The sequence below is a fragment of the Sulfolobus islandicus Y.N.15.51 genome (assembly GCF_000022485.1).
GTDB lineage: Archaea > Thermoproteota > Thermoprotei_A > Sulfolobales > Sulfolobaceae > Saccharolobus > Saccharolobus islandicus.
The window spans coordinates 1,319,097-1,434,439 of record NC_012623.1; the positions used below are offsets into that span (position 1 = coordinate 1,319,097).

General features: G+C 34.9%; 118 protein-coding genes, 3 tRNA genes and 3 pseudogenes (2 of these 124 cut by a window edge). 77 read left to right on the plus strand and 47 right to left on the minus strand.

Annotated elements, in window-relative coordinates:
- The 5 genes in view from YN1551_RS07410 to thrC are tightly spaced (each overlapping or abutting the next) and all read right to left on the minus strand, a layout consistent with a single transcriptional unit that may run on beyond the window.
- Window positions 1-575, minus strand: partial view of an Nre family DNA repair protein gene (locus tag YN1551_RS07410; RefSeq protein ID WP_012717479.1) — the start only. The gene continues 652 nt to the left of window position 1, outside the view; 575 of the gene's 1,227 nt are visible here — the first part of the coding sequence; it begins with the start codon at window positions 573-575; its stop codon lies off the left edge, out of view.
- Window positions 538-1,197 (minus strand): PHP-associated domain-containing protein, encoded by a 660-nt coding sequence (locus tag YN1551_RS07415; RefSeq protein WP_012713687.1) that lies wholly within the window; start codon window positions 1,195-1,197, stop codon window positions 538-540. Before YN1551_RS07415 ends, YN1551_RS07410 begins: the two co-directional genes overlap by 38 nt.
- Window positions 1,197-2,249: an aspartate-semialdehyde dehydrogenase gene (gene asd / locus YN1551_RS07420; RefSeq protein ID WP_012716158.1), complete on the minus strand. Its 1,053-nt coding sequence runs from the start codon at window positions 2,247-2,249 to the stop codon at window positions 1,197-1,199. The genes YN1551_RS07415 and asd overlap by 1 nt, the downstream gene beginning before the upstream one ends.
- Window positions 2,242-3,582, minus strand: coding sequence for an aspartate kinase (locus YN1551_RS07425; RefSeq protein WP_012717480.1), 1,341 nt, complete (start codon window positions 3,580-3,582; stop codon window positions 2,242-2,244). The genes asd and YN1551_RS07425 overlap by 8 nt, the downstream gene beginning before the upstream one ends.
- Entirely contained in the window at window positions 3,566-4,756 is a 1,191-nt protein-coding gene (thrC, locus tag YN1551_RS07430) for a threonine synthase (protein ID WP_012717481.1), read from the minus strand. Before thrC ends, YN1551_RS07425 begins: the two co-directional genes overlap by 17 nt.
- Before the next feature lie 93 nt (window positions 4,757-4,849).
- Between thrC and YN1551_RS07435 the strand changes: the two genes are divergently transcribed.
- On the plus strand, window positions 4,850-6,295 hold the full coding sequence (locus YN1551_RS07435) for a UbiD family decarboxylase (protein ID WP_012717482.1): 1,446 nt from the start codon (window positions 4,850-4,852) through the stop codon (window positions 6,293-6,295).
- Here YN1551_RS07435 and YN1551_RS07440 read toward each other — a convergent pair.
- Complete coding sequence (locus YN1551_RS07440; protein ID WP_012711343.1) at window positions 6,270-6,551, minus strand: hypothetical protein; 282 nt, start codon at window positions 6,549-6,551, stop codon at window positions 6,270-6,272. The two genes, YN1551_RS07435 and YN1551_RS07440, sit on opposite strands and share 26 nt — an antisense overlap.
- Window positions 6,552-6,632: 81 nt before the next feature.
- Between YN1551_RS07440 and cdvB1/B2 the strand changes: the two genes are divergently transcribed.
- Both cdvB1/B2 and ppsA read left to right on the plus strand, forming a co-directional pair.
- Complete coding sequence (gene cdvB1/B2, locus YN1551_RS07445; RefSeq protein WP_009992298.1) at window positions 6,633-7,298, plus strand: cell division protein CdvB1/B2; 666 nt, start codon at window positions 6,633-6,635, stop codon at window positions 7,296-7,298.
- Between the two features lie 76 nt (window positions 7,299-7,374).
- On the plus strand, window positions 7,375-9,777 hold the full coding sequence (gene ppsA, locus YN1551_RS07450) for a pyruvate, water dikinase (protein WP_048052309.1): 2,403 nt from the start codon (window positions 7,375-7,377) through the stop codon (window positions 9,775-9,777).
- A 252-nt stretch (window positions 9,778-10,029) separates the two neighbouring features.
- On the opposite strand, the gene YN1551_RS07455 is transcribed toward ppsA, so the two are convergent.
- A complete protein-coding gene (locus YN1551_RS07455) occupies window positions 10,030-11,109 on the minus strand; it encodes an inositol-3-phosphate synthase (RefSeq protein ID WP_012711339.1) in 1,080 nt (359 codons plus the stop codon).
- 93 nt (window positions 11,110-11,202) lie between these two features.
- Between YN1551_RS07455 and YN1551_RS07460 the strand changes: the two genes are divergently transcribed.
- The 9 genes from YN1551_RS07460 to YN1551_RS07500 are packed head-to-tail and all read left to right on the plus strand — an operon-like array spanning window position 11,203 to window position 18,964.
- Window positions 11,203-11,475 (plus strand): acylphosphatase, encoded by a 273-nt coding sequence (locus YN1551_RS07460; RefSeq protein WP_012711338.1) that lies wholly within the window; start codon window positions 11,203-11,205, stop codon window positions 11,473-11,475.
- Window positions 11,476-11,526: 51 nt separating this feature from the next.
- On the plus strand, window positions 11,527-12,804 hold the full coding sequence (locus tag YN1551_RS07465; protein WP_012717484.1) for a TrpB-like pyridoxal phosphate-dependent enzyme: 1,278 nt from the start codon (window positions 11,527-11,529) through the stop codon (window positions 12,802-12,804).
- Window positions 12,797-13,528 carry a tryptophan synthase subunit alpha gene (trpA, locus tag YN1551_RS07470; protein WP_012713681.1) on the plus strand — a complete coding sequence of 244 codons (732 nt, stop codon included), beginning with the start codon at window positions 12,797-12,799 and terminating at the stop codon, window positions 13,526-13,528. The genes YN1551_RS07465 and trpA overlap by 8 nt, the downstream gene beginning before the upstream one ends.
- Entirely contained in the window at window positions 13,515-14,552 is a 1,038-nt protein-coding gene (gene trpD / locus YN1551_RS07475) for an anthranilate phosphoribosyltransferase (protein ID WP_012717485.1), read from the plus strand. Before trpA ends, trpD begins: the two co-directional genes overlap by 14 nt.
- The gene (trpF, locus tag YN1551_RS07480; RefSeq protein ID WP_012713679.1) at window positions 14,545-15,159 is read left to right on the plus strand and encodes a phosphoribosylanthranilate isomerase; all 615 of its coding nucleotides are present in this window, start codon (window positions 14,545-14,547) and stop codon (window positions 15,157-15,159) included. Before trpD ends, trpF begins: the two co-directional genes overlap by 8 nt.
- Window positions 15,137-16,402, plus strand: coding sequence for an anthranilate synthase component I (locus tag YN1551_RS07485; RefSeq protein WP_012711333.1), 1,266 nt, complete (start codon window positions 15,137-15,139; stop codon window positions 16,400-16,402). Before trpF ends, YN1551_RS07485 begins: the two co-directional genes overlap by 23 nt.
- Window positions 16,403-16,990, plus strand: coding sequence for an anthranilate synthase component II (locus tag YN1551_RS07490; protein WP_012717486.1), 588 nt, complete (start codon window positions 16,403-16,405; stop codon window positions 16,988-16,990). It begins immediately after the preceding gene.
- A gap of 3 nt (window positions 16,991-16,993) precedes the next feature.
- The gene (trpC, locus tag YN1551_RS07495) at window positions 16,994-17,740 is read left to right on the plus strand and encodes an indole-3-glycerol phosphate synthase TrpC (RefSeq protein ID WP_012717487.1); all 747 of its coding nucleotides are present in this window, start codon (window positions 16,994-16,996) and stop codon (window positions 17,738-17,740) included.
- Window positions 17,741-17,758: 18 nt separating this feature from the next.
- On the plus strand, window positions 17,759-18,964 hold the full coding sequence (locus tag YN1551_RS07500; RefSeq protein WP_012713677.1) for a pyridoxal phosphate-dependent aminotransferase: 1,206 nt from the start codon (window positions 17,759-17,761) through the stop codon (window positions 18,962-18,964).
- Between the two features lie 13 nt (window positions 18,965-18,977).
- Here the strand turns inward: YN1551_RS07500 and YN1551_RS07505 are convergent, their stop codons facing one another.
- Window positions 18,978-21,506 carry a valine--tRNA ligase gene (locus YN1551_RS07505; RefSeq protein ID WP_012717488.1) on the minus strand — a complete coding sequence of 843 codons (2,529 nt, stop codon included), beginning with the start codon at window positions 21,504-21,506 and terminating at the stop codon, window positions 18,978-18,980.
- Here YN1551_RS07505 and YN1551_RS07510 point away from each other — a divergent pair.
- The 3 genes from YN1551_RS07510 to YN1551_RS07520 are packed head-to-tail and all read left to right on the plus strand — an operon-like array spanning window position 21,494 to window position 23,157.
- Window positions 21,494-22,474: a geranylgeranyl reductase family protein gene (locus tag YN1551_RS07510; RefSeq protein WP_012717489.1), complete on the plus strand. Its 981-nt coding sequence runs from the start codon at window positions 21,494-21,496 to the stop codon at window positions 22,472-22,474. The two genes, YN1551_RS07505 and YN1551_RS07510, sit on opposite strands and share 13 nt — an antisense overlap.
- A complete protein-coding gene (locus tag YN1551_RS07515) occupies window positions 22,449-22,838 on the plus strand; it encodes a hypothetical protein (protein ID WP_012711327.1) in 390 nt (129 codons plus the stop codon). The genes YN1551_RS07510 and YN1551_RS07515 overlap by 26 nt, the downstream gene beginning before the upstream one ends.
- Window positions 22,839-22,842: 4 nt before the next feature.
- Window positions 22,843-23,157 carry a hypothetical protein gene (locus tag YN1551_RS07520; RefSeq protein ID WP_012711326.1) on the plus strand — a complete coding sequence of 105 codons (315 nt, stop codon included), beginning with the start codon at window positions 22,843-22,845 and terminating at the stop codon, window positions 23,155-23,157.
- On the opposite strand, the gene YN1551_RS07525 is transcribed toward YN1551_RS07520, so the two are convergent.
- Both YN1551_RS07525 and YN1551_RS07530 read right to left on the minus strand, forming a co-directional pair.
- The gene (locus tag YN1551_RS07525) at window positions 23,118-23,432 is read right to left on the minus strand and encodes a hypothetical protein (protein ID WP_012716150.1); all 315 of its coding nucleotides are present in this window, start codon (window positions 23,430-23,432) and stop codon (window positions 23,118-23,120) included. The genes YN1551_RS07520 and YN1551_RS07525 overlap by 40 nt on opposite strands.
- Window positions 23,429-23,647, minus strand: coding sequence for a hypothetical protein (locus YN1551_RS07530; protein WP_012711324.1), 219 nt, complete (start codon window positions 23,645-23,647; stop codon window positions 23,429-23,431). Before YN1551_RS07530 ends, YN1551_RS07525 begins: the two co-directional genes overlap by 4 nt.
- Before the next feature lie 109 nt (window positions 23,648-23,756).
- Between YN1551_RS07530 and YN1551_RS07535 the strand changes: the two genes are divergently transcribed.
- From YN1551_RS07535 to YN1551_RS07560, 6 genes are all read left to right on the plus strand, one after another.
- Complete coding sequence (locus tag YN1551_RS07535; RefSeq protein WP_012717490.1) at window positions 23,757-24,278, plus strand: hypothetical protein; 522 nt, start codon at window positions 23,757-23,759, stop codon at window positions 24,276-24,278.
- Entirely contained in the window at window positions 24,220-24,843 is a 624-nt protein-coding gene (locus YN1551_RS07540) for an N-glycosylase/DNA lyase (protein WP_012717491.1), read from the plus strand. Before YN1551_RS07535 ends, YN1551_RS07540 begins: the two co-directional genes overlap by 59 nt.
- A 201-nt stretch (window positions 24,844-25,044) precedes the next feature.
- Entirely contained in the window at window positions 25,045-26,016 is a 972-nt protein-coding gene (locus YN1551_RS07545) for an NAD(P)-dependent oxidoreductase (protein ID WP_012717492.1), read from the plus strand.
- Window positions 26,013-27,134: an aminotransferase class V-fold PLP-dependent enzyme gene (locus YN1551_RS07550; protein ID WP_012717493.1), complete on the plus strand. Its 1,122-nt coding sequence runs from the start codon at window positions 26,013-26,015 to the stop codon at window positions 27,132-27,134. Before YN1551_RS07545 ends, YN1551_RS07550 begins: the two co-directional genes overlap by 4 nt.
- A 15-nt stretch (window positions 27,135-27,149) precedes the next feature.
- A complete protein-coding gene (locus YN1551_RS07555) occupies window positions 27,150-27,413 on the plus strand; it encodes a DNA-directed RNA polymerase subunit K (RefSeq protein WP_012713673.1) in 264 nt (87 codons plus the stop codon).
- A gap of 5 nt (window positions 27,414-27,418) precedes the next feature.
- Window positions 27,419-29,452: a DNA topoisomerase I gene (locus tag YN1551_RS07560; RefSeq protein ID WP_012717494.1), complete on the plus strand. Its 2,034-nt coding sequence runs from the start codon at window positions 27,419-27,421 to the stop codon at window positions 29,450-29,452.
- A gap of 25 nt (window positions 29,453-29,477) precedes the next feature.
- Here the strand turns inward: YN1551_RS07560 and cdvC are convergent, their stop codons facing one another.
- The 3 genes from cdvC to cdvA are packed head-to-tail and all read right to left on the minus strand — an operon-like array spanning window position 29,478 to window position 32,207.
- Window positions 29,478-30,596 (minus strand): cell division protein CdvC, encoded by a 1,119-nt coding sequence (gene cdvC / locus YN1551_RS07565; protein ID WP_012717495.1) that lies wholly within the window; start codon window positions 30,594-30,596, stop codon window positions 29,478-29,480.
- Between the two features lie 15 nt (window positions 30,597-30,611).
- Window positions 30,612-31,391, minus strand: a complete 780-nt coding sequence (cdvB, locus tag YN1551_RS07570) for a cell division protein CdvB (RefSeq protein ID WP_012711316.1) — start codon at window positions 31,389-31,391, stop codon at window positions 30,612-30,614.
- An 18-nt stretch (window positions 31,392-31,409) separates the two neighbouring features.
- Window positions 31,410-32,207, minus strand: coding sequence for a cell division protein CdvA (cdvA, locus tag YN1551_RS07575; RefSeq protein WP_012717496.1), 798 nt, complete (start codon window positions 32,205-32,207; stop codon window positions 31,410-31,412).
- A gap of 96 nt (window positions 32,208-32,303) precedes the next feature.
- On the opposite strand from cdvA, the gene YN1551_RS07580 reads away from it, so the two are divergent.
- The gene (locus YN1551_RS07580) at window positions 32,304-32,555 is read left to right on the plus strand and encodes a hypothetical protein (protein ID WP_012711314.1); all 252 of its coding nucleotides are present in this window, start codon (window positions 32,304-32,306) and stop codon (window positions 32,553-32,555) included.
- Here the strand turns inward: YN1551_RS07580 and eno are convergent.
- Window positions 32,552-33,811, minus strand: a complete 1,260-nt coding sequence (gene eno / locus YN1551_RS07585; protein ID WP_012717497.1) for a phosphopyruvate hydratase — start codon at window positions 33,809-33,811, stop codon at window positions 32,552-32,554. The two genes, YN1551_RS07580 and eno, sit on opposite strands and share 4 nt — an antisense overlap.
- Window positions 33,812-33,840: 29 nt before the next feature.
- Here eno and YN1551_RS17450 point away from each other — a divergent pair, with 29 nt between their 5' ends.
- The 3 genes from YN1551_RS17450 to YN1551_RS07600 are packed head-to-tail and all read left to right on the plus strand — an operon-like array spanning window position 33,841 to window position 34,890.
- A complete protein-coding gene (locus tag YN1551_RS17450; RefSeq protein ID WP_012713670.1) occupies window positions 33,841-34,149 on the plus strand; it encodes a hypothetical protein in 309 nt (102 codons plus the stop codon).
- Window positions 34,150-34,154: 5 nt separating this feature from the next.
- Window positions 34,155-34,484: an eL43 family ribosomal protein gene (locus YN1551_RS07595; RefSeq protein WP_012711312.1), complete on the plus strand. Its 330-nt coding sequence runs from the start codon at window positions 34,155-34,157 to the stop codon at window positions 34,482-34,484.
- The gene (locus YN1551_RS07600; RefSeq protein ID WP_012711311.1) at window positions 34,465-34,890 is read left to right on the plus strand and encodes a signal peptidase I; all 426 of its coding nucleotides are present in this window, start codon (window positions 34,465-34,467) and stop codon (window positions 34,888-34,890) included. The genes YN1551_RS07595 and YN1551_RS07600 overlap by 20 nt, the downstream gene beginning before the upstream one ends.
- Here the strand turns inward: YN1551_RS07600 and gcvPB are convergent.
- Entirely contained in the window at window positions 34,883-36,412 is a 1,530-nt protein-coding gene (gene gcvPB, locus YN1551_RS07605; protein ID WP_012711310.1) for an aminomethyl-transferring glycine dehydrogenase subunit GcvPB, read from the minus strand. The two genes, YN1551_RS07600 and gcvPB, sit on opposite strands and share 8 nt — an antisense overlap.
- The gene (gene gcvPA / locus YN1551_RS07610) at window positions 36,393-37,760 is read right to left on the minus strand and encodes an aminomethyl-transferring glycine dehydrogenase subunit GcvPA (protein WP_012711309.1); all 1,368 of its coding nucleotides are present in this window, start codon (window positions 37,758-37,760) and stop codon (window positions 36,393-36,395) included. Before gcvPA ends, gcvPB begins: the two co-directional genes overlap by 20 nt.
- Window positions 37,761-37,794: 34 nt before the next feature.
- Here gcvPA and gcvT point away from each other — a divergent pair, with 34 nt between their 5' ends.
- The 9 genes and pseudogenes from gcvT to YN1551_RS17870 all read left to right on the plus strand — a co-directional run.
- Window positions 37,795-38,835 carry a glycine cleavage system aminomethyltransferase GcvT gene (gene gcvT / locus YN1551_RS07615; protein WP_012717498.1) on the plus strand — a complete coding sequence of 347 codons (1,041 nt, stop codon included), beginning with the start codon at window positions 37,795-37,797 and terminating at the stop codon, window positions 38,833-38,835.
- Window positions 38,836-38,846: 11 nt separating this feature from the next.
- Window positions 38,847-39,251, plus strand: a complete 405-nt coding sequence (gcvH, locus tag YN1551_RS07620; RefSeq protein ID WP_012717499.1) for a glycine cleavage system protein GcvH — start codon at window positions 38,847-38,849, stop codon at window positions 39,249-39,251.
- Window positions 39,244-39,999, plus strand: coding sequence for a proteasome assembly chaperone family protein (locus YN1551_RS07625; RefSeq protein ID WP_012711306.1), 756 nt, complete (start codon window positions 39,244-39,246; stop codon window positions 39,997-39,999). Before gcvH ends, YN1551_RS07625 begins: the two co-directional genes overlap by 8 nt.
- A gap of 6 nt (window positions 40,000-40,005) precedes the next feature.
- Entirely contained in the window at window positions 40,006-40,377 is a 372-nt protein-coding gene (locus YN1551_RS07630) for an alpha-crystallin domain-containing protein (RefSeq protein ID WP_012711305.1), read from the plus strand.
- 72 nt (window positions 40,378-40,449) lie between these two features.
- Complete coding sequence (locus YN1551_RS07635) at window positions 40,450-41,451, plus strand: AbrB/MazE/SpoVT family DNA-binding domain-containing protein (protein WP_012717500.1); 1,002 nt, start codon at window positions 40,450-40,452, stop codon at window positions 41,449-41,451.
- A gap of 16 nt (window positions 41,452-41,467) precedes the next feature.
- Window positions 41,468-42,214 (plus strand): Fe-S cluster assembly ATPase SufC, encoded by a 747-nt coding sequence (gene sufC, locus YN1551_RS07640; RefSeq protein ID WP_012717501.1) that lies wholly within the window; start codon window positions 41,468-41,470, stop codon window positions 42,212-42,214.
- A 65-nt stretch (window positions 42,215-42,279) separates the two neighbouring features.
- Window positions 42,280-43,719 (plus strand): Fe-S cluster assembly protein SufB, encoded by a 1,440-nt coding sequence (gene sufB, locus YN1551_RS07645; RefSeq protein ID WP_012717502.1) that lies wholly within the window; start codon window positions 42,280-42,282, stop codon window positions 43,717-43,719.
- Entirely contained in the window at window positions 43,706-44,875 is a 1,170-nt protein-coding gene (locus tag YN1551_RS07650) for a SufD family Fe-S cluster assembly protein (RefSeq protein ID WP_012716144.1), read from the plus strand. The genes sufB and YN1551_RS07650 overlap by 14 nt, the downstream gene beginning before the upstream one ends.
- 82 nt (window positions 44,876-44,957) lie before the next feature.
- A pseudogene (locus tag YN1551_RS17870) lies at window positions 44,958-45,071 on the plus strand (ribbon-helix-helix protein, CopG family); the annotation flags it as partial.
- A gap of 11 nt (window positions 45,072-45,082) precedes the next feature.
- On the opposite strand, the gene YN1551_RS07655 reads toward YN1551_RS17870, so the two are convergent.
- Window positions 45,083-45,172, minus strand: a tRNA-Thr gene (locus YN1551_RS07655).
- Between the two features lie 163 nt (window positions 45,173-45,335).
- On the opposite strand from YN1551_RS07655, the gene YN1551_RS07660 reads away from it, so the two are divergent.
- The 3 genes from YN1551_RS07660 to YN1551_RS07670 all read left to right on the plus strand — a co-directional run bounded on the left by YN1551_RS07660 (window position 45,336) and on the right by YN1551_RS07670 (window position 48,523).
- A tRNA-Gln gene (locus YN1551_RS07660) sits at window positions 45,336-45,408 on the plus strand.
- 176 nt (window positions 45,409-45,584) lie between these two features.
- Window positions 45,585-48,101, plus strand: coding sequence for an adenosylcobalamin-dependent ribonucleoside-diphosphate reductase (locus YN1551_RS07665; protein WP_012717503.1), 2,517 nt, complete (start codon window positions 45,585-45,587; stop codon window positions 48,099-48,101).
- Between the two features lie 53 nt (window positions 48,102-48,154).
- A complete protein-coding gene (locus tag YN1551_RS07670) occupies window positions 48,155-48,523 on the plus strand; it encodes a transcriptional regulator (RefSeq protein ID WP_012711298.1) in 369 nt (122 codons plus the stop codon).
- On the opposite strand, the gene YN1551_RS07675 is transcribed toward YN1551_RS07670, so the two are convergent.
- The 4 genes from YN1551_RS07675 to YN1551_RS07690 all read right to left on the minus strand — a co-directional run bounded on the left by YN1551_RS07675 (window position 48,516) and on the right by YN1551_RS07690 (window position 53,052).
- Window positions 48,516-49,556, minus strand: a complete 1,041-nt coding sequence (locus tag YN1551_RS07675; protein WP_012713668.1) for a hypothetical protein — start codon at window positions 49,554-49,556, stop codon at window positions 48,516-48,518. The two genes, YN1551_RS07670 and YN1551_RS07675, sit on opposite strands and share 8 nt — an antisense overlap.
- 72 nt (window positions 49,557-49,628) lie before the next feature.
- Window positions 49,629-51,530 (minus strand): Glu-tRNA(Gln) amidotransferase subunit GatE, encoded by a 1,902-nt coding sequence (gene gatE / locus YN1551_RS07680; RefSeq protein ID WP_012711296.1) that lies wholly within the window; start codon window positions 51,528-51,530, stop codon window positions 49,629-49,631.
- Window positions 51,523-52,860, minus strand: a complete 1,338-nt coding sequence (gene gatD / locus YN1551_RS07685) for a Glu-tRNA(Gln) amidotransferase subunit GatD (RefSeq protein ID WP_012711295.1) — start codon at window positions 52,858-52,860, stop codon at window positions 51,523-51,525. Before gatD ends, gatE begins: the two co-directional genes overlap by 8 nt.
- A gap of 33 nt (window positions 52,861-52,893) precedes the next feature.
- Window positions 52,894-53,052, minus strand: a complete 159-nt coding sequence (locus YN1551_RS07690; protein WP_012716133.1) for a 30S ribosomal protein S30e — start codon at window positions 53,050-53,052, stop codon at window positions 52,894-52,896.
- Between the two features lie 65 nt (window positions 53,053-53,117).
- On the opposite strand from YN1551_RS07690, the gene YN1551_RS07695 reads away from it, so the two are divergent.
- The 5 genes from YN1551_RS07695 to YN1551_RS07715 are packed head-to-tail and all read left to right on the plus strand — an operon-like array spanning window position 53,118 to window position 57,522.
- On the plus strand, window positions 53,118-54,359 hold the full coding sequence (locus YN1551_RS07695; RefSeq protein ID WP_012713666.1) for a hypothetical protein: 1,242 nt from the start codon (window positions 53,118-53,120) through the stop codon (window positions 54,357-54,359).
- A gap of 5 nt (window positions 54,360-54,364) precedes the next feature.
- Window positions 54,365-55,063, plus strand: coding sequence for a fibrillarin-like rRNA/tRNA 2'-O-methyltransferase (locus tag YN1551_RS07700; protein ID WP_012711293.1), 699 nt, complete (start codon window positions 54,365-54,367; stop codon window positions 55,061-55,063).
- A gap of 4 nt (window positions 55,064-55,067) precedes the next feature.
- Window positions 55,068-55,484 carry a DUF61 family protein gene (locus tag YN1551_RS07705; protein ID WP_012711292.1) on the plus strand — a complete coding sequence of 139 codons (417 nt, stop codon included), beginning with the start codon at window positions 55,068-55,070 and terminating at the stop codon, window positions 55,482-55,484.
- Window positions 55,485-55,487: 3 nt separating this feature from the next.
- Complete coding sequence (locus tag YN1551_RS07710; RefSeq protein ID WP_012716132.1) at window positions 55,488-56,420, plus strand: transcriptional regulator; 933 nt, start codon at window positions 55,488-55,490, stop codon at window positions 56,418-56,420.
- A complete protein-coding gene (locus tag YN1551_RS07715) occupies window positions 56,386-57,522 on the plus strand; it encodes a tRNA (guanine(26)-N(2))-dimethyltransferase (RefSeq protein WP_012716131.1) in 1,137 nt (378 codons plus the stop codon). Before YN1551_RS07710 ends, YN1551_RS07715 begins: the two co-directional genes overlap by 35 nt.
- On the opposite strand, the gene YN1551_RS07720 is transcribed toward YN1551_RS07715, so the two are convergent.
- From YN1551_RS07720 to YN1551_RS07730, 3 genes are all read right to left on the minus strand, one after another.
- The gene (locus YN1551_RS07720; RefSeq protein ID WP_012713663.1) at window positions 57,514-57,891 is read right to left on the minus strand and encodes a winged helix-turn-helix transcriptional regulator; all 378 of its coding nucleotides are present in this window, start codon (window positions 57,889-57,891) and stop codon (window positions 57,514-57,516) included. The two genes, YN1551_RS07715 and YN1551_RS07720, sit on opposite strands and share 9 nt — an antisense overlap.
- Window positions 57,892-58,072: 181 nt before the next feature.
- Window positions 58,073-58,954, minus strand: coding sequence for a transcription initiation factor IIB (locus tag YN1551_RS07725; RefSeq protein WP_012711288.1), 882 nt, complete (start codon window positions 58,952-58,954; stop codon window positions 58,073-58,075).
- Window positions 58,951-59,223 carry a Gar1/Naf1 family protein gene (locus YN1551_RS07730; protein ID WP_012717504.1) on the minus strand — a complete coding sequence of 91 codons (273 nt, stop codon included), beginning with the start codon at window positions 59,221-59,223 and terminating at the stop codon, window positions 58,951-58,953. Before YN1551_RS07730 ends, YN1551_RS07725 begins: the two co-directional genes overlap by 4 nt.
- Window positions 59,224-59,377: 154 nt before the next feature.
- On the opposite strand from YN1551_RS07730, the gene YN1551_RS07735 reads away from it, so the two are divergent.
- On the plus strand, window positions 59,378-60,274 hold the full coding sequence (locus YN1551_RS07735; RefSeq protein ID WP_012711286.1) for a coiled-coil protein: 897 nt from the start codon (window positions 59,378-59,380) through the stop codon (window positions 60,272-60,274).
- On the plus strand, window positions 60,246-61,313 hold the full coding sequence (locus YN1551_RS07740) for a DUF373 family protein (protein WP_012717505.1): 1,068 nt from the start codon (window positions 60,246-60,248) through the stop codon (window positions 61,311-61,313). The genes YN1551_RS07735 and YN1551_RS07740 overlap by 29 nt, the downstream gene beginning before the upstream one ends.
- Here the strand turns inward: YN1551_RS07740 and YN1551_RS07745 are convergent.
- On the minus strand, window positions 61,297-61,506 hold the full coding sequence (locus YN1551_RS07745) for a DUF5622 domain-containing protein (RefSeq protein ID WP_012711284.1): 210 nt from the start codon (window positions 61,504-61,506) through the stop codon (window positions 61,297-61,299). The genes YN1551_RS07740 and YN1551_RS07745 overlap by 17 nt on opposite strands.
- A 45-nt stretch (window positions 61,507-61,551) precedes the next feature.
- Between YN1551_RS07745 and YN1551_RS07750 the strand changes: the two genes are divergently transcribed.
- Window positions 61,552-62,397 carry an N-acetylglucosamine kinase gene (locus YN1551_RS07750; RefSeq protein ID WP_012713661.1) on the plus strand — a complete coding sequence of 282 codons (846 nt, stop codon included), beginning with the start codon at window positions 61,552-61,554 and terminating at the stop codon, window positions 62,395-62,397.
- Here the strand turns inward: YN1551_RS07750 and YN1551_RS07755 are convergent.
- Window positions 62,386-62,943 carry a TATA-box-binding protein gene (locus YN1551_RS07755; protein ID WP_256365649.1) on the minus strand — a complete coding sequence of 186 codons (558 nt, stop codon included), beginning with the start codon at window positions 62,941-62,943 and terminating at the stop codon, window positions 62,386-62,388. The two genes, YN1551_RS07750 and YN1551_RS07755, sit on opposite strands and share 12 nt — an antisense overlap.
- A gap of 88 nt (window positions 62,944-63,031) precedes the next feature.
- Entirely contained in the window at window positions 63,032-63,787 is a 756-nt protein-coding gene (locus YN1551_RS07760) for a metallophosphoesterase (protein WP_012711281.1), read from the minus strand.
- A gap of 42 nt (window positions 63,788-63,829) precedes the next feature.
- Between YN1551_RS07760 and dph5 the strand changes: the two genes are divergently transcribed.
- Both dph5 and YN1551_RS07770 read left to right on the plus strand, forming a co-directional pair.
- The gene (dph5, locus tag YN1551_RS07765) at window positions 63,830-64,603 is read left to right on the plus strand and encodes a diphthine synthase (RefSeq protein WP_012711280.1); all 774 of its coding nucleotides are present in this window, start codon (window positions 63,830-63,832) and stop codon (window positions 64,601-64,603) included.
- The gene (locus YN1551_RS07770) at window positions 64,585-65,265 is read left to right on the plus strand and encodes a DUF357 domain-containing protein (protein ID WP_012713660.1); all 681 of its coding nucleotides are present in this window, start codon (window positions 64,585-64,587) and stop codon (window positions 65,263-65,265) included. Before dph5 ends, YN1551_RS07770 begins: the two co-directional genes overlap by 19 nt.
- Here the strand turns inward: YN1551_RS07770 and YN1551_RS07775 are convergent.
- From YN1551_RS07775 to gatC, 4 genes are read right to left on the minus strand one after another with little or no spacing between them, the layout of a single operon-like run.
- On the minus strand, window positions 65,262-65,885 hold the full coding sequence (locus tag YN1551_RS07775) for a CTP-dependent riboflavin kinase (protein ID WP_274379011.1): 624 nt from the start codon (window positions 65,883-65,885) through the stop codon (window positions 65,262-65,264). The genes YN1551_RS07770 and YN1551_RS07775 overlap by 4 nt on opposite strands.
- Before the next feature lie 36 nt (window positions 65,886-65,921).
- Window positions 65,922-67,007, minus strand: coding sequence for a 4-demethylwyosine synthase TYW1 (gene twy1 / locus YN1551_RS07780; protein ID WP_012717507.1), 1,086 nt, complete (start codon window positions 67,005-67,007; stop codon window positions 65,922-65,924).
- 27 nt (window positions 67,008-67,034) lie between these two features.
- On the minus strand, window positions 67,035-68,459 hold the full coding sequence (gatA, locus tag YN1551_RS07785) for an Asp-tRNA(Asn)/Glu-tRNA(Gln) amidotransferase subunit GatA (protein WP_012717508.1): 1,425 nt from the start codon (window positions 68,457-68,459) through the stop codon (window positions 67,035-67,037).
- 4 nt (window positions 68,460-68,463) lie between these two features.
- Window positions 68,464-68,757, minus strand: coding sequence for an Asp-tRNA(Asn) amidotransferase subunit GatC (gatC, locus tag YN1551_RS07790; RefSeq protein ID WP_012711275.1), 294 nt, complete (start codon window positions 68,755-68,757; stop codon window positions 68,464-68,466).
- A gap of 110 nt (window positions 68,758-68,867) precedes the next feature.
- Here gatC and YN1551_RS07795 point away from each other — a divergent pair, with 110 nt between their 5' ends.
- Together YN1551_RS07795 and YN1551_RS07800 are read left to right on the plus strand one after the other, a co-directional pair.
- Complete coding sequence (locus YN1551_RS07795) at window positions 68,868-69,239, plus strand: hypothetical protein (protein WP_012711274.1); 372 nt, start codon at window positions 68,868-68,870, stop codon at window positions 69,237-69,239.
- Window positions 69,199-70,881: a DEAD/DEAH box helicase gene (locus tag YN1551_RS07800; protein WP_012717509.1), complete on the plus strand. Its 1,683-nt coding sequence runs from the start codon at window positions 69,199-69,201 to the stop codon at window positions 70,879-70,881. The genes YN1551_RS07795 and YN1551_RS07800 overlap by 41 nt, the downstream gene beginning before the upstream one ends.
- Here the strand turns inward: YN1551_RS07800 and YN1551_RS07805 are convergent.
- Complete coding sequence (locus YN1551_RS07805; protein ID WP_012717510.1) at window positions 70,870-71,376, minus strand: hypothetical protein; 507 nt, start codon at window positions 71,374-71,376, stop codon at window positions 70,870-70,872. The genes YN1551_RS07800 and YN1551_RS07805 overlap by 12 nt on opposite strands.
- 91 nt (window positions 71,377-71,467) lie before the next feature.
- Here YN1551_RS07805 and YN1551_RS07810 point away from each other — a divergent pair, with 91 nt between their 5' ends.
- Window positions 71,468-71,752: a hypothetical protein gene (locus YN1551_RS07810; protein ID WP_012717511.1), complete on the plus strand. Its 285-nt coding sequence runs from the start codon at window positions 71,468-71,470 to the stop codon at window positions 71,750-71,752.
- Here the strand turns inward: YN1551_RS07810 and YN1551_RS07815 are convergent.
- Window positions 71,727-72,047, minus strand: coding sequence for a hypothetical protein (locus YN1551_RS07815; RefSeq protein WP_012711270.1), 321 nt, complete (start codon window positions 72,045-72,047; stop codon window positions 71,727-71,729). The two genes, YN1551_RS07810 and YN1551_RS07815, sit on opposite strands and share 26 nt — an antisense overlap.
- Window positions 72,048-72,128: 81 nt before the next feature.
- Window positions 72,129-72,422 (minus strand): chromatin protein Alba1, encoded by a 294-nt coding sequence (gene alba1, locus YN1551_RS07820; RefSeq protein ID WP_009992406.1) that lies wholly within the window; start codon window positions 72,420-72,422, stop codon window positions 72,129-72,131.
- A 119-nt stretch (window positions 72,423-72,541) separates the two neighbouring features.
- Here alba1 and rgy point away from each other — a divergent pair, with 119 nt between their 5' ends.
- Window positions 72,542-76,042, plus strand: coding sequence for a reverse gyrase (gene rgy, locus YN1551_RS07825; RefSeq protein ID WP_012717512.1), 3,501 nt, complete (start codon window positions 72,542-72,544; stop codon window positions 76,040-76,042).
- On the opposite strand, the gene alba2 is transcribed toward rgy, so the two are convergent.
- Complete coding sequence (gene alba2 / locus YN1551_RS07830) at window positions 76,007-76,276, minus strand: chromatin protein Alba2 (RefSeq protein WP_012711268.1); 270 nt, start codon at window positions 76,274-76,276, stop codon at window positions 76,007-76,009. The genes rgy and alba2 overlap by 36 nt on opposite strands.
- Before the next feature lie 111 nt (window positions 76,277-76,387).
- The gene (locus YN1551_RS07835; RefSeq protein WP_012717513.1) at window positions 76,388-79,183 is read right to left on the minus strand and encodes a DEAD/DEAH box helicase; all 2,796 of its coding nucleotides are present in this window, start codon (window positions 79,181-79,183) and stop codon (window positions 76,388-76,390) included.
- Window positions 79,184-79,257: 74 nt separating this feature from the next.
- Between YN1551_RS07835 and YN1551_RS07840 the strand changes: the two genes are divergently transcribed.
- The 15 genes from YN1551_RS07840 to YN1551_RS07910 all read left to right on the plus strand — a co-directional run bounded on the left by YN1551_RS07840 (window position 79,258) and on the right by YN1551_RS07910 (window position 92,511).
- A complete protein-coding gene (locus YN1551_RS07840) occupies window positions 79,258-79,497 on the plus strand; it encodes a hypothetical protein (protein ID WP_012711266.1) in 240 nt (79 codons plus the stop codon).
- 74 nt (window positions 79,498-79,571) lie between these two features.
- Complete coding sequence (locus YN1551_RS07845; RefSeq protein ID WP_012717514.1) at window positions 79,572-81,020, plus strand: RtcB family protein; 1,449 nt, start codon at window positions 79,572-79,574, stop codon at window positions 81,018-81,020.
- Window positions 81,017-81,955 carry a deoxyhypusine synthase gene (locus tag YN1551_RS07850; RefSeq protein ID WP_012711264.1) on the plus strand — a complete coding sequence of 313 codons (939 nt, stop codon included), beginning with the start codon at window positions 81,017-81,019 and terminating at the stop codon, window positions 81,953-81,955. Before YN1551_RS07845 ends, YN1551_RS07850 begins: the two co-directional genes overlap by 4 nt.
- 28 nt (window positions 81,956-81,983) lie before the next feature.
- The gene (locus tag YN1551_RS07855) at window positions 81,984-83,576 is read left to right on the plus strand and encodes a DNA topoisomerase VI subunit B (RefSeq protein ID WP_012717515.1); all 1,593 of its coding nucleotides are present in this window, start codon (window positions 81,984-81,986) and stop codon (window positions 83,574-83,576) included.
- Window positions 83,573-84,742: a DNA topoisomerase IV subunit A gene (locus tag YN1551_RS07860; protein ID WP_012717516.1), complete on the plus strand. Its 1,170-nt coding sequence runs from the start codon at window positions 83,573-83,575 to the stop codon at window positions 84,740-84,742. The genes YN1551_RS07855 and YN1551_RS07860 overlap by 4 nt, the downstream gene beginning before the upstream one ends.
- Before the next feature lie 344 nt (window positions 84,743-85,086).
- On the plus strand, window positions 85,087-85,482 hold the full coding sequence (locus YN1551_RS07865) for a translation initiation factor IF-5A (protein ID WP_012711261.1): 396 nt from the start codon (window positions 85,087-85,089) through the stop codon (window positions 85,480-85,482).
- 2 nt (window positions 85,483-85,484) lie between these two features.
- On the plus strand, window positions 85,485-86,828 hold the full coding sequence (locus tag YN1551_RS07870) for a signal recognition particle protein Srp54 (RefSeq protein ID WP_012717517.1): 1,344 nt from the start codon (window positions 85,485-85,487) through the stop codon (window positions 86,826-86,828).
- Window positions 86,797-87,909, plus strand: coding sequence for a pseudouridylate synthase (locus YN1551_RS07875; protein WP_012713653.1), 1,113 nt, complete (start codon window positions 86,797-86,799; stop codon window positions 87,907-87,909). Before YN1551_RS07870 ends, YN1551_RS07875 begins: the two co-directional genes overlap by 32 nt.
- Before the next feature lie 23 nt (window positions 87,910-87,932).
- Window positions 87,933-88,802 (plus strand): NAD(P)-dependent oxidoreductase, encoded by an 870-nt coding sequence (locus YN1551_RS07880; RefSeq protein ID WP_012717518.1) that lies wholly within the window; start codon window positions 87,933-87,935, stop codon window positions 88,800-88,802.
- Window positions 88,803-88,829: 27 nt separating this feature from the next.
- A complete protein-coding gene (locus YN1551_RS07885; RefSeq protein ID WP_012717519.1) occupies window positions 88,830-89,627 on the plus strand; it encodes an SDR family oxidoreductase in 798 nt (265 codons plus the stop codon).
- Window positions 89,628-89,738: 111 nt separating this feature from the next.
- Window positions 89,739-89,921: a chromatin protein Cren7 gene (gene cren7, locus YN1551_RS07890; protein WP_012711256.1), complete on the plus strand. Its 183-nt coding sequence runs from the start codon at window positions 89,739-89,741 to the stop codon at window positions 89,919-89,921.
- 32 nt (window positions 89,922-89,953) lie between these two features.
- Window positions 89,954-90,634, plus strand: coding sequence for a UMP kinase (gene pyrH, locus YN1551_RS07895; RefSeq protein ID WP_012711255.1), 681 nt, complete (start codon window positions 89,954-89,956; stop codon window positions 90,632-90,634).
- A 5-nt stretch (window positions 90,635-90,639) separates the two neighbouring features.
- Complete coding sequence (locus tag YN1551_RS07900; RefSeq protein ID WP_012711254.1) at window positions 90,640-90,915, plus strand: hypothetical protein; 276 nt, start codon at window positions 90,640-90,642, stop codon at window positions 90,913-90,915.
- A gap of 63 nt (window positions 90,916-90,978) precedes the next feature.
- The gene (lysS, locus tag YN1551_RS07905) at window positions 90,979-92,364 is read left to right on the plus strand and encodes a homocitrate synthase (RefSeq protein WP_012711253.1); all 1,386 of its coding nucleotides are present in this window, start codon (window positions 90,979-90,981) and stop codon (window positions 92,362-92,364) included.
- Window positions 92,365-92,412: 48 nt separating this feature from the next.
- A tRNA-Leu gene (locus YN1551_RS07910) sits at window positions 92,413-92,511 on the plus strand.
- On the opposite strand, the gene rpiA is transcribed toward YN1551_RS07910, so the two are convergent.
- A complete protein-coding gene (gene rpiA / locus YN1551_RS15855) occupies window positions 92,493-93,176 on the minus strand; it encodes a ribose 5-phosphate isomerase A (protein ID WP_012717520.1) in 684 nt (227 codons plus the stop codon). The two genes, YN1551_RS07910 and rpiA, sit on opposite strands and share 19 nt — an antisense overlap.
- A 135-nt stretch (window positions 93,177-93,311) precedes the next feature.
- Here rpiA and YN1551_RS07915 point away from each other — a divergent pair, with 135 nt between their 5' ends.
- Entirely contained in the window at window positions 93,312-93,647 is a 336-nt protein-coding gene (locus YN1551_RS07915; protein WP_012711251.1) for a YidH family protein, read from the plus strand.
- Here YN1551_RS07915 and pyk read toward each other — a convergent pair.
- From pyk to YN1551_RS07955, 7 genes and pseudogenes are all read right to left on the minus strand, one after another.
- A complete protein-coding gene (gene pyk / locus YN1551_RS07920) occupies window positions 93,636-94,985 on the minus strand; it encodes a pyruvate kinase (RefSeq protein ID WP_012713648.1) in 1,350 nt (449 codons plus the stop codon). The two genes, YN1551_RS07915 and pyk, sit on opposite strands and share 12 nt — an antisense overlap.
- Window positions 94,985-95,497, minus strand: coding sequence for a DUF1955 domain-containing protein (locus YN1551_RS07925; protein ID WP_012713647.1), 513 nt, complete (start codon window positions 95,495-95,497; stop codon window positions 94,985-94,987). Before YN1551_RS07925 ends, pyk begins: the two co-directional genes overlap by 1 nt.
- A 206-nt stretch (window positions 95,498-95,703) precedes the next feature.
- Window positions 95,704-96,510, minus strand: a pseudogene (locus YN1551_RS15860) (IS5/IS1182 family transposase).
- Between the two features lie 82 nt (window positions 96,511-96,592).
- The gene (locus YN1551_RS07940; RefSeq protein WP_012716124.1) at window positions 96,593-97,690 is read right to left on the minus strand and encodes an FAD-dependent oxidoreductase; all 1,098 of its coding nucleotides are present in this window, start codon (window positions 97,688-97,690) and stop codon (window positions 96,593-96,595) included.
- Window positions 97,687-98,373: a hypothetical protein gene (locus YN1551_RS07945; RefSeq protein WP_012716123.1), complete on the minus strand. Its 687-nt coding sequence runs from the start codon at window positions 98,371-98,373 to the stop codon at window positions 97,687-97,689. Before YN1551_RS07945 ends, YN1551_RS07940 begins: the two co-directional genes overlap by 4 nt.
- A gap of 10 nt (window positions 98,374-98,383) precedes the next feature.
- Window positions 98,384-100,084, minus strand: coding sequence for a glycosyltransferase (locus tag YN1551_RS07950; protein WP_012716122.1), 1,701 nt, complete (start codon window positions 100,082-100,084; stop codon window positions 98,384-98,386).
- Complete coding sequence (locus tag YN1551_RS07955) at window positions 100,071-101,414, minus strand: glycoside hydrolase family 57 protein (RefSeq protein ID WP_012716121.1); 1,344 nt, start codon at window positions 101,412-101,414, stop codon at window positions 100,071-100,073. The genes YN1551_RS07950 and YN1551_RS07955 overlap by 14 nt, the downstream gene beginning before the upstream one ends.
- Before the next feature lie 37 nt (window positions 101,415-101,451).
- Here YN1551_RS07955 and YN1551_RS07960 point away from each other — a divergent pair.
- The 5 genes and pseudogenes from YN1551_RS07960 to YN1551_RS07980 all read left to right on the plus strand — a co-directional run bounded on the left by YN1551_RS07960 (window position 101,452) and on the right by YN1551_RS07980 (window position 108,062).
- A pseudogene (locus tag YN1551_RS07960) lies at window positions 101,452-102,718 on the plus strand (DUF4954 family protein).
- Window positions 102,719-102,732: 14 nt separating this feature from the next.
- Window positions 102,733-104,601 (plus strand): glycoside hydrolase family 15 protein, encoded by a 1,869-nt coding sequence (locus YN1551_RS07965; RefSeq protein WP_012713640.1) that lies wholly within the window; start codon window positions 102,733-102,735, stop codon window positions 104,599-104,601.
- Window positions 104,602-104,608: 7 nt separating this feature from the next.
- Complete coding sequence (locus tag YN1551_RS07970) at window positions 104,609-106,453, plus strand: amylo-alpha-1,6-glucosidase (protein ID WP_012713639.1); 1,845 nt, start codon at window positions 104,609-104,611, stop codon at window positions 106,451-106,453.
- A 38-nt stretch (window positions 106,454-106,491) separates the two neighbouring features.
- The gene (locus tag YN1551_RS07975) at window positions 106,492-107,682 is read left to right on the plus strand and encodes an MFS transporter (RefSeq protein ID WP_012717521.1); all 1,191 of its coding nucleotides are present in this window, start codon (window positions 106,492-106,494) and stop codon (window positions 107,680-107,682) included.
- 32 nt (window positions 107,683-107,714) lie between these two features.
- On the plus strand, window positions 107,715-108,062 hold the full coding sequence (locus tag YN1551_RS07980; RefSeq protein ID WP_012717522.1) for a PadR family transcriptional regulator: 348 nt from the start codon (window positions 107,715-107,717) through the stop codon (window positions 108,060-108,062).
- Here the strand turns inward: YN1551_RS07980 and YN1551_RS07985 are convergent.
- From YN1551_RS07985 to YN1551_RS07995, 3 genes are read right to left on the minus strand one after another with little or no spacing between them, the layout of a single operon-like run.
- Entirely contained in the window at window positions 108,045-108,416 is a 372-nt protein-coding gene (locus YN1551_RS07985) for a DUF302 domain-containing protein (RefSeq protein ID WP_012713636.1), read from the minus strand. The two genes, YN1551_RS07980 and YN1551_RS07985, sit on opposite strands and share 18 nt — an antisense overlap.
- Window positions 108,417-108,457: 41 nt before the next feature.
- Window positions 108,458-109,285 carry a carboxylating nicotinate-nucleotide diphosphorylase gene (gene nadC, locus YN1551_RS07990; RefSeq protein ID WP_012711235.1) on the minus strand — a complete coding sequence of 276 codons (828 nt, stop codon included), beginning with the start codon at window positions 109,283-109,285 and terminating at the stop codon, window positions 108,458-108,460.
- Complete coding sequence (locus tag YN1551_RS07995) at window positions 109,282-110,694, minus strand: L-aspartate oxidase (RefSeq protein ID WP_012716118.1); 1,413 nt, start codon at window positions 110,692-110,694, stop codon at window positions 109,282-109,284. The genes nadC and YN1551_RS07995 overlap by 4 nt, the downstream gene beginning before the upstream one ends.
- An 87-nt stretch (window positions 110,695-110,781) precedes the next feature.
- Here YN1551_RS07995 and nadA point away from each other — a divergent pair, with 87 nt between their 5' ends.
- From nadA to YN1551_RS08020, 5 genes are all read left to right on the plus strand, one after another.
- Window positions 110,782-111,720: a quinolinate synthase NadA gene (gene nadA, locus YN1551_RS08000; protein ID WP_012713634.1), complete on the plus strand. Its 939-nt coding sequence runs from the start codon at window positions 110,782-110,784 to the stop codon at window positions 111,718-111,720.
- A 243-nt stretch (window positions 111,721-111,963) separates the two neighbouring features.
- The gene (locus tag YN1551_RS08005) at window positions 111,964-113,397 is read left to right on the plus strand and encodes an ABC transporter substrate-binding protein (RefSeq protein ID WP_012716117.1); all 1,434 of its coding nucleotides are present in this window, start codon (window positions 111,964-111,966) and stop codon (window positions 113,395-113,397) included.
- Window positions 113,398-113,402: 5 nt separating this feature from the next.
- Entirely contained in the window at window positions 113,403-114,221 is an 819-nt protein-coding gene (locus tag YN1551_RS08010; protein WP_012713633.1) for a carbohydrate ABC transporter permease, read from the plus strand.
- Window position 114,222: 1 nt separating this feature from the next.
- Window positions 114,223-115,026, plus strand: coding sequence for a carbohydrate ABC transporter permease (locus YN1551_RS08015; protein WP_012713632.1), 804 nt, complete (start codon window positions 114,223-114,225; stop codon window positions 115,024-115,026).
- Window positions 115,023-115,343 carry the start of an ABC transporter ATP-binding protein gene (locus tag YN1551_RS08020; RefSeq protein WP_012713631.1) on the plus strand. 654 nt of this gene lie beyond the right edge of the window, so 321 of the gene's 975 nt are visible here — the first part of the coding sequence; the start codon lies at window positions 115,023-115,025; its stop codon lies off the right edge, out of view. The genes YN1551_RS08015 and YN1551_RS08020 overlap by 4 nt, the downstream gene beginning before the upstream one ends.

Genomic DNA, 115,343 nt, shown 5'->3' on the forward strand with positions numbered 1-115,343 from the left:
TCTGCAGATTTTACATCATCAAAGATTAGCTTATCCAATTTAGTTGGGATTTTAGGATTATCAATAACCTTTATTTCCTCTGCAATTCCTCCTGGTCCTCTCGGTAAAATTATTCCGTCAAACTTTAATTTCGCCTCTAATGTTTTTAATTTTGCCTCAGATACTACTGGATTATCTGAAATTATTGCTAATGGTATTTCTGTATTGTAATATTCAGTAGCTTTCTCAACCTTAACTGTAGTTATACTCGAGATTAATGAGGATCTCAACTTTATTATATCCCCTAGATTTACCTTTCCCCACCATTCCTTAACGTTCTCATATTTTCTAGCATCTTCCCCATATACTGAGGGTGGAATATTTATGATTAGTGAAACTTTAGGATATCCTTTCTCTCCAACTATTCCACTAGGAGGAGTAGAACCTTCAACCAGTTTAAATGAGGTATCTATTTTAATTTTCTGAAGACTACTAACCATACCTCTAAATCTCTCCATTATTGGACAATACGGTAACCCACAGAGATTCTTATGTCCCTTACACTTGATGCATAGCTCTGCTGGAATTTTGTGCATTTCTTATTTTCCTCTCAATATACCATTGTAAAATGGAAAATTTAGCTCTAAATGATAATCCATTGATTATATTTCTTATTTTCCCTCTCCTTAAGTTATCTAGGATATCGTCTAAGTTAAACTCCATTACCTCATATAAATCATTATATGCGGAACCTATTGCTTGAATTACGTGAGCGTCACTATTTGAAACTCCAGCTAAATTCAGCTTTATGGATACTTCTTTAGCCTTATTATTAGCCATTTTAGGAGCCTTGGAGTTATAAATTTCAATTAAATCAAATTTATATTCAAATACCTTATTACCTATTCCTTTTCTAAAAATATCGAAAGGATGTGAGGGAAATATTAAGCAAGAGTTCTCCTTAGCGTAGTCTACTAATTCAGCTATTCTGTTAGGTGGAGATGGTGGGAAATTACACAATATTACAACGTGCCCATATTCAGTAGTAACTTCTTGTCCAAGGATCACTTTTTCTTCCTTTACGCTGTTTAAACCTAAAGAAGTATCGTGATCTGTAATCGCCACGTATATATTTCTAGCTCTAGCATAGGCAATTATATCTTTAGGGAAATATTTTCCATCGCTATATCTCGAATGTACATGGAGATCAAAAAACATTAGAAGTAACCTAATTCTTTCATAACTTCTAATGTTAAAATCGTTATTCCAGCAGCGCCTCTCACTAGATTATCTCCAAGAACAACTAATCGTAACACATTTCCTTCGAACTTTACTCTACCTACTGTCACTGCCATTCCGTCGTAATATTGTAAGTCTCTAGCTGGTTGAGGTCTATCCTCATCTTTAAATAAAATAATTGGTTTCTTAGGTGCGGTAGGCAAGTTCTTATGTTGAGGTAATGACGCGAAACCATCTAACGCTTTTTGAACTTCTTTTTCATCCACATTATCGTTAGTTACAATATTAATTACACCCATATGTCCAACTTTTACAGGGACCCTGGTAGTGGTTGGATGAATTTCTAAGCTAGAAGATTTTAGTTTTCCAGCTTCGAACTTTCCTAACATTTTATTTATTTCCTTGGGAATTTTCTCCTCTTCCCCTTTAATCCAAGGTACAACATTGCCATCTATTGCCATAAATGGTAAACCGCTATAGCCAGCTCCGCTTACTGCTTGTAAAGTTACTATATACACAGCGTTAATTTTGATTAATCTTTCTAAGGGTTTAATTGGCATAGAAAGTATTGCCGCAGTACAGTTAGGATTTTTGACTAATAGTCCATTCCAGTTTTTATTACTTTTTTGATATTTTAGTAGCTCTAAATGCTCCCAATTTACTTCTGGATTGATCAATGGCACATCTGGATCCATTCTAAACGGTGATGCATTAGATACTACTATTTTTCCTTGTTTTACTAACTTTAATTCAACATCCTCTGCTAGTTCATTAGGTAATGCTGAAAGAACAACATCAACATCTTTATGATCTTCGTACTCAGTGGAGACTATTGGTAATTCAGCTATGTTTTCCGGAATATCTCCGGGTTCAATCCATTTTACAGATTCTTTGTATTTTTTACCAATCTTTTGGGGTGATGCACTAACTTTCACTAATTCTATATAGGGATGTTTTGAAAGCATCCTTACCATTTTTTGCCCTACCATTCCGGTAGAGCCTAGTAACGAAACTTTTATCTTATCAGCCACTTACGATCACCTTATGCAACTCTTTTGCTAATTTTTCTCCTTCTTCCTTATTAACTATAAAGGTCATGCTTACGTTAGATATTCCCCTAGAGATAGCTAACGGATCATAACTTGAGGCTATTGAAAGAACCTTAGTAGAGATCTCCTTCTTCTTTATTCCACATCCTACTATACCTACGATATTAACATCATTTACCTCGATATCCTTTACCAAAGTTCCCTTTAATTCTTCTAATTTCGATAACAGTCTATTTGCAGAGAGTGAATCAACAACGAGTTGTATTGTGGTCTCACTAGCTGGTTGAGAAATTGATATTATGTTAACTCCAGCCTCCTTCGCTTCATTTGTTATTCTTGCCGCAGATCCTATTTTTCCAACGATTTTAGTACTCTCAACTGTTATCAATTTTGCGTTATCCAAGAGTGATATTCCTTTAAGTCCATCATTATTTTCACATTCTCCATTAATCATGGTAAATCCATCTTCATATAATGACTCAACTATTACCTTCATATCACTTCCAAAGACTGGATCAAAAGTTCTAGGATGTAACCTTTTTGCTCCTAACTGTGAGAGTTCTATAGCTTCTTCCAACGAGAGTCTAGTTATCGTTTTAGCATTTTCGAATTTTTTAGGATCTCCTGTCATTATCCCGGGAACCTCGGTAACTAGTCTAACTTCTCTTAATCCAATTAGTTTACCTAGTAAGGTTGCAGTATAATCGCTACCACCCCTTCCCAAAGTGGTGTATCTCCCCTCTTTTGTTCTCCCTATAAAACCTGGAAGGACTATCACGTTAGCTTTCACATTTTCTAATATACTCATGATTTCCTTTTTAGATAGATCCCCAATTACGTTAGCTTCACCGTAATTTTCATCAGTTATAAATGGAGGAGTAATCACACCTTCAGCTTCAATTCCGTTACTTCTCAATATTGCTGAAAGGAGTAAGGTAGCCATTCTCTCTCCAAATGAAAGTATGTAGTCTCTAACTCTAGGGGTTACTTCGTCTAATACTCTTATAGACCAAGCTACTCTGAACAGTTCATCACTCAGCCTAGATATATCCTTAAATGAGTTCTCGAATTCCTTGCCATCTGCCAATTTTGATAACAGTTTTATATGCCTTTCATAGATTTCAGTTACAATATTTGGAGAGTTATCAGTATTCAAAGTTGCACTTATTAACTCGTTAGTAACGTTTTTAATAGCTGATGTTACTACTATGATCTTATCAGATTTCTTTGAAAAATCTTGTATCTTCTTTACGATAAGTTCATAATCTTTTTCATCTTTTTGTATTGATCCACCTATTTTAACTATTAGAGCCATTTATCTCACCTAGGATAATTTTTCCCATATGTAGAGGATTAACTAATATTCTCTTAGCTTCAGCTTTGGTCATACTATCGGGATCTTTTAATGAATGTCCTGTTAGGATTAAAACTGTTTTTTCATCTTTATCTACTACCTTTTCATTTATTGCCTTAATGTAACCAGCTAAGGCAGCTGCTGAAGCAGGCTCAGCTCCTATGCCCTCTTTTCTAGCTAGGGTCTTCTGTGCGTCTAATATTTCAGAATCAGATACTGCTATTGCGGTTCCATTGGATTCTCTTATTGCTTTCATCGCTTTTTGCCAATTTACTGGTTTTCCTATTCTTATTGCAGTAGCTACAGTATCTGGATTTTCTACGAAATCTGGAGAATCTTTGCCTTTGACTATTGCAGTAGCTATTGGTGATGCTCCCTCAGCTTGGATTCCAATCATTCTGGGAATAGTATTTATCACTCCAGTTTTAACTAGCTCATTAAATCCCTTCCATATTGCGTAAATATTGCCTGCATTGCCTACTGGGACTATCACATTATCTGGAACTCCTAGTTCTTCCGCTATCTCAAATGCTATTGTCTTCTGTCCTTCTAATCTCCATGGGTTAAAAGAATTTAATGGATATACTACTTTTAAATCCTTATATAACCTCATTACCGCATCCATAGCAACGTCAAAACTTCCATCAACCTCTAAAATAACTGAGCCATAAAGTATTGACTGAGCTAATTTACCTAATGCTACCTTACCTTTAGGTAAGACGATAAAGCTCTTTATACCTGCTCTTGCAGCATAAGCAGCTGCGGAAGCTGCAGTGTTTCCAGTAGATGCTGCTATTACGGTTTTGTAGTTTAAGCTTACTGCAGAACTAACTGCTACTGTCATTCCTCTATCCTTAAAACTTCCAGTAGGATTAAGTCCTTCGAATTTAAAATAAAGATTATCATTTATATTTGAGGATCTTATTAGCGGGGTATTTCCTTCATTTATACTTACAATATTTTTATATTTGCCTGCTATCAGTTCTTTGTATCTCCAAACTCCTCTTCCTCTCAATTTGCTGAAAGAGAAGTCCTTTGGTGGTTCCACTATAATTTCCAATAGTCCTCCACATCTTGGACATAATATCTGATCTTGATCTATTTCCGTTTCATATCCACAACTTAAGCACTTCATTATTCCGCTTAGTGTGTTTCCAACAACAATTCACCAGCTGTTTAAAGTGGTTTGTTCTGCAAAATATAAGCTTTGTTGAAGTATAATAATCACATGGCGTTCAAAGATCTTAGAGACTATATAGAATTTATGAAAAAGAGAAATAAGCTAATTGAAGTTGATGAGGAAGTAAGCGTCGATTTAGAAATAACTGAAATCACAAGAAAAGCAACTTATGCTCATTTACCCCCTCTTTTATTCAAAAGGATTAAAAATTATGAGAATTGGAAAATAATCTCCAATATTTTCTATTCAATTGAAAGCTTTTACGAGATTCTTGGAACGAATAAACTAGAATCAATATCGGAAGGATTTCTATCAAATTTGTCCAACATGCCTATCACATTTTTTGATAAAATAAAATCACTTAGGGAAATTTTAGGACTAGGAAAAGTAATGCCTAAAGCTAAGACACCTAGTTTTAAAGAGGAAAAGAATTTAGATCTGGCTAAGATTCCTGCAATAAAAACCTGGCCTAAAGATGCCGGAAGATACCTTACCTTTTCCATAACAATAACAAAGGACCCAGAGACAGATGTTCATAATCTTAGCGTTTATAGAATTCAAATTCTAAACGAAAAGGAGGCTATAATTCATTGGCAAGCCTTTAAAAGAGGCGCGCTTACTGCTAAAAGATATTTAGAAAAAGGCACTACCAAGATACCTATTGCCATAGTAACCGGAGTGGATCCTGCTATAGCATTTACAGCAGCTTCTCCAGTCCCTCATGGAATAGATAAGTATATGTTTGCGGGAATCTTGAGAGGTGAGGGAGTTGATGTAACTGAACTAGATGATAAGTTGCTAGTACCGAGTCATTCAGAAGTAGTTTTAACTGGTTATGTTGACTTGAATGACATGCGTCTAGAGGGTCCCTTTGGAGATCATATGGGTTATTACACACCAGCAGATTACTATCCAGTTTTCAAATTGGAAAAAGTATACATTAGAGAAGACCCCATATTTCACGTAACATCAGTAGGCAAACCACCACTTGAGGATGCTTGGATAGGTAAGGCTGTAGAAAGGATATTCTTACCTTTTGCCAAGATGCTAGTTCCAGAACTTGTCGACATGAATCTACCAGAATATGGCCTATTTACTGGGATTGGTATATTCTCTATAAAGAAATATTACCCTGGCCAGGCCAAGAGAGTTATGATGGCTCTATGGGGTACTGGTCAGCTAAGCCTTTTAAAGACTATAATAATTGTTGATCAAGATATAGACGTTCATGATATTAATCAAGTTATTTACGCTATTGCAGCTAATGTAGACCCTAAACGTGATGTTTGGGTAATAGAAAATGCACTTACGGACTCATTGGACCCTAGTGTTCAATTTCCACCATTAGGTAGTAAACTAGGTATAGACGCTACTAGGAAGTTTAAAGAAGAAATGGGAAAAGAATGGCCAGAAGAGGTTAGGTCAGACGAGGGAGTGGCTAAAAAAGCAGATGAAATAATAAATAAAATTATAAAGAGATATCAAACCTCCTAACCATCATCGTATCTCTATATATTATTGAAACCTCACTTATATCTTCTAACTTAGTCTCTATTTCCAATGATTCGTTTTTTCTTAATTCTTTATTCACCTTTACACTATCTGTAATTGCCTTAAGCCCAACTTTATCGTCTATCATATTTACAGTGATATTATATTTTAGAATTATTTCTAAAATTTGTACCGGATACTCTAAATTACTAGTTATTTTAAGGATTCTCCCTGTTAATTTCACTACGAAAGGATTCATATATGAATATAGTTTTTTCGAGTATTATGCCTTATCGTACTTAAAAAGCGTAGACTATCAAAGATGTAGATTAGAGCCGAAATGGCCTCAAGTAAAGTGGAAGATTTCGTAAAGAATTGGGGAGGTAAACAAGAGCCAAGTATTGGTGAAAGAATAAAGAATGCGTTCAAGCCACAGCAACCACTAAGGTATAGATTAGTAATGGCAAACTACAGATTAAGGACAATGGTAAGTCGTCTTGACGTTTACATTTCAAGATTACAAGAGAGAGATAGGACTCTATTCGAAAAGGTCGTAGAATCTCAGATGTCAAAGGATACGGCAAGAGCAGCTATGTATGCTAATGAAATAGCTGAGATTAGGAAGATTTCCAGGCAGCTAATTACTACACAAATTGCCCTAGAGCAAGTACAACTCAGGTTAGAGACGATAACTGAGCTTGGAGATGTATTTAACAGCCTAATACCAGTACTTGGTGTTATAAAAGAGCTAAGAAATGCGATGAAAGGAGTTATGCCAGAGATAAGTTTGGAGCTAGCAGAATTAGAGGAGGGATTACAAGAGGTAGTAATAGAAGCAGGGGACTTTACTGGTGCGCCAGCCAACTATGGTGCTTCAAGCCCAGAGGCAAGGAAGATATTAGAAGAAGCTTCTGTTGTTGCTGAACAGAGAATGAAAGAGAAGTTCCCAGAATTGCCAAGCTTCGTTACCTCTACTCAGAAAGTATCTAATCAAGAGCAGAAATAATATCTGATTCATAGATTTTTTCCTAAGATTTATACGGTAAAATAGTTTTTTAAGGTTTGGATTGGTAATATATATATTGGGGAGTTTCCTTTTGGTTGAGGCAATTAGTAGTGAAGAAGACCTCATTCTCGACGTAAGTCAAGTCACTAAGGATATGGTACAATTAGCTGGAGGCAAAGGCGCAAACCTTGGGGAGTTAACGAGCATTGGAGTTAGAGTACCTCCAGCCTTTGTACTTACTTCTAAAGCTTTTAAATATTTTCTTGAATACAACAACCTTTTTGACAAAATTAGAGAGACTTTAAATAGTTGTGAAACCTCCGAGGAGGCTAGTGAAAAAATAAAACAATTGATAAAGAATGCTAAGATTCCAGAGAAATTGAGTAGCATGATATATCAGGCCTATGATGAATTAAGTAAAAAAGTTGGAAAAGAAATCTTAGTAGCTGTAAGGTCTTCAGCTACTGCAGAGGACATTGAGACGGTCAGTTTTGCTGGACAGCAAGATACTTACCTTAATGTTACTAAGGACGAACTTATTGATAGAATTAAGGATGTATGGGCTAGTCTCTATAACGCAAGGGCTATAGAATATAGAAAGAGTAAAGGTATAGATGACTTATCAGTACTTATAGCTGTAGTTGTTCAAAAAATGGTTAATTCAAGATCTGCTGGAGTAATGTTTACTCTACATCCAGTTACTGGAGATGAAAAGTATATCATGATAGAATCTAATTGGGGTTTAGGAGAAAGTGTAGTTGGCGGTAAGGTCACCCCAGATGAGGTTTTAATAGAAAAGTCTACCTTAAGAATTGCAGAAAAAAAGGTTTCTAATAAGAATATTAAAATCGTATATGATAAACAACTTAAGAAGAACGTTACCATTACCTTAGATGAAAAGGAATCTAGAGCAATGAGTATAACAGACGAAGAGGCAATAGAACTAGCAAAACTAGCACTTAAGATTGAAGAGCATTACAAGAGGCCAATGGATATTGAGTGGGCTATCGATAATGATCTAAGTTTCCCTGAGAATATCTTCATAGTTCAAGCTAGGCCGGAAACTTTCTGGTCTTCTAAAAGGAAAGAAACTAAGAGTGCTGTGGAAAAGAGTTCTGCTTCTGTAAGTGGCAAAGTATTAGTTAGGGGGCTTGCAGCTTCTCCGGGTATAGCTTTTGGTAAGGCAAAAATTATACTCGACATTAAAGATCCTAAAATTCATGAGTTTAAGAAGGGTGACATCTTAGTTACGAAAATGACAGATCCGGATTGGGTACCGTTAATGAAGATAGCTGGGGCAATAATAACAGATGAGGGAGGAATGACGAGTCATGCTGCTATTGTATCCAGAGAGCTGGGAATTCCAGCTATAGTTGGTAGTAGAGAAGCAACTAAGGTAATACAAGATAATCAAGAGATCACTGTAGATGCAATTAGGGGTATTGTGTATGAGGGTAAGGTAATTCAAGCAACTGAGACTGTATCTCAACAAGCTCAACCATCAACTGGAATTCAAGGAATAAGTAGGGAAGTCCTATTGAGTCTTTATCCAGTTACTGCAACTAAAATCTACATGAACTTGGGTGAACCTGACGTTATAGACAAGTATTTGGATCTTCCCTTTGATGGAATAGGCCTTATGAGAATTGAGTTTATTGTAAGTGAGTGGGTTAGGTATCATCCACTTTATCTAATAAAAATAGGTAATGCAGAATTACTTGTGGATAAGTTAGCTGAGGGTATAGCCAAAGTAGCAAGTGCAATATATCCTAGGCCAGTTGTTGTCAGATTTTCAGATTTCAAAACTAATGAATATAAGAAATTGATTGGTGGAGAGGAGTTTGAACCAGATGAGAGGAATCCAATGATAGGTTGGAGAGGAGTATCCAGATATGTAAGCAAAGAGTACGAACCAGCATTTAGGCTAGAGGTTAAGGCTATACGCAAAGTTAGGGAGGAGATGGGACTTAAGAACGTATGGGTAATGTTTCCCTTTGTCAGAACTACATGGGAACTAGAAAATGCAATAAAAATAATGGAGGAGGAAGGTTTAAGAAGAGATTCAGATTTCAAGGTATGGATAATGGCAGAAGTCCCCTCAGTTGTTGTTCTTGCAGAGGAGTTTGCGAAGATAGTTGATGGATTCAGCATAGGTAGTAACGATTTAGCACAATTAACTTTAGGTGTTGACAGGGATTCCGAGTTACTAGCGAGGATGGGATATTATGATGAGAGAGATCCAGCTGTTTTGGAGTCCATAAGAAAGCTAATCAGAGCTGCTCATAAGTATGGCAAAACTGTCTCAATATGCGGACAAGCACCTAGTGTTTATCCAGCAGTTGTTGAATATTTGGTCAAAGCTGGAATAGATAGTATTAGTGTAAATCCAGATGCAGTTATTAATGTTAGGAGGCAAGTAGCTTCTATCGAGCAACAAATTATACTTAGAAACCTTATGGAAAAAAGGAAGAACAAGTAGATAATTTTTAATTATTTTTTATTATAACAATTTTTACATATTCTTCTAGCACCATCGAAATACGCTGTACATTCTTCACAAACCGTATTTCCGCAGATTTCACATGAGCCTATTGACAAGTGTTTTTGACAAAGTTTGCATAGACTCATTTCACAAACTTTACAAATTCCTTTATCTGTTACGTAATCATTACTACACACTTGCCTTCCACATAAATTACACGTAAAAAATGAGATGTTCTCTTCACAGATTTCACATTTCAATGAACTCTTTAAACCATCTATAGGCTTCTTCGTCGTCTTTAGCCTGAATTGGTGGGTGTTTAAAGTAAAATGCAGATACTTTTTCAAGTGGACCACCTATCTTTCTATCCAAGGCAACCTTAACTGCCCTTATAACATCTACTAATACTGCGGCACAGTTAGCTTTATCATCAACCTCTAAGGAAGCTTCTACTTTAATTGGCATACCTGCAAACGCACTTCCTTTTACGTAAATGTAGGCTACTTTCGTATTTCCTAAAAATGGCACATAATCGCTAGGCCCTATCCTTATTTTTCCCTCGCTTTTTATCACCTCTCCGTTATCTAGTGTGCTAGTTACTGCTTCTGTTTTGCTTATTCTTTTAGATATTAGCCTTTCTTCTGTCTTCATGTTCAGAAAGTCTGTATTCCCGCCCACGTTTAATTGATAAGTTTCCTCAACTTTTACCCCTCTCAGTCTGAAGAGTGAAGTAATTGACCTATGGAATATGGTAGCCCCTAATTGACTCTTAATATCATCACCTGCTAATGGCAAGTTTTTCTCTTTGAATTTATTAGGAAAGTAACCTGAAGGATCACTAGCAATAAACACGGGTATTGCGTTTATAAACGCAGTCCTTGCCATTAGTGCTATATTTGCATATGTCCTCGTCGCATTTTCACTTCCAACAGGCAATAAATTAAGTAGAATTTCTGTTTTGCTAGCTTTTAATTCGTCTAATGCTTTTTCCAATGTGCCATCATAAGTAGGATTAAAAACGTTAGTCATATGTTGGGCTACACCATCAAGAACGGGTCCCGCACTTACTTTTACGCCTTTCTTCTCCATATTCACTATCTTTGGTGTAATATTTGGAGGCTGAAATATGGCCTCTGCAAGATCCTTTCCTATTTTATTTTTTGAAACGTCGAATGCTGCTACAATCTCTATATCGGTAATTTTATAACCCCCAATTATCGGAGTAATTAATCCCTCATAATAATTATCGCCTTTTGACTTATAATATTCTATTCCTTGAATTAACATTGATGCGCAATTACCTAAGCCAGCTATTGCTACTCGAATCATCAACTTTAAGTTAAATAACTAGATAAAATATGTTGTGATGAAAGGGAAAAAACAGATCTGTGAAGAAGTGGAGCGACACTGAGGTGTTTAAAAATGCTAAAGCGCATGTACGCTCGCGTGTATGGGCTAGTGCAAGGTGTTGGTTTTAGAAAATTTGTCCAAATTCACGCTATAAGGTTAGGTATAAAGGGATATGCTAAGAATTTACCCGATGGTTCGGTAGAAGTGGTTGCAGAAGGTTATGAGGAAGCGTTAAGTAAATTATTGGAACGTATTAAGCAAGGTCCACCAGCAGCTGAAGTAGAGAAGGTAGATTTCTCGTTTAGTGAATATAAGGGAGAATTTGAGGATTTCGAAACATACTAAAAGTTTATAAGGTAAAAACGTTTATAATCTATCGGTGCTTCTGATGTACCAATGGTAAAAGAAGACGAGATTTTGCCTAAGTACTGGTACAATATAATTCCCGATCTGCCTAAACCCTTGCCTCCTCCAAGGGATCCACAAGGGGTAGATTTCTCGAGAATTGATTTATTAAGAAGTATACTACCTAAGGAGGTATTAAGGCAACAATTCACAATAGAAAGATACATAAAGATCCCTGAGGAAGTAAGAGATAGATATTTATCGATAGGAAGACCAACACCATTATTTAGAGCTAAAAGATTAGAGGAGTACTTAAAGACACCAGCAAGAATCTACTTTAAATATGAAGGCGCTACACCTACTGGATCTCATAAGATAAATACAGCAATTCCTCAAGCATATTTCGCAAAAGAAGAGGGAATTGATCACGTAGTTACTGAAACTGGAGCAGGTCAATGGGGAACTGCAGTAGCACTTGCAGCTAGTATGTATAATATGAAAAGTACTATCTTCATGGTAAAGGTAAGTTATGAACAAAAACCGATGAGAAGGAGCATAATGCAATTATATGGGGCTAATGTTTATGCAAGCCCCACAAACTTAACTGAATACGGTAAGAAGATGTTAGAGACAAATCCACAGCATCCTGGATCACTAGGTATAGCAATGAGTGAGGCAATAGAGTATGCTCTTAAGAACGAATTTAGATATTTAGTAGGTAGCGTTTTAGATGTAGTACTTTTGCATCAAAGCGTTATTGGTCAAGAGACTATTACCCAATTGGATTTGTTAGGAGAAGACGCTGATATTCTAATTGGATGCGTAGGAGGTGGGAGCAATTTTGGTGGTTTTACATATCCCTTTATCGGAAACAAGAAAGGCAAACGCTACATTGCAGTAAGTTCTGCAGAAATTCCAAAGTTTAGTAAAGGTGAATATAAGTACGATTTTCCAGACTCTGCTGGATTATTACCTTTAGTGAAAATGATAACTTTAGGTAAAGATTACGTTCCTCCGCCAATATATGCAGGCGGGTTAAGATATCATGGTGTAGCACCAACATTAAGTTTGTTAGCAAAGGAGGGTATTGTGGAATGGAGAGAATATAATGAAAGGGAGATTTTCGACGCCGCTAAGATATTTATGGAGAATCAAGGTATTGTACCAGCTCCAGAATCAGCCCATGCAATAAAGGCAGTGGTCGATGAAGCTATAGAAGCTAGGAAGAATAATGAGCGAAAAGTCATCGTCTTTAATCTAAGTGGACATGGATTGTTGGATCTATCAAATTACGAATCCATGATGAAAAGGTTGAATGGAAATGGGTAAACTGCTTGTCGTTTATATGACGTTAGGTTATCCTAATGTTCAAAGTTTCAAGGATTTTATTATTGGGGCAGTTGAAAATGGAGCTGACATATTAGAGCTTGGAATTCCCCCTAAATATGCCAAGTACGATGGTCCAGTTATAAGGAAGAGTTATGATAAAGTTAAAGGGCTAGATATTTGGCCTTTAATAACAGATATTAGGAAAGATGTCAGTGTTCCTATAATTGCACTTACTTACTTAGAGGATTGGATTGATCAACTAGATAATTTTCTAAATATGATGAGAGATGTCAAACTGGATGGAGTTCTATTTCCAGATTTACTTATTGATTATATAGATGATTTGGATAAATTTGACGGAATAATAAAAAATAAAGGATTAAAAAATGTTATTTTTACATCTCCTTCAGTACCAGATCTTCTAATCCACAAAGTCTCTAAGATTAGCGATTTATTCTTATATTATGGTGTTAGACCAACTACTGGCGTACCTATACCAGTATCAGTTAAGCAGTTGATTAATAGAGTTAGAAATCTAGTTGAGAATAAGCTAATAGTGGGATTTGGCCTATCAAGTGAGTCAGATTTAAGAGATACCTTAAGTTCTGGTGCCGACGGAATAGCAATTGGAACTGCTTTCATAGAAGAAATTGAAAAGAATGGCGTAAAATCAGCAATAAATTTAGTTAAAAAATTTAGGGTGATATTAGATGAATATAAATGATATTCTTAAAAAACTCATAAATAAATCAGATTTGGAAATTGATGAGGCTGAAGAATTAGCTAAGGCTATAATTAGAGGTGAAGTTCCAGAGATTTTAGTATCAGCAATTTTAGTAGCACTAAGAATGAAAGGTGAAAGTAAAAATGAAATAGTAGGTTTTGCCAGGGCAATGAGAGAATTAGCAATCAAAATAGACGTACCCAACGCAATAGACACAGCTGGTACAGGTGGCGACGGATTAGGAACAGTAAACGTTAGTACCGCATCTGCAATCCTATTGAGTTTAATTAATCCAGTTGCCAAACACGGTAATAGGGCAGTAAGTGGTAAAAGTGGTAGTGCTGATGTTCTTGAAGCTTTAGGCTATAATATTATAGTTCCACCAGAAAGAGCAAAAGAATTAATCCACAAAACGAATTTCGTTTTCCTCTTCGCACAATACTATCATCCTGCAATGAAGAACGTTGCCAATGTGAGAAAAACTTTAGGGATTAGAACTATTTTCAATATTCTAGGTCCATTGACTAATCCAGCCAATGCGAAGTATCAGTTAATGGGAGTGTTTTCTAAAGATCATTTGGATTTATTGTCAAAAAGCGCGTATGAATTAGATTTCAATAAAGTAATTTTAGTACATGGAGAGCCAGGCATAGATGAGGTAAGTCCGATAGGAAAAACTTTTATGAAGATAGTAAGTAAGCGCGGTATAGAAGAAGTCAAGTTTGACGTAACTGATTTCGGTATATCATCAATTCCAATAGATAAGTTAATAGTAAATTCTGCTGAGGATTCAGCAATAAAAATAGTTAGGGCATTTCTAGGGAAAGATGAACATGTAGCTGAATTCATTAAGATAAACACCGCAGTTGCGCTTTTTGCATTAGATAAAGTGAGCAATTTTAAGGAAGGCTATGAGTACGCTAAGTATTTAATAGAAAATTCCGTAAATAAATTAAATGAGATAATCTCACTTAATGGAGATCTAACTAAACTGAAAACGATAATGGTGAAGAGTAGTGGTTAAACTAAAGATATGCGGTAACGCAACGTTATCAGATATCATAGAGCTCTCAAAACTTAGTGTAGATTATATAGGAATAATAACTGACGCCATAAGTCAAAGATTCGTAAAGAGCGAGTTCTTAACATTTGTTAGGAGATATACTGAAAAACCGATAGTTAATGTGAAAGTCAATATTTTAATGAGTGAAATGGAAAAAGAATTATCAATATCAGATTATTTACAGATACATAGAGTATTAGACGATTTGGAATTAGAATTGCTTAAATCGTACGATTTTAGAAAAAGAATTATATTATATGTACCAGCGTCCTTCGAGTATAAGAAATACCTAGAGAAGGCTATGGATACTGTGGATATGGTATTAATAGATTCCGTAAAGAAAGGCGTAGGCGTCGATTATAACGTTGCATCGAGTTTCCTTAAGGATTACCCTCACCTAGGTGTAGGTGGAAAAATAAGTATAGATAATATTTCTAACTTTATCGATCTAAATCCTGCTTGGCTTGATATTTCCAGTAGTATAGAGATTTATCCTGGCAAAAAAGATATTAATATAGTGAAAAAAATAGTTGAGATGGTAAAATATGGAAGTTCATCCGATAAATGAATTTGCCTCTCCATTTGAGGTATTTAAGTGCATAGAGAGGGACTTTAAAGTAGCTGGATTACTAGAGAGCATAGGTGGCCCTCAATATAAGGCGAGATATAGTGTGATAGCTTGGTCAACTAATGGGTATCTGAAAATTCATGATGATCCGGTAAATATTCTTAATAGTTATTTGAAAGATTTGAAATTAGTAGATATACCGGGTTTGTTTAAAGGAGGTATGATAGGTTACATAAGCTATGATGCAGTAAGATTTTGGGAGAAAATAAGAGACTTAAAGCCAGCAGCTGAAGATTGGCCTTATGCGGAATTCTTTATTCCAGACAATATCATAATCTACGATCATAATGAGGGCAAAGTATACGTTAATGCCGATTTAAGCTCTGTAGGCGGATGTGGGGATATGGGGGAGTTTAGAATAAGCTTTTATGACGAGTCTCTTAATAAGAACAACTATGAGAAGATTGTTTCTGAATCGCTAGAGTATATAAGATCGGGTTACATATTTCAGGTCGTATTATCTAGATTTTATAGATATTTATTTAGTGGGGATCCATTAAGAATATATTATAATCTCAGAAGAATAAATCCCTCTCCTTACATGTTCTATCTTAAATTTGATGAAAAATACTTAATAGGATCCAGCCCCGAATTACTTTTCAGAGTTCAAGATAATATTGTCGAAACCTATCCCATAGCTGGCACTAGACCTAGGGGGTCTGATCAAGAAGAAGACCTTAAATTGGAATTGGAATTGATGAACTCAGAAAAGGATAAGGCTGAGCACTTAATGTTAGTTGATTTGGCTAGAAATGATCTAGGTAAAGTATGTGTCCCCGGAACTGTGAGAGTACCAGAATTAATGTATGTAGAGAAGTATAGTCATGTCCAACATATAGTATCAAAAGTGATTGGGACTTTAAAGAAGAAGTATAATGCATTAAACGTTTTATCAGCTACTTTCCCAGCGGGTACAGTGAGCGGAGCACCAAAACCAATGGCAATGAATATAATTGAAACGTTAGAGGAGTACAAAAGAGGTCCCTATGCTGGTGCTGTAGGCTTTATCTCAGCTGATGGTAACGCAGAGTTCGCAATAGCCATAAGAACTGCATTTCTAAACAAAGAATTGTTACGAATACATGCTGGTGCTGGTATAGTATATGACTCTAATCCAGAATCTGAATATTTCGAAACTGAACATAAACTAAAAGCACTAAAAACAGCAATAGGGGTGAGTTAAATGGATCTAACCTTGATAATAGATAATTATGATAGTTTTGTTTATAATATAGCTCAAATAGTGGGAGAATTAGGGACTTATCCAATAGTTATCAGAAATGACGAAATAAGTATAAAAGGAATAGAGAGAATAGACCCAGATAGGATTATAATTTCACCAGGACCAGGGACACCAGAAAAACGAGAAGATATAGGAGTGTCATTGGATGTTATCAAATATCTAGGCAAAAAAACTCCAATACTAGGAGTTTGTCTAGGTCATCAAGCTATAGGTTATGCATTTGGAGCTAAGATAAGAAGAGCTAGAAAAGTATTTCATGGAAAAATAAGTAACATAATTATAGTAAACGACTCTCCACTTCCACTATATTACGGCATTGCTAAGGAGTTTAAAGCTACCAGATATCATAGTCTTGTTGTGGACGAGGTTCATAGACCTCTAATTGTCGATGCAATATCCGCTGAGGATAATGAGATAATGGCAATACATCATGAAGACTACCCAATATACGGTGTTCAATTTCATCCAGAGAGTGTTGGAACCTCATTGGGATATAAGATACTTTATAATTTCTTGAATAGAGTATAACATATGCCACGTTATCTTAAAGGATGGCTTAAAGACGTCGTACAATTATCTTTAAGAAGGCCCTCGTTTAGGACTTCAAGACAAAGACCGATTATTTCCTTAAATAAAAGAATTTTGGAATTTAATGTGCGCAATGTCACAGCTATAATAGCTGAATATAAGCGCAAATCTCCCTCTGGATTCGATGTTGAAAGAGATCCGATAGAATATGCAAAGTTCATGGAAAAGTATGCAGTAGGTCTTAGCGTACTAACTGAGGAAAAGTACTTTAATGGTTCATATGAAATTTTGAGAAAGATAGCCAGTTCAGTTTCAATCCCCATATTAATGAAGGATTTTATTGTCAAGGAATCACAAATTGATGATGCGTATAACTTAGGTGCAGATACTGTATTGCTAATAGTCAAAATACTTACTGAAAGAGAATTAGAGAGTTTAATGGAATATACCAGAAGTTATGGTATGGAACCATTGGTAGAGATTAATGACGAGAAGGATTTAGAAATAGCACTAAGGATAGGGGCCAAGTTTATAGGAGTTAATTCAAGAGATCTAGAAACCCTTGAGATAAATAAGGAGAATCAGAGAAAGCTTCTATCAATGATACCATCAGATGTAATAAAGGTGGCAGAAAGTGGAATTTCTGAGAGGAATGAAATAGAGGAATTGAGAAAATTAGGTGTTAATGCTTTCCTAATTGGATCCTCACTAATGCAAAACCCAGAAAAGATTAAAGAATTTATACTATAACGTTCTTCATATACACTTGTGGTCTCACTACTAGACTTCAACGAAAATATGTCGCAAGTTACTGGAGAGACTACTTTATTGTATAAGGAAATTGCTAGAAATGTGGAGAAGACTAAGAAGATTAAAATTATCGATTTTGGGATAGGACAGCCGGATTTACCTACATTTAAACGTATAAGGGATGCTGCAAAAGAGGCTCTAGATCAAGGCTTCACTTTCTACACTTCAGCATTCGGTATTGATGAATTAAGGGAAAAAATAGCTCAATACCTTAATACTAGATATGGTGCTGACGTAAGGAAGGAGGAAGTGATAGTCACACCTGGTGCTAAGCCTGCGCTTTTCCTAGTCTTTATACTATACATTAATCCCGGCGACGAGGTAATACTTCCAGATCCCTCCTTCTACTCTTACGCTGAGGTTGTTAAGTTACTCGGAGGAAAACCAATATATACTAATTTAAAGTGGAGTAAAGAAGGATTCTCAATAGATGTAGATGATCTACAGTCTAAAATATCAAAAAGAACCAAAATGATAGTATTCAATAATCCTCATAATCCGACTGGTACTCTATTTTCTCCTAATGACGTTAAGAAAATTGTAGATATAAGTAGGGATAATAAAATTATCTTATTATCCGATGAAATTTATGATAATTTTGTGTATGAAGGTAAGATGAGAAGTACTCTTGAAGACTCGGATTGGAGAGATTTCTTGATTTACGTTAATGGATTTAGTAAGACTTTCTCAATGACTGGATGGAGATTAGGTTATATTGTAGCGAAGCGCGAAATTATCCAGAAAATGGGAGTTTTGGCTGCTAACATATACACTGCCCCTACAAGTTTTGTACAAAAAGCTGCCGTAAAAGCCTTTGATACTTTCGACGAGGTCAACGAAATGGTGAAGCTATTTAAGAAGAGAAGAGACGTAATGTATGATCAGCTTATTAAGGTTAAAGGAATTGAAGTATCTAAACCAAATGGAGCATTCTATATGTTCCCAAATGCTGGTAAGTTACTAAAAATAAGTGGGCTCGACGTCAAGTCATTTGCAATAAGGCTAATTGAAGAAAAAGGTGTAGTCACAATACCTGGTGAAGTCTTTCCATTAAATATAGGTAAGGAATTTTTAAGACTAAGTTTTGCCGTAAACGAAGAAGTTATTAGAGAGGGTGTACAAAAAATTAGAGAGTTTGCAGAACAGATGATGAATTCCCGATAGTAAGATTGATGAGCTAAACTCCCATGGTCTGATTAGCAAGTTTAATTTCCACTTTTTCTTCAGTTGATTCTACTAGTTCAAGGTTAGTTATCTTTAGCGTCTTCATTATGTCCTCTTTTACCTCATTAATTAACTCAATAAATTGTCTATTTGCATATAATTTTACGCTAACTGGGGCATTCATTGATAATCTATTCTTAATCTTCTCTGATCTTATTAGAGAGTTTGTTTTCTTTATTACTTCCCCAAGTTCTCCTACTCTTTTATCCTCTTCGATATCATCCACTTTAGGCAATTCTTCTAGGAGAATACTCTTCTTATAACCAAATAACCTAGAATAGATTTCCTCTGTTATATGGGGTGCAATAGGATGTAGTAATATAATTATATCTCTTATTATCCTTTGTATAGTATATTTTGCAGACTTATCGTCTTCGAATAATCTATGTTTTATCATTTCTAAATATTCATCAGCTATGATCTCCCAGAAATAGCTATAGAGTTCTTGAAGTACCAAGTAAAAGTCGTAGTTCTTATATGCGTTTATTGCCTTCATTACAAATTTCTTATGTTCTTGTAAAATCCATTTATCTACTATATGTAGGCTTTCAGGTTTATCAAGTCTTTGATTCGCTATGAAGGGGTACACTAATCTACTCGCATTCCATAATTTCTGCAATAACATTCTTTTTCCCTTCACTATATCCCATTTAAATGGAAAATCATCGCCGATGCTTGCATCAAGAAGTGCCATTCTAATCGCATCTGCTCCAAATTCATCAACTCTATCCAATGGCGATACTACATTTCCCTTGCTTTTACTCATTCTAGTTCCATCTGGACCAAGGACTTGACCATGAATAAGGACTGTGGTAAAAGGTATATTATTAGCTAACATTAAAGTTCTAAAGAAGGTATAGAATAGCCAAGTCCTAATTATATCAGTACCTTGAAGTCTTAGTGATGCTGGAAAAGTTTTGTTGAAAACGTTTTTATCTTCATAGAACTTGGTTAGGAAAAGAACTGTTACGCTAGAATCAATCCACACGTCTGCGACATCGGTAACTGGTTTAAGATGTAATCCACACAATTGACATTTCTCTGATGGTGGGTTAGTTTTGATAGGATCTATTGGTAAATCTTTTTCTCTAGCGGGTGTTAAATGCCCATTTTCGCAGTACCAGAATGGCAATGGAGTACCATAAATTCTTTGCCTAGTTATATTCCAATCCCACTCTATACTCTTTATCCAATCCTCAAGATAATAGGACATTCTAGCTGGCTTAAATTTCATCTTTTTGTATTCTTCTAGCAATTTTTGTTTCTTATCTAGAACTTTAATGTATATTTGCTTTTTAACTAAGAATTCTACTGGAGACAGACAATCACTTCTCTCAACATGCGACAGTACATTATGTTTTATTTTCTCTACTTTTACGAGATACCCTTTAGTCTTTAGGATTTCAATCATTTTATTTCTTGCTTGTTCAATTTTCAACTCATCAAGTATACCATTTGTATTTATCATCCTTCCTTTTTCGTCCACTATAACCCTTGTCGGTAAGTTGTATTTCAATTGCCACTTTATATCTTGGGGATCACCATAGGTACTTATCATTACTGCTCCAGTTCCGAATTCCTTCTCCACGTCTGAGTCAGATATTATTTTTACCTCAATATTAAACACTGGTACTATTGCAATTTTTCCTACGAAACTCTTATATCTCTCATCATTTGGATTTACTGCCACAGCTTGAGTTGCAGCTAGTAGTTCTGGCCTAGTTGTAGCTATAATTATTTCTCCTCCTTCCTTTAATGGGAACTTTATATAAGCAAGAATTCCATCTTTCTCTAAGTAACCTACTTCACTTTGTGCTAAAGCAGTCTCACATTTAGGGCACCAAATTACTGGTCCTTCTCTCATTTCTATTAAATTCGTTTTATACATGTCAATGAGACTTTTTTGAATAATCTTTCTGTATTTTGGTTCATAGGTCTTGTATTCAAACCTTTCCCATTCTGGTCTATATCCTAGTCTAATCATTGCTTCTTTCATTTTCTTAATCATATCCTCTGTCCATTCTATACATTTTTGGAGAAATAGTTGCCTATTATCTTTTGGAATTCCTAACCTGTATTGTACTTTTAGTTCAGTTGGTAAACCTTGTGTATCCCATCCCTGAGGTAATAATACATTATATCCTTCTAATCTCTTAAACCTACCCATAGTATCAGCTATTGTAACCCAATATGCATGTCCCATATGAAGTTCTCCACTGGTAAAAGGAGGAGGAGTATCAATAACAAATCTCGGTGATTTATCATCCTCATCTCTGAATCTAAATACGTCCCTCCAATATTCTTCACTTAACCATATCTTTTGCCATTTTTCCTCGATTTCCTTAGGATTATAATGTTTTGGCCATTCTTCCATCTTCTTTAAAATCTCATCTTGGTTTAACAATAACTGACCACCTATACAGACGATTTTATATAAATATAAATTCGAATAGCTTATAAAATTTCGTAATGAGAATCGCAATTCTGGGAGGAGGAGTAGCAGGTTCTACTTTGGCATACTTACTTTCAAGAATTAGTAATGAAGTTACAATCTTTGATATTAACCAATACTACGTTAAACCATGTGGAGATATAGTCCCAAACGTTTATACACCCCCCTTTAATTGGAATGAAACGTTTGGTATAAAGAGGTTCTCCTTCTATATAGATGGGGAAAAAATTTACGATGTTGAATATAGGCATACTAAGTGGCTGGTTATAGATAAGTGGAAATGGATAAATGATATGCGAAAGAGTTCAAAAATAATAGTGACTCATGATCTTAATATTAAAGACTTTGATTACGTAATAGATAGTAGAGGGCCTTATCCAATGGATAGAGAGGTAGTTTATACTACTAGAGCCATAATAGAGACTGAGGAGTTTGACGATGAGGCCATATTGGAATTCGACACTCATTATACAGGTTTTTATTGGATATTTCCTAGCGGGGAAAATGAATATAATATCGGAGCTGGTTTTTTGGAATATAAGAATTCAAAGGAATTACTTTATTATTATTTGAGGAAGAAATTTAAGAATTTCGAAGTTAAGGATGTTAGAGGAGCTCCTATTAGTATTGGGAGTGTTAAAAATAAGAAGTTAAGGATAGGTGAGGCAAGAGGGCTTGTCTTCCCACTAAGCGGTGAAGGGATAAGGCCATCAGCTATTTCAGCTGAGTACACTTTTGAGGCTATATATAAAGAAAAAGATCTGGATGAGTTTCTTAACGATAAGCTCAGTATTATAGAGAAAAGAATTAAAATTCAGAAAATGCTACTAGATCTATATAGATATTCTAGTTTAAGTTTAAGAAAGACTTTTATGAGAATATTCTTTAAGAACGATGTTCTCATAGATACATATTTAGAAGATAAGATAGATTTGAATGGAATAATCGAATCCTTAAAGAGTGTGAGAGGGAATGGAAGTATTGTTAGAAAATTCTAGGAGCAGGAAAAATAAGCATGTATTAAGAACCTTCCTATTTAAAGTAGACGTAAATGGTGTAATACAGCAGATAGAATTGCCTGGGAAAGTAGTAAGACCTACATATAAGGTAGGTGAAGCAAAGATTGTAAATATTCCAAATAAAGGCACATACGTTTATCTTTTCCTTCTAAGGAATCTATACGGGCGTGTAATAGGTAGGATAATTGTAATTAATGATGGGAAAATCGTATTAGTAATGAAGTATAGGAAGTTAAAGTTAAAGCTAATAGATGGTGATGATAAATACGTAACAATTGTAAAAAGAATTTCCGAGCAACTTAAAATTCCGGTCAAGAAAATAAATATTAACAAGAAGAAGTGAGAAAATGTTTGAAGTGAGATTCAAGATTTTAGCCGAAGATCCTTTTAGAATAAAGTACTTGTCACAATCCATTAATGATGTATTTAAAGATCTATGTGAACCGGTAAAAATAGGAGCATCGTATATTTGTGCTCCGAATCAAGATACCCTCCTCTTGATCTATTTTAGTTCTCAGCTTTCAAAAGATATGAATGCGTCACTTAAAATAATGTCAAATAATGCGACGTATGTTGCTGAGATCATGAAAGAAGTTAATAATAGGTTAAGATCACAAGGTTTTTATATAACAATTTCGGAAACCTCTACTACTTCGTTATAGAGATTTAGGAGTAACTCCTCATTTATATTCTTATTATTAACCTCTACTATTGCATTACAAATGTAAGATGAGATTTTAGTTTTGCATATTATTAGCTTTCTCAATATTCCATTCTTTATTTCTTTATTTACATCCATATATACTAATCTTTCTTCATCTTCTGCATGTTTTCTTCTCTTTATTTCTTTATTTACATCCATATATACTACTACTATTTCATTCTCATAGATTACAGAAAAATTTAGACCATATATATTATAGTGTGTTACTGTCATAAAATCGGTACCAACTCAGTCCCACAATATGGGCACTTCCCCTTTAATCCTCTCTTATCTGCTTCGCAGAAGTATGCTGAATATTTCTTTTCACACTTAGGGCATTTGTAGATAATATCTGTCCCTATTACTAGTTTCCTATTACATATCCTACAATATACTGTTAACCATCCTAGATGCCCATATGCATTTGAGCCTCTATTTTTAATACTCATCTTATACCCACTACCACTTCATGCAAATTAACTTAAATTTTTATTCTCGACGTTATACCTTTGTCTACTTTAAAAGACTTTATAGTCTAAGAAGAGGTGTATTTATTAGATGAACTTAGCATCGTATTATAAGCTAGAACCTTTAAAAATTAACGATGTTGTTTTGCTTTATGCTTTACGCAGAACCAAAGAAGCTGAAATCATAGATGGAATTCGTGATTTGGAATCAATAATGCCGGATGAGGCTAATGATGTTGTAATAATTGAGGGAAGTAATGAGAAATATATCAATGGCAGATTTAATTTAGACTTTCAATTCTCTCGCCCATTAAATGTTATTTCCATAGGTGTTCCTCAATTTGCAAATGGAGATCAAGTTCAGATTACAAGAATTGATGTAAATATGAGCGATGTTATTGGTGGAGTTTTGGTTAAAAGAGATTTACCATTTATAGTATTCTTTACTCATAATGGTACTAAAATAATATCAATGTCAGATATTAATCCACCTATTCCTGAAAAGAAAGATAGTGTAAAGAGGGCTAAAAAGAAGAAAAAGAGGAGTAAAAAGCGTGCTAAGAAGTCTAGTTCAAAATCCAAGAGTAAGAGCAAGAGTTCTGGAAAGAGTTGACGAATTTAGGTTAAATAATTTATCAAATGAGGAAGTGTGGTTTAGGGAACTCACATTATGTTTGCTAACTGCTAACTCATCTTTCATTTCGGCTTATCAGGCCCTAAACTGTTTGGGAGACAAAATCTACTACGCTAATGAAGAAGTAATCAGAAGTATTCTTAAATCATGTAAATATAGATTTTATAATTTAAAGGCAAAATATATTATTATGGCTAGGGAGAAGGTATATGGAAAGTTAAAAGAGGAGATAACGCCTTTAGCTGATAGTGATCAACAATTGGCTAGGGAGAAGTTATTAAACATAAAAGGAATAGGGATGAAAGAAGCTAGTCACTTTCTTAGGAATGTTGGTTATTTCGATCTGGCAATTATAGACAGACATCTTATAGATTTTATGAGGAGAATAGGTGCGATAGGAGAAATTAACGTTAAACATTTATCAAAAAGTCGCTATATATCTTTGGAGAGTGTTTTGAAAAGCATCGCTTTAAATTTAAATATAAGTGTAGGTATATTGGATTTGTTTATATGGTATAAGGAGACTAATACTATAGTTAAGTAGCAATAAAAAATATAAACCAGTAGTTGTAGTTTGATATGAATCATAATGCAAAACCCTAGTATGCTGAAAAGGGAGTTCGAATTTACTCAACTTTTAAGAAAATTAGATCTTATTATTATTTTATTCTCCTCATTTTTCTCAAGCTCATTCTCATCATCATGTTAAACTAAATCATATTCTTGAAAATTTCAGGTGGTATGTATGGAAACTATACAGGGTATAAACTCTATAAACAAATTAGATTTCAAAGTATTAATAACTGATCCAGTAGATCACTACATGATAAAAACTTTACAAAACAATGGATTAATAGTTGACTATAAACCTGAAATTTCAAGAGAGGAATTACTAAAGATAATAGACCAGTATCAGGTTTTAGTAGTAAGAAGCAGAACTAAGGTAGATAAGGAGATAATCCGTTATGGGACTAATCTTAAGATTATAGCCAGAGCCGGGATAGGGCTAGACAATATAGATACAGAAGAGGCATCCAAGAGAAATATAAAAATAGTATATGCAGCAGGGGCTTCTACAGATTCTGCAGCAGAACTAACTATAGGATTACTTCTTACAGCAGCTAGAAAACTATATGATTCCATGAATATGGCAAAGGGTGGCATATTCAAGAAAATAGAGGGAATTGAGTTAGCAGGTAAGACTATAGGTGTTATAGGATTCGGTCGAATTGGTACCAAAGTAGCTAAGGTATGTAAGGCATTAGATATGAACGTAATTGCGTATGATGTTATCGATATAAAAGAAAAGGCGAATATGCTTGGAGTCAAGGTAGCTGAAAGTTTAGACGAATTGTTAAAGAACTCAGACGTAATAACCTTTCACGTTACAGTAGGTAAAGACGCTAAACCAATCCTTAATAAAGATACATTTAATTACGTCAAAGATAATACAATCATAATCAACACCAGTAGAGCCGTAGTAATAGATGGTAAGGCATTACTAGAATATATTGATAAAAAGCAACTAACTTATGCTACAGACGTTTTGTGGAACGAACCTCCTAAAGAAGATTGGGAGATTAAATTATTGAGACATGAGAGAGTGATAGTAACTACTCACATTGGTGCTCAAACTAAAGAAGCACAGTATAGAGTAGCAGTAGTCACAACAGATAATCTCATCACTTCTTTAAAAGAAATCGGTGTTCTCAAATGATGCTAATTCCCGGTCCAGTCAATGTTCCTTATAGTGTTCTACAAGCTTCTCTTCATTTAGTGAATCATAGATCAGAGAAATTTAGAGAAACTGTGAAAACATTAGAGTTTCTGATGAATAAACATTTTGGATCTACTCGTGTTGCACTATTAAGTGGCTCCGGTACCTTAGCTGTAGAATCTATGGTCTATTCAATGGTAAAAAGAGAGGAGAAAGTATTAACATTCCCTTATGGTGAGTTCGGACACAGATTAAAAGAATCGTTAGTTAGACGTGGAGCAAAGGTAATTAGTTACGAGAAAAAAATAGGGGAATCCTTTACACTTGAGGAAATAAAAAAGGCTATTGAGGAAAATAAAGACGCTACTACAGTAGCGTTAGTTCATAATGAGACTAGCACGGGTATAGCATTTAGAGACCTTCAAAAGATAGCTGATGTTGTAAAAAGTGCAGGATTAAAGCTTCTTATTGATTCAGTATCAGGGTTTGCTGCCTATCCGCTATATGTTAATCAGTGGAAAATTGATTGTGCAGTAACTGGCAGCCAGAAAGCTTTAGCAAGCATACCTGGGGTAGGATTCGCTGCGTTGTCTGATGAGGGCATGAATGAATTGGTAGAATCCGATTTACCTAGTTATCTAGATTTATCACTTCATTTAAAGTTTCAAGATAAAGGAGAGACACCATTTACTCCTACGGTAGGAGCATTTTTTGCTTCTAGAAGGGCTGCTGAATTACTGGATAAAGAAGGAATAGAAAATAGATGGAAGAGGCATGAAGCTTGTGCAAGGTATTTAAGGCGAGTAATGTCGACGATGGGATTTAAATTGTTAGGCAATGATGCTAATTTCTCCAACACGGTAGTTGCAGCGTTTCCTCCTATTCCTTTAGATACATTTATGTCAGAGCTAAAGAAGAGAAATATTGAGATTACTAAGGGTATGGGTGAATTAAGGGATAGAATAGTAAGAATAGGGATTTTAGGTGTAGTTGATGATAGAGCAATTAGAAGATTAGTTAATAGTATAAGTGAAATAATTAAAAAGAATGTTGAGTTTGAAATTCCAAAAGAATGTGAGTTGCCGGAAGAGTTAAAAGTTGAAGTTTTATGGGATTAGAGAGGGGATGGAATTTTGTCCCAGGATTTACGTTTTAATGAAGTTTTTGTTTCTCTATGGCAGAATAAACTAACTAGATACGAGATTGCCAGAGTAATAAGTGCTAGAGCATTACAACTAGCCATGGGTGCACCAGCCTTAATTGATATAAATAACATAAGTTTGACTGATGTTATTAGTATAGCTGAGGAGGAGTTTAAGAGAGGAGTTCTTCCAATAACTATTAGGAGAAGATTACCAAATGGAAAAATAATTTTATTATCTCTTAGAAAGAGTTAAATAAGATGAATTTATGTAATGTAAACAACTATTACCTTATAATTGCAGAAAAGTCAAAAGCAGCTAAAAAAATTGCTGAAGCTCTTTCAGAGAAACCTATTTTATGTAGAAAATACAACGTTAACTATTGGATAATAAAAGATCATGATAACAATAAATATGTTATTGTCCCTGCGGCAGGACATCTTTTTGGGTTACAAGGGAAGAGTGGTTTCCCTGTATATGATGTCGACTGGAAACCTTTATGGGAGATTGATAAGAATAGTTATTACACAAAAAGGTACTATCAACTTATCTCGTCTCTTAGCAAGTACGCTTTAGGCTTTATCAATGCATGTGATTACGACATAGAAGGTTCTGTAATTGGCTATTTAATAATCAAATATCTGGGTGATACTAAGAAGGCTAAACGAATGAAATTTTCAGCGCTGACTAAAAGTGACATATTATTGGCATTTAGAAATGTGTCTACATTAGATTACGATATGATAAACGCTGGAGTAGCTAGGCATAAAATTGACTGGTTATGGGGAATTAATGTTAGTAGAGCTCTTATGATTTCTTTACAAGATTTCGCAAAGAAAAGAGTGATATTAAGTGCGGGCAGGGTTCAAAGCCCAACTCTCGTCCAAGTTGTCAGCTCGGAAATTGAAAGAAACCTATTTATTCCATTACCTAAATTCACTGTTTCAGTTATTGTAAAAATTAAAGATTATTCACTGAATATTAAGATAAATAAAGAATTCGAAAAACTTGCTGAAGCAAACGAATTTTTGAATAGATTAATAAATAAAACCGTAAAAGTTACGCAAGTTGAAAATAAGATTAGAATATTAGAAAGACCTCCTCCATTTAATCTCACTGATCTCCAAGTAGAAGCTGGCAGAATATATGGTATATCTCCATATAACGTAGAACGTATAGCAGAAGATCTTTATTTGGACGGATTAATAAGTTACCCAAGAACTAATAGTCAAAAAATACCTTCAACTATTAATATTTACAATATAATCAAAGGTTTGGAGAATAGTTCGTATAGAAAGCTAGTTAATTTAGTGAGGAAAATTACAGGAGGGAAATATATAGTTAGGCAAGGCGTTAAGGACGACCCCGCACATCCCGCAATTCACCCTACTGGCGAATCTCCTAAAAATTTACCTAATAACAAATTCAAGATATATGACCTAATAGCAAGAAGATTTTTGGCTTCAGTATCTGCCGATGCTAAACTATCAAACACTATTTACACCTTGAAAGTGGCTGATTTTCCCTTAGAGTTCTCAGTCTCATATACAAAAATACCAGAGAGAAATTGGCTAGATATATATCACTTTCATAATGTAAGAGAAGATAATCCAATACTTCTCTCAAAAGGTGATGAGGGTATAATTTCAGATGGAAAAGTAAATATTAGTTTAAGTAAACCCACTTCTAGATATACAAAGGTTTCATTACTTAAATGGATGGAATCTTCTGACTTAGGTACAGAGGCTACTAGAGGAAGAATAATTGAGATCCTAGTGAAGAGGAGATATTTGACTAGTAACGGGCGCTATATAGTCCCGACAAAATTAGGTTTCTATATTGCTGAGCTATTAAACAAATTTTTCCCGGATATAGTTGATGTTAGAATGACTGCAGATATGGAAAATAAATTAGAAATGATAAAGACTGGCAAAATTTTAGAAAGCGAGGTTATTAAAGAAAATATAGAAAAATTAAATAAATTTATAGAGGAATATAAGGCAAATAAAGATAGAGTAGGAGAGTCCTTAGCTAAAGCTTTAGGCCTCATAAAAATTGTAAAGTGTAAATTTTGTGATCTGGAGCAGTATAAGGATGGATTATGTAAATATCACTATGAAGCCAAAACTAAGCTTTTAGATGCTGTGAGAATTTGGGAGGAAAGGACAAAATACGATCATAAAAAGATTTTAAAGAGAATCAGTAGTAGTAAATCAACGGGTAAATACGTAAAAGATATAGTAACTTACATGCTTAACATGAATGATGAAAGTCATGCCAATCTGAAAAGATGAGGTAAACTCTGGGGTAACTGAGTTCCTATAATGCCTTAAACTTCTCTGTCCACGCCTCATAAGCCTTTATTAATTCTGGATTAACACTTGGCATTCTGACTTTTAATATATCCTTAAAGTCCTGGAGTGTAATTGTTCTTGGTTCACCTAAATTATTCTTAAACATTTCTTTGACAACTTTTATATGTGCAGCTTGAACTATATCCCTAATATCGCTCGCCGTGTATCCTTCAGTTAATTTGGTTAACTCTTCTAGGCTTACCTCAGTATCCAATTTAATCTTCGAAGTATAATATTTGAATAGCGATAATCGTTGTTCATAATCAGGTAATGGTACATATATTCTTTTTTGAAATCTTCTTAAGAAGGCTTCATCTAACCTCCAAGGCTTATTTGTAGCACCTATAACATATACTTTATAGTTTTCTGATTTGTCCAAAAGCCCATCCATTTCCTTCAGAAATTGATTTCTTACTCTTGCTTCTCCTCCTACCTCAGTAGAGTAAACTCCTAGCAATGCGTCTAGCTCATCTATAAATATTATAGTAGGCTTGTTTTGCTTTTTAGACTCTTCCCTAGCCATTTTGAATACATTTGCTACATTTTTTTCAGCTTCTCCTAACCACTTTGACATTACTGACGCAGCATCTAGTTGTATGAAAATGGAGTCTATCTCATTTGCTACTGCTGCAGCTATCATAGTTTTACCACAACCTGGAGGACCATATAGCAAAATTCCTCTTGGCCAGCCTAAGGGGAATAAATCTGGTCTCTTAGTTGGGTATATTATTGCTTCTCTTAATGCCTCCTTCACATCATCTAAACCAACTATATCTTTAAACGAGACCTTTGGTTTCTCGGTAACTACCACTTCCTCAGGTGTAGTTGTACCATCTCCTCCACCATCACTAGAGGCTGGCAAGACTTTTTCCAGATAACTTATTCTTTTCTTGTACTCATTAATCATCTGCTCATACGCAGTTCTCGCTACTGATTCTGGATAAAGGACTATGATCTGGCTCAAAACCTCTATGGCTTTCTTATAATACGTTATTGCATCCTCTACCTTACCCTCCTTATCAGCTTTTACTGCAAGGATAGCATATTTTCTAGCCATATCTTCTAGCATTACTTGAGCACTCATCTACATAACCCCCTATTAACTCTCTACCGCTATTAACCCCTTACTCTTTAACACTTCAAGAAGCTTTACTACTTCCTGTTTTTCAACACCATATACTTTGCTAAAGTGCTCTATATCTAAGAAGCCACCATTATTTACTATGTAATCCAATAGTTCCCTTTCAGTGATCTTTCTTACCGCGGGTCTAGATTGCGACACTCTTGACGATTGCTCTATTGGTGGGTGTGGTAAATCTGGCAATAGTTCCCTAACTTTTACTTCAGCCATTTTTTGTGCTTCATCCAAAATTTGTCTAGCTTGCTCATCTACTACCGCAGGAACTACTCCTCTATCATTTATTGCACCCGTTTCTACTGCTATGCCATTTACACTGCTTATGATAGAGTCTAAGGCTATTGCAACTTCTGGAGCAATCCCTTTTATTTGATCCTTCAAATCTCCCAATATTTTAGCAACGGGATATAATACCAAAGAAACGCCTTGCAGCTCTTGTACGGTATCTAGTTTTAGTCTAACTTTCTCAATAGCTAAGAATGCTGTATAAATTACCTTTATTATTCTTCTAATATCAGCTATTTCTTGAGCATATATTTTAGCTTTTGCATCATCCCCTTCTACTTGTGCCCTTACTACTTTCTCAAATAATTCCTTATCTCTATCCTTTAACCTTCTTATGGCTTCTTCTAATCTGGTTTGTTGATCTTTTAATTTTAGTGATATCTCAGTGAGTATCTTACCTAGTTGAGCCTTTCGCCTCTTCTCATTGTTAAAAATAAATGGTAACTTATCAAACATTCTAACTCACTAGTTTAGTTAAAGAGTATTTATTACCTTTACCGGTATTGGCAATGGTATTTCCGATTTGGACTGATCGCTCTTTGCCTCACCTTGTTGTGAGGTAGACAAGGAGCCTAAAGGCTTAAGTTCTATAGATTCTTTATCCAACGAGTCTAATCTATCTAAAGTTTTTCTAATATCATCTCTTTCTAATGTATAACTATCCTTCGACTGCCTCAGAACTTCCATTGAACCTTTATACGCATTTTCTGGAATCTCAGATGAGATATAACTCATCTTTAGTGAGATCACCGCTTTATCTATATGAGCTAATTGATCTTCTATATCATTAAGTCTCGATTTTAATTTTCCTTTTAACTTGTTCTGGTCGTCCTTTACCTTTAACATCTCCGTATCAAGTTTCCTTTTCATGTCATCATAATCGCTTTTAGGAATCTCTTGTTTATTGTATAATTCCTCTAACGCTCTCTGCCTTTTTCTAATTTTTTCCATTAGGCTTAATATTCTTATTGCTTCTGCTTTCCAATCTGGGAGAATTAATATACTATCTCCATCTAATTTTATCCTTTCTGGTCCCATAGTCAAGATAGAAGAACCTTGAGTTACCTCAATCCCAGTTATACTTCCATCTATCTCGCTGTATACGTGAATTAGGTATCCGAACTCCCTTCCATAAATGTCTTTAACCTTTTGTCCAATAAATTTCGTTAGTACTTCGTACGATACGGGCATGGTAATACTCCTCAAAAATATTTGGTCTTTTAAGTAATACTTATAAAGATTGGGGCTCTTCAGACAGCGGAGACTCGTCATCTAATAGGAGCTTTTAACCTTCATCATCAACAGGGAATATTATGTGACGAAGCTTAAAAAGCATAGTGAACATTAATTATTATTTCGAATAGAGTTATGTCAACTCAAGCTCTTAGTAATATATCCTCGCAGCTTTCTCATCTAGTAGGCAACCTGAACATAGAGCCAATAAGCTATATACTAGTTCTTATAGGCTTCGCTCTTTTGCTTATTATTATAATAGGTGGTATAATTTATGGTTTAACGAAGGCAGCTAGAGCAGTGCCATCAATGTCAACTAAGGAGTTCATATTGTTCTTACTAGGAATAGCAATTTTCCTTGTAGTGTTAGGGATATTATTGCCTTAAAGATAAAAATATTTTCCTCCATATTCCAATCCAAATTTATTTTCTATTTCTAACAGTTTATTATATTTGCTAGTTCTTTCTCCTCTTGCTGGTGCACCAGTCTTTATGAAATCTGATTCAATTCCCACTGCAAATTCTGCTATGAAATTGTCTTCCGTCTCTCCACTTCTATGACTAGTTACTAACTTTATTGAGTTCCTTCTAGCAAGATTAGTAAATTCAAATGTTTCAGATATTGTACCGACTTGATTAGGCTTAACTACAACACCTTTAGTTGATCTCTTTTCTATACCTATTTTTAGATATTTTATATTCGTAGTATATAGGTCGTCTCCGATGACGATTGTTGAATTTAGTTTATTTTGTAGTTCACCGAACATATCAAAAGAATTCTCTTCGAATGGATCTTCTAAGTACACTATGGGATATTCTTTAGCTAAGTCGAGGTAAAATTCAAGTAATTGAGTGGGATTCAATTCTTTGCCATCTATTATATATTTCTCTTTCTTAGGATCGTAGAAATCACTTGCTGCAGGGTCCATTCCCATATATATTTTTCCTTGATAGCCTGCGTTATTTATTGAAGTATATATCAGATCTAAGGCCTCTCTAGTCTCTTCTAAAGGTGGAGAGAATCCTCCTTCATCTCCAACTGCTGTGTAAATTTTACCATATCTCTCTGATATTAGCCCTTTTAGATTTCTATATACTTCTATGGCAGCGAAAAAAGCTTCTTTAAAAGTATTAAACTTAATTGGTAATATGATAAATTCTTGTATTTTTAGCTTATTTCCAGCATGTAAGCCGCCATTTATTATATTGAGTAAAGGTATTGGGATTTTAGGTAATCGAGGCCCAGCTATGTATTTAAAAACCTCTAGGCCCAAGGCCTTAGAAGCTGTTTTTAATGCAGCTATGGATGTTGCAATTATTGTGTTTCCTCCTAATTTAGACTTATTCTCAGTGGAGTCTATATCTATTAGTATTTTGTCGATTATACCTTGTTCTCTTACATCGATTCCGTGTAACGCAGGATCTATTATGTAATTTGCAATATCCACGGCTCTCTTCACCGTAAGCCCATTTTCATCCCTGACTTCGATTGCCTCTCTTGTTCCTTTAGAAGCTCCTGCTGGCGCATCCCCAAAGGATTCAACACCGTCATTAGTTCTTACAAAAACTCTTATGGTGGGATTGCCCCTAGAATCTATGATTTCTAATCCCTTAACCTTCTCTATGGAAAAACGGTTAATCATATTTACTGAAGCGAATTAGTAATAATTAAATGTTAACTCCTAGCATGGCCTCGATAGTGTTTTTAGCATATGGTTTACTTTCCCTCATTTTCTCTAGATTTTTAAAAGATAAAATAAGTAACGAACGACTATTTCTAGTTGCATGGTCTTTAGCACCTCATCTGGTAGGTTTAACATACTCATCTTCTGTTTTAATTACACTGCTGGTTTTGATGTCTTTATGCATTAATTTATTTATTGTTTATAAAGGGAAGTTTAGAATTATATACTCAGGAGTTACGTTCTTATTTATGGCAGTAATTATACAGATATTTATTAATCCTTTAACTGGATTATAGAACTGATGCCAAAAAAGAAACAATTTGACCCATACGTTTGTCCAAATTGTGGGACAAAGGTAGAGAAGGCACAGAAAACATGGCAGCTAGTTTCACCTCTTCCAGATTCTTACGGCAGAATTACAATAACAGTTATGGGTTCTTTTGTTTGTCCGAATTGTGGCCATAAATGGAAATCTGTGGTGTCTAAGATAAAGGCGGGAGGTTCTTCGGTAGAGATTGAAGGTAAGAAGGGCGTTAAGAAAATACAATCTAAGGATTCTGAGGAAAAAGCTAATGAAGGGGAGGTTATAGAATTAGACTTAAGTGATTTAGATGAAGATGAAGAAGAGTGATATAATCATTATTTTATTTATTGCATTGATATATATTTTAATGTTTTCTAACATCGTACAAAGTGCGAGCGTAGAAGGAGTTTCAATGTATCCCGTATTTCAAAACGGTGCATTAACTTTTTACGTTAAACCAATTTCCATTAATGTAGGTAATGTGATAATATATAAATCTCCGTATTTTAATAACTACGTAATTCACAGAGTGATAGCTACAGATAATGGTTATTATATTACTCAAGGTGTAGACAAAATAACTAATCCGATACCAGATAATAGGATTGGACTAGAACCAGCTAGTGGTATACCGAAAAATTTAGTGGTAGGGAAGATAATAGAGTTTGGTAATTTTACATTTTCAATACCTTATCTTGGATACATATCCATACTTTTCTCATCTATTATTTAAGGTAATTTATTTTACCCATCCTCCTCAGCTTTAACACTCTATACGTTGGCGTTATAGTAGAAGGGTGATTAGCATAAGCTTGATCTAATCTTGCAATACTTGTATTACTAGGACTTTTTAGAAGTTGTTCTGGGTTTCTTTTAGCATCCTCTACGATCTTTTTGAGAGCTTCAGCAAACATATCTAAAGTTTCTTTACTCTCTGTTTCCGTGGGTTCTATCATTAACGCTTCTTCAATAATCGGTGGGAAGTATATAGTTGGAGCGTAAAATCCGCTATCAAGTAAGGCTTTTGCAACATCGTTAGCGCTTACTCCATAATTTTCCATTAACTGTTTCACGCTGAATACTACCTCATGCTTTCTATGTCTATTTGGTGCAATTAGCTCCAGCTCTTTAATGTCTCTTAACTTAGCTATGAGATAATTGGTTGCCAAAGTGCTCATTTTGCCTACCATTTGAACACCTTGGGGTCCTAATCCTAATAGGTATGCGAAACTACGCGCTAAATTACCCACATTACCGTAAAATGTAGCTATCTTACCAACACTATTCTTCGGAATCTTACTTAATCTATACTTTCCATTTACTTTCTCTACCATTGGATATGGGAGGTAATTAACAAGTTCACCCTTTGCACAAATTGCTCCAGCTCCAGGTCCACCTCCTCCATGTGGAACAGCGAATGTCTTATGTAGATTTAAATGCACAATATCAAATCCCATATCCCCTGGTCTCGCAATACCTAATACTCCATTTAAATTAGCTCCATCATAGTATAGTATTGCATTTGCAGAATGTATTATCTTAGAGATTTCCAAGATATTCTCTTCAAATAATCCCAACGTATTTGGATTGGTTAGCATAAAACCTGCAGTTTTATCATTTACGATCTCTCTTAAGATATCCATATCCACAAGCCCTTCTCCATTTGATTTCACATACATAACCTTGTATCCAGCCATTGCAGCACTTGCAGGATTAGTTCCGTGAGCAGTATCTGCAACTAGCATTGTATCTTTATAATTTCGATTGTGATCCTCATGATATTTTTTAATCATTAGTACTCCAGCGAACTCACCAGCAGATCCAGCAGGTACTTGTAAGCTACATTCATCCATACCAGTTATTTCACTAAACCAATTCTGAAGTTCGTAAATCATCTCTAGTATTCCTTGAACATGATCCTCATCTTCTAAAGGGTGATGTGATTCCGTAATCGCCGTTGCTTTTTCCTCAATTTTTGGATTATATTTCATTGTACATGAACCTAATGGCATAATTCCAACATCTACGCCAAAATTCATCTGAGATAATCTAATGAAGTGCCTTACTACCTCTAGCTCGCTTAAACTAGGCAGATTCGGTCCATTCTCCCTCAGTAGATTTTTAGGTATTTTCATTTCCTTTATCTCGCTTCTTATCTCATCATCCTTATTTATCAAGAGACCTTGTCTATTTGCACCACTATTGTTTAGCTCAAATATTAAAGGCTCGTCCCATTTAGCTTGTCTCCACACCATTTATCATCTCTTGTATCGTTGATACTAATAGATCTATTGACTTCTTATCATGAACTTCCGTTACGCAAAAGAGAGATGTATAATCGGACAATTTTAGTCCCCCTTGTAGTTTTCTTTCTTTTAGTTTGTTACTTATTTTATCATATTCTATAGGAAATCTAATTGCAAATTCCTCAAAAAAGTCCGACCTAAATGGCATGCTTACGTTATCTATTTCAGTCAACTTTTTAGCAGCGTAGTGGCTTCTGAAGTAAATCTCCTCTGCAAGCTCTCTCATTCCCTCTTTTCCTAACAAGCTTAAATAGACGGCATTAGCTATAGCAAGTAAGGCTTCGTTTGTAGTTATGTTAGATGTTGCCTTTTCCCTCTTGATGAATTGTTCCCTAGTTTGAAGAATTAGCGTAAATCCCATTTTGCCATTTGTGTCTTTTGTAATTCCCACTATTCTACCTGGCATTTGTCTTACCAAACTCATATCCCATCTTACTGCAAATACTCCCATTAAAGGTCCTCCAAAATTCAATGGAAGCCCTAATTCTTGACCATCACCCACAACTATATCAGCTTCGTAGCTTCCAGGTGGCTTTATTAGACCAAGTGAAAGTGGGTTAACTCCCACAATACTTAATGCTCTTTTATGTTTGGCAACATCAATTACATGTTCAATATTACTTTCAAAGATCCCAAAGAAATTTGGTTGTTGTATATATATTGCAGATATGTCATCGATATTAGATTTCTTCTCCAGATCCTCTAAATCAAGTTCGCCAGAATTCTTATCATATTTAACTTCCTCTATTTTTATCCCCTTTCCTCCAATCCATGTTCTTACTACTTCTTTATGAAATGGGTTAGCATTTTCAGGAACCAATACAGTCTTTTTCCCATTTATTCTATTAGCCATCAGTACGGCCTCAGCTAAAGCTGAACCCCAATCATACATCGAAGCGTTAACTACATCCATGTCTAGTAGCTCAGCCATTAAACTTTGATATTCAAACAATGCTTGTAATAGGCCTTGAGAAATTTCTGGTTGATACGGAGTATATGATGTATAAAACTCTGATCTACCTATGATAAATTTCACTACATTAGGGATGTAATGGGGACAAATACCAGCTCCAATAAAAGGTGGCGCTTGTAGCTCTACGTTTTTCTTCACTTTTTCATTGATTTCTTTTTCAATTTCATATTCTGATAGTGGTTTGCCTTTTGCTACGTTCAATAATCTATTTATTTTGATTTCAGCCGGTATATCATTAAACAACTCGTCAAGGGAGTTTACCCCTATCTCTTTCAGCATCTCATCTATTAGGTCTAGGTTTGGAAGCCAAGGATGCTTATACATAAGCCTTAATACAACTTTAAGACATTTTTAATATATGTTTGTTTCACCTTTCCATGACCTTGAGGAAAAGTTGGGAGCTAATTTTGGAGAATTCGCTGGCTGGGAAATGCCAATGAGCTTTACCAGTTATGCAGAAGAGCATATGAGTGTGAGAAGTTCAGTAGCGTTTTTCAACTTATCTCATATGGGCAGACTAAGAGTTAAAGGTAATCCAAAGGAGTTTGAAATGTTAGTAGCTAAGGAAGTTAGCAAGACGAATTCTGGAAATATGATAGGGCCTACTGCATTTTTGAACGATAAGGCTGGCTTTAAAGATGATGTAATGGTTTATAAAGTATCTGAGAATGAATGGTTAATTGTAACGAATGCAATAAATAGAGAGAAAATTGTAAATTGGATAAAATCCAATTCAAATTTGGATGTAGATGATTTAACATTCAAATATGGCATGATTGCTATTCAAGGTAGGAAATTAGAAGAAATTTTAGGTAAAAATGAATTAAAACCGTTAGAATTTAAGCTTAATACTAAATTTATGGGATATGACGTTTTTTTAGTTAGTAAATCTGGATGGACAGGGGAGAATGGGTTAGAAGTTTGGGTTACATTAGATATTGGCAGACAACTAATTATGGATTTAGTGAAAATCGGAATAAAGCCTGCTGGTTTGATTGCAAGAGACAGTTTAAGGCAAGAGATGGGATTTGTTCTTTATGGAGAAGATATTGATGAGACCATTACTCCGGTTGAAGCAAGATATTGGGTTTTCTCGCTGGAAAAGGATTTCATAGGAAAAGATAGTTTAGTTGAACGTATAAAGAGTGGTATCGAGAAAGTTAGGATAGGCTTTAAGATGAAAAAAGGCAAGAGGATTATACCTAGGCATCCATCTAAGATATACTCACTTGGAAATGAGGCAGGATATGTGACGAGTAGTACTTTTTCTCCTTACTTAAATAGAGTCATAGGTATGGGTTATGTAAATCCCAAGTACTTCTATCTAGGCTATAATCTGGCAGTGGAAATTAGAAGTAAACAGTATGATATAAAAATTGACGAGTTTCCATTTATCTAGGTGAATATTAGATGAAAGTAGGTAGATATGTAGTTCTGACAGATAGACTATATACGGAGACTGATGAATGGGTAGTACTTTCCAACGATAACGTGGTGGTGGTTGGAATAACTGATTATGCGCAAAAGAAGTTAAGAGATATAGTAGGAATTGAATTACCTCAGCTGCAGAAAGAGGTAAAGGCAGGAGAATCTGTGGGAGTTATAGAATCTGTAAAAGCCGCAGCAGATATTTTCTCTCCGTTAAGTGGGATAATAGTTGAGGTAAACAGTAAATTACTTGAGCATCCAGAGATAATAAATAAGGATCCCTATGGTGAAGGCTGGATTTTCAAGTTAAAGGCGTCTAAACTATCAGAGGAAAAGGAAAAACTACTTAGCCCAGAAAAGTATATTGAAAAAATAAAGGGTGGATGAATTGAGTGAAGCGTTTGAAATTAGGGAAAGATACGTTCCTCAGATAGGTAGACCATCGTATTTATTAGTGAGCTTACCAGATGCTGGCTTAGTAGGTAGTATATCTGGAGAATTTTTGATTAATTCTCTAAATTTAAAAGAATATGGAGAAATTTACTCACACAAATATTTGCCCCCCATTTCTCATGTAGTTAACGGAGTAGCTAAGTCACCTATACGTTTATATCACTATGATAACTTCCTTTTACTTCATTCTTGGGTTGCAATCCCAGCAAATAGTATACATCATTTGGCAAATTTAGTTGTAGACTATGCAGAGAAATATGGGATACAGACAATAATATCGATAACCGGAGTCCCAGTGCCAAATAGATTAGATCTAGAGAAGCCAACTCCCTATTGGGTGGTTAGTTCTGAGGATTTCGCTAAAGAGTTAGATAGTTTGAATTTAATGAAGAAATTTGTAGAAGGTTACGTAACTGGGCCTTATGCTCCTATTTTATTCGAATCCGCTAAAAAGTTTATCAAGAATTTGGTTATAGTAGTTGAATCATTTCTAGATTTGCCTGATCCCGAAGCCGCTGCAGTAGCCTTAGATATAGTATCTAAGATGTTAGGATTTAAAGTTGATACTTCTTCCTTACTTAAAGAAGCAGAGGAAATTAGAGTAAGAATTAAGGGCTTGATGCAACAGACAAGACAAGAACTCCCAAACTATTCTGGATTGCGTCCATACACATATGCGTGACCTTCAATGCCTGCATACAAGGACTTATATGATATGGTAAAGTCAATGATAGAAAAGGAAATAAGCAGGATGGAGAAAGAGTTCCGAAGGATAGAGAGCGAAATTAAAGAGGAAATTGAAAAATACAATGTTCCCCTATATTCCTTTTATGAATCTGAGGATTTCTATTACTACTTGATCGACATTCCTAATGTTGACACATCTACAATATATGTAAAAGTTGAAAACAATAATAGTCTAAAAATCAGTTGTAAAGATAAGAGTAATAAGAAGTATGTTCTAAATGTAAAGGTACCAGAGGATGCTGATATTGATAGTTTATCTGTTACAAGAGTAAAATGGTTAGTTAAAATTACTGTAAAGCGTAGAAAAGATTAAGTATTAGCTTTTCTAAGAGTTTGAAAGACTTTTATAAACACTGTTTAAGAAAATAATATAGAGGGACTACTTTTGAGTGAGGAAAAAATAGCCAGGGATATAGAGACTAGAAAAGTCCAGAAATTAGGTTCTTCATCATTATTTATCACACTTCCGAAAAAATGGATAAATAAATGGAGCATAAAGCCGGGTGACAAGGTAATTCTTGAGGCCTTGGATGATGGTAGTTTAAGGCTAATAGCAGAGAAGGTTAAGTCTAACGCAGGGAAAAAGACAATATTAGTTGATGCAGACTCGTTAAAACAGCCATTAATTAATATAATTCCATGTCTATACATTTTAGGATTCGATGAAATAGTTTTTGAAACAAAGAAAGATTTCACTAAAAAGGATTTCGAAGATGTTCTCTACATATCTAAACATCTAGTTGGAGCAGAAGTTGTTGAGAATTCCGAGAAAAAAATCAAATTAGAGTGTTTACTAGATACAGAGAAAGTCGGAGTTGAATCCTTACTGAGACGTATATTAAATATTATCTCAAAAAGAATTGACGAAGTATCCAAGTTTCTAACTAATTTTAATACAACCCATCAAATCGGTATAACTAATAATGACGATTTAAGGAAAATATATTTGATGTTACTTAGGAGAATAATAGGAAATAAGTATCAATCCAGTAGTACGGAATATTATAGGAATTCATTTATTTTATTGAATATATCTATTTTGACAAATATAGATTATATAGTGTCAAAGATTTCTGAACTTAGAGGTAACTTTGATGTTAGCCCGAGCCAGACGGATACGTTAAAATCGATTTTCACTAGTATAAATGATGTATTAGATGAGATAGTGATGAGCGTCTTATTCCCTAGTGTAAAAAGAATATCAAATGGATTCAATCTAATATCGCAAATAAGACAAAATCTCTTAAAAATCAAGGATTCCTTACCGAGCTCATTTAATTTGTATTTAGAAGATTTAGTAAATCTATTAGAAAATGCTCTAAACAATTCCATGTGTGGGATTTTCTTAGAGGACTTACCTTGGATAGAAAAAGATTTAACGGCGTAAAAGGAGAGGATAGAGTATGGTAACGTTAAAAATAGAGGATTTACATGTAGAGGTTGAAGGCAAAGAAATACTTAGGGGTATAAATCTTGAAGTTAAGAGCGGAGAAATACATGCATTAATGGGTCCAAACGGGAGCGGTAAGACTTCATTGTCCTTGGCGTTAATGGGACATCCCAAATATAAAATTACTAAGGGAAGGATAACATTAGATGGTGAGGATATAACTAATTTAGAACCTCATGAGAAAGCTAAAAGAGGTCTTTTCTTGGCCTTTCAAAATCCGATAGAAATTGCCGGAGTTAGGTTATCGACACTTTTAGTTGCAGAGTACAATAAGGTAAGTGGTGCCAACACTTCAGTAATGGAGGTAATATCAAAAGTTAAAAATATTAGCAAAGAAGTTGGAATAGCAGATTCTTTATTGAATAGGGGAGTGTTTGAAGGCTTTAGTGGTGGTGAAAAGAAGAGGGTAGAAATCCTACAAATGCTTCTATTAAAGCCTAAGATAGCTATTTTAGATGAACCAGATTCTGGTGTGGACGTTGATGGACTTAGAATGATTTCGTATTTTATAAATAAGCTTAAGAATGAATTAAATGTTGGCTATCTAATAATAACCCATTATAGGAGAATTTTAGATCACATAAGTGCGGATAAAGTTCACGTATTGTATAGGGGGAAGATTATAGCGGAAGGAGGAATGGAACTAGCCAAATTAATTGACGAAAAAGGATATGAAGCAGTCCTAGAGAGGAATTCATAAGTTTATTTTTTATTAAAGATAGACTTATATTCATCTTTAACAGAGTTAAAGAATAGGTTATAAGTATGCAAGAAGATAAAATATCATTAGATCTTCATGAGATAATAAACGCTACTATAGACGCCAAGTACAATAAACTTAACCAGTTAGAATTTCATAGAAGAATAGTAGAATCGGGATTAAGCAGATCTACGATAGAGGAAATTTCCAGAATAAAGAAAGAACCAGAATGGATGTTAAAATTAAGATTAAAGGGCTTAGAATTATTCGAAAAATTACCTACGCCAAATTGGTTACCAGACGTTTTATCAAGTTTAGACATTTCAGCATTAGAACTTTACGTTAAGCCTGGTGTCGATAAAGCCCAAAGCTGGGAAGAGCTACCACCAGAAATAAGAAAATATTACGATGAATTAGGTATACCTGAAAGTGAGAAAAAGTTCCTAGGAGGTCTTGTAGCAGTATTAGAATCAGAACCAATTTACTCTAACGTTAAAGTTGAACTAATGAAAAAAGGAGTAGTAATGCTACCAATAGATGAAGCTGTGAATAAATATCCGGACCTTATGAAGGAGTACTTTATGAAGATATTTCCAGCCTCTGATCACAAGTTTGCCGCTTTACATGGCGCATTATGGAGTGGGGGTGTATTCGTATACGTTCCAAAGAATGTGAAGATAACAACACCAGTAGAAGGATTCTTCGTAATAGGATCGGAGCTTGAAGGACAGTTTGAGCACACTCTACTAATAGCTGACGAGGGATCGTATATCCACTTTATTGAAGGTTGTACAGCACCACAACTTAAGAAATACTCATTCCATGATGGTATGGTAGAATTATACGCAAAAAAGAACGCTTACATAAAGTTCACTACAATCCAGAACTGGAGCAAAAACGTGATTAATTTCAATAATAAGAGAGCATGGGCTGACGAAAATTCGACTGTGGAATGGGTCGAAGGATCATTAGGTTCCAAGTACAGTTTTGTATACCCATCAACTATCCTTAGAGGGAAGAACGCTTCATCAACCAGTTTAGTAGTTACAATGACCAGTGGAGAGAGTGAGTGGAAAGATAGTGGTTCGAAAATGATCCATGCTGCACCTTATACTAAGAGCAAAGTGGTAAACAAAAATATTGGTTTCAATGGTGGTGTTAACGTATATAGAGGATTAATTAAAGTAAATAAAGGGGCAGTAGGTTCTAAGGCATTTGTGAAATGCGACTCTCTAATGCTTGATGATAAAACTAAAGCCTACACGTATCCACATAATCAAGTGTTAGAGGAAGACGCAGACGTAGGACATGAAGCGCATACATTCAGAATGAATGAGGATCAACTCTTCTATCTAATGACAAGGGGTATAGATGAAAAAGAGGCCACTTCGATGCTAGTATTAGGGTTCATAGATGAGATCATGAAAGAACTTCCATTTGAGTACGCTACCATGTTAAATAAGGTTATAAAGTTAGAATTAGATAAGCTAGGTGCAGTGGCTTAAGTTGGGAGTAGTCGATATACAATTAGCTAAAAAAATAATTAATGAAAACTTTACACAAGATAGAGGAGAGAGGGAAAAAGCGTTTTCTTTGTATCTTTCTAAGCCATATCAATTGATACATGACTCACCAACTATCAAACATTATACTGAATGGGACTTATACGAGTCATTAAACCTCAGTGAAATTTCTAGGCAAGAAGTAAAATATAGTGAAACTGAAAATACAATTGAAATTATAGATGACACTATAAGAATTCCAAAAAATAACATAGAAGTAGATGACTTATTGAATGATAATGTTATAAGTAGTGATGAGCATAAATTAGTATCACTTGCCTATTCTCTATCTAGGCGGATAACAATAAGTAACGAAGGAGAGTATCACGTTAGGCATGTCGTCAATAAAAACAAATATCTTTTACCTTCACATCTAATAATTAACGTACCTAAAGATAAACAAATCAAGGTAATTTATGAAGGTCTAAATCTTGGTGAAGGCTCCTTAATAACTCCAATAATATCTGTTAATATAGAAGATGGTTCTACTTTAGATTTCCAATTTGTGAACTTCTCTAGCAACAACAGTCTTCTTTTCTCGTACATTAAGGCTAACATAAAAGGTACAATGCATTCATCAATATTTGTGAACGGTAACAAAATGGGTCACGTTCAATTTAACACTAGGCTAGAGGAGGGCAGTGTAAGTGAGTTCTCATCAAGAGCTTTTGGGACGCACAACAATAAGATAGATGTAGTTAATAATGTCATTCATCTAGGCCAGAGGAGTGTAAGCAATGGCTTTATGAAGGCAATCTCCAACGATCAAGCGTTTACTGTGGTAAGGGGGGTTGCAACTATAGATGAGACTGCAATTAACTCTTCCACATCGATAATTGGTAGATCATTAGTCTTAGGAAAAGATGCTAAAGCAGTAGTTTCTCCCATGCTTGAAGTAAAAACTGGCAGGGTAGTTATGGCTAAACACTCTGCTGCAGTAAGTAGGATAGACGAAAATCAAATCTTCTATCTACAAACTAGGGGGTTAAGTAAAAGAGAGGCTGAAGGGATTATAATAAGGGGTTTTATAATTGAAGAGCAAGATCCAGAGACGCTTAAGGATAGGATAGAAGAAATCTTGAAGTCTTTGGGATATTAGTTTCACTCAACTCCCTCTCTATTTGCTTATAATAGAAATTTTCCTATAATATACTACTTAACCAATTTATAAAAGAGGAAAATTGGTTAGAGTAATCACTTTTAAAGCAGAGGAGGAACTTTTAGTAAAACTAGATCTATTTGCATTAAATAGTAGAATGAGTAGAAGCGAAGTAATTAGAATGGCTATAGAAAAATATTTGGAAGAAGCCGCCGGCGGGATTCGAACCCGCGACCGCCGGCTATCTAGGCAGTAACTTACAAGGCCGGCGCTCTAACCAGGCTGAGCTACGGCGGCATTAAGAAAACTATCATATAATAAGATTTAAAGCTTATTGCGATAAAGGAAGGAGTAAGTTTTTCCTAATTCTCGTTTATTCTTCTTGTCTCTTTTATCTAGGGTTGGTCTTTCTTATCTACGTGGTAATAAACTTTTAAGTAATGTTCCCTTATTTAAATACAGCCGGGTAGTCTAGTGGTCAAGGATCCAGGGCTCTGGCCCCTGGGACCAGGGTTCGAATCCCTGCCCGGCTACCTAGCTAGTAAGTATGAGAATTCTCACTCGGAGCTATTCAATTATTTTAATGATGCCTTTAAATTTTGAGTTCTGAAAAAGCAGATATTATCTTTTTGAAATACGACGAGGTAATACTCTTCTCATGTACAGTATAAAGTTAAATTGATCTAGGTTATAATAATCCTTGAAGACAATGGAGCAGTTACTATACTCTACATCTTTAAGAAAGATTAAAGTAATTAAACGAGATGGAAGGGTTGACGAGTTTAAATTAGAGAAGATATTATCTAAACTTTCTTCTGTACCAGATGAGGTAACAGATGGTATAGTTAATGATGTCCAAGCAAATGTTAAGGATAACGCTATAGATACTAGAGCAATTGCTGATATAGTAGAAAGAAATCTCATAGAGAACTCTCTAAAGTATCCTTTCTTAATGGAATTAGCGAAGCGATATGTCTTAGCTAGAATTTACAATCACGTTTTCGGTAAAGGGAAATGGAAAGATTTTAATGAAAAGGACTTGCTTCTCTCTTACAATGCATTAAAAGTATTGGAAGCTAGATACTTATTGAAAGATCCAAATACCTTAAGATATATTGAGACACCACAGATGTTATTCAGAAGAGTAGCCAGATTTCTTGCATCAGTTGAGAGAAAGTATGGTAAGTCTGAGGCTGAAGTTAAACAGTTAGAAGAGAAGTTTTACGAAATGATAAGCAGCCTAAAGTTTGTACCTAATTCGCCAACCTTAATGAATAGTGAAACTAGATTAGGCATCTTATCAGCATGTTTCGTAATTCCAGTTAAAGATGCTATGACTACACCAGAGGGAGATGGTATATATGACGCATTAAGAGCTACTGCTCTGGTTCATCAACAAGGTGGAGGGACAGGTTTCGATTTCTCAGAATTAAGACCTAAGGGCGATGTTGTTGCTTCGACTGCAGGTGTAGCCTCTGGCCCGGTATCATTTATGAAAGTATTTGATGCCTCTACTGATGTCATAAAGCAAGGTGGAAAGAGAAGAGGAGCTAATATGGGAGTTATGCATGCATGGCACGCTGATATTGAGGATTTCATAAGAGCGAAAACTGGACAATTGAAGGACGTTCAGTTGCAGAATTTCAATATTTCTGTAGGTGCTTATGACTACTTTATGGAGGCTGTTGTAAAAGGCGAGAGTGTACCTTTGATTAACCCTAGAAAGACTAAAATAGCAGGAAGGGATCACGAATATTATATTACAAAAGCTAGAGGTTATATGAATGAGGAGTGGATTCAAGAGGTTATCATATCAGAACTAGAAGAAAAAGGTGGAGTAGTTTCATTGGATGAGAGTAAAGTCATTACAGTTGATGAGGCCCTCATAATAGCCTCGAAGGAGGGTGCTGTTGTAAGATATGTTAATGCTAAATCACTATTCGATGAAATCGTTAAAGGAGCTTGGGATAGTGGTGATCCTGGTCTTCTCTTTATTGATACTATTAATAGGAGGCACCCGGTATGGTATTTAGGTAAGATTAACGCTACTAATCCATGTGGTGAAGAGCCACTATTACCTTGGGAGAGTTGCAATTTAGGTTCTATAAATCTAGAGAAATTTATTATAGAGAGAAACGGTAAAGTTGAGATAGATTGGGACGGATTAGCAGAAATTATCAGTTATGGAGTAAGGTTCTTAGATAATGTAATTGATGCAAATCGTTACCCATTAAAGCAAATTGAAGATGCAACCAAGAGGACTAGAAAAGTTGGTTTAGGTGTCATGGGATTAGCCAGGATGTTTATTAAATTGGGTATTGCTTATGATAGCGTAGACGCAATATACTTGTCATACCAATTAGCCAAGTTTATATTCTATCATGCGTATAAGGCATCTATTGAAGTTGCTAAGGAGAAGGGTCCATTCCCTACCTACGATTCAAAATTGTATAGAGATATCTGGGAGAGCGCATTGGACTTCAATTCATTACTTCAAATTGCTGAAGTCGCTGATAAACCGTCAGATTATGTTAAAAAGCTAACTAGTGTAGTGGATAAGTTAGACTTTGATTTACTAAAAGACGAAAGGTTAAAATATGGTTTAAGGAATTCCACTGTAGTTTCTATAGCTCCAACTGGTACTATCTCAATAATAGCCGGAACCTCATCTTCAATAGAGCCACTCTTTGCGTTAGCGTTTGTCAGAAATGTTGCAGTTGGAAAGTTTATAGAGATTGATCCACTTTTCTTAGAGTATCTCAGAAAATATGAGTTAGATGATCCGGAAGTCATTCAGAAGATAGCTGAAAGTGGAATAATTGACGATAATGTATTTATGCCAAGATCATTAAGGAAATTGTTCAGAACTGCTCACGAGGTTCCACCAATTTACCACGTTCTGCATCAAGCAGCTTGGCAACAATGGAATGACTCTGGAACCTCTAAGACTATTAACTTAAGGTCCGAGGAACCACCAGAGACTGTAGAGAAGGTTTATTTATTAGCGTGGAAACTTGGTATAAAAGGTATAACTGTCTATAGAGATAAAAGCAAACAACAACAAGTAATCTACTTCGGAGTTAAAAAAGAGAGGGAAGAATACGAGAAGAAAAAGGAAGAGGAGGGAAAGAAAACACAGTTACTTCCTTCCAGTTTAAGGATGGAAAAGAAGTTTGTCGAAGTTTCAGAGACTTATGCTGGCGGATGTAAAACGTGTGAATTATAAAAACATTTTTATTTATCGGTTTTTATATTATACTGGACTGAAGTGTATTAGCCATGTCATTACAGTTACCATGTGAATTTTCAGTTAGGGAGATTTTACCAGCAGTTAGAAGTATAGTTGCTCAAAAACTAATAAAGGAGAGAAATTTATCTGAGTATAAGGCAGCGAATTTAATGGGGTTAACACCAGCAGCAGTTTCAAATTATCTAAAAAGTAGAAGGGGTAGTAATTTAAGATCTCTTCTAGAGAAAGATGAAAAATTTATGGATCTTGTAAATGAAGTTATGGAAAGAATTTTAAACTCAAATTCTAATCTTTCTGTATATTATTGTATTTTATGTTCTGAAGGTAAAAAAGTTCTTACAAAGCATGGGTACACTCTAAGCCCATGCCTATATGAGACTACAGTTGAACCTAAATAGCTTTTCTTTTAAGTAATAAGTCTGGTAATTTTTTTATTTCTAGTTCTAAATTGACAATTCCCCATCTTCTGATAGGAATTTTAACTCTATCATACTCCGTTGTCATCGTGTTATTCGGCTTTATTATTTTAGTTATTCTCGCTGAGACATACAGAGTAGCTATAACTGGCTTATCGCTGAAGTTTTCTAATACCATTTGTAAAATATTGGATTTCTCATCAAATTTTATATGTAATGGAATTACAGCAGAAGGTTCGATTCGATATAGGGAAAGAGGAAATTGCGGACTACAGTCTATTTCTATTACCTCGTTTGTCATATCCCATAATAATCTATGGAGTTTGGCTTCAGCAAAATTCTTTGTCTTCGAAACTAAAATTTTTCCATTGGTTTCCACACTAACTTTTCCTAGTTCAAATTTTAAGTCCAAGAGTGAATTGCTTACAAAAGAATACGTCTCTGTCAGTTCTAGGCTTGTAGCGAAGGTATTATCTATTGAATTATAACCACTTTCTATGTAATAAGGATTTATGTAGAAGAATTGAGGATTTAAGAATTTCGTGTTTATATTTATATGATTTTCTTCTAGTTTTATATTTTCTATCTCAACATTTCTACCATTCCCAATCTCACCCTCTTTTAATTCTATGGTTCTGTTTTGCGTAAAGTGATATCTTGGCCAAGGAGAGATGTTAAAAAGTGAAGTCCCCTCTTTACAAGGTGTCAAATATTCTACCAGCTTTTTTAATGAATTAGTATCTAATCTGGTAAATGTCCAAGGAATTGAAGTCTTGTTTAATGGTGTTCTCATTATTAATTCTTCGTTATTTTCTCCTCCTTCAGTTGATATTGTAGATAGATCGGGACCGAGAATTTTTGCCTTATATTTCCATTTCACTCTCTTAACTCCGCCAATAGTTAGCAATTGTGGGAGTTGTTCTATATTAAGCATGTCATCTTGCAACTCTATATTTTCACTAAGATTTTTGAATGGATACTCAGCGGCTACCTTTGTTATATCATCTAGCTTCATAAGTGGTCAAGCTCATCATTTAAATCCGACAAATGCCTTCTCTTCATCATTAATCTGTCCGAGGGTAATTCTTCACTCCATAACATTTTTGAGTCTTGACTTTATTAATTCTAATATAACTTTCCCCTCAGCTCTTCCTTTAACTTTGCTCATTACTTTTGACATTATTAGGTTTACTGCTTTATCTTTTCTTTTCCTTATCTCGTCTAGATTAGAACTAATTACATCATCTATTATCTTTTCTAATTCTTCAGTTGGTAATGCCTCGTATTTACGTATGACATCCTTTAGTTCCACATTTTTATTAGTAGTGTATTCTAGGAGTATTTCCGAAATCGAATCCTTGCTAATTTTGTTCTCATAAACGCTTTTTATTAGCTCCTCTATATCTTCCTCATTTATCTTTGATATATCACCACCTTTTGACTTAACATACTTCAATGTGTTAGTAATCGTACTCGCTATTACAACTGGAGAGACCTTTGGTGAATATTTGTTAACTAATTCTTCAAATAAGTCGAGTCTGGGATCTCTAATTATCTCCTTAGCGAGTTCCTCACTTAAACCCAGTGTGATATACCTTTTCATTTTAGACTCTGGCGATTCCGGAACAAATTTTTTAGCATCCTCAAGCAGTTTTTCATCTATTCTTCTAGGTGGAATATCAGTTTCTGGATACATTCTAGCTGAGCTTGGCTGTGGTCTTAAGAATTTCGTTGTTCCATCATCTAACGCTCCTCTAGTTTCCTTAGGAATACCATCAAACGCTAATAGTATCCTGTCCCTTATTACTTCTACAGCTTTATCCAACCTCTCTCTTTCGCCAACGATTAGAATGAAACCATCTTCGGTCGTCGCATTAAGGGCTTCTCTAACTTTGTTTATCTCCTCTTCAGTTATGCCGTAATTGGGTAGCTCATCAGAATGGAAGAGTCCACCTAATTCTGCAAGTGCTCTAACGTAATCTGCAATTTCTGTTCCAAATCTTCTCTTTTTTGGTATCAGTTCCCAACCCAATATTCCCTTTAACTTATACGCTCTTATTCCGTATACTAATCCTCCCTTTTCTATTCCGCTTTTAATGATTTTACTATTTGTGTTTTTAAAAAGTTCTGTGAGATCTTTTACAACAAAATTAGACAAAATTAGATTTTTACTCACTCCTCTTTTATTCAATTCTTCTTTTATCTTTAGTAAGTTAAATTGTCTCATTGCTTCATATCTAACTATATCGGGTATTAATTCCAGTTTTTGTACTCCTTTAATTTCTATCTTTGTACCTCCTTTTATAGAGATATTTAGATCTTGTCTTATTGTGCCTATACCCCTTTTAACTTTACCTGTCATTCTAAGCAATTGGCCAATTTTTAGTGCAACTCTCTCAGCTTGTTCTGGGCTCCTTATATCTGGTCCAGTTGAAATTTCTATTAAGGGAATCCCTAATCTATCAAGCGAATAGGTTACTTGATCTGTTCTTTCATCTATTTTCCTTGCAGCGTCCTCCTCAACTGCAATAGTTTGTATTGTAACTCCCTCATCTTTTAGCATGCCACCAAGTGCTACTATTGCTGTTCTTTGGAATCCAGTGGTGTTTGAACCATCTATTACAATTTTTCTCATGACATAAATTTCATCTACTATGTTACTATTTAGTGCTATAGCGATAGCTAACGCTATTTTTAACGCTTCCTCATTTATTGCATGTGGAGGTTCTTCATCAGCTTCTACAAGACAACTTGTAGTAATAGGTATTCTGTATACGTATTTTTTACCTTTTTTCCACTCAAACAATGCTGCGACATCGACTTCCCCTAATTCACTTAATGCAGGTCTTAAATATCTCTCTAAGGTTAGTTTATAATCTTCTTTCAAATTAGTACTACAGTTGCAGAATAATTTATGAGAAGTGTTAAGCTGTTGGTGAATTTCTAATCCTACTTTTAATCCTAATTCTTCATAATTTAACTCACTCATATGACCACCTTGGGAAGAGATCCAAAGTGTGACGAGGATTTATTTCCCCCACTAGATTCGATATCATTAAACTTCGTATTTTTTCTAGATCTTGCTCGTGCGCAAGTACCCACATGAGTTTAACTAATGCAACTTCTGGTAGCATATCTTCCAATGGGGTGACACCAGCATCGAGTAACTGTCTTCCAGTAGTATACACATTCATATTAACTCTTCCAAATAAACACTGTGTTGTCATTCCTATAAATATGCCATCTTTAGTAGCTTTTCTGAATAATTCCACATAATCTGATGAAGTATGACCTAAACCAGTACCAGCTATTATGAGACCTCTTATTTTAGTATTAGTTAAAATGTGCTCTAAGAAGTCTCTATCTAATCCAGGGTAATAGTATAGTAAAAATGCTCTATTATCAAATTTAGCGTCAAGTGTAGTTTCGCCTTTTTTGCTCATGTAACTCTTGTCGAGCATAACCAGTTTCCTTTCTTTCCAAAGGACTTTGGCTAAAGGTTTATCGTTTACTGACTGAAAAGCATCTCTTCTACTACTGTGCATCTTTCTAACCTTCACTCCTCTATGTACTAATGCGTAAGTGTCGGAGGAGTCAGCGTGCATGTTTACTACTACTTCTCCAAAAGGCGCATATTTAGCTGTGGTAACTGCGGATAAGAGATTTATTGCTGAATCACTACTAGGTCTATCACTACTTCTCTGCGAACCCACCAACACTACTGGTCCTTGTAATGATCTTAGAGAGAAAGCTAAGGCAGAGGCTGTGTATGCCATAGTATCAGTACCATGAGCAATAACCACTCCAGTGTTTCCTTCATCAAACGCTTTCTTTACTGATTCAGCTATCTTAACCCAGTATTCAGGTTTCATGTTTTCGCTTAATATAGAGAAAAGTACCTCAGCATCAACTTTTGCTATTTCGTTTATTTCTGGCAAAAATTGTACTATTTCTTCAGTGGTCAGCGCGGGTCTGACTGCACCAGTTTCGTATTCAACTTTACTTACTATTGTACCTCCTGTGCTAATTATCTTTATTTCGCTTTTAGCACCATTACGGCTAACTTCCTTTCTTTCACTCTCTTGAGCTTTACTTGAATTTTTTGTGATTAGTTTAATCTCAGATATATTATCGATAGATATTCCTATATTGTAACCGTTATCTAATTTTATTACGAATATTCTTTCATCTTTTGAGTAACTTGGTAACAATATGCCTCTTATTCTTAGGTCCCCTTTCTTAATCTCTATTAGGTCCCCTTCCTCTATATTTAGATTTTTCAAAATATCATAAGCCTTTGCTTTATAATTTTCTTGCACAGAAAAAGATTAGGTAATAGCAAAAATAGTTTATTATCTAGCAGCAGCTTGTTGCCTAGCTTTTACTACTCTCTTTTCATATTCCTTTCTATTCCTTACTCTTGGTACCTCTTTATGTTTTTCTTTAGGCTGTATTTTTGGTGTCTGACTTCTAACTTTTCCCGCTTTGGTTAACGAACCGTGTGAAGGCATATTTACTCTTGTTATAACTTGAGCATTTAAACTTAAAAATTTGTCAGATAGGTTTGTAGTGAGAGATGATGAAAATATACCTAATCGAGCATGTTATTGGAGCAATTGCTTACGATGAAAACGGTAATATTGTAGACTATATTACAAATCCAAGAGATTTGGGAAAAATAACTGAGGAACTTTTAAATAATGAAAAGGGCATACCATTTAATGCGACAGTTGAGTTGTTAAAGAAAGTTAACCCACAAGAGGTAGTAGTCGAGAACGAAGCTGAAGTTCCTAAATTGCAAGCCCTAGGTTATAGGGTTACGTATGAACCATATAGTAAGATTTCGAGGATATTCAGGGAATCATTACCTAAAGTAGCTACAGATATAAAATTTACAGGTAATGAAGAGGAGTATTATAATTTTCTTCATGAACTTTCATTAGAGTACACTAGGAGAAAGTTAAGGACTGCAGCGCAAAAGAGAGATCTTTTGGCTATTCAAGCAGTAAGGGCAATGGATGATATAGATAAGACCATAAATCTTTTCTCAGAAAGATTAAGAGAATGGTATAGTATTCATTTTCCAGAATTAGATAAGCTTATTGAGGATCACGAAGAATACGCAACCATAGTGTCTAGGTTTGGTGATAGGGGACTCTTAACTACTGATGCTCTAAAGGAATTGGGTTTCAATGAGCAAAGAATAAATAGGATAGTCGATGCAGCAAAGAAAAGTATAGGTGCGGATATCTCAGAAGATGACTTATCTGCGATGAGGATGATCGCAAACACTATTTTAGACCTGTATAATATAAGGAGAAACCTTAATAATTATCTAGAAGGCGTAATGAAAGAAGTTGCACCAAATATAACGGCCTTAGTTGGTCCAGCGTTAGGTGCTAGATTATTGAGCATATCAGGGAGTCTGGAGGAATTAGCCAAAATGCCAGCTAGTACGATCCAAGTATTGGGAGCCGAAAAGGCTTTATTCAGGGCGTTAAGAAGTGGAGGAAGACCACCTAAACATGGTGTAATATTTCAGTATCCAGCTATTCACACATCACCTAGATGGCAAAGGGGTAAGATTGCTAGAGCTTTAGCAGCCAAATTAGCAATAGCTGCCAGAGTTGATGCTTTTAGTGGGAGATTCATAGGTGATCAACTAAACGAACAACTAAAGAAGAGGATAGATGAGATTAAGGAGAAATTCGCTCAGCCACCACCTAAAAAGCCTCAACAACAAAAGCCACAACAGCCTCAAAAACAGCAAGCAAAAGGTAAAAAAGGTGGAAAAAGAAGAGGTAAAGGAAGAAAGTGATAAAAATGTCTGAAGTAGTTACCGTAAAACAAACTAACATGGAAAACATTTACGAATGCGAGTTTAACGATGGTAGCTTTAGGCTATGTACAAGAAACCTAGTATCAGGCTTTAATGTTTACGGTGAAAGGCTAATTAAATACGAGGGTGTAGAATATAGGGAATGGAATGCATTTAGAAGTAAGTTAGCGGGAGCAATACTTAAAGGTCTTAAGACTAATCCGATTAGAAAAGGCACTAAGGTCTTATATTTAGGAGCCGCTTCTGGAACTACAATAAGTCACGTCTCTGATATTATAGAGTTAAATGGCAAGGCCTATGGTGTTGAATTTTCTCCAAGAGTTGTAAGAGAATTATTATTAGTAGCTCAAAGGAGGCCTAATATCTTTCCATTATTAGCTGATGCCAGATTCCCTCAAAGTTATAAGTCGGTAGTAGAGAACGTTGACGTACTTTATGTCGATATTGCCCAACCAGATCAAACAGATATAGCTATATACAATGCCAGATTCTTCCTTAAAGTAAATGGATATATGCTTTTAGTGATTAAAGCGAGAAGTATTGATGTTACTAAAGACCCTAAGGAGATATATAAAGCTGAAGTGGAGAAATTAGAAAATTCCAATTTTGAGACAATACAAATTATTAACCTAGATCCCTACGATAAGGACCATGCAATAGTTCTGAGTAGATATAAAGGGTAGGAGTTTGATAGATAAAATTTTTGAGTTTGGACTTAAAGACATATTCTCTTCTTCTCCTGCTGAATACGTTACCATTAAAGATGCATTGGAAGGTAAATTAAAGATTAGACTAAATAATAATTTTTATCATGAGATAAAAAAGGACGAAGTGGAAAGGCTTTCAGGTAAAATTCCACTTTATTTATGGTCTTTAGTAAAAATCCCATTTATATTTATTAAATCACCTGATATTGGAGAATATTTCATTAGTGGGGAGCAATGGAACAGAAAGGCAATTTCAATTTTACTTGGAAGAGAAATATCTAATGTAATATTAAATGTGGATGTCGAGAAGCTATTAAGGGAATATACATCATTAATATTTATAATTCTTAGCTCTACTAGAAGTTATACAGAAGAAACAGAATTAAGTGAGATGTAAGATATGAGCAAAAAAATTATCAACGAAGTTATAGACATATTGGAGGATAAAAAGTATACTTATACAATGATTGAATATCCAGAACATAATAGAAAATCCGTAGATATCGTTCTCAACTCTAAGGAACCCACTCTGATTAGAGTATCTGAGGATAAGGTGACCAAAGAGGAAATTTCAGATTTGAAGAAGATTGCAGTATCTACGTTAACCGCGTCATTAGTAGTCACTAATGAAGAAGAGGAGGATATTGTCTCAGTTAAGGCTGATAATGTTTTTGCAGTCTCACCTGAAGGATTTAAGAAAGTAATCAATGGTGAGAAAATTTTCCTTTATAGAACTAGAGGAGGTATATTCATAAAGATCAGAAATTATATATTGAAACATAAGAGAGAGGAAATGGGATATAGTATAGGAGATGTAGCTAAATTTCTTGGCGTTTCTAGAAAGGCCATTTATGATTATGAGAAAGGGGATTCCGACGTATCGCTTGAAGTTGCCGAGAAGCTGATAGATTTGTTTGGGGATGATATAATAGGCGATGTAATATGGGACTCTATAAAAGGTAAAAAAGAAGTCATTGAAGAGGATATAACAGAGTTTTCTCCGGAGAGTTTTAAATCAAAGTTAATATACAAATTGAAAGAAAATGGGTTAAACATCCTATCATTGAAATTAACTGCAGCAGATTTGATAGTTAAAGACAACGAAAATAATAGATATTTAGTTACAATAGAGAACAAGGATTACAATAAGTCAATGAAGAAATTTTATGAAGCTAAGAAACTTTCATCTTACACTAAATCTGAATTATTGATAATCATAAGGACTTCAAAGATGTTAAAGGAATGTGAAGATCTAGGATATAAAACTTATGAAGAAAATGACATACATTCTTTAATAGATGAAATTAAAGGAAGTAACGGAAGGCAAAGTTAGAATATTCGTACCAGATCCTAAAGAATATATGATAGAAGGGAAATTCGATCCATCATGGGCTCCAGTGTTCTATAATCCTAAAATGACTTTCAACAGAGACCTTAGCGTAATCGTGGTTAGCCTGTTAAAGCCTAAGATAATATTAGACGCATTAAGCGCAACGGGTATAAGAGGAATTAGATATTATGTAGAGTCGTGGAAAAGTGAACAACTAATTCTGAATGATAAAAATTCAACAGCTGCTTCCCTAATCCAAATAAATGTGAAAAATAATGGAATTGAAAACGCTAAAATTTATAATAAAGATGCAAATGCGTTGCTCTACGAAATAAAAAGTGAGTACATTGATATAGATCCCTTTGGATCTCCAGTACCGTTTATTCTTTCATCCGTAAACGCGACAATAAGAAATGGAATAGTAGCATTTACAGCAACTGATCTATCTCCACTTGAGGGATCTTCACGAACTTCTTGTAGACGAAAATATGATGCTATTAACTATAAACTTTCCTCGTCAAAGGAGCTTGGATTAAGAATACTTATCGGCAAGATAATTAGAGAAGCTGCGACGTTGGAAAAAACCGTGCATCCGTTATTCTCTTTTTATGCAGACTATTATTATAGACTATTCGCAATAGTGGAAAGTGGTGCTAGAAAAGCAGATGAGAACATTAATAAGAATCTTAAATATTTCGGGGAATGCCCCCGCTGTGGATTTCAGACGTTCGTAGACGAGAATTGCAAGACTAAGTGTCCAATATGTGGTGAAAATTTTATCATTATCGGTCCTCTATACATTGGTCCTCTTCACAATATGGAATTTTTAAAAAGAATGATAGATACATACAGTGATTTCAATTACTTGTCCTCTTTTAACAGAATACAGAAGCTACTTAATGTAATAGAAAAGGAGGCGAAATATAAAAGTGTATTTTACAATATTAGTAAGCTCGCATCTAAATTAAAAGTCTCAGCTATTCCTCCAATTGATTCGATTTTAGAATGTCTAGGAGATGCCTCTAAGACTCATTTTGCTCCTACTGGGATAAGAACCGATAAGGGATATGAAGAAATAATTAGATGCGTTAAGAGTTTAAGATAAAGCTTTTTCCAAGATCCAGCCCGATAATTTACTACAAGTCTGTGGGCTTACATGTATTCCATTCCCACATTTGGTTAAGCTTTTACAACTTAAGCAAGGAATCTCATCTAAACCGTTAAGATTTATATAAATGTTTATATTATAATTGCTGTCAACTGCAAATAATTTAACTATGTTTTTTCCATTTTCTTTCACAGCTTTTTTAATAATTAGTTTCTTCTCAACTAATCTTTTTATAATTCCACTAATTTCTCTTATGGGCAAACCGACTGATTTAGCCAATTCTTGTTGCGAAATTCCTTTTTCTCCCATTTCTTTTATCTTTTTATGTACTATTGCTTCATAATTACTTGTTGAATCTGATTCCATCTTTTACACCCGTGTTGGCTAAAATATATATATGCATTCCACGCTTATTTATTTTACTGTTTTTATGGGTACGTTAAACACTCTTTAGTGACAATTGACTACTTTTCAATAGTTTTAATAATAAATAAGATTTAAAATGAGCAAATACTATACACAATACTTTTATATAATTCTATAAAAATCATAATGTAACAATAATATCAAAATTATCCACTATATCCTTATATCTATTCCTAATAGTTACTTCAGTAATATCTAACGAGTCTGCAACCTCTTTCTGCGTCTTTTTTATATCCATTAGTGCCGATATTAAGTAAACCGAAGCTGCGCTTAAAGATAAGTATCCTTTTCCGCTAGTCAGCCCTTGTTTATGCATTAAGTCTACTAACTCGGATGCCTTTGTTCCTATAATTGGTGGTAAATTTAATCTGTATATTATTTTTGGTATATATTCTGTTGGTCTGATTTTAGGACGAAAGTCCGGTATTGATTTTGCAACAGATTGAACTCTCTTTAAGGCGTTCCAAAATTCGCTAGAAGATATGGAATATCTAACTTTAAACTCTTGGAGGTGTCTTGGTACGTTATTCACTTGGCAAGAATAATATAAGGCAGCAACTATTAGCGTATACTGATCTATCCTTTTGGTTTGTCCAGTTTCTACCATTTTCCTTATTATTAACGATGCAGTTTCTTTGACATGTTCTGGTAACTCTAATTTTGAACTCTCATCATTTAAAATAGAAAGTAAGGTGACTAGTTTTTTATCCTTAGGTGACACACGTATCTTATTTTGCATTCTTTGCATCTTTAATGTTTTTAGTCTGTCCTTAGCTCTACCGTATCCTATTATAGTATGAAATCCCCAGTCATGTACTTTTGGAGTACTTGGGCTACCTACTCTCTCTTTCTCATTTCTGTCTTTTGCGTTATAGGCTCTCCAATCTGGACCTGGATCTACTGCATTATCTTCTATTACACTGCCGCAGTTTGTACATACGTACATTCCCTTTTCCATATCATATGTTATTGTGTCCTCCGTTCCACAAAATGGACATTTCATTTTCTTGCCCTCCTCCCACTATAACTAACGAATATTTTCTCGTTGACTAAAATTTTTGAATTTTTATCTAACATAGCTAAAGCATAAGGTTCTTTTACGTTTCCTAATACATCTAGGATCTTTCCTATTTTCTGCTCCTTTCCATTATATATAGCCTTTCCTATTATGTTGTACTTCGTAAAGTCTAAATCACTCTTTAATTTAATAAGAATCTTATCTTTTAAAACATTCTTTGTAAATGTGCCAATTTCATTAAAGTTGTTTTTCATCTCATTTTTATGTTACGTCTATATGGGTTTATTATTATTTGTTGATAATACCCATGTATTCATCTTAACTGGCGAAGCTCATTTTTAGGGCTTACTGAAGGCTATTATGTGGGAAATAGTTATTTATACGTATTCGCTACTAAAATAGACAAGAATGTCATCTATATCAACGGACACAGACGAGTTATATAAGAAGATATCTGAGCTTAAAGAGAATATAGTTAGACTGAAGCAACTTAAGTTAGAACTTATTGAAAAAGTTAAAAAAATGAGAGAGAAGAGAAGGGAAAAGATAGCCAAAGCAAAAGAGTTGACACAGCAAATTAACACAATAAGGCAAGAGTATAAAATGAAATTAGAGGAATTTAACCAGTTAAAGGAGAGAAGAAAAAATCTAGTAGAAATAATTCAGCAAATCAGAAAAGATTTTGAGGAAGTTAAAAAACTTTCTTCTCAAAATCTAGGTAATCCTGATTCAATAGAGAGGAAAATAAGGGAGCTAGAATGGAAATTGCAAACTAGTTCCTTAACATTAGAGGAAGAGAAAAAAGTTATACAGAGAATTGCTGAGCTAGAGAAGAAATTACAAGATGCTAAAAAGGCTATGAAAATAAAGGAGAAGAAAACTGAAGAAAAAGCTGAATTACTAGCAAAAAGGGTTGAGTTAAATACAATTAGGGAGAAGATTAAGGCACTTATTAACGAGATAGGAGAAAAGAAGAATATTATAAAGAAATTAGTCGAAGAGAGGAATAAGCTAAGAGATGAAATAAATAATTTAAATAGTGAAATAGAGAATATTTCTAAACAGATAGAAGATTTGAATACAGAAATTAAAAACAAGAGTAACGAACTGAATGAGACGCAAAGAAGACTAAAAAGCCTTCAAGAAAACCCAGTACAAGTTAATACTACTGAAGTTATTGAAAAAAAGAAGAAGAGTATAGAGGAAAAGCTCAAGCAGAATAAGAGGTTATCTTTTGAAGAATTTTTAATACTTTACGGGGAAGTAGATAATAAGGATGGTAAAGACAATAGTAATATACGTTGATATCGACGATGATATAGGAAATTTAGGGTTTTCTTCACCAATTATAGGAGAAGAGAAATGTAAGCTAGCTCTTGATAAAGCAGCTTATTTTATGCCCACAGATTCCGATTTTAATTCGATGGTAGTGGCATTTAATATTTATGTTGATCTAAAAGGAAAAGGAGAAGATGCTGAGATAGTCTTCATATCCGGCTCAAAAAAAGGTGGTACCGAGTCGCAGTTGGAATTTTCGAAAAAATTAGACAAAGTAATTGAGGAGCTATCACCAGAATATGCAGTAGTAGTATATGATAGTCCGGATGACGCTCGTGCAATACCCATAATTCAATCCAGGTTAAAGATTTCTGCAGTTCAGCAAGTTATAGTAGAGCAGTATAGGGGAGTAGAGGAAACATATATGCTTCTTGCAAAATACATAAGAAAGGCCATAACGGAAAAGAGATATGCGAGAGTTTTCTTAGGTGTACCCGGCATAATATTAGCCTTAGCTGGAATATTGGCTGCTCTGAATTTGTCAGTTTACATAGAACCAACAATATTAATTATATTAGGAGGTGCAATGTTCATAAAAGGTCTCAAAATTGATGATCTCATGGAGAGTTGGTGGGAGAATTCCACAATAATGGTAATAACGTCTACAGTGTCTATTATCTCACTTTTAATAGGCGTGATTAACCTCTATATACAACTTCAGCTAGTTAGAGGACTAAGTAGTGTCCAAGAATTCGCTTTTGCAATTCTTCAAATTTTACCATATGCTTCATTTTCCGCCATAATATTGTTTGGTGGTAAGGCTGTCTCCAAGGGATTAAATAAAGATATTAGGGTATGGCATGATATAATTAAGATCATAAACATAGTTATAATTTACTTTATATTATTTACCGTTGTGAAAGATATTATAGATAATACATATATTCTGACTATTCAGTCACTATACACGTTAATATTAGCTTCTATAGTTATCATTTCGATATATATTACCTTAACAGCATTAGAAAAATATGGGATTTTAGAGAAACTCATAAAAAGAATCTAGTTATTTTATCTTTAACTTCTATTGGTAGATTATCCATCTTTATTATCATACCATTCTTAGGTTTATTCTTATTCACATAGTTGGTTAAGATGTATTTTTCAGCGGAATTATCATCCCTTGACTTTAGTATCCTTACCTTAATATATTTACCATTATTTAGATCTACATAAACGTACTTACCATGTTTGAGCATTTCTAGACACCAAAATTTTAATGTCGTTTAGCGTTTATATCGTTTGTGGAATACCTATTAATAGATGCCGGCGGTACATCTACTAAAGTTTTCGTTTATGATGGTGAAAAAGTAGTAAGACAGTACAAATACGAACCGGCAAGTGTAGATAAAGTAGGCCCATATAAGTCAGTTTTAAGATTAAGCAGTATAATCTCGTCATTCAATAAGAAATTTAACGGAATTGCAATATCTTTAGCCGGTATTGACAGTGAAGTCATGGCGAAAGAGGTAAAAAGTCAACTATATCAACTTCTAAGTAAATACGCGGATAAGGTAATCATAGAACATGATGCTCACGTTGTGCTTATGTCTAATGCGAATAAGGGATGTATAACTATTGCAGGAACTGGTAGTATAGTATATGGTTTTGATGGAAGTAAAAGGATAATAAAGGGCGATAGAGGATGGTTAGTTGGCGATATATGTTCTGGATTCTGGTTAGGTAGAGAGTTCTTACATGAGTTGTTAAGAGAGTTTCAAGGACTATCTAATGATAGAAGCTTAATCCAATTTTCTAATTTTAAAACTGAAGAAGATCTAGTGATGTTCCTTTATAAAAACTCTTGTAATCCAGCCAAAATAGCGCAATATTCAGTTAATTTGTTAAACGCTGCAAAGCGAAATAGCACAAAGGCAGTTAGAATTTTGAATAGTTGTATGTCAGAATTCTCTACTTTAGTGCAAATAGTATGCAAAGCTGTAAATTCTAATGTGGTCTACTATTTTGGTGGTATGTATGAATCTCCAGTTTACGTATCCTTTTTCAGTAGGGAGTTAGAGAAGAAGGGAATAAAAAGCGTTAAAAGTAAAAGTGTAATAAATGGTTTACTTAGGCTTCTAGAGCTCTAATTCTTCTTCTTCCTCTATGGGTTTGACGCAATCCAGCTCCGCTAGCTTATCAAATATTCTCTTTACTGCTTTAGATACTTCATCTTCTCTCTTTGCCCCAGTTATTACCATTTTGCCACTACTGAAAATTAGGAGTACAACTCTAGGATCATCCATTCTAAAAATTAATCCCGGAAATTGTTCTGGTTCGTACATGTTATTTTCCAGTAAGAATGCAGCTTTATCTAAGTTAACGTTTACATGTAAGTTAGCGGATGCAACTATATTTTGGATTTGGATTTTAGGTTTGCCCATTATTTTTATACCATATTTTTTAAGTGTCTTAATTATTCTCTTTACGGCCTTTATTAGTTCTTCTGTACTTTTCGCCCCAGTTACTACCATCTTTCCAGATTTAAATATTAAAGCAGTAACCTTGGGCTGTTCTAATCTGAAAATTAATCCTGGAAATTGATCTGGATCGTATTCTATGTTGGGGATACTTCTTTCCATAGCGTATAAATCCAAACTTTGCTCTAACGTAACTGTTGCCACGATATTTTCTATATTTACAATGGGTTTATACGATACCGCTGAATTGGAGATAAAAGATCACCTTAAAAACTTTTTGATTCTGCATTTATAAATCCCTCTTTTAAATAAGTATGTTCTTAATTAAGCCTAATTCTGGGAACTCCATTATACCTTCTCCCTCAATTATAACATAGGGTTTCGCTTTTTCTAATATTGCGTGCTCTTTTATCAAATTACTCATATAATTTGAATGTATTAATGATATATCATTGCCAGCTTGATATATTCCAATTGCAGGCAATACTATAATTTGAGAGTTTTCCCTTTCCTTTATGGGTATTGACAAGAAACATTGCAGTTTCCTAGAGAAACCTAACTTATCTCTTATTGACAATCTTGGGTGCTCATGGCCTATGATGTATGTTGTATTGTTTCTCGGCTCTATTACTTTATGTCCATGAGTTATTAGTATTTCTCCAAGGTCTAACTCATCAACTAATCTTACATTATCAAATTTTTCCGTAACTAAAGAAATATAGTTATCATGATTTCCTCTAACTATTATAACTTCTACTCCGTTATCCTTTAAATATTTCAATATTTCATTTAATTCCTCTTTTTCTTGTCTAGTAAGTTTTTCAAAGGTGTGCTTGAAATCTCCGTTTACTATTAACTTCTTAGTATTAAAAACTGAGAATACTCTATTCGTTATACTAAGAAATCTTTTTTTCTGTATTCTAGGAATATATATACCTTTTCTAGACATCTCCTCTTCATAGCCTATGTGTACGTCGGACATCACTACACTATTAGCATGTTTTACGTAAAGTGCTGGTAGATCCTCAGCAATTAAGATACCTTTAGTGAGCTCTAGCATTTAGATAAGATAATATTAAACACCATTTTATACATTCTTTTTGTGAGCATCTTAAGCCTAGTGGGTCTTGGAATCTCTAAGAAATTCATAACTGAGAATGCTATAGATACATTAAATAATTCTGATATCATAATTTTCGATAAATATACGTCTAGATCTTGCGATATAAACGTTGATGTATTAAGAAGATTAGTAAAGGGAGGGAAGACTCTCATAGAAGCGGACAGGAGTTTATTAGAAAACAACTCGAAGATTATCATGGATTATTTAGATAAGAATTATAACGTGAGTATAGCTAGTATCGGAGATGTATTAATAGCTACAACTCATGTTTCACTACTTATAGAGGCTAAACAGCGGGGGCATAATGTAAAAGTGATTCCAGGTATTTCGGTACATTGCTATCTTATATCGAAATCTCTCTTATCTTCCTATAAATTCGGTAAGTCGGTCACAGTGACATTTCCTTACAACGATTTCATAGATCCTACTCCTTATAATGTGATTAAGGATAACAAGGAAAGAGGTCTTCATACCATACTATATCTGGATTTGAAAAGCGAGAAAGCCATGACTGCTAATGAAGCACTACAGATCTTATTGCGACTTGAAGATAAACATAGAAAAAATGTTCTTTCAAAATCTGATATTGTAATAGTTGGTGCTAGATTAGGCTGTGATGATGAGAAAATTGTTGCTCTCACAGTAGAAGAGGCTACCTTATATGACTTCGGTAATACACCACATATTATTATAATTCCTGGTAACCTTCATTATATGGAGGCTGATGCTATAAAATGGATGTTGATGAGTTAAGGAAAAGAATAGAAAAGTACATTAAAGGAATGGATGAACGATTAAAGAATATCGATAGTGCCAACAATAAGGTGGTAGAATTAGCTAGATTATATACTGAGGATTCTAAATATTATTTAGAGAAAGGTGATTACGTAACCGCATTAGTCGATATTGTTTATGCTGAGGGTTTGTTGGATGCGAAGGAGATTTATGAGAATAATGATCCTAAATCTAATGTATCGAAAAAAGTATTTGTCGCGGGTACTTTTGACATATTGCATCCTGGACATATAGAATTCTTGAAGGAGGCATCGAAATATGGAAGAGTTTACGTGACTGTGGCTAGGGATTCCAATTCAGAGAGAATTAAAGGTAGAAAGCCTATTAATGATGAGCAAACTAGATTAGAAATTATTAAGAGTGTAAGATACGTTTTTGATGCAATATTAGGCGATCAAGAAGATTTTCTAAAAAGTGTGGAAAGAATAAATCCCGATATAATTTTCCTAGGTCCAGACCAGAGAGTAGATGAAACTAAGTTTCTTGAGGAATTAAAAAAACGAGGCTTAAGTCCTCAAATAATTAGATTAAACGAGAGAATAAGGAAATGGCCTCATTCAAGTACAACAGATATAATAAATGAAATTAAAAAGAGGTATTGTAAATTAGAACAACGTTAAACATAAACCTCTATTGTTACCTCATTGCCATCTTTTAAATTCAGTTTTTCCCTGAGATGAAATGGAGAAATTACCTCTATTACGCTCTTTGGATGTATAGTTCTTAAGGGAATTACTACTGCAGCCGGTGTTAGTTTATTAATTGAGGCAGGATATAATCTAACTGCGCCTAATACTCTATCCTTTTGCTTATATTCGGGCACTATTAGAGAAGGTGATGAGTCTAAGAGTAATCTATTTTCTAGAGATAGTTTATCGTATATTATAATATTTAGCGTACCTGGATAAGGGTCAAATCCCATTACTTTGTTTATATGGTTTTTATAGTAATCCATTGATAGAAATATTTTGCCTTCCCCAAGCCCAGATACGATATTTCCTTTTATCTCAAGACTATGAAGTGACAATATGGCATCTTTTAAGCTACTTAAACATGAACTCAAAAATCTTTCTCCCTCTTCTGTTAATCTTATTATCTCTCCTTCTTTAGATATTATTCTTACTATCAGTTTATCATCCTCTAATTCTTTTAATTTACGAGATATTGATTGCTGTGAGAAATTGAGCATCTTAGCTAGCTCTGACTGCGTTACGTATGATTTGCCCTTTGAATAGGCTATAATTTTAGCTAATATACAAGCGTTTGACTCATCTTTTCAAGTTGATCCCTCTGTACAACCTTGTTCTGCTTCCTTATATTCTCCACTCATATCATCTTCTATATCAATAGTAGACCAATCCCATTTCTCATTCCACGCATTTCCAATCTTAATTGGCTTATCCAATTTACTTAGAAGAACTATTCTACTGGGCACGTGCTCTGATAAGATTTTATATCCAGTGTATTGTGCTAAGGTTTTTGCGAATTCTCTTATCTCTTTATGTTTTGGCATCGCATCTCTACTTAATCTATAGGTTGATGGTCCAACGTGCATATAAGCTTTAATTTCTATATATGTGGGCATTGCAATTTCCATTAACTTCGCAAATTCTCTTGCATCTTGCTCACTCATATTGTATCCCTTTATCATTGTAAATCTTATCACAGTTGGAGAACTAAAACTAGGTAAGATCTCTAAAGTCTTCATAACTAATTGCCAAGAATTAGCAACTACTGGTCTATTAATCATCTTGTGTTTTATCTCATTCGGAGCTTGTAGAGATACAAATAACTGAGTAGGCTCTTCTTCTAAGCTTGCTAATATATCTGGTCTTACACCACTTGTTACAAGAAAGGTTGTCATTCCTCTTTTATGATATTCCTTTATAAGATCACCAAGTTTCTCATAAAGTGTAGGTTCTCCAGTCAAACTTATTGCAACATGCGCGGGTCTCATCGCATCTTTTACCTTTTGGATGTTAACATCATTTCTTCCTAGATATCCAGAAACGGCCTTCTTATGTTCTTCTATACTCCTCTCTACAATATATTCAGGATCATCATATGCGGGCATTTTCGTATCGTCCCACTCTAGTCCAACATCCTCTGGTTCTAATCTCCAACAATGTACGCATCTAAACCAGCACCAGGCTGCAGTTGGAGTCATTTGTACGCATCTATGACTCTCAATTCCGTAGAATTTGCCCTTATAGCAAGATCTATTAGCTACAAGAGCAGAATGAGTCCAATGACATTTTTTATATACACTGTGAGTGCCAATGATGTGGTATTTCTCTTTTTGTAACTCTTTAAATATCTCACTTACTGTATCGATCCTTAAATTACTTTGCATATTGTACATTCTACCGCATATAGGATTAAAAAATTATTAGATCTTAATTGGTGCTGTTAAATTGTACAATTTTGTAACATTTCTCTCTATATAGGATGAAATGTTAATTAAATAAATATCTGATAGATATTTTCCCATTAATTGTAATCCTATTGGTAAGTCATTATAAAATCCCGCTGGCAACGATAATGCTGGTATTGCAGCTAAGTTAGCTATTACAGTATTTAGATCCATTGCATACATTCTCACAGGGTCATTGATTACCTCACCTATTTTAGGCGGTAATATAGGCATTGTAGGAGAGACTAAAATATCATATTTTTTGAATAATTCGTCTAGACTTTTCTTAATTAAATTTTTAACCTTTAATGCCTTGAGGTAAAATTCCTCATAATATCCAGCACTTAAGATAAAACTACCAAGGAGGATCCTCCTCTTTACCTCTATACCAAACGCTTCTCCTCTATTTTTAGCATAAACCTCACGCCAATTCCCTTCCATGTATTTGCTATATCCGTACCTAACTCCATCATATCTAGCTAAATTAGAGCTTGCTTCAGACATTGCTATTATGTAGTATGCTGGTAGTGCGTATTCTGCATTACCTAATTTGGTATCTTCAATTAGAGCTCCTTCACTAGATAGTTTATCTATAACATCTTTTATCACACCAGATACTGGTTTTTCTGACATTTCTAAAATATCACTAAGAATACCTATCCTAACGCTTTTCACATTCTGTTCCTTAAACTCAAAATTTAGAGATAAGTCAATTGTAGTAGCGTCCTTATCGTCAGGTCCAGCAATTATTGAGAAAAGCAATCCTAAGTCTTCAGCATTTCTAGCCATAGGCCCTATTTGTTCTAAACTATTTGCATAAGCTACTAGACCAAATCTACTCACTGTGCCATAAGATGGCTTTAAACCAAAAGTTGCATTATATGCAGCTGGCGCTCTTATAGAACCTCCAGTATCGCTACCTAACGCCAATTCGACATAACCAGCTGCTAGAGCTGCTCCACTACCTCCAGATGAACCTCCAGGGGTTCTTTCTAAATTCCAAGGATTTCTAGTGGGACCAAAATAACTCGTCTCTGTAGTTGAACCCATAGCGAATTCGTCCATATTCGTTTTACCAACAATTACCGCCCCTTCCTTCTTTAATTTTTCTATAACTGTAGCATCATATGGAGGTATGTAATCTTCTAACATCTTTGATGCACAAGTAGCTCTAATTCCCTTGGTTGAGATGTTATCCTTGATGGCAATTAGTATCCCTGCTAATTTGCCCCCTTTGTTAATGTTTTCTTTTACTTCCCTTAATACCTCTTCCTTGCTTCTAATAGTTATAAACGCGTTGGTGTACTTATCGTATTTGCCTATTTTCTCATAAGTTCTCTCAACGTATTCTTCAGCCTCTAAATTCTTATTTTTCAAATCATTGACTAATTCCACTATCATAATCTTATTCACCGTAAGTTCTAGGTCCTACTATATATCCGTTTTCTTTTCTTTTCACGTTTTTGAGTGCATTTTCCCTATCTAATGGATCTCTTGGAGTATCTTTCCTTAGTCTCCCTTGAGGGAGAGGATGAAATAGTGGTTCTACATTACTTAAATCAAGCTCGTTTATTTTCTCAAAGAATTTTATGATATTTGTTATATCATTTTCTAACATTTTTTCTTCATTCTGACTTAATTGAATTAAAGATAAGTTTTCTAAATGTTTAATTAAATTCTTATTGACCTCTATTTTCATTGATAACACTTCAGAGAACTAGTTTATATTTTCATTCAGCAAAAATCTGCCTAAATTAAATCTAATGGCCACGATACATTTTAAACTAGCTTTTTCCTAACATAATAGTTGTGAAAATAGAGGAATTAATCACAAATTTACCTTGGATCGGATTGGAAGAAGCGTTACAATACGGTTTCTCTGAAGCAGAAGCTTTAGGCAAGAACTTTATAGGCATCACTTTAGATAATGGAGATGGTCTAATTTTATACGTAAATCCATTTTTAAATGATATATATAAAATACTTTTAATGAGCAAGTCTAGATATAATTTGCCTTCGATAGGAGTTTTCTCAAATTTTAATGGAGATAAATACTTTATTTATGATGTAGGGGATATTTCGGAACTTATAAATATTCTTGGTTCTAATTTAAAGGTTATATATGTTGAAGTGATTAAAAATGTCCTTGAGGACTTTCTATATCAAACAGTGGTTGGATGAAGATGATTTCAAAAGATTATTATTGTTCTCGAGATATTTAGGGAGAGATAGTAATGGATCTCAGTTCGTAATTGATTTGGAAAGAGCTAAAAGAAATGGAGTAAAACCAAGCGAGATAATGGAAATTTTAGAGGATTACGATGTGAAGCTTTCTCAAGAGGATGTTGCAAGATTGAAGGAAAAACTCCTGGACTGTTCCTTTAAAATAGAGGCCGGTAAAATAATTATGAAACCATATACTTATCTTGCAGACGTTCTAGAGAAAATTAATGAGAGAAATGAGAATGGGGAGTACAAGTTCAAAATTAAATATGATAAGCAAAATAGAAGATTCATAATACGTCCAATGGATTATTATAACCTATTGCAAAAATTGAGAGAAAATGGATTAGAGATCAAGGAATTAAACCTTTCATTCAAAGAGTTTGAGTTTGAATTTAATGGGCAATTAAGGGAATATCAAAGAGAGGCCATAGAAAATTGGATTAAGAATGGAAATAGGGGAGTTATAGCACTTCCGACAGGGACTGGAAAGACAGTAGTTGGAATAAAAGGTATAGATGTAATCAGAAAGCCTACTCTCATTGTAACCTTTACCAAAGAGCAAATGCTACAATGGAAAGAAGCTATACTAAAGTTTACCTCAAAAAGGCCTGACATTGGGTTTTATTACTCAGAGGAAAAGAGAATAAGACCAATAACCATAACTACTTATCATACGGCGTATAGGCATCTTCCACAACTATTTGATAAATTTTACCTACTAATAGTGGACGAAGTTCATCATTTACCTGCAGATAAGTTTAAAGCGATAGCAGAAGGCTTAATAGCTCCTTATAGGATGGGTCTTTCGGCGACTCCCCATAGAGAAGATAATAAACATAATGAGTTATTTAGTCTAATAGGTGGAATAGTATATTATAAGTCAGTTACCGAACTAGCTAAGTTAGGTTATCTAGCCTCCTATGAAATTATTCAGAAAAAAGTAAGACTAACCTTAGAAGAGAGAAAGAGGTACAATGAGCTATTAAATAAGTTTAAGGCATTATCTAAAGGCAGAAAGGTAAGTGAGTTAATTGAGTTAGTAAAGAAAGGTGATGAAAGTGCTATTGAAGCCATGAGGGTTTATAATGAAATGAGAAAAATAGTGAATTTTGCTTCAGAGAAAATGAGGGCATTAGACGAGATACTTAAATCCGAAAAAGGAAAGATTCTAATATTTACTCAGTACGTTGATCAAGCCGAAGAAATAGCTAGAAGGTATAACTGTTTATTATTAACCGGTAAGATGTCTAAAGAGGAGAGGAAGAGAGTTTTAGCAACCTTTAAAACTATGAGTGCAGGAATTCTTGTTTTGACTACTGTGGGGGATGAGGGAATCGATATTCCAGATGCTAATGTAGGAATTATTGTAACTGGAACAAGTTCTAGAAGGCAGTTTATTCAAAGATTAGGTAGGATTATGAGGCCCTATAATTGCAAGCAAGCAAAACTTTATGAGATAGTTGTAAGTGGTACTCCGGAGGAGTATCAAGCTAAAAAGAGAAAAGAAACTGATATTCTCACATTTGAGGGTATACCTTATCAATCCTCCGAAAACTTCGATAAGGATCAAGATAAACTTAGTCCTTTAGATCGATAAGGATGGATTTATGTAGAAAAATATAGAATATCCCAATAATCTTACTAGAATATCTCTCTTATCTAAAAAACAGAGTCCAACGCTAACTTTTCCCTTATCTATGCTTATTATTGGTTGGTTATTTACTTTTAATAGAGGTATACCTTTAATAAGCTGGCTTGTGTAGCCTTTTATTTTACCTCCAATCATGTGTTTAAAAGTGAAAGCTGTAAGAAGGGTAGGTTCTAAAATTTCTATCTCTCCTTCAATATAGTTTTCACATTTGATAAAAGTCACGTTATGAAATATTTCTTGGTTTACTATTATACCTTCTACCCAGCTTAAATTTTTAATCTCGTTTGTGCACTCCTCGCTAATTAATGAAAGCGGGGGGAAAGTTACTATTTTTCCATTTACGTTTAGAGTAGCAGGATATACTAATATTATATCTCCCTCTTTTATTTCCTTTACCTCATTAGGTCTACATATTTTGCTGTCAACGTCTACGTAAGGCATATTAAGCAATATTAAGAGATATACTACAAATAAAAAATATTAAGGATGTATGGACTTGTAAGGACTGAATGGTTGATGAGTAACCAGGCTGATGAATATGAGATGGCTTAAAAAGAGGGAGGTAATAATATATTTTCTTCTTTTCAAGAAATTTAGATATGAGAAATTTAATATAGCTGACGCTTTTTCTGTTTTAGGACCTTATTTTTCTAAAAAAGTAACATACAATAGTATAAGCTATATGACTAAAATAGGCCTAATAACTAAACTAAGTAATGTTGAATATAGGCTTAATCCCTTTGACGACTTTGTTCTTTCCTTCTTGGCAAAACCTTATTTGGAAAGAAGAGCTACTCTTCGTCGTAGAATTCAATAGTTATCTTTACTTTTACCTCTTTCTTGCTTAATGGTGGTATTTTGTCTCCAAAATCTACTCCCACGCTTACTGGGTTTCCCATAGAGTCTGTAAATTTTACATCAGCAACATAGTGGAGTTCTTGCCTTTGATTCATCATGTTCATCAACTCAGAGTATATTCTAGAGAGCGCCATTTGTAATGCCAATGGGCTGGAGAAATCTTCTGGCTTCAATTGTATAGCTTTAAAATTGCCCATCATTTCTCCTATTTTTGCCTTTCCCTCAAATTCAACTTTAATTGTAGGCTGGTTCATTTATATCGCAAGAATATTTTCTGTTAAGCTCCCTATTAAAAGTAGCGCATAATAAAAGAAAAGTCTAAAAAACTCAGACACTTACTTTTTCCTTATAGCAATTTCTATTGTTGAAACTCTTGATTGTCTTCCGTCTTGGCTTGTTACTACTTGACTTCCTACTCTAATTTCCTTAATCTCTATCTTGTCTGGTAAGAATCTGTTCCTTACTATTTCCACAGTATCTACGGCCTTACTAATAGCTCTTCCTCTAGCTTTGATTACAATTTCGCTAACTCCCTGATTTAGTAGAGTTAATGCAGCTAAGACATAGTTCATTACTGGTTTCTTTCCTATTAAGACTACATTACTTGGAGTTGGGGTTCCGCTGCTCATCTTTTCCACCTATTTGGTCTCAAATAGTCATTCATATAAAGCTAAAAAAGTTAACCGAATAGAGTAACACTTCGATAACTCTTTTAAAAGATCTTACCATCATAAAGTTTTTTCTAGCTATGATTAATGTAATGTATAAAAATTCCTGCCCTAACTGTGGTGGAGATATTTCTGCTGATAGGTTACTGAATGGTCTACCATGCGAGACTTGTTTACCGTATATTAATGGAATTGATGGTGTAGATATTATTTCAAAGGTAAAAGCACTATACAATATTCTACTCAATAACGATAAGATTAAAAATTACTGGAATTTATATTATAATATTACTACATTTGAAATAGTGTTTAAATATTTTAAAGATAAAACTGGATATGAACCTTGGTCCCTCCAGAAATTATGGTTAAGAAGGCTTGTAAGTAATCAGAGCTTCACTATGTCAGCTCCTACTGGATTAGGAAAGACAACCACATTGATGACCTATTCCGTCTTTATCGGCCAAGACGTAGTATATATTGTTCCTACAAAGTCCTTAATGGAACAAGTTTGTAAAAGGCTAGAGAAATTGGGTGCTCAAGTATCTTGTGGAAAGGTTGATCAAAGGAAAGTAAGCGTGATAACAATAAGTTACCTTAATAAGAACGCGAACTCAATAACAAGTTATAAGCCAAACTTTGTGGCAATAGACGACGCAGATGCGGTAATCAAAAGTGGTAAAACTACTGGTAGATTGGTTAGTCTATTGGGGATTCCAAATGATGTCTATGAAAGTGCAATTCAACTGATTAGATTAAGGAATAAATATTATTTCTCTAATGAATTTACGGAAGAAATTAAAGAGAAAATTAGGGAATTGGAACTTAAGATAGCTGAATTTAAGGATAAAATTTCCCAGCTAGTTATAGCCAGCGCGACAATACGACCTAAAGGTATTAAGCAAAAAGCCTTAAGGTTACTAACTGGTTTTGAACCCTCTTCTATTCAGTTGTACGCTAGGAATATCATTGATACTTACACGGACAATCTAGATCTTTCAATAGTTAAGGAGCTGGGAAGTGGTGGGTTGATTCTAGTCTCGAAAGAATATGGAAGATCTAGATTAAATGAAATAAAGAAATATGTCGAAGATTTAGGTTTCAACGCTAAGCTAGCAATAAGTGGAAGAAAATTCCTTGATGATTTTTCTCAAGGTAAAGTAGATATTCTAGTGGGTTCTGCATCTTATTACGGTGTTGCTGTTAGAGGAATTGATGAGCCTAAAAGATTAAAATATGTAATATATTATGGAGTCCCAAAAATAAAGGCTAAGCTATTTGATGCCTTATCTAATCCATTTACTTTACTAAGAGTAGGCAAAATGATTGGAGTCAATTTCTCGGAGTTACAGAATAAGATTTTGGTACTGAGTCCTTCTGAGACTCAGTTGTTAAAGTTCTCTATAATAAAAGGGGAGACTATAAACTATCAAAAACTAGATCAATTAAGACAGGAATTACTGTATTATATTTCCTTAGTTAAAGATAAGTTAAAGGAGATAGGAGAGGAGACTTTAATTTCAGATAATTTCGTAATTACTAAGCAAAATACGAATTATTACATAATTTACCCAGATATGATAACGTATTTGCAAGGCTCTGGAAGGGCAAGTAGACTTTACAATGGAGGATTAACTCTTGGGTTTTCAATAATTCTGGTAGATGATAAACATATCTTTGAAATATTGAAAAAGAAAATGCAGAAATTGTTTCCTAACACTAACTTTACTTCATTATCTAATATAAATTTATCTGAAATAAAAACTAAACTAGAAGAATCTAGAAAAGAAGAGGGAAATAGAGTACATTTTAATATATCAACTGGTTTACTCATAGTAGAATCTCCAACAAAAGCAAAGACTATAGCTAAGATGTTTAGCAGACCTTCGGTTAGGGTGATAAATAAAGTACCAGTATACGAAACTATCATAGTAGATGGCAATCAAATATATGTGCTAGATGTAGTAGCCTCAAAAGGTCATATTGTAGATCTGACCTTAGAGGATATAGGATATTATGGAATAAAAGTAGAGGATAGTGGGATTATAAAACCATATTATGACTTAATAAAGAAATGCCTAGATTGTAATAAGACATTTTCTATTACTTCAGATAAATGCCCTTACTGTGGTTCTACAAACGTTCAAACAGCTCAGACTACGATTAATTTACTCAGAGAACTGGCGTTGTCAGTGGATAAAGTGTTCATAGCGTCTGATCCCGACACTGAAGGTGAGAAAATAGCATATGATCTAGCTTCATTCTTGTCTCCATATAACTCCAATGTTTACAGAATAACATACCATGAAATTACTAAGAAGGCAATATTGGAGGCATTAAGGAATCCCATGAAGATCAATACTAATCTAGTGATGAGTCAGATAGTTAGAAGGATAGAAGATAGGTGGATAGGTTTCACACTAAGTAACCTACTAAAAACGAAGTTTAATGGGCATAATCATGGTGCAGGTAGAGTACAAACCCCAGTTTTAGGTTGGATAGTGGATAAAACGATGAAGTACAAGAGTTCAATGGGTTATGTGGTTTATATCGACATCGCAGGGTACTCCATTAAAATGTATTTCAGTGAAAGAAAGAAAATGGAGGAATATATAAATAATTTACAAGTCGTTAAGATTGAAAAAATCTCTGAAGAAAAAATATTGCTATCCCCCTTGCCTCCTTTTACTACAGACACTTTACTTATTGAGGCTAATATGAAATATAAACTATCAGCTAATCTTGTAATGAAGATTGCCCAAGATTTATTTGAGGCTGGTCTAATAACATATCATAGAACTGATAGTACTCATATTTCCTCTGTAGGAATAGAAATAGCTAAGGAGTATCTTCAAAAGCAGGGGCTTATTAAAGATTTTGTTCCCAAGTCGTGGGAATCATCAGAAGAAGGTGCTCATGAGGCAATAAGACCAACTAGAGCTATGGATGTTAATGAGCTAATTCAAGAAATAGAGGAAAATCCTTATAAGTATTCAATAAGGTTTAGCAAATTGCACTTCTTAATTTACGACTTAATCTTTAGACGATTTATGGCGAGCCAGATGTCTCATGCAGTAGGTACTAAGAGTAGATATTTGATAAAGCTAAACAAGGATGACAATATCAATACAGAATTATTAAGTAATGCTGAAGGTGGGTTTATTAAGGTATATCCGGTTAAGGTGTACAATTTACCTTTGGGTGAGGTTAAACCTAAAGTTAACACTGGTAAAGGATCAAGTGAACAATTGCTAAGTTACTCGGACGTAATATCATTAATGAAATCAAAGGGGATTGGGAGGCCTAGTACATATGCGAAAACTATAGAGAACCTAGTGAGGCATGGGTATATAGTTAGTAGTAAAAGGAAGTCATATCTAATAGCAACAAATCGTGGTATCTCAGCGTACCAGTTTCTAAGTTCCAAATTCTACGATCTGGTATCTGAAGGTACAACAGCGAAATTAATGAGCAAACTGGATGATATTGCACTAAGCAAGTTAAGCGCATCTACAGTGTTATTAGAAATATTTAGTGAGATATCTACCTTAGTAAACCCTCTTAAGTCTGAGCAAAATGTATGATATACGCCTTCTATCTCTAACCTCACTTCCAGTCTGTACATTTACCAATTGTATGCCATCTCCTAATCTGTCCTTTAATGAATTGTAAACGTCTACTGCTTTAGAAATTTCTCTTCCTATTCCTTTTAATATTACTTCGTCTATTCCTTGATTAAATAGGACAATTACATCTAAAACATGATCTTCTACATTTTTTGTTTTTCTAACTACTATCTCATTTAATTTTTCTGTCATCTTCTCTCACGAGTCATAAGTGGATATGCAAAAATAAATCTAATGTTCAGTAACACGGGCCCTTATCATCAATCAAATTGAAGGGCATCATCACTAATAAGATAGTTATTTTTAAGAGTATTTTAAGCTTTGCAAGTAGGCGACAGCATTTAGCAATAAGTATACTATAGTGTCTTTACCTAAATGGTAATATTTTTGTAGAAATTGATAGGAAGTATCTATAGCTTCCCTAATCTTAACCTCCTCAATATTATTGAATGGAATCTTTCTCAATATCTCTTCTGGGTTATTAATTAAATCAAATGGTTTAAACAATATTTCAACTTGATTATCCCCTGACTTAAGGTTAACTGCAAATATCTCATTATTATTTAAAGGTGAGAATGAGGAATAATATTCTTCAGATTTAACTATATCAATGAAATCTTCGTACAAGCACCATCTAGTTTCCCTACTATCTACATCTACGAATGATGTTACTTTATATTTATTGTTATTTCTTCTAAGTTGTTTCAACTTATTTTCAAGACTTTTAGCTGAGATCCCTAAGATCTCCGACAGCTCATTAACCGTATACGCACCACCTTTTAGTGCTTGATATATGGTTAGATTTAGATCAGAAAGCCAAGGTCTAATCTGCGCATGAGCGAATATCGCTTCTCTCAACAATCCTGCGTTTTCAGTATATATCATTTTTATTTTGCCTTCCCTAACTTTTTTGATAAATTCTAGAGTTCTCTTTATGCTAAAGTATCTTTTTATTGTCTGTCTTAGCGCTTCTTTTATTAAGAATTTATCTTCTTTTGTGTTGATTTTTGATATTTTACCAAAGCTTGGTTGGATCTCCTTAAGTGTAGCTATATAAAGAGGAGATCTCAATATAGATCTCAATACGATTTTTACGATTTTCCTCTCATCCATATTTATGATGTCTTTGAATAAATCTACTGGAGTCCCCTTTATTGAGAAACCATATATTGAACTTCTACTAGAAGCGTTTAACGTATATTTTTTAGTTACTAGATAAAGTAATATATGAGATAAAGTATTTGAAATTCTCTCGTCAATCAGTACAGTGTAAATCCATTCATCCTCCTTATTTTCCACCAGTACTATATCTCCAGAGGGTATTTTCAGTCCTAACTTTCTATACTCTTCAAATATCTTAATTATACTTTCCTTTGAATTTTTATCCATTATCTCATTCATTGTAAGATAATATTCGTTGAAATTTTCTATAATTTTTCTAATGTAATCTACTATTAATGAAGATTTAGATGTATTTTCTCCTTTCCATATCGGTATCTCACCTTCACCCTCATTAGCTAGAGTAACATCTATCGTATTCTTATGGGTATTTATACGCAATACTTTCCAGAACTTTCCACTTATTCTTATTACATCATTTGCTCTCACATGTTTATATACGTAAACTGCGTCTATCTCGCCTACGGTTATACCATTATGTTTTAAGGCAAATGTTTCGTCATTGTTAATTAGTGAAAAGAATTCTGAGAAGTCTTTTCCCCAGCTACTTCTAGCATCCCTATTAAATCTCCATATCTTAAAGAATCCTTGTCCTAGTTTTAAGTAGTTCTCCTCAATCTTTATTATATTATTTTTTACTAGATACTGTATTAAATCCATCAATCTCGATGATTCCAGATTCCTATAAATATAAGTTCCTCGAATAATACTAAGAGCCTCTTCTATGCTCATTTTTTGATTTTGTAATACCATGCCAACTATTTCTCTTGCAACAACATCTAATCCATCATCTATGAAAGGTTTTTCCATTTTACCATCTTTTGCTGAAAGATATAGTGCTAAGGACTCTAATACGTCGAAATCGTAGAAGCAGATTATTTCTCCCTTAGGAACTCCATGGACTATATGTCCACTTCTGCCTAGTCTCTGGAGAAACGAGGATACTGAAGTCGGTGGTCTAAGCATTATTACTTTCTTTATATCTCCTACGTGAATTCCCAGTTCTAGTGTTTTAGTGCATACTACTGCCTTCGCATTGCCATTTCTTAATTCTCCTTCAGCTAAGTTCTTAAGGTCTCTAGAAACTGACGAATGATGCACGTAGATTTCTTTATTTCCTAATTTTTCTAATTCTTCATGAAGTCTTTCCGTGGAAAACCTAGAATTTGTAAAGACTAGTGTAGGCTTTTCTATTAGTTGGTTTATTTTTTCTGCTGCATTTCTCCACAAAGTGAAATTATTATCAATCTTATTTATTTTTATTTCAAAATTCCTCGTATCATTTAATCTTATTATCTTCATCTTTCTTTCGGAAGATCCGAAGAGAAATTGCGCTACTTTGTTCTCATCACTCACTGTAGCTGATAAGCCAATTCGTTGAAAGTCGTAGCCAATGAAGTGTTTTAATCTTTCAAGTAGTATTGATAGCTGAGTTCCTCGCTTGGAGTTTATTAACTCATGAATCTCGTCGACTATGACCCATTTAACGTTTTTGTAATGCTCCCTAAACCTACTAGCCCAGTCTAGATCTATTTCTAATCCTTCTGGTGTAGTAACAATTATGTGAGGTATTTTCTTTAATCGTAAGTTCTTCTCCTTTTGAGGAACTTCTCCATGTTTCCTGTTTACTAAAAAGCCTAGTCTAGAGGCCCACCAGTCTATTCTATAAAGAAGATCATTGATTAGTGCTTTCAATGGTGTAATATAAATTACAGTAACAGGTTTAACATCTTCTTTTAACATTCTATTTAATATCGGAAACATTGCTGCTTCAGTTTTTCCATAACCAGTAGGTGCAATGATGAGAGTGTTGTATCCATTAGTAATTGGTTCATAGGACATCTCTTGTACTCTAGTTAGCTTAATCCAATTCTTTTCCTCTATTAGCTTTCTTAATCGCTGGTCAAGATGATCTAGCATTAATTATCACGCCAAATTTACTGAATAGCACCATTTACCGTTATTTTTAAAAATATAAAATCAACGTTCAATCTATGTCTCATAAATATACTTGTAATGTATGTGGAAGATCTTTTCCAGAAGGTCAAGGAATAATAATTGAAATTGGTGGTGATAAACTATACTTTCACAGCAAAAGTTGTGCGTACAAGTTCCTTAAAGAGATGGTTATGGAGGCTGATACGGATTGCATTAATTCTTCATTAAAGAAAGTTAGAAAGAAATACGATGAGATATTAGAGCAAGTGAGCAAAAAAGCTGAAAAGAAAATTTAAGGTTATTGAAATAAATACTCCATTAATAGGTGTAGTTTTATTTAGGCTAAGTAATATCTCTATTTGATTGAAAAATGCAGATTAACATTACTAGAGTTAATTCATATGAATGGCGTATCGATAAAGGTACCCAAGAATGTATGAAAGTTCCCGTTACCATATTTGCAGATGACGTTTTGATTGAGAAAATGAAACAAGATATGACATTAAGACAAGCTACTAACGTGGCTTGTTTACCTGGTGTTCAAGAATCAATTTACGTTTTACCAGATGGCCATCAAGGTTACGGTTTTCCTATAGGCGGCATAGCAGCTACTGCAATTGATGAAGGAGGAGTTGTAAGCCCTGGAGGGATAGGATATGATATAAATTGTGGTGTTAGATTACTCAGAACCAATTTAGATTATGAAGACGTAAAGCCAAAATTGGCCCAGTTAGTTGAGGAGCTACATAGAAACGTACCTAGTGGTGTAGGAAGCGAGGGTAAAGTGAAACTTACCTCTCAACAATTGGATCAAGTATTAGCAGAAGGAGTAGCGTGGGCAGTCGATAAGGGCTTTGGATGGAAAGAAGATATGAATCATATGGAACAACATGGTAGTTGGGAGTTGGCAGACCCTTCGAAAGTAAGTCCAATAGCTAAACAAAGAGGTGCTTCTCAATTAGGAACTTTAGGAGCTGGTAATCACTTCTTAGAAATTCAAGTTGTTGATAAGATATTTGATCCTCAAATTGCTAAAGCAATAGGAGTGGATCACGAAGGTCAAGTAATGGTTATGGTTCATACGGGGTCAAGAGGCCTAGGCCATCAAGTAGCTAGTGATTATTTGCAAATTATGGAAAGAGCCATGAAGAAGTATAACATTCAATTGCCAGATAGGGAACTAGCCGCAGTTCCCTTTGAGAGTAGAGAGGGTCAAGATTACTTTCACGCAATGGCATCTGGAGCTAATTTCGCGTGGACGAATAGACAATTAATTACCCATTGGATAAGAGAGAGCTTTGGAAGAGTGTTCGGTGTTGACCCAGAGAAATTAGATCTTAATATAGTTTATGATGTAGCGCATAATATAGCCAAAATTGAGGAGTATGTAATTGAGGGAAAAAGGAAGAAAGTATTGGTACATAGGAAAGGTGCTACTAGAGCCTTCCCACCTGGCAGTCCAGAAATCCCTGCTGATCATAGAAATATTGGTCAGATCGTCTTAATACCAGGTAGTATGGGTACTGCTAGCTACGTTATGGCTGGAATACCAGAAGGTAGAAGGACATGGTTTACTGCGCCTCATGGTGCTGGTAGGTGGATGTCTAGAGAAGCTGCGGTGAGAAATTACCCCGCTAATGTAGTAGTTGAAACTTTAGCTGAAAAAGGTATAGTGGTAAGGGCTGCTACCAGGAGGGTAGTAGCTGAAGAGGCACCTGGAGCTTATAAAGATGTTGATAGAGTAGCTAAAGTCGCTCATGAAGTTAAAATCGCTAAATTGGTTATGCGATTAAGACCTATAGGGGTTACCAAAGGATGATAAATAGAGAGGATTTGTTAAAAAATCCAGTTGAAGATATAGCATTAAGCGATCTAGAGAAATATAGCGATATAGTTAATGTATTTGATAAGATATACGGTTTTAGCAGCGAGGGTATAGTAAGAGGTTCTAAAATACTTAAGGAAATGATAAAAGACGCTGATTTAAGGTTTCTATCGTTTACTGCAAATCTAGTTTCTACGGGATTAAGAGGTTTATTTGCAGATCTTGTGAAAAGGGGATATTTTAACATAATAGTGACTACTGGAGGCACGATAGATCACGATTTGGCTAGAAGCTTTGGCGGGGTTTATTACAAAGGTTCCTTTGATATTGATGATGCGATGCTAAAAGATTTGGAAATTCACAGATTAGGAAATGTTCTTGTTCCCTTTGAATCCTATGGCAAAGTGATAGAGGAGATTGTAAGGAAATTCTTGCCTGAAATAGCTAAGGATAAAAAGGAAATACCAGCGTATGAGTTACTATGGGAGTTTGGAAAGAGGATAAGTGATTCTAATTCGATTCTAAGAGCAGCTTACGAGAAGAAGGTTCCAGTAATAGTTCCAGGGATAGTAGATGGTAGTTTTGGAACAAACCTATTTATACAATCTCAATTTCTAAACTTTAAGATTAATCTATTTGAGGATATGCGACTAATTAAAGATCTGGTCTTTTCTTGCAAAAAGAGTGGTGCATTAATAATAGGAGGTGGTATAAGCAAGCACCATACGATATGGTGGAATCAGTTTAAAGATGGTTTAGATTACGCTGTATATGTTACTACTGCTCAAGAATATGACGGTAGTTTAAGTGGAGCTAAACCAAGAGAGGCAATATCTTGGAACAAGATTAGACCAAATGCAAAACACGCAACCATATATGGAGATGCGACAATAATAGTTCCTATTTTGGCCGCGTCTTTATTAAGCTAAATATTGTAATATATAGGGTGTAACATTCATGTCTGCTAAAGAAAAGTTTACAAGCTTATCTCCTGCAGAATTCTTTAAAAGGAATCCGGAGCTGGCCGGATTCCCTAATCCAGCGAGGGCTCTTTATCAAACAGTTAGAGAGTTAATAGAGAACTCGCTGGACGCTACCGATGTACACGGGATATTGCCTAATATTAAGATTACGATTGACTTAATTGACGAAGCTAGGCAAATATATAAAGTTAATGTGGTTGACAATGGAATAGGCATTCCTCCCCAGGAGGTTCCCAATGCCTTTGGTAGAGTATTATACAGTTCGAAATATGCAAATAGGCAAACTAGGGGTATGTATGGTCTAGGTGTAAAGGCAGCTGTTCTCTATAGCCAAATGCATCAAGATAAGCCCATAGAAATAGAGACTTCCCCAGCAAATTCTAAAAGAATATACACTTTTAAGTTAAAAATTGATATAAATAAGAACGAGCCAATAATTGTAGAAAGGGGATCTGTGGAAAACACTAGGGGTTTTCATGGAACGTCCGTTGCAATTTCTATACCGGGAGATTGGCCTAAAGCTAAATCAAGAATTTACGAGTATATTAAGAGGACTTACATTATTACCCCTTACGCAGAATTTATCTTCAAAGATCCTGAAGGAAATGTAACATATTATCCGAGATTAACAAATAAGATTCCTAAGCCGCCACAAGAAGTTAAGCCTCATCCCTATGGAGTAGATAGGGAAGAAATAAAGATACTAATAAATAATCTAAAGAGAGACTATACCATAAAAGAATTTTTGGTTAATGAATTTCAAAGTATAGGGGATACTACTGCAGATAAGATCCTAGAATTAGCTGGATTAAAGCCCAATAAGAAAGTTAAGAACTTAACAGAAGAGGAAATAACTAGGTTAGTTGAGACTTTTAAAAAGTATGAGGATTTTAGATCCCCATCAGCGGATTCACTTTCTGTAATAGGGGAAGATTTAATTGAATTAGGTTTAAAAAAGATTTTTAATCCAGACTTCGCAGCCTCTATAACTAGGAAACCTAAAGCTTACCAAGGACATCCATTCATAGTTGAAGCAGGTGTCGCATTTGGCGGTAGTATACCCGTTGGTGAAGAGCCTATAGTTTTAAGATATGCCAATAAGATTCCGTTAATTTACGACGAGAAATCAGATGTCATATGGAAAGTCGTTGAAGAGCTGGATTGGAAAAGGTATGGTATTGAGTCGGATCAATATCAAATGGTGGTAATGGTTCATTTATGTAGTACCAAGATACCATATAAGAGTGCTGGAAAGGAAAGTATAGCTGAAGTAGAGGATATAGAGAAGGAAATAAAGAACGCATTGATGGAAGTCGCACGAAAACTTAAACAGTATTTGAGTGAGAAGAGAAAGGAACAAGAAGCTAAGAAGAAATTACTTGCGTATTTAAAATATATACCAGAGGTTAGCAGATCTTTAGCAACCTTTTTAGCATCTGGCAATAAAGAGTTAGTGTCTAAGTACCAGAACGAGATCTCAGAAGGTTTATTTAAACTTATTTCTAAGAAATTAGATTTGATTAACATTGAAGAATATAGAAAGGTCTATAGGGTGGATAATGAATGAGTTCTGAATTTATATCGAAAGTTGATAAGGAAGCGAGAAGGAAAGCTGCTAATATATTGCGTGATAAATTCCTTAATCTAGTTGAGCAACTCAAGAAAGGCGAACCGCTAGTGATGGAAATCCCGATGAGAACTCTATCTAATGCGATTTACGATGAAAAAAGAAAGCTGCTATTATTGGGAGAAAAGAAACTCAAGAGGAATTTCCTAGATTTGAACGAAGCGAAGCGATTTATGCAAACTGTGTTAATGGCATCAATAATTTATGATGCTTTAGTGAGTGACGAATATCCCACGATACGTGACCTTTATTACAGAGGGAAACACTCACTTTTGTTAAAGTCAATCGAAGGCAATAAGATTGTATCCGAAGAGAATACATGGGATGAGCAAAAGGAGTCCGATAGTGTTATAGTTGATATTGAAGTATTTACATCTCTTCTTAGAGAAGAAATGCTAATTCTCAGTAAGGAAAAGGGTAAAGTTGTAGGTAATTTAAGGATAAGGAGTGGAAATGATGTAATAGATCTAAGTAAAACCGGTCATGGAGCCTATGCAATTGAACCTACTCCAGATTTGATAGATTTCATTGACGTAGATGCAGAATTTGTGCTAGTAGTGGAGAAGGATGCAGTGTTCCAACAATTACATAGAGCTGGTTTTTGGAAACAGTACAAGTCCATTTTAATAACTAGTGCAGGTCAACCAGATAGGGCTACTAGAAGGTTTGTTAGAAGACTTAATGAGGAATTAAAATTGCCAGTTTATATCTTAACTGACGCTGATCCTTACGGATGGTATATATTTAGTGTGTTCAGGATAGGTTCGATATCTTTATCTTATGAGAGTGAGAGGCTAGCTACTCCAGATTCTAAATTTTTGGGCGTATCAATGGGTGATATCTTCGGTAACTCCAGAAAGAAACCCTATCTAAGTGAAGCTGAGAGAAAGAACTATATAATTAAGGCCAAGGATGCAGACATAAAGAGAGCTGAGGAGATTAAAAACTATGAATGGTTTAAGACTAAAGCATGGCAAGAGGAGATAAATACTTTTCTACAGAGGAAGGCTAAGTTGGAAATAGAGGCTATGGCAAGCAAGGGTCTTAAGTTTCTCGGCTTCCAATACATTCCAGAAAAGATAACCAATAAGGATTATATTGCTTAATCAGCCGAGACAGGTTATTTCATTTTCATCAATTTTATGGGTTTCATCACTCTTGTTCATAATAACCTAGAATCTCATTAAAAGTATTCCTCTTACATACATTACAATAGATATATATGGTTTTTTGTGAACTTATATCAAAGCTAATATTTAATACTTTCTCAGTATTACAATTTGCACACCTTATCTTCCATGGCATACTTTAATATCTAGTTTTAAATAAAATAAAATTGCTGTGAAGACCTAGCTAGGCCTGAAAAGTGATGAGGGGCCAAAGCTCGGAGCGTTTTTAATAAGAGTAAGAGTTTAAAGTTTAACACTTTTTATATCATAGAGGGTTAAAGATGAGCATAACGTACACGACCGTCGGTGAGCTCAAGGTAGGTAGTTATGTAGTAATAGACGGAGAGCCTTGTAGGGTTGTAGAAGTAACTAAGGCTAAAACGGGTAAGCACGGTAGCGCAAAAGCTAATGTAGTTGCAATTGGCGTTTTTAGCGGAGCTAAAAAAACTTTAATGGCTCCAGTAGATCAGCAAGTTGAAGTTCCCATCATAGAAAAGCATATTGGTCAAATAATTGCAGATATGGGTGACAAAATACAAGTAATGGATTTAGAAACTTATGAGACCTTCGAGATCGAGAAACCAACAGAGGACGAACTAGCCTCTAAAATAAGACCTAATGCGGAATTAGAGTATTGGGAAATAATGGGAAGAAGAAAAATAGTTAGGGTCAAGTAATAATGTTAGAAAATATAAGGGATGCCGTAAGAAAGTTCCTTACAAGGTCTACACCATACGAGAAGGCTGTAGATGAGTTTATAAAAGAACTTCAGAAGTCTCTTATTTCATCCGATGTAAATGTAAAGCTAGTTTTTTCATTAACCGCCAAGATTAAAGAAAGGCTAAATAAGGAAAAGCCTCCATCTGTTTTAGAAAGGAAGGAATGGTTCATTTCTATAGTTTATGATGAACTTTCCAAATTGTTTGGAGGAGATAAGGAACCTAATGTTAATCCCACCAAGTTACCCTTTATAATAATGTTGGTTGGTGTTCAAGGAAGCGGAAAAACAACCACTGCAGGGAAATTAGCTTATTTCTACAAAAGAAGAGGTTATAAAGTAGGTTTAGTGGCGGCTGACGTGTATAGGCCAGCTGCTTATGATCAATTGTTGCAGTTAGGTAATCAAATTGGAGTACCAGTATATGGAGAACCAAATAATCAAAACGCCATCGAGATAGCTAAAAAAGGAGTTGATACGTTTGTAAAGAACAAAATGGATATAATCATAGTAGACACTGCAGGACGACATGGATATGGTGAAGAGACTAAGCTTCTAGAGGAAATGAAGGAGATATATGAGGCATTGAAACCCGATGATGTAATCTTGGTCATTGACGCGTCCATTGGACAAAAAGCCTATGATTTAGCATCTAGATTCCATCAAGCAAGTCCAATCGGTTCTATAATAATAACGAAGATGGATGGCACTGCAAAGGGAGGCGGAGCGTTGTCAGCAGTAGCAGCTACTGGAGCTACGATAAAGTTTATAGGTACTGGAGAAAAAATAGACGAATTAGAAATATTTAATGCCAAGAGATATGTTTCTAGGATATTAGGGATGGGAGATATAGAATCAATTCTAGAGAAAGTTAAAGGATTAGAGGAATACGAGAAAATACAAAAGAAAATGGAAGATGTTATGGAAGGTAAAGGAAAGCTAACACTTAGAGATGTTTATGCACAAATCATGGCTTTGAGGAAAATGGGTCCCCTTTCTAAAGTGCTACAACATATCCCGGGTTTAGGTGTTATGCTTCCCACCCCTAGCGAAGACCAATTGAAATTAGGAGAGGAAAAGATTAGGAGATGGCTAGCAGCCTTAAATTCTATGACGTATAAGGAATTGGAAAATCCTAGTATAATTGATAAGTCGAGAATGAGAAGAATAGCTGAAGGATCAGGATTAGAGGTTGAAGATGTAAGAGAACTTTTAGAGTGGTATAACAACATGAATAAGCTTTTGAAAATGGTAAAAAGAAGGAGGGGCAGTATTGATAAACTCTTCGGAGGGAAAATCGGATAATAAAATAATTGAGAAAGCTATACAAATATTATCAAAATATCCCTTGTGTAATAGCTGTTTAGGAAGATGTTTTGCAAGACTAGGATATGGATTAGAGAATAAAGAAAGGGGTAAGGCTATAAAGATTTCATTAATGATGTTCTTGGACGAAAAGATAAAAGATCATAAAATAGTTGACCTTATTTCAATAAAAAGTATAATGGAGAATCTCGGACCAATAGCGGAAAAGTGGTACAAGCTTTATCTCTCTTCAGAATTTCACACTTATCCTTGCTATTTATGCCAAAATAAAATAGATGAAATAAAACAAGATTTCTTTGAAAAAGCGTTCAAGCTGCTATCTGGATTAGGTACTAAAAGTTATGTGCTTGGTGTTGAATTAGATGAGGATACTAAAAAGAAAGAAAATGAAATAATTAAAGAATTCGCTCTTATATATTACGAGAGTATAAAACATGAAATAAAAAGAGAAGTAGGTAAAATGTTAGCGGAAAGAGGATATCCTCCAAACATGGAGAGCCCTGAAGTAGAGATAGTTTATAGGATTTCTGATAGGCAAGTATTTATTATATCCAAAAATATAAGAACCTTATACGTTTATAATCGTTTAAATAGAAACCTACCGATATCCTCTTGGTTCTCCAAAAAAGGAAATGAAGGACTTGATAGCTTACTTCAGAAAAAGATTATTTTCGCATTTTCTGAACCCACGAGTATAAGGGTCCTTGCAGAGTACCCTATTGTTATAGAAAACGAGGAAAGAGATAAGATAGAGATAGGAGGGTATAATATTTCCAAAGTAATGACCATTGGAAAGAGGGAATTACAAGCCATATCATCCGCTAAACCATCTATGAGGAGATATAGAGTTACAGTTTATTCTACAAGTAGTTTAAGTGAAGCTGCAAGAGTATATGGAAACATATACGACCTCTTTATTGACGTCAAATCTTTTAGTGAGCTTAAGGAGAAATTAAGTAAACTACAGTCTCAATACGAAATTATAATACTATCTATTGATTTAATTGATGTTAAGGGAAGAATCAAGGATATAGTTGGGACTTATCTAAAATCTTTTTAGCTGTTAAAGATATATGCTATTTTATGAAGGTAGGTCTTATAGGCTTAGGTATAATGGGATATAGAATAGGAGCTAATCTAGCTAAGGCTAATAAACTTAATGTAGTATACGATAGAACTCAAGAAAAAGCTGAAAGTTTTGTAAAGGAGTATAAGGTAAATAGGGCGCTAAATCCTAAAGAACTTGTAGAATCATCAGATGTTATAATAACAATGTTAGCTGATGATAATGCAGTGAAGTCTATAGTAGAACCCTTAATACCACTAATGAAAGGCAAAATTTTAATCGATATGAGTACTATAAGCCCAACATTAAGTATTAGCTTAGCTAAGAGAATAGAAAGTAATGGCGGTACAATGTTCGATGCTCCAGTCATAGGAACTTCGATATTTGTTGAGCAAAAGAAATTGATAGTATTAGTAGGTGGACCTAAGGATAAGTTTGATACCGTTAATGATATAGCTAAAGAGACTGCATCGTCAGTAGTTTATATGGGTCCTAATGGTATGGGACTTTATGCCAAGCTGGTAAATAACTTACTTTTAGGCTCCTATGTTGCAGCCATAGCGGAAGCCTATAATTTCGGAATAAGAGCTGGGTTAGACCCTCAGCAGGTTATTAATATTTTAACTACGTTAAGTAGTGCTAGATCTCCCACGACTGAATTAAAAGCACCTAAATTACTAAAAGAAGACTATTCAACTCAGTTTGCCACTAAACACATGAGGAAAGATTTAGAGATTGTCATAAAGGAAGCTCAAAATTTAAAGATAATTACGCCAATTTCGTCATTAGCATTACAACTGTATAAAATGACTGAAGCATTAGGATATTCAGAAGTCGATTTCATTTCAATTGTTGAAGTCTTTAAGAAGCTTTCTCCCAAAACCTAAAAATCCCTTTTTATACCTAAAATTATTATGAACATTAATATTTCTGGTAAAAGAGTCCTCATTACAGCGTCTACAGAAGGAATTGGGAGGGGAGTTGCTGAGGCTTTTTTAAGGGAAGGGTGTAATGTTGTAATATCTTCAAGAAGTAAAGAGAAAGTAGAAAAAGCTGTTTCAGAAATGAGGAAAATAGGACCATCAGTATGGGGTTTTGTATCAGATCTAACTGATTTCAAATCTCTAGAGGAGTTAATTAACTATAGTTTAAAGATGATGAACGGAATTGATATCTTAGTTGTAAACTCTGGGAATCCTCCTAAAGAACCTTCCTATTTTTTTGAGAATACTATGGAGGATTGGGAATATGCTACTAAACTATATCTATTAAGTGCGATAAAACTGACAAATCTGGTATATCAACACATGAAGGCTCAAAGATGGGGTAGAATATTCTTTCTATCGTCTTGGACAGTTAAAGAGCCCCAACGAATGTTCTCATTAGCGGATATTACAAGAGCCCCATTAATCCAGATGGCAAAACTGCTTAGTAAAGAAATGGGTGAATACAACATAAGTGTTAACGTAATCTTAATGGGTAGCTTCGAAACCGAAGGAGCTAAGAGATCTTTAAAGAGGTATGCAGAAAAAGTTGGTCAACCATTAGATGTGATTTGGAAGAGGGAGGTAATCTCTCAAATTCCTATTGGAAGGACTGGGGATATAAAGAATGAGTTAGGTGCTCTTTTGGTATTTTTATCATCAGATTACGCAGGATACATTAATGGAACGTCAATTTTAATTGATGGTGGAATGACAAGAGCGATTTAAGGGCTAAAATAAACCTTTAATATTACCCTTGAAGGACTTAAGGTATTATACTTCATCTAACTCATGGAAAGGTTTATAAAATTAGTCCTATAGTAGTATTATAGAGAAAGTATGAGTTCGGGTAAAAAAGCAGTAAAAGTAAAAACACCAGCCGGTAAAGAGGCTGAATTAGTTCCAGAGAAGGTATGGGCATTGGCACCAAAGGGCAGAAAAGGTGTGAAGATAGGTCTATTTAAAGATCCAGAAACTGGAAAATACTTCAGACATAAACTACCAGATGATTATCCAATATAACTTTAAAATTATTTCCTCTTTTTTGTAAAGTGATGAACATTATTTTAAAGATAAGTGGTAAGTTTTTTGATGAAGATAATGTAAACAACTTAATAGTCTTAAGAGAGAGTATCAGGGAGCTTACTGATAATGGTTTTAGAGTAGGTATTGTAACAGGTGGAGGTTCTACTGCTAGAAGGTATATAAAGCTAGCAAGAGAAATTGGAATAGGTGAAGCTTATTTAGATCTTTTAGGTATATGGGCCTCAAGACTTAACGCTTATCTAGTAATGTTCTCCTTGCAAGATTTAGCGTATATGCACGTTCCCCAAAGTTTAGAAGAGTTTATACAAGATTGGTCTCATGGAAAGGTAGTGGTTACAGGTGGATTTCAGCCTGGGCAATCAACTGCTGCTGTGGCTGCGCTAGTTGCTGAGGCCTCCTCTTCAAAAACCTTAGTTGTTGCAACTAATGTGGATGGTGTCTACGAGAAAGATCCAAGAGTGTATACGGACGTAAAACTTATTCCTCACTTAACTACTCAAGACTTACGTAAAATCTTAGAGGGTTCCCAATCTGTTCAAGCTGGTACGTATGAGTTATTAGATCCTCTAGCAATAAAGATAGTTGAGCGTTCCAAAATAAGGGTTGTGGTAATGAATTATAGAAAGCTTAATAGGATAATTAACATATTAAAAGGAGAGGAAGTTTCATCAATTATAGAGCCGACGTGATGGTTATGTCAATACTAGAAGATCCAGAATTTGCAAAATTAAGACAATTTAAAGGGAAAGTAAATTTCGATATGGTTATGCAGATATTAGATGAGATAGAGCTAGATATAAGAAGTAGTGATAATATCAAGACATCTATAATATATGTATATTCGAGCCATTTGGATGAGATAAGGAAAAATAAAGAATTTTATGACATGATTGCAGAGATACTGCAAAGATATTACAAAAAAATAGGCATAGAGAATGTGAATCAGTTGATACTAAGTACTATAAAATAGTTTGTAATTCGAACCTTTCTTTACCAAATTCATTATATATCCTTTACCTTGATTCTCACTTATATGATAAAAGTAGGTATTTTAGATTCAACGTTAAGGGAAGGAGAACAAACCCCTGGAGTGATATTCACTGTAGATCAAAGAGTAGAGATAGCCAAAGCCTTATCCGATTTAGGAGTATCTATGATAGAAGCTGGCCATCCAGCAGTATCCCCAGATATTTATGAAGGGATAAAAAGAATAGTGAAATTGAAAAAAGAGGGTATTATAACATCAGAAATTGTAGGACATAGTAGAGCCGTAAAAAGAGATATAGAAATTGCAGCAGAATTGGAGGTAGATAGGATAGCAATATTCTATGGTGTAAGTGATTTACATTTAAAGGCAAAACACAAAGCAACTAGAGAAGAGGCCTTAAGGACAATAGCTGAGACGATCAGCTACGCTAAAAATCATGGCGTAAAAGTCAGATTTACCGCAGAAGATGGTTCAAGGACAGACTTCGATTTCTTAGTTACAGTATCGAAAACGGCTAGAGATGCAGGGGCAGATAGGGTTAGTATAGCGGATACTGTAGGTATTTTATATCCATCTAAAACGAAGGAATTATTCAGTGCATTGACAAGGGAAGTACCAAACTTGGAGTTTGATATTCACGCTCACAATGACTTAGGTTTGGCAGTAGCAAATGCGTTAGCTGCGATAGAAGGTGGAGCCACAATTATCCATGCTACAGTCAATGGGCTTGGAGAGAGGGTTGGTATAGTACCTTTGCAACAAATAGCAGCAGCTATTAAATATCATTTTGGTATAGAAGTCGTTAAACTAGATAAATTGCAGTATGTTTCCAGTTTGGTGGAAAAGTACAGTGGAATTCCGATGCCACCCAACTACCCCATTACTGGGGATTACGCATTCTTGCATAAGGCAGGGGTCCATGTGGCAGGAGTGTTAAATGATCCTAGAACATATGAATTTATGCCTCCAGAGACATTTGGTAGAACAAGAGATTATACGATTGATAAATATACGGGAAAGCATGCGTTGAGGGATAAATATGAAAAACTAGGTGTGAAGATTAGTGACGCTGAAATGGATCAGATTTTAGCCAAAATCAAGTCAAATACAACCATAAGATTTTACAGAGATGTGGATTTGCTTGAGTTAGCTGAAGAGGTAACTGGAAGAGTTTTAAAGCCAAGGCCACCCGAACAAATAGAGGCGTTAATTTCAGTTAAATGTGATTCTAACGTTTATACCACATCAGTGACCCGTCGTTTGTCAGTTATTAATGGCGTTAAGGAGGTTATGGAAATTTCCGGCGATTACGACATATTGGTTAAAGTTCAAGCTAAGGATTCCAACGAATTAAACCAGATAATTGAAAGTATAAGAGCAACTAAAGGTGTGAGATCAACACTAACGTCATTAGTCCTTAAGAAAATGTAAATCCTCTTCTAAAACTTTTTAAGGAAAACGAGTTTATATTTAAAATGTGCGGGGGTGCCCGAGCTGGTCAAAGGGGGCGGACTCAAGACCCTTTAGTAAGAGATCCGCTGGCGAAGGCCTTCGCGGGTTCAAATCCCGTCCCCCGCATACATTTCCTCAATCCTACCTTCTTCATTAGCCAATATTATCTTATTATATAATTCCTTACAGAAAATCCCAGTTTCTACTACTGATGGAATGGTCTTTATCATTCTGTCAAACTCGCATAAATTTTCAGTCTTAACAGAAACATCTAAAATCGCATTTCCATTATCTGAAATAATTGGTCCCATTTTACCGCTTCCCTCTCTTATTTTTACAGCAAATCCCATTTTCTCTAGCTTATCTTTGACATAACTTACGCCGACGCTTACGACCTCAATTGGAACGTCAATTAGTTTAGAGTCCTTTAACTTATTGAATTCTCCTATAAAAATCCTATACTTAGAAAAATATGTTAAAAGCTTCTCTCTAAGCAAGGCACCTCCTCCACCCTTTATCATTATACCGTCTTTGGTAACTACATCGAAACTATCAACGTAAATTTCAGGTTGAATAGCGGAAAGGAGTGAAATTACTTTAAAACCGTGTTTACTCAATTCGATTTCAGTATCGAGCGAACTCGCAACTAACAATACAGTTTCTTTAAGATTTTCTTCTTTACTCAAAACTTCTATCAATTTTTTAACAGTTTTTCCTGTACCAACACCTATTATCTTCTTTTCTCTTAGATAGTTCAAAGTATACGTTGCCAATAATTCCTTTGGATTCACGAGTAAATGGTTGGTAAAGTAAATATAAAACCTAACTCAGCGTTTGCACATCCCTCTTCATCGATCTAAGCCTGGAAGCTCATCACTTATAAACAAATTATATTTCATAGGTATTTAACCTTAGGGTGTTTAAATATGTCAAACTCAGATCATCTAGCAAATGAAAGGACCTTATTAGCATGGATAAGAACTGGAATTGCTCTTATAGGTTTTGGCTTTGTTATAGCTAAATTCGTACTCTTTCTACATCTTCTAAAGCCAACTGGCAATACTCAGTCTACGTCAATAATTTACGGTGAGGTCATGATAATTTTAGGTGTAATAACCATACTTTACGGTTTATATACGTATTTAGCTTACGAAAAGGATTTAGAGAAAGGTTCTATTAAACCAAAAAAGACTGAGAATACTATCTTTTCTGTTATAATTATAATTTTTGCAATAATTCTATCATTCCTTCTACTGTTCTAATGTCTTGACTATGACGAAGTTAGTCTTCCCTGCCTCTTGTTTTGGATCCCCTCCTACAATAACAATTTTTTTAAATCTTAAGTCCTTAACCTTTTTCTCCATCAGCTTTGTGGAAACGTCTATTATCTCGTCTATTGATTCCATTTTCTTGCTTATACTTAGAGGTATTACACCATAACATAGCTTAAACTTCTTAGATAGTTTAGGATCGGGAGAGATTCCTATTATGTTACGCTCAGGCCTTAATCTCGATACACGCAATATTGAATTCCCTGATCTACTATACACTACTATTACGTCTGCTTTAGATATTTTACTTGCGTTTACAGCAGCTAAAGCTATTGCATCACTTTCACTATTAAGTGGCCCAATTGGTCCGTGCTTTATACTCTTTTCTACATTACTTATAATATTATGAAGAGTTCTTACGCTTTCAACTGGATAATTACCTATGGCAGTTTCATCGCTTAACATTATAGAGTCTACGCCCTGCATGATTGAGTTAGAAATATCTATAATTTCCGCCCTAGTAGGTATAGGACTGTTTATCATTGAAGTTAGTACTTGAGTTGCTAAAATAACGGGTTTGCCAAATACTCTTGAAATCCTTACTATTCTCCTTTGAATTAAAGGCAAATTTTCTAGCCCAGTCTCAACTCCCAAATCGCCTCGAGCTACCATTATTCCATCTGATTCCTTGACAATATTGGTCAAGTTCTTTAACGCCTCACTCTTCTCTATCTTTGCAATAATCCACGCTTCATCTTTTACAAATTCCTTTACCTTCTTTACATCATCTTCACTGATTACAAAAGAGAGACCTATATAATCTGCTCCCAGATCCAACGCTCTTTTCAAAAGTTTTAAATCGTTATCTGTTATCCCAGATTTTAGACTGACGTTAGGGATATTTATTCCTTTTCTCGATAATAAAATTCCACCCTCTACAACAATTCCCTCTACTTTATCCTTACTTTTCGACGTGACCCTTACACGTATTGTTCCATCTGCAATTAAGATGTATGAGTTTTCTTTTACAGCGGAATAGAATAGCTCATCATCGACTGGAATTCCATCTTTTTGGGAGAAAATTATTTTATCTCCTTTCTTCACCTCTATTGGTTCTTTAAGCTCTCCCAGTCTCAATTTAGGCCCTGGCAAATCTACTAAGATGCTAGACTCTGGTGCGTATGTCCTAATGAGATCAAAATACTTCTTGTGAGATTTTTCATCACCATGAGCAAAATTTATTCTAAAAACATCAACGTATTCAGCAAGCTCCTTTACTTTTTCCTCTGAGGAAGGACCTAAAGTGGCAACTATTTTAGTTTTTCTCATTACATAATCTTACTAGCTATTTCTTTAATGTTTTCACATGCCTCTTTTAATCCATTTTCACATGCCTTCCTTAGGACTTCATTACTTTCTTTGACTGCACCTAGTTTCTTATATGCAATTCCTATCTTCAATAAGAACTCTGGATTAATTTTTTCATTTTTCAAATCATTATATAGTTTATCTAATGCATCCTTTTTATTTGACTTGACTATAATATCTAGTGCCAAATCAACATATTCACTCGCTTTATTCACTAACGCATAACAGTAAACTATTCTCTTTATATTAGCACAAGGGGACATATCAAATATTTTTCCTATGGAATCTAGGGTTTTTACAACTGCATCACAATCTGCTGTATCTATTACATTGCATATAATCCAATTTGATTCTTTAATGTTTTCTGATGTAATTGTCTTAGAGAGAAGTTCAATTCCTTGTTCAACGAAACCATCTAATATCAGTTTTTTAGCTTCAATTAATTTTCTTCTTAGTTCTTGACTCTCGCTCATCAATAATACTCTACGTATTAATAGTTTAAATTATTTCTTAAACCCCATTTCTTTTAAATTACACTAAAATTGGATGGAAATTTTCTTTATCTTTAACATTATTGATCTAGCTGCTTTGTTGATTAGTTCATTTTATTTTATAAAGATGATATAATACAAGGAGAATTTTTTGATAACTAGTATTTATTTCAACATTCTTCTCAAGATCACACCCTAATACCCAGAGCCCTACCGACTACAGAATTAGCCAGGTGGACCATCCACGCGTAAACCCAGAGCTTAGCCTCAACCACTTTAGATGCAAAACTTGTTCTAACAGACTCCCAAAAAGCTAACAGCAGAAAACAAGGACTCAACCTCCATCTAACACCATAACCTCCATCGATCATAACCCAACTTCTTGAACTCCCGCACAGCCTAAAAGGATGACCACGCTTCGTAGAAACCTAGGTGGGACAACAACCCCAACTCCAGTCTTGTAAACCTCGTTAGCATCATAAGCCTCCATAAAACTTCTTTCCCTTATCTCGTAAATCCCTAATCGCAGTTTCAACCTCGTTGCTGGTAACCTCAGCGTTTATCACGTTGAACTGGTCCTTATCCATTATTATCTCGATCTTGAGGAATTTTGAATCCCTAGTCTTACCCCATTTTGCTATAATGTATTGTCCTCCCTTACTTGTGCTTATTCCCGTTGTATCTGCTATTACTTCAAGTTGGTCGTTTGCTTCTGGGAAGGTCACGCTTATGTTCCTTACTCTCTCCCATTGAGAGGTTGGTTGGGATTATTTTCAATCTCTCTAGGGCTCTCAATATTCCTTCTATATATAAGGTAGGAAGGCTAGGAATTCGCTGAACTCCTTTGGAGCTCTATACTTGGTTCTGGCATACCTATTCTCCTCTGCTAGTTAACCAGTGTTCGAAAACGTAGAAGGGGGGAACATTAGCTTGTACCTAGTTATGACGTTCTTGTCGTAGTTGCTCCAGTCTCTTTTGTACTTCCTCTTTCTCATGGGTAATAATCGACATAATAAGTTATAGATTTTTGTATAATTCTAAAGTAGCCCATAAACCATGATCTAGCGTATCCAGTTGTTATTCGTGATAGTATCGTGAAATATAACCAAGATCTTTCACCTTATCTAGGGCTAAATCAACCGCATATCTACCCATAGCTGGTCCATAACTCCATCCTAACCTACACGCTCCAGTGACTAATACTAGATTATTTCTCCTCCCAATTATTGGGAAACCATCTGGTGAACATGGCCTAAAGCCCATGTTTAAATCATTAACGTATTGGATATCAACTAATTCTTTAGCTTTTTTTAGAAATTCTTCAGCTCTTTTGGAGTGAATGGAAAAGTCTGCATCAAATCCTCCAGTTATCTTTATATGATCACTTAACGGTGAGATAGCTAGACCGTAATCCACAATAACTGCTGCGCGATTTAGCTTACTAACGCCTTTAACTCTATACCCATAACCCTTAAACGCAGTTAGTGGAATTTTAAGTATTCTAGACCAAACCCCAGCTGCTACTATTACCAAGTCATACTTTTCCTCACCTACGTATCCCTCTTTAGATACCTTATTAACCTCTTCATTTCTAACCTTTATATTGTCGGTAATTTCTCTTGAAATTCTATCAACGAATTTTTCAGTAGATATTCTACTTAGTTCCGGAAAGAATATCCCACCTGCAAAACCCTTTACTTCCTCAACTTCAAACTTAGGACTAAACGGACTCTTTTTCTCATCCTCTATTCCATTTTCAAACTCTTTAGAATTATGATACAATTCAAGAAGACCATCTTCATGATAATCGAAATCGTTCTTTTCCTCAGCCATTCTCTTGTATTCCGATAGAGAAAACTTAGCCATTTCTCTCATTGTATCCCAAGCTTCTTTTGGAGGATTCTTTTCTAGATTCTTAATAAGCTCTATCAACCAAAGTTTGTCAACTTCCTTTATGTCAGTACTCCCATTCATTTTATATTTTAACATCTTTTTAATCATGCTAAGGGTATTTATTTTATCAAATCTATAAGGCTCTATCAAGCCTGCAGCGTGTATAGAACCAGCTCCTAGGAAACCTTTTTCATATATTATAATGTCTTTTATCCCTTCCTTACCTAGGTAATAAGCAGTAAATAAGCCTACTATCCCTCCTCCTACAATTCCAACTTTCAAGTTAGTTCTTTAATTAATTTCTCAGCAACTTTTTTAACTTTACTTTGTTGCATAGTTAGCTCCTCTAGATATCCAATATTTGCCTTTAACTCATCTACACTGATGAAATTTTCTTTAACAAGCATGAAAGCCGTCCTCCAGGCCAGAATTCTAACATTGGCTTTATTGCTTTTTAGCAATTCAGAAAACCTATGCTTATCTGAGGAGTCAAATATCCCTTCATGAACTAATTTAACAAACAGTCTCCAAGCTTTTTTCCTAATAGTTGGATATATACTTCTTAATAATCTCCAATAGGCGTATCTCACGCTTCTGATGTGTTCTTTTGGAACCATCTCTAGTTGAACTAAATTTAGAACATTACTCCAAGCAGACCATTTTATTTTGTCTGATTGCGCATTTAATGCTCTTTCAATCCCCTTTGTCTGTAAGATTTTATACACATGTAAGTGTTTCCAGGCGTCATCTCTAACCCCTTGCAATCTATGCCACAGTAATGATCTTAAGTAATTCCTATACTGGACTAGTTCATTAACATTCCCAGTTTCGATTAAGAAATCTATAGCTTTCCATCCAACTTCTCTTTCTAATCTATCTTTACTTTTCAGCAAATTAAGTACACTTCTTATATACCTTATCAAATATTTGATGTCTTTTCTTTCCAATGCGTTCTTTATATCCATAATATCTTCCTCAAAAGGAGGCTAAAGCCCTATATTTAGCCATATCGAGAGTCCTTCTATAACACTCAATTAAAGAGTTTATCACTGCATCCCATCTAAATCTAGTCTTAACCCTAGTTATTGCATTTTCACGTACCTTCTCCCAGTATCTCGTATCATCTACTTTAACCTCACTAGCCTTATATAGCAAATCGCTTCTATTAAGCTCTGAAGCCTCTGACAAATATAACGCATTTTTTATAGCTCTAGCTAATTCGTCTATACTTTCAGGCTTAATCAAGAAACCTGTGCCATTATTTTTATCCTCTCTAATGTCAACGATTGTCTCTCTTAAACCCCCTACAGCATAGGCAATTACTGGTAATCCCATAGCCATAGCCTCGATCGAATTTATACCAAACGGTTCCCATCTAGATGGAATTACGAAGACTGAGGAAACGTAATGAAATAGCTTATATATATCTAAATCCATTCTACCTACTATTAGCCTCATGTTATCCCTAATTTCTGAAGCTCTCTCTATAATATCCCAAAGCAAGTTATAATCTCCGGACGGAATTCCAAAAACTAAGAGTCTAGCATTATTTATTTCATTCACAACTGTCTTCATAGCCCTAAAAAGTAAATCTATACCCTTTTGATACACTAATCTCCCAGTAAATAAAACCAAGGGCCCTTCCCCTAAATCATCGAAAGTCCAATCATCTCTTACCCCTAACTTACCCCTACTATTCCATAGCATATTGCCGGTAGTGTAGTCCTCTGGAATAACTCTGAGTGAGTGTAGAGATGAAAGGAGCCTTCTCCTTAACTCCCTTCTGTCCTTAGTTCCATACACTGTAACAGCCTTATTCTGGATCTCTTCTACATCCCAATCTGTGCCATTATACGTTACACATGATTTATTGGCTACCCAATTTCCTACAAAATTGAATACGTCAAAACTTAAATAACTGTAGCTTACACTACTTAACATATCAGCCTCGTAACAACCAAATTTCTCAATTTTTCCATTTGACAACACATCCCATACATATGAATATTTATATAATTCATGCCTGGCCACCATCCAAATATAATGCCAGCAATCCTCAATTCCAGACCAGTCCTGAGAAGCGTAGTGCCAAGGTACGCCAATGTAATTCAGCAAGTGAATGGTGTAAATAACTGGGACGATTATTCGTCTCTCTTCCAAGAGTTGTTTTATCCTTACTGCGGGAATTACAGCGTGCCAATCTTGTGCATGGATTATATCTGGAAGGTTAGATAGATTGCCTAAAGTGAATCCCTCTAATCCTCTTGTAAGGAGCGAAGTTTTCTCCATTGTGTTATCATATACGTTCCATGAATCCAATATTCTACCAGTATTATAATCTAATCCTTTTACCAAAATCACCTTGAAATTATCTATTTTTCCTTCTTCAAACCCTATTTTATAATGATAATAGTTATTATCTAATCCCTTTCTTCTTCCCTCAACAACCATGTCAATGTGCCTCAAACTTAAGAGAGACCTATAGTATTCATTTAGATGCCTTCCATGAGATGGCATGAAAACCGTAACATCTATTCCCTTTTCAGCTAGATGTTTAGCCATGTTATATACAGCATTTCCTAATCCTCCTACACTTGCTATCTTTTGCAATTCAAATGTTATCATCCACACTTTTTTAATGTCCTCAGGTAACCACAGTGATTCAATCCTTTTCATTTCCTAACCACTGCCTTAAGTTTTTCAAATGAGTTTTAAACCTTTCATCTCTCATTACAATTTCCATGAATTCTTTTTCATTCCAAGCTATTGACGCTCTCTTATCTCCTAACATAAATATATAAGGCTCATTCTTAATATTTAATTTATTTATCTCCTCATGTATAAATGTCGATATTGTATAAAATTCATTTATAAATGCGTCTATAGGAGATCCAAAGGCGTTGAAATAGGAATGTACTTCAGCTGGACTCCCATGCCCTAAATAAAGATAATAGTAATTATCGCTTGTAGTGAAATACCTCCAAACTCTTAAGTACTCATTCCCCAATTCCCTTGAGGGCATCTCAGCCCTTCTAACTGCGTCGTCGTAAGCCCATTGCATTATATTACCTAACCAACTTTTCTCATCCTTTTCTATATCCGCCCATGAGGTAGTGTGAGAGATCTCTATTTCATCATAGACATCATTGTAAACGTCCTTTGGCATCATCATTTCCACCCCTTTATTCTCAAGCTCTATTGGTAGCCATTTGAGAAATTCTAAAATTCCAGTATGCTCTTTGTGATGTTCTCCAAAAGTCTCGTAATCTACGAATATTAATCCCACATTTCCCTCACTCTTACTTATCCAATCAGCGTATTTGGAAGCCGTTAACGGATATTGATCCCAATTTGGATTAGAAAACCTGAAGGCTATATCGTCACTTAATATGTAATTTCTAAACAATATTCTAATCTCATGTCCCTTTAATTTATAGACATAATTTGGACTTCTTCCCCTTAAATTCCTACTAGTCCCTTCGCTTAACATCATCTTAAAGCCCATCCTTTCAGCTTCTTCTATAATATCCCTTTTAGTTATTAATTCAGTGTTTTCAAAAGTAGTAGGATATTGCCCAAAATACGATTTTATAGCATCCCTATGCATCTTAATTTGCTCTCTCCATTCACTTTTATCCTCCCAAAGACCAGTTACTGAGTGATAGTATGTTTGTGCTAGAAATTCAACTTTATGAGTGTAAGCCAATTGTTGAAACAAGTCTATTACTTCTCTGCCCCATCTTTCAGCTTGCTCTAAGAAAGTACCTGAAATTGAAAAGAAGTATTTAACGTCTTTACCTTCCTCTTCAGCTCTTTCAATGGAGTTTAGTATTATATTAGTTGCAGGGATATAGCAGTTCTTCTTTATTCTCTCAAATATATCCTTATTTCTCTCAGTATCGAAAAACCTATCCTCTAAGCTTTGCCTAAATCTCGGGTTCCAGAAGAAATCTCTTCTAATCCTGAACGGCTGATGAACTTCAAATCCTAATATTATTCTTTTCATATCTTTTTATAAGTTACACGTTCATAAATATTATTTGATGACAAAGTGGGATATATCAGATGTAAAAGTCATAATTCCCATAGGTGGGGAAGCTACCCGATTACGACCTTTAACAATAGAAACATCTAAGGCAGCTATTAGATTACTTAACAGACCACTTATTGAATATACAATTTTAGAGTTAGCTAAACAAGGGATTAAGGAATTCATCTTTGGTGTAAGGGGGGTATGTAAATTATAGGTCTTTGTTTGACTTATTCAAGGAGGGTATTGGTTTTTCAGCAAGATATAAGATTAAGCCAAGAGTTCACTTTAAGTATCAACCAAGAGTAGATAGTATAGGTAACGCCGATTCTGTGAGAATAAATATCGAATATTATGACATTAATGAGCCTATTATAGTAGTACAAGGAGATAACATATTCAAGTTGGATATAGCAAAGGCATTGGAATTTCACGAATCTAAAGGCTCGTTGATGACCATAGTACTAAAGAAATATGAAGGAGACCTAAGTGAATTCGGTGTAGCCGATACTACTGGGGACTTGGCAATAAGAAAATTTGTTGAAAAGCCTAAGAGGAGAGAGGACGCGCCATCAGATCTAATAAATACTGGAATTTATATTCTATCCCCCGAAATAAGAAAGATCTTTGAGAGTAATGACGTGAAGGAAATGTATAATATGGGTAAAATGGATTTCGGAAAGGATATAATTCCATACTTGATAAATAAAGGTTATCCAGTTTACGGATATCCCATGAAAGAAATATGGTTTGATATAGGTACTCCAGAGCGTTATTTGGACGCAATGATTACGCTATTACACACATTGCCAGATTCTGAAATAGGTGGAATGAGGATAGATCCTAATAGACGTATATTTGTACAAGGAACAAGCCCGGACTCAAGGAAGAGAAGAAAGGAGATACAGAGAAAATTCAAGAAAGGACTCATAAAAATTGAAGGGGATGTGCTTATAGGTAGACATTGTCAAATAGGTGACTATACATATATAGAGGAGTCTAATGTAGATAACTTCACGATGATTGGGAAGGGAGTAAAGATAGTAAGAAGCGCGATTATGGATAGAGGTTATATTGGAGATAACGTATACATTGAAAATTCGATAATAGCTAGGCATGTCGAGATAAGGTCAAACGATGAGAAACCAGTTAGGATAATAGATAGTGTAATTGCCGACGATGTAATAATAGGGGAAGGTAGTGAGATTATAGGTTCTAGAATTTACCCACACAAGTTTATAAATGCCGGCAGTAGAATTCATGATACAATATTAACGTGATAAGGCATCTCACCATGAGAGTTTCTTCCATAGGAAATGGTAGAATGTTAATAAACTTCGATGAGAAGGGTAGAATAGTTGATATTTATTATCCTTACATTGGAATGGAAAACCAGACTTCTGGAAACCCAATTAGGTTAGCCATTTGGGATAAAGATAAGAATGTCATCTCCTTAGATGAAGAATGGGAAACTACTGTATTGTATCTGGATGAAGCAAATATGGTTGAGATTAGGAGCGACATTAGGAAATTGGGACTTTCTCTTCTCTCTTACAACTTTCTAGACCCTGATGATCCGATTTATATGTCTATTATAAAAGTAGCAAATAATGAAAATAATAATAGAAATATAAAAATATTCTTTATACATGATATAAACTTATATTCAAATCCATTTGGGGATACTGCATTTTATGATCCCTTATCCCTTTCAATTGTTCATTATAAATCTAAACGATATCTGGCCTTTAAAGTATTTACTACAACATCAATATTTTCTGAATATAATGTAGGCAAAGGTGACTTGATTGGTGATATTTACGATGGCAATTTGGGGCTTAACGGTATAGAAAACGGAGATGTAAATTCAAGTATGGGTATAGAGGCAAATATAGATCCTAATTCCTATGTGAAATTATACAATGTAATCGTTGCAGATAGAAACCTAGAGGATTTAAGGCAAAAAATAAGAAAAATAAACTTCGCAAACGTAGAGACCTCATTCACGCTGACCTATATGTTTTGGCGGAATTGGCTAAAGAAAAATAAACTCTTCAGAAACAGTTTAATGCAAGATATTAAGAGAGTCTATGATGTTAGCCTTTTTATAATAAGAAATCACATGGACATTAACGGGTCAATAATAGCCTCCTCAGACTTCTCCTTTGTAAAGATCTATGGGGATTCATATCAATACTGTTGGCCTAGGGATGCGGCAATTGCTGCTTATGCCCTAGATCTAGCTGGTTATAAAGAACTAGCATTAAGACATTTTCAATTTATTTCTAATATAGTAAATTCTGAAGGTTTCTTGTACCATAAATATAATCCAAATACAACTCTAGCTAGTTCTTGGCATCCTTGGTTTTATAAGGGGAAAAGGATATATCCAATCCAAGAAGACGAGACAGCATTAGAAGTATGGGCAATAGTTAGCCATTACGAAAAATACGAAGACATTGACGAAATACTTCCCTTATATAAGAAGTTCGTAAAGCCGGCCTTAAAATTTATGATGTCCTTTATGGAAGAGGGATTACCAAAACCATCTTTTGATCTGTGGGAAGAAAGATATGGCATACATATTTATACAGTATCTACAGTTTACGGTGCATTGACGAAGGGAGCAAAGTTAGCTTATGATGTAGGAGATGAAATATTAAGTGAAGACTTAAGTGATACGTCAGGTTTATTAAAAGGAATGGTTTTGAAACGAATGACATATAATGGAAGGTTTATTAGAAGAATAGATGAGGAAAACAATCAAGATCTAACCGTGGACTCAAGTCTCTATGCCCCATTCTTCTTTGGTCTTGTGGACGCAAATGACAAAATTATGATAAATACCATTAACGAGATTGAAAATAAATTAACCGTGAACGGTGGAGTAATAAGGTATGAGAATGATATGTATCAGAGGAGGAGAAAACAACCAAATCCTTGGATAATCACAACATTATGGCTAGCTGAATATTATGCTACAATTAACGATAAAAATAAGGCAAACGAGTACATAAAATGGGTAATTAATAGGGCATTACCAACTGGCTTTTTACCAGAACAAGTGGATCCAGAAACTTTTGAGCCGACATCAGTTACACCTTTAGTGTGGTCTCACGCTGAATTCATAATAGCAATTAATAAGCTCTTAAACCATATATAACCCTTGGATGATCCCCTTAGACCAGTGCGAGGAGGAATGGCTTTTACCAACTAGGACTGGAGGATATGCATCATCCACAATATGCGGAATAAACGCCAGGACTTACCATGGATACTTAATAGTTCCATTAAACCAACCACATCATAGATTCCTAATACTTTCCAAGTTTGAGGATTTCTTGCTTATTAACGGGAACGCGTACTCGATGTCGACTAATCATTATCCGAACTCATATTATCCAGATGGGTATAAATATCTAGTAAACGTTGAAAAAACCGGTAATAACAAAATAACTTGGTATTATGACTTTGGCTATTCACAAGTTCAAAAAACTCTAAAGGTTCATAAAGGTTACAATGCGATAACAATTACCTATATTGCGACTAGGGGTAAATTCAAATTATGTCCCTTCGTTACTTTTAGAAGCCATCATCTAGCTAAGAAATTCCAAAACGAATTCTTTACGTATGAGATTTATCCACCAAATATAATTTACGTATTATATGAGGGGAAAAGAATTTTGAACTTTGAAATTCATGATAAGTATGAGCTAATGAATTCTGGTTACTGGTATTATAACTTTATTTATAAATTGGATCAAGAGTTAGGGAATAATTATATGGAAGATTTATATAATCCATTCTGCATTATCTCAACCTCAAATAAGATCTCAGTTACAGCATATTACGACCAACGTCCAAAGGATTTGAACGTTGAAGAAACTGATCACTATGATATTTTAAAACTTCTTTCAGTGGCAGGAAAAGACTTTGTAGTCAAAGGAAAAGACGGCTGGGCAATTATAGCTGGATATCACTGGTTTGACGAGTGGGGGAGAGACACTTTCATATCTTTAGAAGGACTTTTACTCGTTGATAAACAGTATGATATTGCTAAACAAATAATTCTCAGATATTTAAATCTTGAAAAAAGGGGTATGCTACCAAACAATTTCATAAGCTATAACGGAGAACCAGTATACAAAGGTGTTGATATTTCACTCTGGGCTATAAACGCAATTTATAAAACTTATATTTATTCACGAGATAATGACTTTATTAGAAAGGTATTTGATAAGGTCTTGGATATAATAGACTGGTATTCCAAGGGAAATGGAGTAGTCTATAACGTTGATAACCTAATTTTCCACAAAGGAGCCCCAAGAACTTGGATGGACGCATCTTATGATAGTAGAATAGTAACCCCAAGAGAAGGCGCTGCAGTTGAGATAAACGCATTATGGTATAACGCGTTAAGGATAGCTGAATTCTTACTTAAGGAATTGGGAGAAAAAGCAGAATATTTATCAGTTATGGCAGAAAAAGTTAAGAAATCATTTGCAGAAAAATTCATTTCACAAAACGGTCTTTACGATTATATAAGCTGGGATAACATTCCAGATAAGAGCATAAGACCTAACCAAATATTTTCCATTTCTTTACCATTTCCCATAATAGATGATAAGAATATAGCTTCTAAGATCTTAACACTTATTGAAAGTAAATTGCTTAGACAATACGGATTAAGTAGCTTAAGTAGAGAAGATCCTAACTATAAACCAGTATATAAGGGGGATAGGAGAAGCAGAGATGAGGCTTATCATAATGGACCCATCTGGCCCTGGCTACTGGGTGCATACGTTGATGCCAAGTTAAAACTTGAAAGTAACATAATGGAACTAAAACTTTTGCTAGAGTACTTAAATCCCCTTCTAACTCACGCCAGTAAAAATCAAGGATATATCCCGGAAATTTTTGACGACATACCACCATATAGGCCAAGAGGATGTTTTGCACAAGCGTGGAGCAACGCAGAGGTATATAGAGTCCTTGTTAACTTATCCAAACTATAGGGGTAAACTTTTTAGGGATAAAACTTTAATCTATTCTTATGAAAGCCAGAATACTAACCTTAACTTCATTATCTCACTTTATAAACGATGGAAATAGCTGGTTTCTTCCAGTAGCATTCACATTTTTAATAACATATCTCGACATATCAAAATTCCTAATTGGAATACTATCCGGTGCATTCTTCTTCGGCATATCTGCATTAGCCTCTCCATTAGTTTCTAGAGTAGCAGATAAGTTTACTAACTATTCCAAGATAATGGGAATAGGAATACTACTGTGGGGAATTGGGCTAATACTATTCGGCTACTCAATACAACTTCACTTCTTGCCATTAACATTTATTTCAGTAGCAATAGCGGGTTTTGCATCAGCATTCTATCATCCAATAGGTGCTGCTGTTCTATCAATAACATACAAGGGAAATGCGGGTATTGCATTAGGTATTAACGGGTCAATGGGCAGTCTAGGCAGAGCGATTTACCCAACATTAACATTATCTCTATTTGCAATATTGAACAAGGACATGACCTTAGATGCGCTAATAATAGGCATAATATCAATAATAGCAGCGTTACCATCATTATTTCTAAAAATTACTATTACGAAAGAAGAGGATCCTAAAACACCTTCTCTCTCAACTACAACCAATAGTAGAAGTACACTATTTGTAGTAATCTTGCTAACTATTATTGCACTACTACGAAGCGTATTTGGTCAAGGAATCTCACAGTTCCTTCCAACACTATTAGTAGAAAATTATGGCTATTCTTACAACGTTAATTTAGGTGAAGCAATTACCATAGCCCTAGCCGTAGCTGTAGTAGGGCAACCGATACTGGGATTTTTATCAGATAGAGTAGGGAGAAGACTAATTTATGTGATATCGACCTTTGGTGCGGCCATAGCGCTACTCCTATTTCTAAAAATACCGAACATAGCATTACTCTCACTATTTGGACTCTTTAACTTCAGCGCATTTCCACTAATGCTATCAATAGTTGGAGATTTCGTACCTAGAAACTCAGCAAGTTTTGCTAACTCACTAGTATGGGGACTAGGAGTTACTGGCGGAGGAGTTATTGGACCAATAATAGTAGGAGCAATATCTCAAGTTTCAAACCTAGTATTTGCGAGCGAAATTGTAACCGTAATGGCTTTCCTCGCGGGAGCATTGACAGCCTTAGTTCCCAAACCACCAAAGAAAAGTAAGGTACCATTATTTGGATAAGCTTTTTATCCATAAATTTTATATAGTTCTTTGTGGCTACAAGGACAGAAAAGATTCTTGGTGGGATAATAACACTACTAATTTTAAAGACGCTTTTAGAAGAGCCAAAACACGGATATGAACTCGAAAAGATAATAAGAGAGAAGTTGGATTATAAACTACCAGAAGGGTCAATATACGTTATATTGAAGAACTTAGAAAGAAGAGGACTGACAATACCGCAAGTTATGAAAAACGAAAGAGGACAAGAGATAAAGAAGTACTTTATAACTGATAAGGGCAAAAGATTTTTACTATCCCATGAGAAACCGCTAATAGCTGTAAAAAAGGTACTAGACGAGTTGATAGCAGACATCCAAAAATTAAAGGTTAGAGAGTAAACTTTCCATGAACTTATCCATCTTCTCTAACAATTCTCCATGTCTTATATTATACTCCTCTCCAACCTCACTCGGCTTCCTATAACCAATCTTAACAACACCATTTTCACTCCAGACTAGGAACCTTAACGGTAACTCATAAGCGATATGCCTATTCTTAAGCATTAATAAAGTACCAATTCTAGGGTTTCCAAAATAAACTACTACAGTAGGCTCTAAATTAAGCCCAACCTTTCTCGCGTTCTCAGAGTGATCAATAATTGCAAAAACTTCAGCTCCAGATGATTTTATCCTTTCAATTAATGTCTTAATGCACTCGTTAAAGCTAAGCTTACATTCCTTAATGTTGAACATACGTTAGGCTGTAACGTATTACTTAAAAAGTTTTTCCAAAATTAGATTTTTTCTACATCAAGAGAGAAATCCAAAGATCTAGAACTATGTGTAGTATAACCACTGGAAATAATATCCACGCCAGTCCTAGCGTAATCAACAACATTATCCGGCGTTATCCCACCAGAAGCCTCTAAAATGACCTTACCCTTAAGCTCATTGACTATTGGTAAAATCTCGTAAGGTTTCATATTATCTAGTAATATGGCATCAGCACCAGCCTTATAAGCCCTTATTGCGTCTTCATAAGAGGAAACCTCAACTTCAATAATTTTAGTAAAACTCACCGAAGATTTAACCCTCTTAATAAGCTCCTCGATATTCCCATACAAAGCAATGTGATTATCCTTAATCAAAACAGCATCGGATAAATTATACCTATGAGGATCACCACCACCAACCTCAATAGCATACTTCTCAAATAACCTAAAGCCCGGGGTGGTCTTCCTAGTACCAGAAATTCTTACATTAGGGTTAACTTCTCTAGCCCTCTTAACCATTAAATTGGTAATAGTTGCAATGCCGGAAAGCTTACCTAGGAAGTTCAAAATAAGCCTCTCAACAGTCAAAACATCAGCATTACCCTCAAAAAGTAAAACAACGTCACCTTTGTTAACCTCACTACCGTCTTTCTCCCCATTTATGTTAGAAAACCCTAAGTAGTTGAGAAAAGGAATAACAAACCTATTACCCGCCAAAATCCCAGAATCCTTACACTTAACAACACCCCTTGCCTTTATACCCTCTAAAAATTTGGTAGTAATATCCTCTGGCATTACGTCTTCTTCTAAATAATCCCAGAGCCTCTTAACGTAAATCCACTCAATCAATTTCTGCTCACCACGAAATATATCCTCTTACCGTCTTCCCAACTCTTATTAGGATAATCCTCCCTATAATGTGTACCTCTACTTTCCGTTCTTAACAATGCCCCTTTGGCACTTAATAGGCTAACCAGTGTAGCGTTATCGTTCAAATCAGCAGACTCGTAAACCTTAACCAACTTACTTAACCCCTCGCCATTTCTGACAATCCCTAAATAATTCCAATTATACTCTCCTATCTCATCCAAACTCAAAGAATTCCCACCACTTAACTTAACCTCAACAGTTTCCTTAGCGTCATCCACACTTAACCCCTCCCAATTATCAATATACATTGGTAAGTTAATACCATACACTAAATCCTCAGCCAAGGAATTACTAGCCAATCTATTCGCACCGTGAAGACCACTATCCGAAACCTCACCTATTGCATATAAACCTTTAATATTGGTTTCTCCACGAACATTTATCCTTATCCCTCCAATAGTATAATGCGCCCCTGGAAAAACTTGCAACTTCTTACCATACCTCTTAATGTATTTACTTAAAACGGGGAACTTCCCATCAAAATCTTCAATGGGTGAAAGATCAATATAAACTATATGCCCCTTCTTGTACTGGTCATAGATAGCCCTACTTAAAACATCCCTTGGAGCTAATTCACCCTTACTGTGATAATTGAAAGTAAATCTTTCGCCCTTCTCGTTCAGCAGAATCGCTCCCTCACCCCTTAGGGTTTCAGTCAATAGATAAGCTTTACCATCAAACGTTGTAACAGTAGGGTGGAATTGAACAAACTCCATATCTGAAACCAAAGCTCCAGTCCTAAAGGCTATGGCTATACCGTCTCCCACGTTTGTACTAGGATTAGAAGTAAATTTGAACAAATAGCCATAACCACCTGTAGCTAAAACGACCTTTTCGGCGTCAAAACTTCCACCCTTTTCCGTTACGAATCCTACAACCTTACAATCTTTGACCTTTAAGGCTAGTAACTTATCTTCAACGAGATTAATTCCCTCTTTCTTAGCTAAGTTCAAAAGGAAACTAGTTATCTCCCTACCAGTCTCGTCAGTCTTATGCAATATTCTTCTCTTAGAATGCCCGCCCTCTAACCTTAAACCCTCATCAAATCTGAAACCCCATTTCTCAACTGTGCTAATAACATAACGAATCTCCCTCGTAACGTAATCCACAGATTTAACATCACATAACCCATCACCCACTTTTAAAGTATCGCTCAAGTGAAGTTCTGGGGAATCTTCGTTGCCAACAGCTGCAGCAATACCACCCTTCGCCCAATAACTTGAGCCCCCATCAATTTTCTTCGAAATAACGGTTACCTTGTATCCAGATTTATGCAAGGATATTGCAGCGCTTAGACCCGCTAGACCACTGCCGAAAATGTAGATCATACTCGAACATATGTTCGGTCAAATAAAAAGTTTTTTATTAACTAAAAGTTTTTATACTAGATTGCTATACGAACATATGTTCGGAAAATGACTAGAGTTGAAAAGTTATTAAGTCAAATAAAGAAGCTAAAAACTGAAAAGAATGCAATAATTTTAGGACACAACTACATGGAATACTCTGTTCAGTTAGTCTCAGATTTCACTGGAGATTCTTACGACTTGGCAGTTAAGGCAATGAAGACAAACGCTAAGATTATAATATTTGCAGGAGTGTACTTCATGGCGGAACAAGCTTCAGCGTTAAATCCAGAAAAGAAAGTACTTTCACCAGAACCTAGTGCAGGTTGTACTTTATCTGACGCACTTGACGTTAAAACATTACAAGAGTATAAAGAAATGTACCCTAATGCCCCAGTAGTGCTTTACATAAATACCAGCATTCACGCTAAGGCTCTAGCAGATTACATAGTAACGTCTTCAACTGCAGTGAAAGTCGTAAAGAAACTAAACGCAGATACAATACTATTTGGACCAGATGCCAATCTAGCTAATTACGTTCAACAAAAAGTTCCCAATAAGAAGATTATTAAAGTGCCGCCAAATGGTAGATGTATAGTACATGCCAACTATACTAAGCAACTAGTAGAATTGGCAAGGAAAAAGTACCCTAATGCCTTGTTAATGGCTCATCCAGAGGCGCCATTGGAAATTTTAGAAAGCGCAGACTTCGTGGGATCTACCAATCAAATGATACAATTCTCAAAGGAGAATAAAAACGAGGAGTTCATTGTTGCAACAGAGATAGGTATGATAAACGCTCTGAAGATTAAGAATCCCAGTAAGAAATTCTACCCACTCGTAACGACCGAAGCTTGTGCTTGTGCTAGGTGTCCATATATGAATATGATAACTTTGGAAAAGGTAAAGAGGTCATTAGAGGAAGAGGTTTACGAGGTTAAAGTACCAGAGGATATTGCAGAAAGGGCTAAGATAGCATTTGAAAATACTATGAAGTTGTTAGAATGATAAGCAAGAGTAATTTTATTAAGTATATAAAATTTTATTCCTTTTTTCCTATATATTACTTAGATCGTATTATATATTTCCTATGCCGAACATCTGGTCATCTTGAAAGATAATTATAGTTATATATCAAATTTAAATTCTTTAGACATTCATTGATAAATCTAATTAGAACTAAATTCTAACTTATCTGACTATAACTTTTAAAAAAGTTTATTAGACACTATAAACTATCTATATAATACCATGTCTCGCCCAGATAAATTCTCCAAAAAAGAGAAAATGAGACGTGGTTTATCTACAACCACAATAATAGGAATAGTAGTAGCAATAGTAATAATCGTAATAGGAGCTTTTGCTGCGGTAACTCTACTTAGTCATAAGCCGTCACAAGTAGTATCTACCACTTCTCCGTCTACTTCGCAATTAGCTACGTCAACATCTCCATCACAAGTCATTACTATAACCTATTTCGATGATCTATCGCCATCTGAAGCCAACATAACACAGAAAATAATAATTCCACAATTCGAGGCAACACATCCTAATATTAAAATTAATTATGTTGACGAAAGTGCCGGTGATATAGTAAAAAGTGTTGAAGAGTTAGTAATGAGTGGTAATGTCGGTCCAGTTATAATCGGTGAAGACAACCTAGTTATAGGAGAATTGCTCAATGGTAACTATTTAATGAACCTAACCCCATATGTAAATCAAATCTTACAGAATGTTAGTCTAATTCCATCAATGCAATCATTAGTCCAGTATGAACAAAAAGTATATCATGGTACTTACTTCATTCCTCTAAGAGCTAACATTCCTCTAGTCTGGTATAACGCAAGTCTCTTTAGGCAAATAGGTTTGACTTCTCCACCAGAAAATTGGTCACAATTGCTGCAATACGCAAAGATAATTTATGATAAAACTGGTTTAAAACCAATAATGTTCCAAGGGCATGGTGGAGCAAGTACCTATACTGAGCTTTACCAGTGGATGGTCCAGGCTGGTGGAAATCCATTCTTATTTAATGATTCTGGCGATGTACTTGCATTTGAATATTTGTACAATCTCTCACAATATTTTAACCCAGATTACGTTCACGGATATTGGGGAAGCTATAAGGGATTAATAGATGGTAGTTACTATTTGATCGATTATCAGTGGCCCTATATCTATAGCGTTATGGCAAGTGAAGGAGTTAATATGAGCAACATAGGCTTCTATCCCGGCCCTACTGGTCCTGTTAACGGTGATCACTTAGTAGGTGGTGATGTATTAGCAATACCTAAGGGAGCAACGCACATTAATGCACTAATAGAATTCGCCAAATTCTTACTATCTCCACAAGTTCAAAGAGAATTTATCATATACCTCTCATGGCCAGCAGTAAATCAACAAGCTTATCAAAACCTTCCAAGTAATATAAGTTCACTATACAAGGCTGAAGAAGAAGCCTTACAGAACGCATTCTTTAGAGAACCAGTACCGTGGATAACTGTCTGGGGACAGATAGCAGACAACGTGTTTACTCAAATAATCGTAAATCATGCCCCATATTCGCAGATACCTCAAATATTGAGCCAAGCAAATAAGGAAATGTATCAGTATCTCTTACAAAACTATAATGCAACGGTAGCACAAGAGTATGAGGAAGGGGTGTTTGGGCCACTATATGGGTGAGTAAAGTGAAGTTAACCCATTTTTTATTAGTACTTCCTGCATTGGCATACGTAATTGGTTTTGCCTTTTTTCCCACAATTGAGGCTGTTTATTTAAGTTTTCAAGACCCCCATGGGGGTTTCTCTTTATATAATTACGAAGAACTATCCTATTTTAATTTGCCTGGCGCAATAATTGATACAATAGTAGTTACAATTGGTGCATTAGCAATACAACTAGCTCTAGGTTTTCTAGTTGCATCAGTTCTAGCCAGAGAATTCTTTGGGAAAAGAGCTTTATCTACAATAACAATAATACCAATGGGTATTGCAACAGTTGTCGCAGCAGTAACTTTCAGCTTTGTCTTTCAAACCTCTGGAGGATACGCAAATACAATTCTTCATTCTCTTTTTGGTCTTAACGTAAACTGGTACCAATCTTCCATATCATCATTATTGGTAGTGATGATTGCGGACAGCTGGAAAAACACACCCATTGTAGCCTTAATATTATTGGCTGGAATGTCCTCAATACCAAAGGAGTTATATTACGCGTCTGCAATAGATGGAGCTGGGCCAATTAGGAGATTTTTCTACATAACATTACCAAACCTTAGGAGCTTCATTGGGATATCACTTATTCTAAGGGGAGTGCAAGAATTCAACATATTCGCTTTACCTTTAATACTGATTGGTGAGCATCCCCCTCTCCTCACCACTTTAATATACGACTTATATACTACAACTTTTCCAGAAGTTGGATTAGCATTAGCTTCGGCAACGATACTTCTTGGATTCATCCTAGTATTTTCTGGCATAGTAATCAAACTCTCCGGAGGTAGATAACATGAGATGGTGGACATATTTAGGTGCAATAGTAGTAGGAATTTACTTCCTATTTCCACTTTACATTTTAGTATTACTCGCATTCAATTTTCCAAAATATACCGTCTTAGCCAAATTTCCCTCACTATTACCAGTGTCACTAACACTAAATAACCTAATAACAGCATTACAAGGCACAGCGTTTATTGATCCATTCATAAAAAGTCTGGAGACAGCGACATTAGTGGGAATCATTACCATAGCATTGGCTATTCCAGCGGGATATGGTTTAAGTAGATTACCAAGAGCCATAGCATATTCCATAATTATCCTTCTATTAGTTACCAATATGATGCCAGCAATAGTAATAGGTATTCCAATAGCAGTAGATTTTCTTAAACTTCACCTTTTTGAATCCGTAATAGGTCTAGCCTTAGCACAAACACTAATAACACTACCATTAGCTACGTTCATCTTACAAGGCACGTTCTCATCAATACCCATTGACCTCGAACATCAAGCTAGAGTTGATGGTGCAAACTTATTTAATAGGTTATTTTCAGTACTCTTACCACTAGCAGCACCTGGTATAGCAGCAGCATTCCTAATATCATGGATGTTCTCATGGGATGAGTTTACTTATGCAATCCTATTAATTCCCTATCACTCCACACTTCCAGTAACAATATATCAAGACGTTACCAGGGGAAACTTATTGGCAGGAATAGCATTTTCACTAATATTCACAATTCCCGTAATAATTTTAACTTTTGCATTACAAAAATATCTAAGAGGAGAATATTTAGCAGGAGGGATAAAAGGATGACGGTAGAACTAATAGATATTGTAAAGAAATATGGCAAAAACATTGTAATTAATGGCATAACAGAGAAGATAGAGACTGGAGAGTTCTTTGTAATACTAGGACCAAGTGGAGAAGGAAAATCAACATTATTGAAAATCTTGGCAGGAATTGAAAAACTAGATAAGGGGAAAATTATAGCAGATGGAGTAGACATTACAGACAAACCCCCAGAGAAGAGAAATGTTGCTATGGTATTTCAAAACTATGCACTTTACCCAAACATGTCAGTGAGAGATAATATAGCATTCCCACTCAAGATGAGGGGAATGAAAAAAGAG

What these genes read in the sequence shown, in the direction of transcription:
- YN1551_RS07415 (WP_012713687.1), bottom strand. Translation starts at nt 1,197, where the DNA reads ATGTTTTTTGATCTCCATGTACATTCGAGATATAGCGATGGAAAATAT.
- YN1551_RS07425 (WP_012717480.1), bottom strand. Translation starts at nt 3,582, where the DNA reads ATGGCTCTAATAGTTAAAATAGGTGGATCAATACAAAAAGATGAAAAA.
- thrC (WP_012717481.1), bottom strand. Translation starts at nt 4,756, where the DNA reads ATGAAGTGCTTAAGTTGTGGATATGAAACGGAAATAGATCAAGATCAG.
- YN1551_RS07435 (WP_012717482.1), top strand. Translation starts at nt 4,850, where the DNA reads ATGGCGTTCAAAGATCTTAGAGACTATATAGAATTTATGAAAAAGAGA.
- YN1551_RS07440 (WP_012711343.1), bottom strand. Translation starts at nt 6,551, where the DNA reads ATGAATCCTTTCGTAGTGAAATTAACAGGGAGAATCCTTAAAATAACT.
- cdvB1/B2 (WP_009992298.1), top strand. Translation starts at nt 6,633, where the DNA reads ATGGCCTCAAGTAAAGTGGAAGATTTCGTAAAGAATTGGGGAGGTAAA.
- YN1551_RS07455 (WP_012711339.1), bottom strand. Translation starts at nt 11,109, where the DNA reads ATGATTCGAGTAGCAATAGCTGGCTTAGGTAATTGCGCATCAATGTTA.
- YN1551_RS07460 (WP_012711338.1), top strand. Translation starts at nt 11,203, where the DNA reads ATGCTAAAGCGCATGTACGCTCGCGTGTATGGGCTAGTGCAAGGTGTT.
- YN1551_RS07465 (WP_012717484.1), top strand. Translation starts at nt 11,527, where the DNA reads ATGGTAAAAGAAGACGAGATTTTGCCTAAGTACTGGTACAATATAATT.
- trpA (WP_012713681.1), top strand. Translation starts at nt 12,797, where the DNA reads ATGGGTAAACTGCTTGTCGTTTATATGACGTTAGGTTATCCTAATGTT.
- trpD (WP_012717485.1), top strand. Translation starts at nt 13,515, where the DNA reads ATGAATATAAATGATATTCTTAAAAAACTCATAAATAAATCAGATTTG.
- YN1551_RS07485 (WP_012711333.1), top strand. Translation starts at nt 15,137, where the DNA reads ATGGAAGTTCATCCGATAAATGAATTTGCCTCTCCATTTGAGGTATTT.
- YN1551_RS07490 (WP_012717486.1), top strand. Translation starts at nt 16,403, where the DNA reads ATGGATCTAACCTTGATAATAGATAATTATGATAGTTTTGTTTATAAT.
- trpC (WP_012717487.1), top strand. Translation starts at nt 16,994, where the DNA reads ATGCCACGTTATCTTAAAGGATGGCTTAAAGACGTCGTACAATTATCT.
- YN1551_RS07510 (WP_012717489.1), top strand. Translation starts at nt 21,494, where the DNA reads ATGAGAATCGCAATTCTGGGAGGAGGAGTAGCAGGTTCTACTTTGGCA.
- YN1551_RS07515 (WP_012711327.1), top strand. Translation starts at nt 22,449, where the DNA reads ATGGAAGTATTGTTAGAAAATTCTAGGAGCAGGAAAAATAAGCATGTA.
- YN1551_RS07520 (WP_012711326.1), top strand. Translation starts at nt 22,843, where the DNA reads ATGTTTGAAGTGAGATTCAAGATTTTAGCCGAAGATCCTTTTAGAATA.
- YN1551_RS07525 (WP_012716150.1), bottom strand. Translation starts at nt 23,432, where the DNA reads ATGACAGTAACACACTATAATATATATGGTCTAAATTTTTCTGTAATC.
- YN1551_RS07530 (WP_012711324.1), bottom strand. Translation starts at nt 23,647, where the DNA reads ATGAGTATTAAAAATAGAGGCTCAAATGCATATGGGCATCTAGGATGG.
- YN1551_RS07535 (WP_012717490.1), top strand. Translation starts at nt 23,757, where the DNA reads ATGAACTTAGCATCGTATTATAAGCTAGAACCTTTAAAAATTAACGAT.
- YN1551_RS07545 (WP_012717492.1), top strand. Translation starts at nt 25,045, where the DNA reads ATGGAAACTATACAGGGTATAAACTCTATAAACAAATTAGATTTCAAA.
- YN1551_RS07550 (WP_012717493.1), top strand. Translation starts at nt 26,013, where the DNA reads ATGATGCTAATTCCCGGTCCAGTCAATGTTCCTTATAGTGTTCTACAA.
- YN1551_RS07560 (WP_012717494.1), top strand. Translation starts at nt 27,419, where the DNA reads ATGAATTTATGTAATGTAAACAACTATTACCTTATAATTGCAGAAAAG.
- cdvC (WP_012717495.1), bottom strand. Translation starts at nt 30,596, where the DNA reads ATGAGTGCTCAAGTAATGCTAGAAGATATGGCTAGAAAATATGCTATC.
- cdvB (WP_012711316.1), bottom strand. Translation starts at nt 31,391, where the DNA reads ATGTTTGATAAGTTACCATTTATTTTTAACAATGAGAAGAGGCGAAAG.
- cdvA (WP_012717496.1), bottom strand. Translation starts at nt 32,207, where the DNA reads ATGACGAGTCTCCGCTGTCTGAAGAGCCCCAATCTTTATAAGTATTAC.
- YN1551_RS07580 (WP_012711314.1), top strand. Translation starts at nt 32,304, where the DNA reads ATGTCAACTCAAGCTCTTAGTAATATATCCTCGCAGCTTTCTCATCTA.
- eno (WP_012717497.1), bottom strand. Translation starts at nt 33,811, where the DNA reads ATGATTAACCGTTTTTCCATAGAGAAGGTTAAGGGATTAGAAATCATA.
- YN1551_RS17450 (WP_012713670.1), top strand. Translation starts at nt 33,841, where the DNA reads ATGTTAACTCCTAGCATGGCCTCGATAGTGTTTTTAGCATATGGTTTA.
- YN1551_RS07595 (WP_012711312.1), top strand. Translation starts at nt 34,155, where the DNA reads ATGCCAAAAAAGAAACAATTTGACCCATACGTTTGTCCAAATTGTGGG.
- YN1551_RS07600 (WP_012711311.1), top strand. Translation starts at nt 34,465, where the DNA reads ATGAAGATGAAGAAGAGTGATATAATCATTATTTTATTTATTGCATTG.
- gcvPB (WP_012711310.1), bottom strand. Translation starts at nt 36,412, where the DNA reads ATGGTGTGGAGACAAGCTAAATGGGACGAGCCTTTAATATTTGAGCTA.
- gcvPA (WP_012711309.1), bottom strand. Translation starts at nt 37,760, where the DNA reads ATGTATAAGCATCCTTGGCTTCCAAACCTAGACCTAATAGATGAGATG.
- gcvT (WP_012717498.1), top strand. Translation starts at nt 37,795, where the DNA reads ATGTTTGTTTCACCTTTCCATGACCTTGAGGAAAAGTTGGGAGCTAAT.
- gcvH (WP_012717499.1), top strand. Translation starts at nt 38,847, where the DNA reads ATGAAAGTAGGTAGATATGTAGTTCTGACAGATAGACTATATACGGAG.
- YN1551_RS07630 (WP_012711305.1), top strand. Translation starts at nt 40,006, where the DNA reads ATGCCTGCATACAAGGACTTATATGATATGGTAAAGTCAATGATAGAA.
- sufC (WP_012717501.1), top strand. Translation starts at nt 41,468, where the DNA reads ATGGTAACGTTAAAAATAGAGGATTTACATGTAGAGGTTGAAGGCAAA.
- sufB (WP_012717502.1), top strand. Translation starts at nt 42,280, where the DNA reads ATGCAAGAAGATAAAATATCATTAGATCTTCATGAGATAATAAACGCT.
- YN1551_RS07665 (WP_012717503.1), top strand. Translation starts at nt 45,585, where the DNA reads ATGGAGCAGTTACTATACTCTACATCTTTAAGAAAGATTAAAGTAATT.
- YN1551_RS07670 (WP_012711298.1), top strand. Translation starts at nt 48,155, where the DNA reads ATGTCATTACAGTTACCATGTGAATTTTCAGTTAGGGAGATTTTACCA.
- YN1551_RS07675 (WP_012713668.1), bottom strand. Translation starts at nt 49,556, where the DNA reads ATGAAGCTAGATGATATAACAAAGGTAGCCGCTGAGTATCCATTCAAA.
- gatE (WP_012711296.1), bottom strand. Translation starts at nt 51,530, where the DNA reads ATGAGTGAGTTAAATTATGAAGAATTAGGATTAAAAGTAGGATTAGAA.
- YN1551_RS07690 (WP_012716133.1), bottom strand. Translation starts at nt 53,052, where the DNA reads ATGCCTTCACACGGTTCGTTAACCAAAGCGGGAAAAGTTAGAAGTCAG.
- YN1551_RS07695 (WP_012713666.1), top strand. Translation starts at nt 53,118, where the DNA reads ATGATGAAAATATACCTAATCGAGCATGTTATTGGAGCAATTGCTTAC.
- YN1551_RS07700 (WP_012711293.1), top strand. Translation starts at nt 54,365, where the DNA reads ATGTCTGAAGTAGTTACCGTAAAACAAACTAACATGGAAAACATTTAC.
- YN1551_RS07710 (WP_012716132.1), top strand. Translation starts at nt 55,488, where the DNA reads ATGAGCAAAAAAATTATCAACGAAGTTATAGACATATTGGAGGATAAA.
- YN1551_RS07715 (WP_012716131.1), top strand. Translation starts at nt 56,386, where the DNA reads ATGAAATTAAAGGAAGTAACGGAAGGCAAAGTTAGAATATTCGTACCA.
- YN1551_RS07720 (WP_012713663.1), bottom strand. Translation starts at nt 57,891, where the DNA reads ATGGAATCAGATTCAACAAGTAATTATGAAGCAATAGTACATAAAAAG.
- YN1551_RS07725 (WP_012711288.1), bottom strand. Translation starts at nt 58,954, where the DNA reads ATGAAATGTCCATTTTGTGGAACGGAGGACACAATAACATATGATATG.
- YN1551_RS07730 (WP_012717504.1), bottom strand. Translation starts at nt 59,223, where the DNA reads ATGAAAAACAACTTTAATGAAATTGGCACATTTACAAAGAATGTTTTA.
- YN1551_RS07735 (WP_012711286.1), top strand. Translation starts at nt 59,378, where the DNA reads ATGTCATCTATATCAACGGACACAGACGAGTTATATAAGAAGATATCT.
- YN1551_RS07740 (WP_012717505.1), top strand. Translation starts at nt 60,246, where the DNA reads ATGGTAAAGACAATAGTAATATACGTTGATATCGACGATGATATAGGA.
- YN1551_RS07745 (WP_012711284.1), bottom strand. Translation starts at nt 61,506, where the DNA reads ATGCTCAAACATGGTAAGTACGTTTATGTAGATCTAAATAATGGTAAA.
- YN1551_RS07760 (WP_012711281.1), bottom strand. Translation starts at nt 63,787, where the DNA reads ATGCTAGAGCTCACTAAAGGTATCTTAATTGCTGAGGATCTACCAGCA.
- YN1551_RS07770 (WP_012713660.1), top strand. Translation starts at nt 64,585, where the DNA reads ATGGATGTTGATGAGTTAAGGAAAAGAATAGAAAAGTACATTAAAGGA.
- twy1 (WP_012717507.1), bottom strand. Translation starts at nt 67,007, where the DNA reads ATGTACAATATGCAAAGTAATTTAAGGATCGATACAGTAAGTGAGATA.
- gatA (WP_012717508.1), bottom strand. Translation starts at nt 68,459, where the DNA reads ATGATAGTGGAATTAGTCAATGATTTGAAAAATAAGAATTTAGAGGCT.
- gatC (WP_012711275.1), bottom strand. Translation starts at nt 68,757, where the DNA reads ATGAAAATAGAGGTCAATAAGAATTTAATTAAACATTTAGAAAACTTA.
- YN1551_RS07800 (WP_012717509.1), top strand. Translation starts at nt 69,199, where the DNA reads ATGTCCTTGAGGACTTTCTATATCAAACAGTGGTTGGATGAAGATGAT.
- YN1551_RS07805 (WP_012717510.1), bottom strand. Translation starts at nt 71,376, where the DNA reads ATGCCTTACGTAGACGTTGACAGCAAAATATGTAGACCTAATGAGGTA.
- YN1551_RS07810 (WP_012717511.1), top strand. Translation starts at nt 71,468, where the DNA reads ATGAATATGAGATGGCTTAAAAAGAGGGAGGTAATAATATATTTTCTT.
- YN1551_RS07815 (WP_012711270.1), bottom strand. Translation starts at nt 72,047, where the DNA reads ATGAACCAGCCTACAATTAAAGTTGAATTTGAGGGAAAGGCAAAAATA.
- alba1 (WP_009992406.1), bottom strand. Translation starts at nt 72,422, where the DNA reads ATGAGCAGCGGAACCCCAACTCCAAGTAATGTAGTCTTAATAGGAAAG.
- rgy (WP_012717512.1), top strand. Translation starts at nt 72,542, where the DNA reads ATGATTAATGTAATGTATAAAAATTCCTGCCCTAACTGTGGTGGAGAT.
- alba2 (WP_012711268.1), bottom strand. Translation starts at nt 76,276, where the DNA reads ATGACAGAAAAATTAAATGAGATAGTAGTTAGAAAAACAAAAAATGTA.
- YN1551_RS07835 (WP_012717513.1), bottom strand. Translation starts at nt 79,183, where the DNA reads ATGCTAGATCATCTTGACCAGCGATTAAGAAAGCTAATAGAGGAAAAG.
- YN1551_RS07840 (WP_012711266.1), top strand. Translation starts at nt 79,258, where the DNA reads ATGTCTCATAAATATACTTGTAATGTATGTGGAAGATCTTTTCCAGAA.
- YN1551_RS07845 (WP_012717514.1), top strand. Translation starts at nt 79,572, where the DNA reads ATGCAGATTAACATTACTAGAGTTAATTCATATGAATGGCGTATCGAT.
- YN1551_RS07850 (WP_012711264.1), top strand. Translation starts at nt 81,017, where the DNA reads ATGATAAATAGAGAGGATTTGTTAAAAAATCCAGTTGAAGATATAGCA.
- YN1551_RS07855 (WP_012717515.1), top strand. Translation starts at nt 81,984, where the DNA reads ATGTCTGCTAAAGAAAAGTTTACAAGCTTATCTCCTGCAGAATTCTTT.
- YN1551_RS07860 (WP_012717516.1), top strand. Translation starts at nt 83,573, where the DNA reads ATGAGTTCTGAATTTATATCGAAAGTTGATAAGGAAGCGAGAAGGAAA.
- YN1551_RS07865 (WP_012711261.1), top strand. Translation starts at nt 85,087, where the DNA reads ATGAGCATAACGTACACGACCGTCGGTGAGCTCAAGGTAGGTAGTTAT.
- YN1551_RS07870 (WP_012717517.1), top strand. Translation starts at nt 85,485, where the DNA reads ATGTTAGAAAATATAAGGGATGCCGTAAGAAAGTTCCTTACAAGGTCT.
- YN1551_RS07880 (WP_012717518.1), top strand. Translation starts at nt 87,933, where the DNA reads ATGAAGGTAGGTCTTATAGGCTTAGGTATAATGGGATATAGAATAGGA.
- YN1551_RS07885 (WP_012717519.1), top strand. Translation starts at nt 88,830, where the DNA reads ATGAACATTAATATTTCTGGTAAAAGAGTCCTCATTACAGCGTCTACA.
- cren7 (WP_012711256.1), top strand. Translation starts at nt 89,739, where the DNA reads ATGAGTTCGGGTAAAAAAGCAGTAAAAGTAAAAACACCAGCCGGTAAA.
- pyrH (WP_012711255.1), top strand. Translation starts at nt 89,954, where the DNA reads ATGAACATTATTTTAAAGATAAGTGGTAAGTTTTTTGATGAAGATAAT.
- YN1551_RS07900 (WP_012711254.1), top strand. Translation starts at nt 90,640, where the DNA reads ATGTCAATACTAGAAGATCCAGAATTTGCAAAATTAAGACAATTTAAA.
- lysS (WP_012711253.1), top strand. Translation starts at nt 90,979, where the DNA reads ATGATAAAAGTAGGTATTTTAGATTCAACGTTAAGGGAAGGAGAACAA.
- YN1551_RS07915 (WP_012711251.1), top strand. Translation starts at nt 93,312, where the DNA reads ATGTCAAACTCAGATCATCTAGCAAATGAAAGGACCTTATTAGCATGG.
- pyk (WP_012713648.1), bottom strand. Translation starts at nt 94,985, where the DNA reads ATGAGAAAAACTAAAATAGTTGCCACTTTAGGTCCTTCCTCAGAGGAA.
- YN1551_RS07925 (WP_012713647.1), bottom strand. Translation starts at nt 95,497, where the DNA reads ATGAGCGAGAGTCAAGAACTAAGAAGAAAATTAATTGAAGCTAAAAAA.
- YN1551_RS07945 (WP_012716123.1), bottom strand. Translation starts at nt 98,373, where the DNA reads ATGGATATAAAGAACGCATTGGAAAGAAAAGACATCAAATATTTGATA.
- YN1551_RS07950 (WP_012716122.1), bottom strand. Translation starts at nt 100,084, where the DNA reads ATGAAAAGGATTGAATCACTGTGGTTACCTGAGGACATTAAAAAAGTG.
- YN1551_RS07955 (WP_012716121.1), bottom strand. Translation starts at nt 101,414, where the DNA reads ATGAAAAGAATAATATTAGGATTTGAAGTTCATCAGCCGTTCAGGATT.
- YN1551_RS07965 (WP_012713640.1), top strand. Translation starts at nt 102,733, where the DNA reads ATGAGAGTTTCTTCCATAGGAAATGGTAGAATGTTAATAAACTTCGAT.
- YN1551_RS07970 (WP_012713639.1), top strand. Translation starts at nt 104,609, where the DNA reads ATGATCCCCTTAGACCAGTGCGAGGAGGAATGGCTTTTACCAACTAGG.
- YN1551_RS07975 (WP_012717521.1), top strand. Translation starts at nt 106,492, where the DNA reads ATGAAAGCCAGAATACTAACCTTAACTTCATTATCTCACTTTATAAAC.
- YN1551_RS07985 (WP_012713636.1), bottom strand. Translation starts at nt 108,416, where the DNA reads ATGTTCAACATTAAGGAATGTAAGCTTAGCTTTAACGAGTGCATTAAG.
- YN1551_RS07995 (WP_012716118.1), bottom strand. Translation starts at nt 110,694, where the DNA reads ATGATCTACATTTTCGGCAGTGGTCTAGCGGGTCTAAGCGCTGCAATA.
- nadA (WP_012713634.1), top strand. Translation starts at nt 110,782, where the DNA reads ATGACTAGAGTTGAAAAGTTATTAAGTCAAATAAAGAAGCTAAAAACT.
- YN1551_RS08005 (WP_012716117.1), top strand. Translation starts at nt 111,964, where the DNA reads ATGTCTCGCCCAGATAAATTCTCCAAAAAAGAGAAAATGAGACGTGGT.
- YN1551_RS08015 (WP_012713632.1), top strand. Translation starts at nt 114,223, where the DNA reads ATGAGATGGTGGACATATTTAGGTGCAATAGTAGTAGGAATTTACTTC.